The 108,089-nt window shown below is 71.3% G+C and carries 130 protein-coding genes and 1 pseudogene (1 of these 131 only partly in view); 85 read left to right on the top strand and 46 right to left on the bottom strand.

All coding sequences use genetic code 11. From position 1 onward, the window contains the following. Positions 1–226 precede the first annotated feature (226 nt). The 5 genes from rpsF to dnaB all read left to right on the top strand — a co-directional run bounded on the left by rpsF (position 227) and on the right by dnaB (position 3,863). A complete protein-coding gene (gene rpsF, locus ABCS02_RS26915) occupies positions 227–622 on the top strand; it encodes a 30S ribosomal protein S6 (protein ID WP_345838780.1) in 396 nt (131 codons plus the stop codon). Positions 623–626: 4 nt separating this feature from the next. Next, entirely contained in the window at positions 627–1,142 is a 516-nt protein-coding gene (locus ABCS02_RS26920; RefSeq protein ID WP_345838781.1) for a single-stranded DNA-binding protein, read from the top strand. Positions 1,143–1,207: 65 nt separating this feature from the next. Next, positions 1,208–1,471 (top strand): 30S ribosomal protein S18, encoded by a 264-nt coding sequence (gene rpsR, locus ABCS02_RS26925; RefSeq protein ID WP_018189012.1) that lies wholly within the window; start codon positions 1,208–1,210, stop codon positions 1,469–1,471. Between the two features lie 14 nt (positions 1,472–1,485). Continuing rightward, on the top strand, positions 1,486–1,938 hold the full coding sequence (gene rplI / locus ABCS02_RS26930) for a 50S ribosomal protein L9 (protein WP_345838782.1): 453 nt from the start codon (positions 1,486–1,488) through the stop codon (positions 1,936–1,938). A 551-nt stretch (positions 1,939–2,489) separates the two neighbouring features. Next, positions 2,490–3,863 carry a replicative DNA helicase gene (gene dnaB / locus ABCS02_RS26935; protein WP_185275660.1) on the top strand — a complete coding sequence of 458 codons (1,374 nt, stop codon included), beginning with the start codon at positions 2,490–2,492 and terminating at the stop codon, positions 3,861–3,863. Between the two features lie 27 nt (positions 3,864–3,890). Here dnaB and ABCS02_RS26940 read toward each other — a convergent pair whose 3' ends face one another. The 3 genes from ABCS02_RS26940 to ABCS02_RS26950 form a co-directional block, all read right to left on the bottom strand. Further along, entirely contained in the window at positions 3,891–4,178 is a 288-nt protein-coding gene (locus ABCS02_RS26940) for a hypothetical protein (protein ID WP_345838783.1), read from the bottom strand. A 115-nt stretch (positions 4,179–4,293) separates the two neighbouring features. Beyond that, positions 4,294–4,476 carry a hypothetical protein gene (locus tag ABCS02_RS26945; protein WP_345838784.1) on the bottom strand — a complete coding sequence of 61 codons (183 nt, stop codon included), beginning with the start codon at positions 4,474–4,476 and terminating at the stop codon, positions 4,294–4,296. A 26-nt stretch (positions 4,477–4,502) separates the two neighbouring features. Continuing rightward, positions 4,503–5,345, bottom strand: a complete 843-nt coding sequence (locus tag ABCS02_RS26950; RefSeq protein WP_345838785.1) for a CPBP family intramembrane glutamic endopeptidase — start codon at positions 5,343–5,345, stop codon at positions 4,503–4,505. 65 nt (positions 5,346–5,410) lie between these two features. Here ABCS02_RS26950 and ABCS02_RS26955 point away from each other — a divergent pair, with 65 nt between their 5' ends. Beyond that, positions 5,411–5,668 carry a DUF4287 domain-containing protein gene (locus tag ABCS02_RS26955; RefSeq protein ID WP_345838786.1) on the top strand — a complete coding sequence of 86 codons (258 nt, stop codon included), beginning with the start codon at positions 5,411–5,413 and terminating at the stop codon, positions 5,666–5,668. Positions 5,669–5,696: 28 nt separating this feature from the next. Here the strand turns inward: ABCS02_RS26955 and ABCS02_RS26960 are convergent, their stop codons facing one another. Both ABCS02_RS26960 and ABCS02_RS26965 read right to left on the bottom strand, forming a co-directional pair. Next, entirely contained in the window at positions 5,697–5,852 is a 156-nt protein-coding gene (locus ABCS02_RS26960) for a hypothetical protein (RefSeq protein ID WP_345838787.1), read from the bottom strand. A gap of 28 nt (positions 5,853–5,880) precedes the next feature. Continuing rightward, positions 5,881–6,903: an alpha/beta hydrolase gene (locus ABCS02_RS26965; protein ID WP_345838788.1), complete on the bottom strand. Its 1,023-nt coding sequence runs from the start codon at positions 6,901–6,903 to the stop codon at positions 5,881–5,883. Positions 6,904–7,009: 106 nt separating this feature from the next. On the opposite strand from ABCS02_RS26965, the gene ABCS02_RS26970 reads away from it, so the two are divergent. The 3 genes from ABCS02_RS26970 to ABCS02_RS26980 all read left to right on the top strand — a co-directional run bounded on the left by ABCS02_RS26970 (position 7,010) and on the right by ABCS02_RS26980 (position 8,598). Next, positions 7,010–7,516, top strand: a complete 507-nt coding sequence (locus ABCS02_RS26970) for a hypothetical protein (RefSeq protein ID WP_345838789.1) — start codon at positions 7,010–7,012, stop codon at positions 7,514–7,516. A gap of 126 nt (positions 7,517–7,642) precedes the next feature. After that, positions 7,643–8,242: a DUF308 domain-containing protein gene (locus tag ABCS02_RS26975; RefSeq protein ID WP_345838790.1), complete on the top strand. Its 600-nt coding sequence runs from the start codon at positions 7,643–7,645 to the stop codon at positions 8,240–8,242. Then, on the top strand, positions 8,239–8,598 hold the full coding sequence (locus ABCS02_RS26980) for a hypothetical protein (RefSeq protein WP_345838791.1): 360 nt from the start codon (positions 8,239–8,241) through the stop codon (positions 8,596–8,598). The genes ABCS02_RS26975 and ABCS02_RS26980 overlap by 4 nt, the downstream gene beginning before the upstream one ends. Before the next feature lie 27 nt (positions 8,599–8,625). Here ABCS02_RS26980 and purB read toward each other — a convergent pair whose 3' ends face one another. Both purB and ABCS02_RS26990 read right to left on the bottom strand, forming a co-directional pair. Beyond that, on the bottom strand, positions 8,626–10,005 hold the full coding sequence (purB, locus tag ABCS02_RS26985) for an adenylosuccinate lyase (protein ID WP_345838792.1): 1,380 nt from the start codon (positions 10,003–10,005) through the stop codon (positions 8,626–8,628). 61 nt (positions 10,006–10,066) lie between these two features. Then, positions 10,067–10,456, bottom strand: coding sequence for a phage holin family protein (locus ABCS02_RS26990; RefSeq protein WP_345838793.1), 390 nt, complete (start codon positions 10,454–10,456; stop codon positions 10,067–10,069). A 59-nt stretch (positions 10,457–10,515) separates the two neighbouring features. Between ABCS02_RS26990 and ABCS02_RS26995 the strand changes: the two genes are divergently transcribed. The 15 genes from ABCS02_RS26995 (at position 10,516) to ABCS02_RS27065 (ending at position 23,495) form a co-directional block, all read left to right on the top strand. Further along, positions 10,516–11,007 (top strand): hypothetical protein, encoded by a 492-nt coding sequence (locus ABCS02_RS26995; RefSeq protein WP_345838794.1) that lies wholly within the window; start codon positions 10,516–10,518, stop codon positions 11,005–11,007. Positions 11,008–11,052: 45 nt separating this feature from the next. After that, positions 11,053–12,162: a histidinol-phosphate transaminase gene (locus ABCS02_RS27000; protein WP_345838795.1), complete on the top strand. Its 1,110-nt coding sequence runs from the start codon at positions 11,053–11,055 to the stop codon at positions 12,160–12,162. A gap of 4 nt (positions 12,163–12,166) precedes the next feature. After that, a complete protein-coding gene (locus ABCS02_RS27005) occupies positions 12,167–13,306 on the top strand; it encodes a thiamine pyrophosphate-dependent dehydrogenase E1 component subunit alpha (protein WP_345838796.1) in 1,140 nt (379 codons plus the stop codon). A gap of 326 nt (positions 13,307–13,632) precedes the next feature. Beyond that, the gene (locus tag ABCS02_RS27010) at positions 13,633–14,598 is read left to right on the top strand and encodes a transketolase C-terminal domain-containing protein (protein WP_345839173.1); all 966 of its coding nucleotides are present in this window, start codon (positions 13,633–13,635) and stop codon (positions 14,596–14,598) included. Between the two features lie 26 nt (positions 14,599–14,624). Continuing rightward, the gene (locus ABCS02_RS27015; RefSeq protein ID WP_345838797.1) at positions 14,625–16,016 is read left to right on the top strand and encodes a dihydrolipoamide acetyltransferase family protein; all 1,392 of its coding nucleotides are present in this window, start codon (positions 14,625–14,627) and stop codon (positions 16,014–16,016) included. Between the two features lie 80 nt (positions 16,017–16,096). Then, positions 16,097–16,993, top strand: a complete 897-nt coding sequence (locus ABCS02_RS27020; RefSeq protein WP_345838798.1) for a zinc ABC transporter substrate-binding protein — start codon at positions 16,097–16,099, stop codon at positions 16,991–16,993. Continuing rightward, positions 16,990–17,850 (top strand): ATP-binding cassette domain-containing protein, encoded by an 861-nt coding sequence (locus ABCS02_RS27025; protein ID WP_345838799.1) that lies wholly within the window; start codon positions 16,990–16,992, stop codon positions 17,848–17,850. The genes ABCS02_RS27020 and ABCS02_RS27025 overlap by 4 nt, the downstream gene beginning before the upstream one ends. Beyond that, positions 17,847–18,704 carry a metal ABC transporter permease gene (locus ABCS02_RS27030; protein ID WP_345838800.1) on the top strand — a complete coding sequence of 286 codons (858 nt, stop codon included), beginning with the start codon at positions 17,847–17,849 and terminating at the stop codon, positions 18,702–18,704. Before ABCS02_RS27025 ends, ABCS02_RS27030 begins: the two co-directional genes overlap by 4 nt. 9 nt (positions 18,705–18,713) lie before the next feature. Then, positions 18,714–19,109, top strand: coding sequence for a transcriptional repressor (locus tag ABCS02_RS27035; RefSeq protein WP_345838801.1), 396 nt, complete (start codon positions 18,714–18,716; stop codon positions 19,107–19,109). 27 nt (positions 19,110–19,136) lie between these two features. Next, positions 19,137–19,877 (top strand): NYN domain-containing protein, encoded by a 741-nt coding sequence (locus tag ABCS02_RS27040; protein ID WP_345838802.1) that lies wholly within the window; start codon positions 19,137–19,139, stop codon positions 19,875–19,877. Between the two features lie 262 nt (positions 19,878–20,139). Next, positions 20,140–20,376: a 50S ribosomal protein L28 gene (gene rpmB / locus ABCS02_RS27045; RefSeq protein ID WP_018188988.1), complete on the top strand. Its 237-nt coding sequence runs from the start codon at positions 20,140–20,142 to the stop codon at positions 20,374–20,376. Continuing rightward, positions 20,376–20,543, top strand: coding sequence for a 50S ribosomal protein L33 (gene rpmG, locus ABCS02_RS27050; protein WP_055922173.1), 168 nt, complete (start codon positions 20,376–20,378; stop codon positions 20,541–20,543). The genes rpmB and rpmG overlap by 1 nt, the downstream gene beginning before the upstream one ends. 3 nt (positions 20,544–20,546) lie before the next feature. Then, positions 20,547–20,852 (top strand): 30S ribosomal protein S14, encoded by a 306-nt coding sequence (gene rpsN, locus ABCS02_RS27055; protein ID WP_345838803.1) that lies wholly within the window; start codon positions 20,547–20,549, stop codon positions 20,850–20,852. Between the two features lie 256 nt (positions 20,853–21,108). Beyond that, positions 21,109–21,393, top strand: coding sequence for an HU family DNA-binding protein (locus ABCS02_RS27060; RefSeq protein ID WP_308457987.1), 285 nt, complete (start codon positions 21,109–21,111; stop codon positions 21,391–21,393). 128 nt (positions 21,394–21,521) lie between these two features. After that, complete coding sequence (locus ABCS02_RS27065; protein ID WP_345838804.1) at positions 21,522–23,495, top strand: cytochrome c oxidase assembly protein; 1,974 nt, start codon at positions 21,522–21,524, stop codon at positions 23,493–23,495. Between the two features lie 3 nt (positions 23,496–23,498). On the opposite strand, the gene ABCS02_RS27070 is transcribed toward ABCS02_RS27065, so the two are convergent. Beyond that, positions 23,499–24,878, bottom strand: coding sequence for an amino acid permease (locus ABCS02_RS27070; protein ID WP_345839174.1), 1,380 nt, complete (start codon positions 24,876–24,878; stop codon positions 23,499–23,501). 84 nt (positions 24,879–24,962) lie between these two features. Next, positions 24,963–26,003 (bottom strand): hypothetical protein, encoded by a 1,041-nt coding sequence (locus ABCS02_RS27075; RefSeq protein ID WP_345838805.1) that lies wholly within the window; start codon positions 26,001–26,003, stop codon positions 24,963–24,965. A 92-nt stretch (positions 26,004–26,095) separates the two neighbouring features. On the opposite strand from ABCS02_RS27075, the gene ABCS02_RS27080 reads away from it, so the two are divergent. After that, the gene (locus tag ABCS02_RS27080) at positions 26,096–27,400 is read left to right on the top strand and encodes an AAA family ATPase (protein WP_345838806.1); all 1,305 of its coding nucleotides are present in this window, start codon (positions 26,096–26,098) and stop codon (positions 27,398–27,400) included. A gap of 94 nt (positions 27,401–27,494) precedes the next feature. Beyond that, positions 27,495–27,851 carry an FHA domain-containing protein gene (locus ABCS02_RS27085; protein ID WP_345838807.1) on the top strand — a complete coding sequence of 119 codons (357 nt, stop codon included), beginning with the start codon at positions 27,495–27,497 and terminating at the stop codon, positions 27,849–27,851. Between the two features lie 23 nt (positions 27,852–27,874). Here the strand turns inward: ABCS02_RS27085 and ABCS02_RS27090 are convergent, their stop codons facing one another. Both ABCS02_RS27090 and ABCS02_RS27095 read right to left on the bottom strand, forming a co-directional pair. Then, a complete protein-coding gene (locus ABCS02_RS27090; protein WP_345838808.1) occupies positions 27,875–28,384 on the bottom strand; it encodes a hypothetical protein in 510 nt (169 codons plus the stop codon). A gap of 32 nt (positions 28,385–28,416) precedes the next feature. Continuing rightward, entirely contained in the window at positions 28,417–28,830 is a 414-nt protein-coding gene (locus ABCS02_RS27095; RefSeq protein WP_345838809.1) for a DUF4383 domain-containing protein, read from the bottom strand. A 181-nt stretch (positions 28,831–29,011) separates the two neighbouring features. Between ABCS02_RS27095 and ABCS02_RS27100 the strand changes: the two genes are divergently transcribed. Next, the gene (locus ABCS02_RS27100) at positions 29,012–30,259 is read left to right on the top strand and encodes a serine hydrolase domain-containing protein (RefSeq protein WP_345838810.1); all 1,248 of its coding nucleotides are present in this window, start codon (positions 29,012–29,014) and stop codon (positions 30,257–30,259) included. A gap of 217 nt (positions 30,260–30,476) precedes the next feature. After that, positions 30,477–31,265 carry a sigma-70 family RNA polymerase sigma factor gene (locus tag ABCS02_RS27105; protein ID WP_345838811.1) on the top strand — a complete coding sequence of 263 codons (789 nt, stop codon included), beginning with the start codon at positions 30,477–30,479 and terminating at the stop codon, positions 31,263–31,265. A 7-nt stretch (positions 31,266–31,272) separates the two neighbouring features. On the opposite strand, the gene ABCS02_RS27110 is transcribed toward ABCS02_RS27105, so the two are convergent. From ABCS02_RS27110 to flgN, 5 genes are all read right to left on the bottom strand, one after another. Continuing rightward, positions 31,273–31,704, bottom strand: a complete 432-nt coding sequence (locus ABCS02_RS27110) for a flagellar protein FlgN (protein ID WP_345838812.1) — start codon at positions 31,702–31,704, stop codon at positions 31,273–31,275. Between the two features lie 98 nt (positions 31,705–31,802). Next, complete coding sequence (locus ABCS02_RS27115; RefSeq protein ID WP_345838813.1) at positions 31,803–32,159, bottom strand: flagellar assembly protein FliW; 357 nt, start codon at positions 32,157–32,159, stop codon at positions 31,803–31,805. Further along, positions 32,156–33,040, bottom strand: a complete 885-nt coding sequence (gene flgL / locus ABCS02_RS27120; protein WP_345838814.1) for a flagellar hook-associated protein FlgL — start codon at positions 33,038–33,040, stop codon at positions 32,156–32,158. The genes ABCS02_RS27115 and flgL overlap by 4 nt, the downstream gene beginning before the upstream one ends. 7 nt (positions 33,041–33,047) lie before the next feature. After that, on the bottom strand, positions 33,048–34,478 hold the full coding sequence (gene flgK, locus ABCS02_RS27125) for a flagellar hook-associated protein FlgK (RefSeq protein WP_345838815.1): 1,431 nt from the start codon (positions 34,476–34,478) through the stop codon (positions 33,048–33,050). Between the two features lie 9 nt (positions 34,479–34,487). Next, complete coding sequence (gene flgN / locus ABCS02_RS27130; RefSeq protein ID WP_345838816.1) at positions 34,488–34,991, bottom strand: flagellar export chaperone FlgN; 504 nt, start codon at positions 34,989–34,991, stop codon at positions 34,488–34,490. 200 nt (positions 34,992–35,191) lie between these two features. Here flgN and ABCS02_RS27135 point away from each other — a divergent pair, with 200 nt between their 5' ends. From ABCS02_RS27135 to ABCS02_RS27285, 31 genes are all read left to right on the top strand, one after another. Then, on the top strand, positions 35,192–36,028 hold the full coding sequence (locus ABCS02_RS27135) for a flagellin (protein ID WP_345838817.1): 837 nt from the start codon (positions 35,192–35,194) through the stop codon (positions 36,026–36,028). An 82-nt stretch (positions 36,029–36,110) separates the two neighbouring features. After that, complete coding sequence (gene fliD / locus ABCS02_RS27140; protein ID WP_345838818.1) at positions 36,111–37,556, top strand: flagellar filament capping protein FliD; 1,446 nt, start codon at positions 36,111–36,113, stop codon at positions 37,554–37,556. A gap of 22 nt (positions 37,557–37,578) precedes the next feature. Further along, positions 37,579–38,007: a flagellar export chaperone FliS gene (gene fliS / locus ABCS02_RS27145; RefSeq protein ID WP_345838819.1), complete on the top strand. Its 429-nt coding sequence runs from the start codon at positions 37,579–37,581 to the stop codon at positions 38,005–38,007. Further along, positions 38,000–38,305: a hypothetical protein gene (locus tag ABCS02_RS27150; RefSeq protein WP_345838820.1), complete on the top strand. Its 306-nt coding sequence runs from the start codon at positions 38,000–38,002 to the stop codon at positions 38,303–38,305. The genes fliS and ABCS02_RS27150 overlap by 8 nt, the downstream gene beginning before the upstream one ends. A gap of 138 nt (positions 38,306–38,443) precedes the next feature. Next, positions 38,444–38,767, top strand: a complete 324-nt coding sequence (gene flgB, locus ABCS02_RS27155) for a flagellar basal body rod protein FlgB (RefSeq protein WP_345838821.1) — start codon at positions 38,444–38,446, stop codon at positions 38,765–38,767. Positions 38,768–38,769: 2 nt separating this feature from the next. Then, a complete protein-coding gene (gene flgC / locus ABCS02_RS27160) occupies positions 38,770–39,162 on the top strand; it encodes a flagellar basal body rod protein FlgC (protein ID WP_345838822.1) in 393 nt (130 codons plus the stop codon). After that, positions 39,162–39,473, top strand: a complete 312-nt coding sequence (locus ABCS02_RS27165) for a flagellar hook-basal body complex protein FliE (RefSeq protein ID WP_345838823.1) — start codon at positions 39,162–39,164, stop codon at positions 39,471–39,473. The genes flgC and ABCS02_RS27165 overlap by 1 nt, the downstream gene beginning before the upstream one ends. Beyond that, on the top strand, positions 39,474–41,072 hold the full coding sequence (gene fliF / locus ABCS02_RS27170; RefSeq protein WP_345838824.1) for a flagellar basal-body MS-ring/collar protein FliF: 1,599 nt from the start codon (positions 39,474–39,476) through the stop codon (positions 41,070–41,072). It abuts the gene before it with no gap. Further along, on the top strand, positions 41,069–42,091 hold the full coding sequence (gene fliG / locus ABCS02_RS27175; protein ID WP_345838825.1) for a flagellar motor switch protein FliG: 1,023 nt from the start codon (positions 41,069–41,071) through the stop codon (positions 42,089–42,091). Before fliF ends, fliG begins: the two co-directional genes overlap by 4 nt. Beyond that, positions 42,081–42,698 carry a FliH/SctL family protein gene (locus tag ABCS02_RS27180; RefSeq protein WP_345838826.1) on the top strand — a complete coding sequence of 206 codons (618 nt, stop codon included), beginning with the start codon at positions 42,081–42,083 and terminating at the stop codon, positions 42,696–42,698. The genes fliG and ABCS02_RS27180 overlap by 11 nt, the downstream gene beginning before the upstream one ends. Further along, on the top strand, positions 42,695–44,023 hold the full coding sequence (locus tag ABCS02_RS27185; protein ID WP_345838827.1) for a FliI/YscN family ATPase: 1,329 nt from the start codon (positions 42,695–42,697) through the stop codon (positions 44,021–44,023). Before ABCS02_RS27180 ends, ABCS02_RS27185 begins: the two co-directional genes overlap by 4 nt. After that, positions 44,020–44,448: a flagellar export protein FliJ gene (locus tag ABCS02_RS27190; protein ID WP_345838828.1), complete on the top strand. Its 429-nt coding sequence runs from the start codon at positions 44,020–44,022 to the stop codon at positions 44,446–44,448. Before ABCS02_RS27185 ends, ABCS02_RS27190 begins: the two co-directional genes overlap by 4 nt. After that, a complete protein-coding gene (locus ABCS02_RS27195; RefSeq protein WP_345838829.1) occupies positions 44,445–45,269 on the top strand; it encodes a C40 family peptidase in 825 nt (274 codons plus the stop codon). Before ABCS02_RS27190 ends, ABCS02_RS27195 begins: the two co-directional genes overlap by 4 nt. Beyond that, positions 45,266–46,531, top strand: coding sequence for a flagellar hook-length control protein FliK (locus tag ABCS02_RS27200; protein ID WP_345838830.1), 1,266 nt, complete (start codon positions 45,266–45,268; stop codon positions 46,529–46,531). Before ABCS02_RS27195 ends, ABCS02_RS27200 begins: the two co-directional genes overlap by 4 nt. A gap of 17 nt (positions 46,532–46,548) precedes the next feature. Continuing rightward, a complete protein-coding gene (locus tag ABCS02_RS27205; protein WP_345838831.1) occupies positions 46,549–46,986 on the top strand; it encodes a flagellar hook capping FlgD N-terminal domain-containing protein in 438 nt (145 codons plus the stop codon). A gap of 26 nt (positions 46,987–47,012) precedes the next feature. After that, the gene (locus tag ABCS02_RS27210) at positions 47,013–48,188 is read left to right on the top strand and encodes a flagellar hook protein FlgE (protein ID WP_345838832.1); all 1,176 of its coding nucleotides are present in this window, start codon (positions 47,013–47,015) and stop codon (positions 48,186–48,188) included. 97 nt (positions 48,189–48,285) lie between these two features. Then, complete coding sequence (locus ABCS02_RS27215; protein WP_345838833.1) at positions 48,286–48,513, top strand: flagellar FlbD family protein; 228 nt, start codon at positions 48,286–48,288, stop codon at positions 48,511–48,513. A 2-nt stretch (positions 48,514–48,515) separates the two neighbouring features. Then, on the top strand, positions 48,516–49,337 hold the full coding sequence (locus ABCS02_RS27220) for a MotA/TolQ/ExbB proton channel family protein (RefSeq protein WP_345838834.1): 822 nt from the start codon (positions 48,516–48,518) through the stop codon (positions 49,335–49,337). Continuing rightward, positions 49,334–50,167, top strand: coding sequence for a flagellar motor protein MotB (locus tag ABCS02_RS27225; RefSeq protein WP_345838835.1), 834 nt, complete (start codon positions 49,334–49,336; stop codon positions 50,165–50,167). The genes ABCS02_RS27220 and ABCS02_RS27225 overlap by 4 nt, the downstream gene beginning before the upstream one ends. Beyond that, entirely contained in the window at positions 50,164–51,051 is an 888-nt protein-coding gene (locus ABCS02_RS27230) for a flagellar motor switch protein FliM (protein ID WP_345838836.1), read from the top strand. The genes ABCS02_RS27225 and ABCS02_RS27230 overlap by 4 nt, the downstream gene beginning before the upstream one ends. A 14-nt stretch (positions 51,052–51,065) precedes the next feature. Continuing rightward, a complete protein-coding gene (gene fliN, locus ABCS02_RS27235; RefSeq protein ID WP_345838837.1) occupies positions 51,066–51,755 on the top strand; it encodes a flagellar motor switch protein FliN in 690 nt (229 codons plus the stop codon). A gap of 3 nt (positions 51,756–51,758) precedes the next feature. Next, positions 51,759–52,181, top strand: a complete 423-nt coding sequence (gene fliO / locus ABCS02_RS27240; RefSeq protein ID WP_345838838.1) for a flagellar biosynthetic protein FliO — start codon at positions 51,759–51,761, stop codon at positions 52,179–52,181. Then, positions 52,178–53,023 carry a flagellar type III secretion system pore protein FliP gene (gene fliP, locus ABCS02_RS27245; RefSeq protein WP_345838839.1) on the top strand — a complete coding sequence of 282 codons (846 nt, stop codon included), beginning with the start codon at positions 52,178–52,180 and terminating at the stop codon, positions 53,021–53,023. Before fliO ends, fliP begins: the two co-directional genes overlap by 4 nt. 9 nt (positions 53,024–53,032) lie before the next feature. Next, positions 53,033–53,305: a flagellar biosynthetic protein FliQ gene (locus tag ABCS02_RS27250; protein ID WP_345838840.1), complete on the top strand. Its 273-nt coding sequence runs from the start codon at positions 53,033–53,035 to the stop codon at positions 53,303–53,305. A 2-nt stretch (positions 53,306–53,307) separates the two neighbouring features. Further along, positions 53,308–54,063: a flagellar biosynthetic protein FliR gene (locus tag ABCS02_RS27255; RefSeq protein WP_345838841.1), complete on the top strand. Its 756-nt coding sequence runs from the start codon at positions 53,308–53,310 to the stop codon at positions 54,061–54,063. Continuing rightward, entirely contained in the window at positions 54,063–55,184 is a 1,122-nt protein-coding gene (locus tag ABCS02_RS27260) for an EscU/YscU/HrcU family type III secretion system export apparatus switch protein (protein WP_345838842.1), read from the top strand. The genes ABCS02_RS27255 and ABCS02_RS27260 overlap by 1 nt, the downstream gene beginning before the upstream one ends. Further along, on the top strand, positions 55,181–57,226 hold the full coding sequence (locus ABCS02_RS27265) for a flagellar biosynthesis protein FlhA (protein WP_345838843.1): 2,046 nt from the start codon (positions 55,181–55,183) through the stop codon (positions 57,224–57,226). Before ABCS02_RS27260 ends, ABCS02_RS27265 begins: the two co-directional genes overlap by 4 nt. Beyond that, complete coding sequence (locus ABCS02_RS27270; RefSeq protein WP_345838844.1) at positions 57,201–57,977, top strand: hypothetical protein; 777 nt, start codon at positions 57,201–57,203, stop codon at positions 57,975–57,977. Before ABCS02_RS27265 ends, ABCS02_RS27270 begins: the two co-directional genes overlap by 26 nt. Before the next feature lie 242 nt (positions 57,978–58,219). Beyond that, positions 58,220–58,969, top strand: coding sequence for an ABC transporter permease (locus tag ABCS02_RS27275; RefSeq protein ID WP_345838845.1), 750 nt, complete (start codon positions 58,220–58,222; stop codon positions 58,967–58,969). A 64-nt stretch (positions 58,970–59,033) separates the two neighbouring features. Next, a complete protein-coding gene (gene csrA, locus ABCS02_RS27280; RefSeq protein WP_345838846.1) occupies positions 59,034–59,270 on the top strand; it encodes a carbon storage regulator CsrA in 237 nt (78 codons plus the stop codon). Positions 59,271–59,497: 227 nt separating this feature from the next. Then, the gene (locus ABCS02_RS27285) at positions 59,498–60,823 is read left to right on the top strand and encodes a glycosyltransferase (RefSeq protein WP_345838847.1); all 1,326 of its coding nucleotides are present in this window, start codon (positions 59,498–59,500) and stop codon (positions 60,821–60,823) included. Position 60,824: 1 nt separating this feature from the next. On the opposite strand, the gene ABCS02_RS27290 is transcribed toward ABCS02_RS27285, so the two are convergent. The 6 genes from ABCS02_RS27290 to ABCS02_RS27315 are packed head-to-tail and all read right to left on the bottom strand — an operon-like array spanning position 60,825 to position 68,530. Then, entirely contained in the window at positions 60,825–61,574 is a 750-nt protein-coding gene (locus ABCS02_RS27290; protein ID WP_345838848.1) for a formylglycine-generating enzyme family protein, read from the bottom strand. A gap of 30 nt (positions 61,575–61,604) precedes the next feature. Continuing rightward, positions 61,605–62,363 (bottom strand): SDR family oxidoreductase, encoded by a 759-nt coding sequence (locus ABCS02_RS27295; RefSeq protein ID WP_345838849.1) that lies wholly within the window; start codon positions 62,361–62,363, stop codon positions 61,605–61,607. Then, a complete protein-coding gene (locus tag ABCS02_RS27300; RefSeq protein WP_345838850.1) occupies positions 62,354–63,508 on the bottom strand; it encodes an NAD(+)/NADH kinase in 1,155 nt (384 codons plus the stop codon). The genes ABCS02_RS27295 and ABCS02_RS27300 overlap by 10 nt, the downstream gene beginning before the upstream one ends. Then, a complete protein-coding gene (gcvPB, locus tag ABCS02_RS27305) occupies positions 63,505–65,118 on the bottom strand; it encodes an aminomethyl-transferring glycine dehydrogenase subunit GcvPB (protein WP_345838851.1) in 1,614 nt (537 codons plus the stop codon). The genes ABCS02_RS27300 and gcvPB overlap by 4 nt, the downstream gene beginning before the upstream one ends. After that, on the bottom strand, positions 65,115–66,491 hold the full coding sequence (gcvPA, locus tag ABCS02_RS27310; RefSeq protein ID WP_345838852.1) for an aminomethyl-transferring glycine dehydrogenase subunit GcvPA: 1,377 nt from the start codon (positions 66,489–66,491) through the stop codon (positions 65,115–65,117). The genes gcvPB and gcvPA overlap by 4 nt, the downstream gene beginning before the upstream one ends. Next, positions 66,488–68,530, bottom strand: coding sequence for a beta-galactosidase (locus tag ABCS02_RS27315; RefSeq protein ID WP_345838853.1), 2,043 nt, complete (start codon positions 68,528–68,530; stop codon positions 66,488–66,490). Before ABCS02_RS27315 ends, gcvPA begins: the two co-directional genes overlap by 4 nt. Before the next feature lie 117 nt (positions 68,531–68,647). Between ABCS02_RS27315 and ABCS02_RS27320 the strand changes: the two genes are divergently transcribed. Both ABCS02_RS27320 and ABCS02_RS27325 read left to right on the top strand, forming a co-directional pair. Next, entirely contained in the window at positions 68,648–69,307 is a 660-nt protein-coding gene (locus tag ABCS02_RS27320; protein WP_345838854.1) for a GntR family transcriptional regulator, read from the top strand. Between the two features lie 23 nt (positions 69,308–69,330). After that, positions 69,331–70,557 (top strand): endo-1,4-beta-xylanase, encoded by a 1,227-nt coding sequence (locus tag ABCS02_RS27325; protein WP_345838855.1) that lies wholly within the window; start codon positions 69,331–69,333, stop codon positions 70,555–70,557. 22 nt (positions 70,558–70,579) lie between these two features. Here ABCS02_RS27325 and ABCS02_RS27330 read toward each other — a convergent pair whose 3' ends face one another. The 4 genes from ABCS02_RS27330 to ABCS02_RS27345 are packed head-to-tail and all read right to left on the bottom strand — an operon-like array spanning position 70,580 to position 75,405. Beyond that, positions 70,580–72,229, bottom strand: coding sequence for a hypothetical protein (locus tag ABCS02_RS27330; protein WP_345838856.1), 1,650 nt, complete (start codon positions 72,227–72,229; stop codon positions 70,580–70,582). Further along, on the bottom strand, positions 72,226–73,137 hold the full coding sequence (locus tag ABCS02_RS27335) for a carbohydrate ABC transporter permease (protein ID WP_345838857.1): 912 nt from the start codon (positions 73,135–73,137) through the stop codon (positions 72,226–72,228). The genes ABCS02_RS27330 and ABCS02_RS27335 overlap by 4 nt, the downstream gene beginning before the upstream one ends. Beyond that, entirely contained in the window at positions 73,134–74,099 is a 966-nt protein-coding gene (locus ABCS02_RS27340) for a sugar ABC transporter permease (RefSeq protein ID WP_345838858.1), read from the bottom strand. Before ABCS02_RS27340 ends, ABCS02_RS27335 begins: the two co-directional genes overlap by 4 nt. Before the next feature lie 10 nt (positions 74,100–74,109). Next, on the bottom strand, positions 74,110–75,405 hold the full coding sequence (locus tag ABCS02_RS27345) for a sugar ABC transporter substrate-binding protein (protein WP_345838859.1): 1,296 nt from the start codon (positions 75,403–75,405) through the stop codon (positions 74,110–74,112). Between the two features lie 169 nt (positions 75,406–75,574). Here ABCS02_RS27345 and ABCS02_RS27350 point away from each other — a divergent pair, with 169 nt between their 5' ends. Genes ABCS02_RS27350 through ABCS02_RS27360 form a run of 3 tightly spaced genes read left to right on the top strand, consistent with a single transcriptional unit; the run spans position 75,575 to position 77,635 of the window. Continuing rightward, positions 75,575–76,603, top strand: coding sequence for a serine hydrolase domain-containing protein (locus tag ABCS02_RS27350; protein WP_345838860.1), 1,029 nt, complete (start codon positions 75,575–75,577; stop codon positions 76,601–76,603). 38 nt (positions 76,604–76,641) lie between these two features. After that, positions 76,642–77,043, top strand: a complete 402-nt coding sequence (locus tag ABCS02_RS27355) for a DUF6855 family protein (protein WP_345838861.1) — start codon at positions 76,642–76,644, stop codon at positions 77,041–77,043. A 16-nt stretch (positions 77,044–77,059) separates the two neighbouring features. After that, positions 77,060–77,635 carry an isochorismatase family cysteine hydrolase gene (locus ABCS02_RS27360; protein ID WP_345838862.1) on the top strand — a complete coding sequence of 192 codons (576 nt, stop codon included), beginning with the start codon at positions 77,060–77,062 and terminating at the stop codon, positions 77,633–77,635. A 44-nt stretch (positions 77,636–77,679) separates the two neighbouring features. Here ABCS02_RS27360 and ABCS02_RS27365 read toward each other — a convergent pair. Beyond that, positions 77,680–78,222, bottom strand: a pseudogene (locus tag ABCS02_RS27365) (NUDIX domain-containing protein); the annotation flags it as partial. On the opposite strand from ABCS02_RS27365, the gene ABCS02_RS27370 reads away from it, so the two are divergent. Further along, complete coding sequence (locus tag ABCS02_RS27370; protein WP_345838863.1) at positions 78,155–78,790, top strand: TMEM175 family protein; 636 nt, start codon at positions 78,155–78,157, stop codon at positions 78,788–78,790. The pseudogene ABCS02_RS27365 and the gene ABCS02_RS27370 overlap by 68 nt on opposite strands. 41 nt (positions 78,791–78,831) lie before the next feature. Continuing rightward, positions 78,832–79,020: a hypothetical protein gene (locus ABCS02_RS27375; protein WP_345838864.1), complete on the top strand. Its 189-nt coding sequence runs from the start codon at positions 78,832–78,834 to the stop codon at positions 79,018–79,020. A gap of 14 nt (positions 79,021–79,034) precedes the next feature. Here the strand turns inward: ABCS02_RS27375 and ABCS02_RS27380 are convergent, their stop codons facing one another. After that, positions 79,035–79,262: a hypothetical protein gene (locus tag ABCS02_RS27380; protein WP_345838865.1), complete on the bottom strand. Its 228-nt coding sequence runs from the start codon at positions 79,260–79,262 to the stop codon at positions 79,035–79,037. A 99-nt stretch (positions 79,263–79,361) separates the two neighbouring features. Between ABCS02_RS27380 and ABCS02_RS27385 the strand changes: the two genes are divergently transcribed. The 4 genes from ABCS02_RS27385 to ABCS02_RS27400 all read left to right on the top strand — a co-directional run bounded on the left by ABCS02_RS27385 (position 79,362) and on the right by ABCS02_RS27400 (position 85,209). Next, positions 79,362–82,196 carry a hypothetical protein gene (locus ABCS02_RS27385; RefSeq protein WP_345838866.1) on the top strand — a complete coding sequence of 945 codons (2,835 nt, stop codon included), beginning with the start codon at positions 79,362–79,364 and terminating at the stop codon, positions 82,194–82,196. Positions 82,197–82,334: 138 nt separating this feature from the next. Then, positions 82,335–84,581: a glycoside hydrolase family 3 C-terminal domain-containing protein gene (locus ABCS02_RS27390; RefSeq protein ID WP_345838867.1), complete on the top strand. Its 2,247-nt coding sequence runs from the start codon at positions 82,335–82,337 to the stop codon at positions 84,579–84,581. Between the two features lie 68 nt (positions 84,582–84,649). Then, positions 84,650–84,862, top strand: a complete 213-nt coding sequence (locus tag ABCS02_RS27395) for a hypothetical protein (RefSeq protein WP_345838868.1) — start codon at positions 84,650–84,652, stop codon at positions 84,860–84,862. Beyond that, on the top strand, positions 84,859–85,209 hold the full coding sequence (locus tag ABCS02_RS27400; protein ID WP_345838869.1) for a hypothetical protein: 351 nt from the start codon (positions 84,859–84,861) through the stop codon (positions 85,207–85,209). Before ABCS02_RS27395 ends, ABCS02_RS27400 begins: the two co-directional genes overlap by 4 nt. A gap of 87 nt (positions 85,210–85,296) precedes the next feature. On the opposite strand, the gene ABCS02_RS27405 is transcribed toward ABCS02_RS27400, so the two are convergent. After that, positions 85,297–85,494: a hypothetical protein gene (locus tag ABCS02_RS27405; RefSeq protein WP_345838870.1), complete on the bottom strand. Its 198-nt coding sequence runs from the start codon at positions 85,492–85,494 to the stop codon at positions 85,297–85,299. Between the two features lie 93 nt (positions 85,495–85,587). Beyond that, positions 85,588–85,890 (bottom strand): hypothetical protein, encoded by a 303-nt coding sequence (locus ABCS02_RS27410; protein ID WP_345838871.1) that lies wholly within the window; start codon positions 85,888–85,890, stop codon positions 85,588–85,590. An 89-nt stretch (positions 85,891–85,979) separates the two neighbouring features. On the opposite strand from ABCS02_RS27410, the gene ABCS02_RS27415 reads away from it, so the two are divergent. Beyond that, positions 85,980–86,351 carry a cupin domain-containing protein gene (locus ABCS02_RS27415; protein WP_345838872.1) on the top strand — a complete coding sequence of 124 codons (372 nt, stop codon included), beginning with the start codon at positions 85,980–85,982 and terminating at the stop codon, positions 86,349–86,351. Between the two features lie 24 nt (positions 86,352–86,375). Here the strand turns inward: ABCS02_RS27415 and ABCS02_RS27420 are convergent, their stop codons facing one another. Beyond that, positions 86,376–87,026, bottom strand: a complete 651-nt coding sequence (locus ABCS02_RS27420) for an HAD family hydrolase (protein WP_345838873.1) — start codon at positions 87,024–87,026, stop codon at positions 86,376–86,378. A 77-nt stretch (positions 87,027–87,103) separates the two neighbouring features. Between ABCS02_RS27420 and ABCS02_RS27425 the strand changes: the two genes are divergently transcribed. Beyond that, positions 87,104–87,913, top strand: a complete 810-nt coding sequence (locus ABCS02_RS27425) for an SDR family oxidoreductase (protein WP_345838874.1) — start codon at positions 87,104–87,106, stop codon at positions 87,911–87,913. Positions 87,914–87,926: 13 nt separating this feature from the next. Here the strand turns inward: ABCS02_RS27425 and ABCS02_RS27430 are convergent, their stop codons facing one another. The 5 genes from ABCS02_RS27430 to ABCS02_RS27450 all read right to left on the bottom strand — a co-directional run bounded on the left by ABCS02_RS27430 (position 87,927) and on the right by ABCS02_RS27450 (position 91,744). Further along, positions 87,927–88,631, bottom strand: a complete 705-nt coding sequence (locus tag ABCS02_RS27430) for a hypothetical protein (RefSeq protein ID WP_345838875.1) — start codon at positions 88,629–88,631, stop codon at positions 87,927–87,929. 36 nt (positions 88,632–88,667) lie between these two features. Further along, positions 88,668–88,916, bottom strand: coding sequence for a hypothetical protein (locus ABCS02_RS27435; RefSeq protein ID WP_345838876.1), 249 nt, complete (start codon positions 88,914–88,916; stop codon positions 88,668–88,670). Between the two features lie 79 nt (positions 88,917–88,995). Continuing rightward, positions 88,996–89,517 carry a GNAT family N-acetyltransferase gene (locus tag ABCS02_RS27440; protein ID WP_345838877.1) on the bottom strand — a complete coding sequence of 174 codons (522 nt, stop codon included), beginning with the start codon at positions 89,515–89,517 and terminating at the stop codon, positions 88,996–88,998. Positions 89,518–89,610: 93 nt separating this feature from the next. Beyond that, the gene (locus ABCS02_RS27445; RefSeq protein ID WP_345838878.1) at positions 89,611–90,630 is read right to left on the bottom strand and encodes a Gfo/Idh/MocA family oxidoreductase; all 1,020 of its coding nucleotides are present in this window, start codon (positions 90,628–90,630) and stop codon (positions 89,611–89,613) included. 106 nt (positions 90,631–90,736) lie between these two features. After that, entirely contained in the window at positions 90,737–91,744 is a 1,008-nt protein-coding gene (locus tag ABCS02_RS27450) for a Gfo/Idh/MocA family oxidoreductase (protein ID WP_345838879.1), read from the bottom strand. A 141-nt stretch (positions 91,745–91,885) separates the two neighbouring features. Between ABCS02_RS27450 and ABCS02_RS27455 the strand changes: the two genes are divergently transcribed. From ABCS02_RS27455 to ABCS02_RS27465, 3 genes are all read left to right on the top strand, one after another. Continuing rightward, positions 91,886–92,653 carry an alpha/beta fold hydrolase gene (locus tag ABCS02_RS27455; protein WP_345838880.1) on the top strand — a complete coding sequence of 256 codons (768 nt, stop codon included), beginning with the start codon at positions 91,886–91,888 and terminating at the stop codon, positions 92,651–92,653. A 272-nt stretch (positions 92,654–92,925) separates the two neighbouring features. Next, on the top strand, positions 92,926–94,212 hold the full coding sequence (locus ABCS02_RS27460) for a sodium:proton exchanger (protein ID WP_345838881.1): 1,287 nt from the start codon (positions 92,926–92,928) through the stop codon (positions 94,210–94,212). Between the two features lie 74 nt (positions 94,213–94,286). Continuing rightward, positions 94,287–94,604 (top strand): hypothetical protein, encoded by a 318-nt coding sequence (locus ABCS02_RS27465; protein WP_345838882.1) that lies wholly within the window; start codon positions 94,287–94,289, stop codon positions 94,602–94,604. A gap of 9 nt (positions 94,605–94,613) precedes the next feature. Here the strand turns inward: ABCS02_RS27465 and ABCS02_RS27470 are convergent, their stop codons facing one another. From ABCS02_RS27470 to ABCS02_RS27490, 5 genes are all read right to left on the bottom strand, one after another. Next, positions 94,614–95,495 carry a hypothetical protein gene (locus ABCS02_RS27470; protein WP_345838883.1) on the bottom strand — a complete coding sequence of 294 codons (882 nt, stop codon included), beginning with the start codon at positions 95,493–95,495 and terminating at the stop codon, positions 94,614–94,616. A 26-nt stretch (positions 95,496–95,521) separates the two neighbouring features. Beyond that, the gene (locus tag ABCS02_RS27475; protein WP_345838884.1) at positions 95,522–95,785 is read right to left on the bottom strand and encodes an SAP domain-containing protein; all 264 of its coding nucleotides are present in this window, start codon (positions 95,783–95,785) and stop codon (positions 95,522–95,524) included. A 120-nt stretch (positions 95,786–95,905) separates the two neighbouring features. Further along, on the bottom strand, positions 95,906–96,688 hold the full coding sequence (locus ABCS02_RS27480) for a hypothetical protein (RefSeq protein ID WP_345838885.1): 783 nt from the start codon (positions 96,686–96,688) through the stop codon (positions 95,906–95,908). 101 nt (positions 96,689–96,789) lie between these two features. After that, entirely contained in the window at positions 96,790–97,062 is a 273-nt protein-coding gene (locus ABCS02_RS27485) for a hypothetical protein (protein WP_345838886.1), read from the bottom strand. A gap of 115 nt (positions 97,063–97,177) precedes the next feature. Continuing rightward, positions 97,178–97,516, bottom strand: a complete 339-nt coding sequence (locus ABCS02_RS27490; RefSeq protein ID WP_345838887.1) for a hypothetical protein — start codon at positions 97,514–97,516, stop codon at positions 97,178–97,180. 78 nt (positions 97,517–97,594) lie between these two features. On the opposite strand from ABCS02_RS27490, the gene ABCS02_RS27495 reads away from it, so the two are divergent. The 4 genes from ABCS02_RS27495 (at position 97,595) to ABCS02_RS27510 (ending at position 100,738) form a co-directional block, all read left to right on the top strand. After that, positions 97,595–98,377, top strand: coding sequence for a putative protein N(5)-glutamine methyltransferase (locus ABCS02_RS27495; protein ID WP_345838888.1), 783 nt, complete (start codon positions 97,595–97,597; stop codon positions 98,375–98,377). 57 nt (positions 98,378–98,434) lie between these two features. Beyond that, a complete protein-coding gene (locus ABCS02_RS27500; protein ID WP_345838889.1) occupies positions 98,435–99,268 on the top strand; it encodes a tryptophan-rich sensory protein in 834 nt (277 codons plus the stop codon). A gap of 63 nt (positions 99,269–99,331) precedes the next feature. Continuing rightward, a complete protein-coding gene (locus ABCS02_RS27505) occupies positions 99,332–99,778 on the top strand; it encodes a VanZ family protein (RefSeq protein ID WP_345838890.1) in 447 nt (148 codons plus the stop codon). A gap of 39 nt (positions 99,779–99,817) precedes the next feature. After that, positions 99,818–100,738, top strand: coding sequence for an AEC family transporter (locus ABCS02_RS27510; RefSeq protein ID WP_345838891.1), 921 nt, complete (start codon positions 99,818–99,820; stop codon positions 100,736–100,738). Here ABCS02_RS27510 and ABCS02_RS27515 read toward each other — a convergent pair. Together ABCS02_RS27515 and ABCS02_RS27520 are read right to left on the bottom strand one after the other, a co-directional pair. Further along, entirely contained in the window at positions 100,735–101,247 is a 513-nt protein-coding gene (locus tag ABCS02_RS27515; protein WP_345838892.1) for a tetratricopeptide repeat protein, read from the bottom strand. The genes ABCS02_RS27510 and ABCS02_RS27515 overlap by 4 nt on opposite strands. 10 nt (positions 101,248–101,257) lie before the next feature. Continuing rightward, on the bottom strand, positions 101,258–101,881 hold the full coding sequence (locus ABCS02_RS27520) for a TOPRIM nucleotidyl transferase/hydrolase domain-containing protein (protein WP_345838893.1): 624 nt from the start codon (positions 101,879–101,881) through the stop codon (positions 101,258–101,260). Positions 101,882–101,934: 53 nt separating this feature from the next. On the opposite strand from ABCS02_RS27520, the gene ABCS02_RS27525 reads away from it, so the two are divergent. After that, entirely contained in the window at positions 101,935–102,204 is a 270-nt protein-coding gene (locus ABCS02_RS27525; RefSeq protein WP_345838894.1) for a hypothetical protein, read from the top strand. Between the two features lie 32 nt (positions 102,205–102,236). Here the strand turns inward: ABCS02_RS27525 and ABCS02_RS27530 are convergent, their stop codons facing one another. Together ABCS02_RS27530 and ABCS02_RS27535 are read right to left on the bottom strand one after the other, a co-directional pair. Next, on the bottom strand, positions 102,237–102,779 hold the full coding sequence (locus ABCS02_RS27530) for a hypothetical protein (protein ID WP_345838895.1): 543 nt from the start codon (positions 102,777–102,779) through the stop codon (positions 102,237–102,239). After that, the gene (locus ABCS02_RS27535) at positions 102,772–103,107 is read right to left on the bottom strand and encodes a TetR family transcriptional regulator (protein ID WP_345838896.1); all 336 of its coding nucleotides are present in this window, start codon (positions 103,105–103,107) and stop codon (positions 102,772–102,774) included. Before ABCS02_RS27535 ends, ABCS02_RS27530 begins: the two co-directional genes overlap by 8 nt. Before the next feature lie 102 nt (positions 103,108–103,209). Here ABCS02_RS27535 and ABCS02_RS27540 point away from each other — a divergent pair, with 102 nt between their 5' ends. Continuing rightward, a complete protein-coding gene (locus tag ABCS02_RS27540) occupies positions 103,210–104,136 on the top strand; it encodes an aldo/keto reductase (protein WP_345838897.1) in 927 nt (308 codons plus the stop codon). 148 nt (positions 104,137–104,284) lie between these two features. After that, positions 104,285–105,490, top strand: a complete 1,206-nt coding sequence (locus tag ABCS02_RS27545) for a GDSL-type esterase/lipase family protein (protein WP_345838898.1) — start codon at positions 104,285–104,287, stop codon at positions 105,488–105,490. Between the two features lie 108 nt (positions 105,491–105,598). Here the strand turns inward: ABCS02_RS27545 and ABCS02_RS27550 are convergent, their stop codons facing one another. Beyond that, positions 105,599–106,519: a 5'-3' exonuclease gene (locus ABCS02_RS27550; protein WP_345839175.1), complete on the bottom strand. Its 921-nt coding sequence runs from the start codon at positions 106,517–106,519 to the stop codon at positions 105,599–105,601. A 48-nt stretch (positions 106,520–106,567) separates the two neighbouring features. On the opposite strand from ABCS02_RS27550, the gene ABCS02_RS27555 reads away from it, so the two are divergent. The 3 genes from ABCS02_RS27555 to ABCS02_RS27565 all read left to right on the top strand — a co-directional run. After that, a complete protein-coding gene (locus tag ABCS02_RS27555) occupies positions 106,568–107,014 on the top strand; it encodes an SRPBCC family protein (RefSeq protein WP_345838899.1) in 447 nt (148 codons plus the stop codon). Then, positions 107,011–107,415: an NUDIX domain-containing protein gene (locus tag ABCS02_RS27560; RefSeq protein WP_345838900.1), complete on the top strand. Its 405-nt coding sequence runs from the start codon at positions 107,011–107,013 to the stop codon at positions 107,413–107,415. The genes ABCS02_RS27555 and ABCS02_RS27560 overlap by 4 nt, the downstream gene beginning before the upstream one ends. Positions 107,416–107,544: 129 nt before the next feature. After that, positions 107,545–108,089: the 5' portion of a LacI family DNA-binding transcriptional regulator gene (locus ABCS02_RS27565; RefSeq protein ID WP_345838901.1), read on the top strand. It continues 454 nt past the right edge of the window; 545 of the gene's 999 nt are visible here — the first part of the coding sequence; its start codon is at positions 107,545–107,547; the stop codon falls past the right edge of the window.

The raw sequence follows: 108,089 nt of genomic DNA on the forward strand, positions 1-108,089 counted from the left end.
ATTTGCGGACGCCGCTCTGCGGGCCTCCGTTCATCGCGAGGCTGGACGCATGAGCATCGCAGAGACCGTCACTGACACCATCGCCCAGCGCCCCGGTTGGCGCGGGAGCAGCCCATCGGCTACCCTACATAAGTTGCCCGGGCGGAGTCCTGCCCACGCAACCGATGTCAAACCCTCCTGCTGCAGAACGTCTGCAGCCGCTGAGACCAGAGGAGGTGGGTTAGTCATGCATCAGTACGAGTTGATGGTCATCCTCGATCCCGAGATCGATGAGCGCACCGTAGCTCCCAGCCTCGACAAGTTCCTCAACGTCGTTCGCAACGACGGCGGATCCGTCGACAACATCGACATCTGGGGTCGTCGTCGCCTGGCGTACGAGATCAACAAGAAGTCCGAGGGCATCTACGCCGTCGTGCAGCTCACCGCGACCGGTGACACCACGAAGGAGCTCGACCGCCAGCTGAAGCTCAGCGAGGCCGTCATGCGCACCAAGGTCCTCCGTGCCGAAGAGGCCATCGCCCAGGTCGCGGCCGCTCAGAAGCGCGCCGACGAGAAGGCCGCCCGCAAGGCGTCCACCTCCGCCGACAAGGCCGCTGCCGCCCCCGAGAAGGCCGGCGCCTAGTCCCATGGCCGGCGAGACCGTCATCACCGTGGTGGGCAACCTCACGGCCGACCCCGAGCTGCGTTACACGCAGAACGGGCTGGCTGTCGCCAACTTCACCATCGCATCCACTCCCCGCACGTTCGACCGTCAGGCGAACGAGTGGAAGGACGGTGAGGCTCTCTTCCTGCGCGCGAGCGTTTGGCGCGAGTTCGCCGAGCACGTCGCAGGCTCGCTGACCAAGGGGTCCCGTGTCATCGCTCAGGGGCGTCTCAAGCAGCGCTCCTACGAGACGAAGGAGGGCGAGAAGCGCACCTCCATCGAGCTCGAGATCGATGAGATCGGGCCGTCGCTGCGGTACGCCACCGCTCAGGTGACCCGTGCGCAGTCGTCGGGCCGTGGCCCTGGTGGCGCCGGCGGTTTCGGTGGCGGCGCTCCCGCCGTCGAGGAGCCGTGGGCCGCTTCCGCGCCGGCGGACCCGTCCGCGGGCGCCGACGTCTGGAACACTCCGGGCTCCTACAACGACGAGACACCGTTCTAAAGGGTCCCTCCAACTGAGTTTGCCTGACAGGCCTCGGCCACGTCAGGCGGAAAGCAAAGGAAATCATGGCTGGAAAGTCGAGCGGCGACCGCCGCAAGCCGATCCGCAAGGGCAAGGACGGGAAGAACGCCGCACCGGCGAAGTCCGTCCGCGTGGGCGTCATTGACTACAAGGACGTCGCCACCCTGCGGAAGTTCATCTCCGAGCGTGGAAAGATCCGCGCCCGCCGCATCACCGGTGTCTCCGTGCAGGAGCAGCGCCTCATCGCCCGCGCAGTCAAGAACGCGCGCGAGATGGCACTCCTCCCCTACGCCGGCTCTGGCCGTTAAGGAGTAGGGACAGAATGTCGAAGGTTATTCTCACGCACGAGGTCACCGGCCTCGGCTCCGCCGGTGACGTCGTCGACGTCAAGAACGGCTACGCACGCAACTACCTCGTCCCCCAGGGCTTCGCCATCGTGTGGAGCCGTGGTGGCGAGAAGCAGGTCGAGCAGATCAAGGCGGCCCGTGCCGCTCGCGAGCTGCACACGATCGAGGCCGCTCAGGACCTCAAGGCCAAGCTCGAGGCGACCCGCGTCAAGCTGGTCGTCAAGGCCGGCCGCGAGGGCCGTCTGTTCGGTTCCGTGAAGACGGGCGACGTCGCCGACGCGGTCAAGGCCGCGGGCATCGGCGAGCTGGACAAGCGCAAGATCGAGCTCCCGAACCCGATCAAGGTCGTCGGTGACCACGAGGCCACCGTCCGCCTGCACGACGACCTGTCGGCCGTCATCGCGCTGCAGGTGGTCGCCGCCAAGTAGCGGACGGAAATCTCACAGTGTAGCGGCGGGCGAGTGCCCGCCGCTACACCGCGTTAACGGAGTTTTCCCCGGCTCCATCCACAGTGCACAGGCCCCGCCGGACGGCGTCGACCACAGGCTCCAGGGAACTTTTTACACACAGCCTGTGCAAACATAAATCCCTGATCAAACCAGCGTTTCGGTGTGAAGATTTTTGGTTTTCCACAGCGTATCCCACACCTTCTGCACAGCCGTGTCGGCGTTTCGCCCAGATTATCCCCAGAGTTATCCACAGGTGGAGTTGTGGGCGCGGCGAGGGGTTCGTAGGGTGGAGCGACGTCGACGGAAGACCGCCGAGGACCGGCTCGCAGCAGGCTGCGGGACGTTGTCGGTGGCCGTCCGTAGTCTGCGAGCGGACGCGCTTCGGCGCGGCCTCCCCGGCACGGTTCCGACACCGTGCGGAGGCGGCCGCACTCGGCGTGCCCGCGTGCCGTCCGGACGTGGGCGGCGCAGGCTTGAGGGGGAAGCACCGAACGGTGCGCGCCCGAAAACAGGAGAACTGAGGAGAGCACGTGTCGATCGCCCACATCGGTCTCGCCGACAGCCGCGAGCCGGGCGAGGCCCGCTCTCCCGAGCGCACCCCTCCTCACGACCTCCTCGCCGAGCAGAGCGCCCTCGGCGGCATGCTGCTCAGCAAGGACGCCGTCGCCGACGTCGTGGAGGTCGTGCGCGGCACGGACTTCTACATCCCCAAGCACGAGATCATCTACGACGCGATCCTCTCGCTGTACTCGCACGGCGAACCGACCGACGTCATCACCGTCACCGACGAGCTGACCAAGCTGGGCGAGCTGTCCCGCGCCGGCGGCGCCGAGTACCTCCACACGCTCACGAGCCTCGTCCCCACCGCCGCGAACGCCGGCTACTACGCCAACATCGTCACCGAGAAGGCGCTGCTCCGCCGCCTTGTGGAGGCCGGAACCCGCATCACGCAGATGGGCTACAAGGCGGAGGGCGAGGTCCTCGACCTCGTCAACAACGCGCAGGCGGAGATCTACTCCGTCACCGGGCACCAGGAGGTCGAGGACTACGTCCCGCTCACCGAGGCCGTGACGGTCGCCATCGACGAGATCGAGGCGGCCAAGCACAAGGACGGCTCGATGACCGGCGTGCCGACCGGGTTCGCCGAGCTGGACGAGCTGACCAACGGCCTCCACCCCGGTCAGATGGTCATCGTCGCCGCCCGGCCCGCCCTCGGAAAGTCCACGCTGGCGCTGGACTTCGCACGCGCCGCCGCCATCAAGCACGACATGCCGACCATCTTCTTCTCCCTGGAGATGGGGCGCAGCGAGATCGCGATGCGCCTGCTCTCCGCCGAGGCGACCGTCCCGCTGCAGCACATGCGCAAGGGAACGGTCGACAACCGCGACTGGACGACCATCGCCTCCACGCGCGGCCGGATCAACGACGCTCCGCTCTACATCGACGACAGCCCGAACATGACGCTGGTCGAGATCCGCGCCAAGTGCCGCCGCCTCAAGCAGCGCGTCGGCCTCAAGATGGTGATCATCGACTACCTCCAGCTCATGACGAGCGGCAAGCGCGTCGAGAGCCGCCAGCAGGAGGTCAGTGAGTTCTCCCGCGCCCTGAAGCTGCTCGCCAAGGAGCTACAGGTGCCCGTGATCGCCCTGTCCCAGCTCAACCGTGGCCCGGAGCAGCGCGCCGACAAGCTCCCCGCCCTGAGCGACCTCCGCGAGTCGGGCTCGATCGAGCAGGACGCGGACGTCGTCATCCTCCTCCACCGCGAGTCCGCCTACGAGAAGGACAACCCCCGCGCGGGCGAGGCCGACCTGATCGTCGCCAAGCACCGCAACGGTCCCACGAAGACCGTCACGGTGGCGTTCCAGGGCATGTACTCCCGGTTCGCAGACATGGCGCCGATCTAGTCGGCAGCGCCCGGCAAGCGCGCCGGACTACATCTCGATGACTTCGCCCACCTCGACGCTGCCCCCGTAGGAGAGGCCGGGGCATCCGTCGGCCAGGGCGGTCGCCGCAGTCAGGTCAGCCGCATCGACGAGCGCGTAGCCGGACAATGCGTTGACCCCGGCGGACGTTCCGAGCAGCTTGGTCGCCCCGACGCGGCTGCCCATGTCGGTCACCGCCGGGCCGAGCTTCTGGAACCAGGCGCCCCAGGCAGCGACCTCCTCCTCGGTGGCGTTCACGGTGGGGTCGTTGCGGAAAGCAAGAATGAAAGCAGACATGGTTGACTCCTTCTGATTCTGGTCGACGTCAGGTGTCGACTCAGCAGTACGACGTGCGATCGCAGACGAAATCGACACGTCGTCAGAGGAAACGGTTCTGCTGCAGGGTCAGCGCCTACGGGTTCCGGCCCGTCTGAGGGTTGAAGCTCGTCGGATCGACGCCGTCGCCGGGCATGCGCTGGATGACGCCGCCGCTCGGAAGACGCTGCGTCGGGTCCTCCCTGAGGCGGCCCGGCGGGGGTTGATAGGCGCGCTCGCGTTTGAACCAGCTGACGATCCGTTCCCGGAGGCTGCTCACAGCGGGCAGCCTACTCCCGCAGCTCCTCATCCCGCCTCTCCAGGCGTCGACAATCGCGCCGGCGGTTCGAGTCCTTCCGCCGTGCTCTGAGCGACCCTCCCGCGGATGAAGATGAGCAGGACCAGCCCCGCGACTATGACGGCGGGGTTCCCGAGCCCGGCGACGGCGGCCACCGGGCCCTGTGTCGGGTACAGGGTGGCGAGGAACGTGGACGGGTCGGTCGACGCGTGCAGGAGGATCGGCCAGATCAGGTTGCCGGTGACGCGCAGCGTCAGGTACATCAGGATGCCGAACGCGAAGGTGTAGACCAACTGGAACGCGGTCGCCAGCAGCGATTGGCCTGTCAGGAGGTTGCCCGCGTGGAGGGCGGCGAAGAGCGCGGCCGAGACGGACGCCACGACGATCTCCCGGTAGCCGTGCTTGCGCAGGATGTTCACGACGAAGCCGCGCGTCAGCGTCTCCTCGGCGAAACCGATGCACAGTCCGGCGACCAGCCAGGCGACGACCACACCCGCACCCGCCTTGGCGTAGTCCACGGTGGCGAATCGCAGGATGTTGAAGACCAGGACCACGGCGACCGCGATCCACATCCAGCCGCGACCACGGATCGGTTGGGGGCCGAACAGTTCGCGCAGCCAACCGAGCGACCACGCGAAGGCGACCAGCACGAGACCGCCGAACGCGATCGGGATGACCGTGAAGAACCAGACCAGCGCGGCCGGCCCAGGCGATGCCGGGAACAGCGGAGCGAACAGCAGCGGCACGCCCTCGTAGATGACGAAGTAGGCGACGACCACGAGCAGCGAGCGCCACCAGCCGCCCCTTTCCCAGAAGCGCCGCCAGGATGAGGACGTCTCGTGTTCCGACATACTCCGAACCTATTGCCCGGGAGGCGGCAGCGGGAGTCCGCGCTTCCGGCGCTAGACTCCCGGGCATGACCCAGCACCGCGTCGTCGCACCCGTCGTCGCACCCGGCGAGAAGGTCATGGGGCCGGCCTCGTACTTCCCGAGCATCGAGAAGAACTACGGGCGGCCGGTGCAGGAGTGGCTGGACCTCGTGGTCGAGCGGCTGGACACCGGGGCCACCCACATGGAGGTCGTCGGCTGGCTGAAGTCCGAGTACGGGATGGGGCACGGGCACGCCAACGCCCTCGTCGGCTACGCGAAGGGCGCGCTGGCCGAGCAGGCGTGAGCGCTTCGCGAGGACGCGCGGCTCCGCCCTAGAAGAAGTCCACCGGGATGTCGAGGTCCTCGTCCCGGTCCTTGCCGCACTTGGTGCAGCGCATGTACCGGCCGCCGTCCGGAGTGCTCTCCAGGTGCCAGTGGTGGTGGAGGTTGAGTCGGCACAGCAACGGCTTGCGTCGTCCGGCAGCCATCAGCTCTCTCCCTTCTCGTTCAGGGCTCTCATCGCATCGCCTGGTTGAAGAAGTCGACGAGGACATCGGGGCCGAGGGTGATCGGAGCGGGCGCCGCCGCGGCGCCGCCGCTGGTGGCGGTCGAGGTCGCGCCGAGGGTCGTCGCGCCGCTGTAGAGGAAGTCCTCGGGTGGCCCGTGCTCGCCGTGCGGAAGCAGGATGAGCTGAGCCCGGGCGCCGGCTGCCCGTGCGGCGTCGAACACCCGCTGACTCTGCTGCCATCCGACCGTGTCGTCCTGCTGGCCGTGCAGCAGGAGGATCGGCGGGTCCTGCCGGTCGATGAATGTGACCGGAGAGGCGGCGCGGACCAGTGCGGCCGCACAGCTCGGCAGCGGACAGCCGAGGAGCCGTGAGACCGCAGATGTGGCGTCGGCCTGGCAGGCGCTGATGTCCGTCTTGGGCGGGCCGACGCAGTTGGCGGGGAGGTCGCTGTCCATGGTCGCGAAATCGGTCGGCGGGTAGAACGCGGCCGCGGCACTGACCGGGTTCTCGCGCGGGCTGGCAGCGTCGCCGCCCTCCGGTTCGGTGAGCGCCGCCATGAGCGCAGCCCAACCGCCGGAGGAGTCACCGGCGACCCCGAACCGGTCCGGATCCAGGGCGTACGTGCCCGCGTTGACGCGGAGGTAGCGGATGGCGGCCTGGATGTCCGTCAGCTGCGCGGGGAAGGTCGCCTGCGCGCTGCTGCGCAGGTTCACCCCGGCGACGGCGTAACCCGCGGGCCCGAAGAGCTGCGCGGCGTACCGGCCTGCTTCTCCTCCGTCGTCCCGGAGCCAGCCGTTGCCGCCCGTCCACACGATCAGCGGCAGCCGTTCGCCCGCCCTCCGGGAAGGCAGGTACAGGTGCAGGAGGTGACCCTCGCCCGTGCTCGGGTCGCTGGGCGCGTACTCGAGGAGAGCGGTCGACGCGTCGACGGCGGTGGTCGTGGCCGTGGGGGGCTTGCTGTCCGGGAAGCACCCGGTCAGGAGGATCACCGCTGCCGTCAGCACGGCAGCACACGCGGCAGTGCGGAACACGATCGGCCTTTCGGCCGCAGGCTACCGCGGGGCGGGTGACGCGCGGTAGACCCGGATCATCCTCAGGGAGGACGCGCGCGGGCGCCGGGACACGTCAAATGGAGGAGTGAACACCATCCTCATCCCGTTACTGCAGGGTGCCGGTCCCGTCGCGCTCGCTGTGGTGTCGTTCGCGCTCGCCTTCACGTGGCCCTCCCTCATCGAGCCGGTCGAGCGGCTGGGGTCCGAGCGCGGGAGGCTGGCCGGCTTCTCCGCGGTCGGCGCTCTGCTGCTGGTCGCGGCGGCCATCGTCTACGTGGTGCCCGGGACCCTGTTGAAGGACGACTTCGGCGCGTTCGTGGCGGCGCCGCTCGCCGTCACGTGGGCCATCGTGGCCGTCGCGCTGGCGTTCCGGTCGCTCTTCCAGACCGGGATCGCCCGGGTGGTGTCGGCGGCCTTCTCGATCGTGACGCTGTTCGGCGCCGCGGCCGGCATCCTCGTCGCGGTGAGCTGGCACCACCCCATCGGCGGCACCGTCCTGCCCACGGGCGCCTTCGTCCTGATCGTGGGGGCCATCGCGTGGATCGTCGCGTGGGCGCGACCGGACTCCGACGACCTCCCCGCCGTGGCCTGACGGCGGAGGCCCACGACCGCGCCGAATCTGAGGATCCGCAGCGGCGGCGGGGGGCCGCCGCGCGGCAAACGCGCAGGTAGCCCGCGACTAGACTGGGACGGCATCCTGACTGAGAGAGGTCGCCGAGTGGCACCCGCCGTTCCCCAGAATCAGGGCGATCCGAACTCGAGCCGATATTGGGTCGTCCCCGCCGTGCGCGCGATCGTCGCGCTCGCCGCGGCCGCCGTCGTCACCTTCACCCGCGACGCGCACACCCCCCAGTTCGGCCTCATCGTCTTCGGCGTCTTCGCGGTGGCCGACGGGCTCGCGACCAGCGTCCTCAGCCTCCTGTTCGCGCCGAAGGGCCTCAGCCGCACCCTCTTCGCCGTCCAGGGCTGCATCGGCATCCTCGCCGGAGCGTTCGCCATCGCCCTCAACACCAGCGGGCTGGGCCTCTACCTCTACGTCGTGACCGTGTGGGCGGCGCTCACCGGCATCCTCGAGCTCTACAGCGGCGTGCGCGAGCGGCGGAACGACGCGGCAGCGCGTGACTGGCTCATCACCGGGGCGCTCACCGCGATCCTGGCCCTGGTGCTCGTATTCGTGCCGGCCGACGCCGTGCTCGCCATCGGCCTGTTCGGGGCCTGGGCCGTGATCGTCGGCGTCTTCCAGGGCATCGGCGCGGCCTCCCTGCGATCGGCGGCCCGCTCCGCCGCGGCTGCCCGCCGGACGGAGAGCGGATCGTGACCAAGCGCGACAAGAAAGACCCCAGCGTGACCAACAGCCTCCAGCCGACCCGCCGCGACCGCTTCCTGCCCGCCGAGCTGCTCGGCATCTCCGCAGGCCTCGGCGTCTTCGTCGGCCTCATCGTCCTGATCGCGACGCGCGAGTTCATCCTCGCCGGCGTCGCCCTCGGGATCGCGTTCATCCTGTCGCTCGTGCTGATGGCGCTGTTCGCCCTCGCATTCAAGCCGAACGCGGCCGAGGTGGAGGACATCCACGAGCAGGACGTCGAAGCCCAGGAGAAGGCGGCGGGTCACGGCGACGTCGCCAAGCCGGGCGCGCCGACCGACGGCGACGACCGGGAGCCGCGGGGACACTAAGCCCCCGGGCGCCCGCCGCCTGCGAGCTCAGAGCCGGTCGACCAGCTCCGACGCCAGCCCCACGTACCCGGCGGGGGTGAGCGCGAGCAGGCGGTTCTTCGCCGCCTGACCGATCTCCAGGCCGTCCACGAACGCCGTGAGCGCCTCGTGGTCGACACGCTTGCCGCGGGTCAGCTCCTTGAGAAGCGCGTACGGGTCGGAGATCGTGGAGCGGCCGGCGGTCACCTCCGCGCGGATCACGGTCTGGATGGCCTCCGCCAGCACCTCCCAGTTGAGGTCGAGGTCGCTGGCGAGCGCGGCGCGGTCGAGCGAGATCTGCGCCAGGCCGCGCTGGATGTTGTCGAGCGCCAGGAGCGAGTGGCCGAGGCCCACGCCGATGTTGCGCTGCGTGGTCGAGTCGGTGAGGTCGCGCTGCAGGCGGCTGGTCACGAGGGTGGCGGCGAGCGAGTCGAGGACCGCGCTGGAGAGCTCGAGGTTGGCCTCCGCGTTCTCGAAGCGGATCGGGTTGACCTTGTGCGGCATGGTCGACGAGCCGGTCGCGCCGGGCTCCGGGGTCTGCCGGAAGTACCCGAGCGAGATGTACGTCCAGATGTCCGTGCACAGGTTGTGGAGGACGCGGTTGGCGTGCGAGATGCGGGAGTACAGCTCCGCCTGCCAGTCGTGCGACTCGATCTGGGTGGTGAGCGGGTTCCAGTCGAGGCCGAGGCTCTCCACGAACTCCTGCGAGATGCGGGGCCAGTCGGCGTCGGGGTCCGCGACGAGGTGCGCGGCGAAGGTGCCGGTCGCGCCGCTGAACTTGCCCAGGTACTCGGTGGCCTCCACCTGCGTCCGGATGCGGTCGAGGCGGTGCACGAAGACGGCGAGCTCCTTGCCCATCGTCGTGGGCGTCGCGGGCTGGCCGTGCGTGCGGGCGAGCATGGCGTCGTCGCGGTACTGGACCGCCTGCGCGCGCAGCTCGCCGATGACGGCCCGGAACGCGGGGAGCCACACCTGGGCGACGGCGGCGCTGACGGTGAGCGCGTAGGACAGGTTGTTGATGTCCTCGCTGGTCGCGGCGAAGTGGGTGAGCTCGGCGATGTGGTCGAGACCGAGGGCGTGCAGGCGCTCGCGGACCAGATACTCGACGGCCTTCACGTCGTGCTTGGTGGTGGCCTCCAGCTCGGCGAGCCGGTCGATCTCGGGCTGGCCGAACTCGTCGGCGAGGGCGCGGAGCTGGCCGACCTGCTCGTCGGTGAGCGGGGACGAGCCGAACATCCGGTGGCCCGTCAGGTAGATGAGCCACTCCACCTCGACCTGGACGCGCGCCCGGTTGAGGCCCGCCTCCGACAGGTGGTCGCCGAGGCCGAGCACCGCGGACCGGTAGCGGCCGTCCAGGGGGCTGAGCGGCTGGGGAGGCAGGGCGGTCATGAGGCTCCTCGCGGAATCGGCGTGGTGGGATCGCCTCTATTCTCCCGCACTCGCGAGGAGGTCAGCGCTCGCGCGTGAACGGGCGGAAGATCAGGCCGATCAGCCAGGCGATGATCCCGAGCACCAGAGCGCCGAGGACGCCCCACCAGAAGCCGGCGACGTGGAGGCCGAAACCCATCAGGCCGCTGATCCACGACACCAGGAGCAGCAGCAGGCCGTTCACGATGAACGAGATGAGCCCCAGCGTGAGGATGTAGATCGGGAAGGCGACGATGCGGATCGCGGTGCCGACGATCGCGTTGACCACGCCGAAGATGAGCGCGACGAGCAGGTAGGTCAGGACGGTCGCCGTGGTGCCCGCGGCGTAGGGGACGACGGTGACGCCGCTGACGATGAGGGTCGTCAGCCAGAGGGCCAGCGCGTTGATGATCACCTTGAGCAGGAATCTCATGGGCACATCCTCCCAAACGGGAGGCGCGGAGGGCAGGGGCTCGCCGCTAGAGTCGCGGGGTGCCCAACAGAGACGGCCTCGTGGAGCCGGAGTCCTTCCCGGCTCAACGCGAAAAGAAGGTGTACCCGCCGCTGCAGTGGTGGCCGCTGCGGGTGATGAATCCGTGGCACAAGTTCGGTTTCCTCGTGGTGCTCGAGGTGGCGGTGAGGGCGGCCGCCCAACTCACTCTTCTCGGGATCCCGCAGACGGCGATCACTGTGGTCAGCGACATACTCTGGCCGGTCGCGGTCATCGCGCTCGCTCGCTCGTTCCGTGGTGAGGGCGAGCCCGTGCAGCCGCCGCGACCGTGGTGGCGTTTGACCGCCCGGCCGATGATCGGGTGGTTCATCGGCGGGTTCTATGCCCTCGGGGAGCTCTTGGCGTTCGTCCTCCCGGTGCGCGTCGATCACTACCTCGTGACGGCAGTCAGTGTCGTCTGCGGGCTGTTCCTCGGCGTCGCGTTCCTCAACTCCTCCATCCGCCTCACGATCCTGCGTCGCCGCCCCCAATAGAGAGGAATGCTCCCGCGGGTATGCGGCCGCGACTAAGTTGGGTCTGTGACTGACGAAGACGCGCTTGGCGTGCGGCTGCGGCCCGAGATCGTGGCGGTCCCCGCCTACAAGCAGGGGCGGCCCGCGCCGGCGGACGGTTTCAAGCTGTCCAGCAACGAGAACCCCTATCCCCCGCTCCCCTCCGTCGTGGAGGCCGTGGCCGGCACCCTCGCCGAGCTCAACCGGTACCCGAACGCGGGCGGCGCCGACCTGCGGGAGCGCCTCGCCGAGCGGCACGGCGTGGAGGTCGACCAGGTCCACCTCGGCAGCGGGTCGGTCGCGCTGCTCGCGCAGCTCATCTCCGCCGCCGCGGGCACCGGCGACGAGGTCGTCTACTCGTGGCGGTCGTTCGAGGCCTACCCGGGCCTGGTCACCGTCGCGGGCGCGACCAGCGTCCAGGTGCCGAACCGGCCGGACGGGGGGCACGACCTCCCGGCGATGGCCGCGGCGATCACCGACCGCGCGCGCGTCGTCATCGTCTGCACGCCCAACAACCCGACGGGTCCTGTCGTCACGGCCGCCGAGTTCGAGGCGTTCATGGCCGCAGTGCCGCGCGACCTGCTGGTGCTGCTCGACGAGGCCTACTACGAGTTCGTCACCGACGACGCCTCGGTGGACGGCATCCCGCTGCTCTCGCGCTACCCGAACCTCGTGGTGCTGCGCACGTTCTCGAAGGCCTACGGGCTCGCCGCGCTCCGGATCGGCTACGCCGTCGGTCCCGCGGCGGTGCTGAACGCCGCGCGGTCGGCGGCCATCCCGTTGTCGGTGACCGACGCCTCCCGGGTCGCGGCGCTCGCGTCGATCGACGCCGAGGACGAGCTGATGGAGCGGGTGGCCCGCATCGCGATGCGCCGCGACAAGCTGCGGAACGCGCTGATCGAACAGGGCTGGGACGTCCCGGAGGCCAACGGCAACTTCGTCTGGCTCAACACCGGCGAGGAGACGGCCGCCGCCAACGACGCGTTCTTCGACGCGGGGCTCACGGTGCGGGCGTTCCCGCCGGAGGGCATCCGGATCAGCGTCGGGGAGCAGGAATCTGTGGAGAAACTCCTGGAGGTCACCGCCGATCTTGTGCGGAACCTACCAAATGGGCACCCCGGCAAGCGGTTAGGTTAGAACGGTGGTTGCGACGAACGATACCCCGCGCCCGGCGAACACCGTCCAGCTGCTGACCGCAGACGGCCGGTTCCAGCCGAGCGACCCGGCCGGAGAGTACCTGCCCTACCTCGAGCGACTCGGGGAGGAGGACTACCGCACCTTCTACCGCGACATGGTCCGCGTGCGGGCGGTCGACAACGAGGGGGCCAACCTCCAGCGCCAGGGCCAGCTCGGCCTCTGGGTGCCGAGCCGCGGCCAGGAGGGCGCCCAGGTCGGCTCCGCGCGCGCGGCCAAGCCGCAGGACAACCTCTTCCCGTCGTACCGGGAGCACGTGGTCGGCATGATCCGCGGCATCGACCCGGTCGGCATCATGGGCCTGCTGCGCGGCACCACGCACGGCGGCTGGGACCCGACCGACCCGGCGATCAAGGGCTTCCACCTCTACACGCTCGTCATCGGCTCGCACACGCTGCACGCCACCGGCTACGCGATGGGCGTCAAGCTCGACGGCAAGGTCGGCACCGGGGACCCGGACGTGGACGAGGCGGTGATCGCCTACTTCGGCGACGGCGCGACCAGCCAGGGCGACGTCAGCGAGGCGTTCGTCTTCGCGGCCAGCTACCAGACCCCGCAGGTGTTCTTCCTGCAGAACAACCACTGGGCCATCTCGGTCCCGGTGAAGACGCAGTCGCGCACGCCGCTGTACCTGCGGTCGAGCGGGTTCGGCATCCCGGGCGTGCAGCTCGACGGCAACGACGTGCTCGCCGCCTACGCGGTGACCGCGAAGCACCTGGACGACGCGCGCAACGGCGAGGGCCCGAGCATGATCGAGGCGCTCACCTACCGGATGGGCGCGCACACGTCGAGCGACGACCCGACCAAGTACCGCACCGACGACGAGGTGGCGTATTGGGCGGAGCGCGACCCGATCCTGCGGTTCCGGGCGTTCCTGGAGAACCAGGGCGTCGGCCAGGCGTTCTTCGACGCGGCGGAGGAGGAGGCGGCCGACCTGGCCGCCGACGTCCGCCGGCGTACGCTCGCCCTCGACGTCCCGCCGATCGAGAGCATGTTCGACAACGTCTACAGTGAACCGCATCCCGTGATGGACGAGCAGCGACGCTGGCTGCAGGAGTACGAAGCGTCGTTCGGAGGTGACGCATGAGCGACCTGAGAGGCGAGACCGGATACGTGGAGGCCGAGCTGGTGGAGGACGAGACGCCGGACGGTGACAGCGCCGTGCACGACGAGCCGTTCGACGACACGCAGGCCATCGACGTGGTGGAGATCGTGGAGAGCGAGCCCGGCTCACTCGTGCTCGAGGAGCACGTGGCCGAGCAGGAGTGGACGCGCGAGTTCGTGGTCGAGGACGAGACGGTTCCGGAGCAGGCTGCCGCGATCGACACGGAGTCGGAGGTCGGGGAGCCGCAGGAGACCGCTGGGGCCGAGGCGGAGACCTCCGCCGAGCCGGCCGGCCCGCGCATCCAGTCGATGCCGATGGTGAAGGCGCTCAACGCCGGCCTCCGGCGCGCGCTCGCCGCGGACCCGAAGGTCCTGCTCATGGGCGAGGACATCGGCCCGCTCGGCGGCGTGTTCCGTGTCACCGAGGGCCTGCAGGCCGAGTTCGGCGCGAAGCGCGTGCTCGACACGCCCCTCGCGGAGTCGGGCATCATCGGGTCGGCCATCGGCCTGGCGATGCGCGGCTACCGTCCGGTGGTGGAGATCCAGTTCAACGGCTTCGTCTTCCCCGGCTTCGACCAGATCACGACGCAGCTCGCCAAGCTGACCAACCGCCACAGCGGCGCCGTGTCCATGCCCGTCGTCATCCGCATCCCGCACGGCGGCCACATCGGCGCCGTCGAGCACCACCAGGAGGCGCCGGAGGCGTACTTCGCGCACACCGCCGGCCTCCGGATCGTCGCGCCGTCGACGCCGAACGACGCCTACTGGATGATCCAGGAGGCCATCGCCTCCGACGACCCGGTGATCTTCTTCGAGCCGATGAGCCGCTACTGGCCGAAGGGCGACGTGGACACCGAGGAGAACCCGGTGCCGCTGCACTCCAGCCGGGTTGTCCGCACCGGCACGGACGCGACGATCGTGGCGTGGGCGGGCATGGTCCCGGTCGCGCTGCGCGCCGCCGAGGTCGCCGCCGAGGAGGGCCGCAGCCTGGAGGTCGTCGACCTCCGTTCGCTCGCGCCCATCGACTACGCGCCCGTGCTGCAGTCCGTGCAGAAGACCGGCCGCCTCATCGTGGCGCAGGAGGCTCCCGGCACCGTGTCCGTCGCCTCCGAGGTCGCCGCGGTGGTCGCCGAGAAGGCCTTCTACTCGCTGGAGTCGCCCGTGCTCCGCGTCGCCGGCTTCGACACCCCCTTCCCGCCGGCCAAGCTGGAGGGCGTCTACCTCCCCGACGCCGACCGCATCCTCGAAGCCGTCGACCGCGCGCTCGCGTACTGAGCCCCGCCGAACGAAAGAAGCCGCACATGAGCGAGTCCCAGTTCCTGCTGCCCGACGTCGGCGAGGGTCTGACCGAGGCCGAGATCGTCTCGTGGAAGGTCGCGCCGGGTGAGCCGGTCGCGGTCAACCAGGTGATCGTGGAGATCGAGACGGCCAAGTCGCTCGTGGAGCTGCCGTCGCCGTTCGAGGGGACCGTCGGGGAGCTGCTCGTGTCCGAGGGCCAGACCGTGGAGGTCGGCACGCCGATCATCACGGTCACCGCCGGCGGTTCCGCGCCCGCCGCTCCGGCCGAGCCGGTCAGCGAGGTGGCCGAGGCCGAGGCGGACGCCGCGCAGAGCGTGTCGCACGAGGTGGACGAGCCGAAGGCGGGCGCCGTGCTCGTCGGGTACGGCGCGGCCGGTCACGGGTCCAGCCGGCGCCGGCGGGTGACCCACCCGGGCACGGCCTCCATCCCGGTGACGTTCACGCCGGCTCCTGCTGCGGCTGCCGCACCGGCGAGTGCGCAGGCGGCTGCTCCCGCTCCTTCCGCCCCGGCCGGCGCCTCCCCCGTCGGCAGCGCCCCTGTGATCGCCAAGCCGCCGATCCGCAAGCTGGCGAAGGACCTCGGCGTCGACCTCACGTCGGTCACGCCGACCGGGCCGATCGGCGACATCACGCGGGAGGACGTGCTGCGGGAGGCCACCCAGGCGAGCGTGTTCCGCAACATCCAGACGCCCGCGTGGCCGGACGACCGTGAGGACCGCATCCCGGTCAAGGGCGTGCGCAAGGCGATCGCCAACGCGATGACCTCCAGCGCCTTCAGCGCCCCGCACGTCAGCCTGTTCGTCGACGTGGACGCCACCCGCACGATGGAGTTCGTCAAGCGCCTCAAGACGTCGCCGGACTTCGTCGGCGTCAAGGTGTCGCCGCTGCTCATCGTGGCGAAGGCGATCATCTGGGCCGTGCGCCGCAACCCGACCGTGAACTCCACGTGGACGGACGAGGAGATCATCGTCCGGCACTACGTGAACCTCGGGATCGCCGCCGCGACCCCGCGGGGCCTCATCGTCCCGAACGTCAAGGAGGCGCAGGGGATGACGCTGCTCGAGCTCGCCAAGGCGCTCGAAGAGCTGACCCTGATCGCGCGCGAGGGCAAGACTCCCCCGGCCGACATGGCGGGCGGCACGATCACCATCACGAACATCGGTGTGTTCGGGATGGACACCGGGACGCCCATCCTGAACCCGGGCGAGGTCGGCATCGTCGCGCTCGGCACGATCAAGCAGAAGCCGTGGGTCGTGGACGGCGAGGTGCGCCCGCGCTACGTCACCACGGTGGGCGCGTCGTTCGACCACCGCGTGGTGGACGGGGATGTCGCGTCGCGGTTCCTGGCGGATGTGGCCTCCATCATCGAGGAGCCCGCGCTGCTGCTGGACTGAGTGCGCGTTAGTGATTTTGACAATCGTTCTCAATTAGGGATACATTCGTGGGACACCCACGAATGAGACAGGTCCCCACGTTGAAGCGTTCCGTCTTCACTCTCGCCCTCGCCGCGGCGACCGTCGCCGCGCTCACCGGCTGCTCGGCCGGCTCCGCCGCCGACGACGGCAAGGTCCGCGTCGTCGCCAGCACCAACGTCTACGGCGACATCGCCTCCACCATCGCCGGGAACGCCGTCGAGGTCACCGCCCTGATGTCCGATCCCGCCCAGGACCCGCACTCGTTCGAGGCGAGCGCCCAGAGCCAGCTCGCGGTCTCGAAGGCCGACATCCTCATCGAGAACGGCGGCGGCTACGACGACTTCATGGACACCCTCCGCACCGGGTCGAAGAACACGAAGGCCACCGTGCTCAACGTGGTCGACCTCTCGGGCAAGAAGGCCGCCGGCGGGGAGCTCAACGAGCACGTCTGGTACGACGTCCCGACCATCCAGAAATTCACGACCGCGCTGACCGACGCGCTGTCGAAGGCCGACCCGGCGCAGAAGGCGACCTTCGCCGCGAACGCCAAGGCCTTCTCGACCAAGCTCGCCGCACTCCAGCAGCGGGAGGCCGAGCTGAAGGCGAAGTACGCCGGAGAAGGTGTCGCGATCACGGAGCCCGTCCCGCTCTACCAGCTGGAGGCCAGCGGGCTCGTGAACAAGACGCCCGAGAAGTTCAGCGCCGCCATCGAGGCGGGCACCGACGTGTCCCCGCTCGTGTTGCAGCAGACCCTCGCGCTGTTCAGCGGACACAGGGTGAGGCTGCTCGCCTACAACGAGCAGACCAGCGGGCCGGAGACCGACCGCGTGAGAGCCGCGGCCACGGCGGCGGGCATCCCCGTCGTCCCCGTCACCGAGACGCTGCCGAAGGGCAAGGACTACGTGAGCTGGATGAACGCCAACCTGGACGCCGTGGGAGCGGCGCTGGCCAAGTGAGCGAGCCGATCGAGCGCGTGGCCGCGCCCGCGGAGCGCGACGTCGTGCTCAGCTTGCGCGACGCGGCGCTGGGGTTCGGCGACCGCACGCTGTGGAGCGGGCTCGACCTCGACGTCCACGTCGGCGAGTTCGTCGCCGTGCTCGGGCCGAACGGTTCGGGCAAGACCAGCCTGCTCAAGACGATCCTCGGCCAGCAGCCGCTGGACTCCGGGAGCATCGTGCTCGACGGCCACGCCGTGCGGCGCGGAGACCGGCGCATCGGGTACATCCCGCAACAGAAGCTCATCCCGGCCGGCACCCCGATGCGCGCCCGCGACCTCGTCGCACTCGGCGTCAACGGGCACCGCTGGGGCCTCCCGATCCCGAACCGCGCCGACCGCGCGCAGGTGGACCGACTCATCGACTCGGTCGGTGCGCGGCGGTACGCGGACACCCCGGTCGGGTCGCTGTCCGGCGGAGAGCAGCAGCGGCTGCGTGTCGCGCAGGCGCTCGCCGGGAACCCCACCCTGCTGCTCTGCGACGAGCCGCTGCTGTCGCTCGACCTCCAGCACCAACGCGGGGTCAGCGAGCTCATCGACCGGCGCCGGCGTGATCACGGCAGCGCCGTCGTCTTCGTCACGCACGACGTGAACCCGGTGCTCGGGATGGTGGACCGCGTGCTGTACCTGGCCGGCGGCCGGTTCCGCACCGGAACCCCGGACGAGGTGCTGCGCAGCGAGGTGCTCACCGATCTGTACGGCACGCCGGTGGACGTCATCCGGAGCCGCGGGCGCATCGTCGTCGTCGGCATCCCGGACGCGGAGACGCACTCGCATCACGACCACACCCGCACCTCGCACCCGGAGCCGGCCGCATGAACGATCTCTGGTCGCAGCTCTTCAACTTCACCGACTACGGCGAGCTGCTCGCGCTGGTGCGCAACTCGATCTTCGCGGGTGCCGTGCTCGGCGTCGTCGGCGGCCTGATCGGCGTCTTCGTGATGCAGCGGGACATGGCGTTCGCCGTCCACGGGATCAGCGAGCTCTCGTTCGCGGGAGCGGCCGTCGCGCTGCTGTTCGGCGTGAACGTCGTCGCCGGGTCGCTCGTCGGATCGCTGATCGCCGCTGTCCTGATCGGGCTGCTCGGCGCGAAGGCGAGGGACCGCAACTCGATCATCGCGGTGCTGATGCCGTTCGGGCTGGGACTCGGGATCCTCGCGCTGGCGCTCTATCCGGGCCGCAGCGCCAACAAGTTCGGCCTGCTGACCGGCCAGATCGTGTCGGTCGACGACCCGCAGCTCGGATCGCTGCTCGTCATCGGGGCGGTGGTGCTGATCGCCCTCCTGCTGATGTGGCGCCCGCTCATGTTCGACAGCCTGGACGCCGACGTCGCCGCCTCCCGCGGTGTCCCGACCCGCTTCGTCGCGCTCGCCTTCATGGTGCTGCTCGGCCTCGCGGTCGCGGTGTCGGTGCAGATCGTCGGCGCGCTGCTGGTGCTGTCGCTGCTCGTGACGCCCGCGGCCGCGGCGATGCGCATCTCGTCGTCGCCGCTGCTGGTGCCGCTGCTGAGCGTGGGCTTCGCCCTCCTCTCGATCGTCGGCGGCATCCTGCTGGCGCTCGGCAGCTCCCTGCCGATCAGCCCGTACGTGACGACGATCTCGTTCCTGATCTACGTGGTCTGCCGGCTGGTGGGCGCCCGGGGTTCCCGGCGACTCGTGAGCCAGAGAGGCTAGCCTGGAACAGTGAAGCGCAACACCTGGCAGCGGGAGGCCGTCCGCGAGGCCCTGTCCTCGACGGAGGGCTTCATCAGCGCGCAAGGGCTCCACTTGACGCTGCACGAGACGGGCTCCCCGATCGGCCTGGCGACCGTGTACCGCGCGCTCGCCGACCTGGCGGCGGAAGGCGACGCGGACTCGCTGCAGTCGCCGGACGGCGAGAGCCTGTACCGGGCGTGCACGACGGGGCACCACCACCACCTGATCTGCCGCAAGTGCGGTCTGACGGTGGAGATCGAGGCCGACGAGGTCGAGCAGTGGGCGCGCGCGGCGGCGGCGTCGCACGGGTTCACGCAGGCGCAGCATGTGGTGGATGTGTTCGGGTTGTGCGCGGGGTGCACGGCGAAGGCTAACGCTGAATAGCTGAAATGTAACCACTAGGATCGGCGTATGCGCGTCGGTGTCTATGTGGACGGATTCAACCTCTATTACGGTGCGCGGAAGCACTGCGGCCGTGGCACGCCGGGCTGGCGATGGCTCGACCTCCGGAAGCTGGCCGAACCGCTCGCCAAGTGGGGCGAGTCGGAGGTCACCCGGATCGTGTACTGCACCGCACGGGTCGATGCCGCGGACAATGCGACCGGGAGCGTCGACCAAGCGATCTATCTGGAGGCGCTGAGCGCTGCGGGGAGCGTGGATGTCATCGCCGAGGGCCGTTATGTCTCGTGGGCGAAACGAGAGCCGCTGGTGAACGAGGCGGTGGGAGCCTTTCGCCCGACGATCTACGAGCACTCGGACGAGACGTGGGACGCGCGACTCCCGCTGCGAAGCACGCCGATGCCATCGGAACTGCGATCGAGCGCCGTGATGGCCACCGTTCGGAAACGCGAGGAGAAGGGATCCGACGTCAATGTCGCCTCCCACCTGCTCTTCGACGTGCTGGTCGGCGTGGTCGACGCTGTGATCGTCGTCAGCAACGACTCCGACCTCGAACTGCCGCTGCGCATGGCGCGGAGCCACGTGCCGGTCGGCACGGTGAATCCGTCGACCAATCCGACGGCCGGCGCTCTGAAAGGCCGACCCGACGATGGAGTGGGGCGGCACTGGTGGCGGCGATTGACCGCTGAAGACTACCGGGCTGCGCAGCTTCCGGATGCGATCGGGCAGTTGAGGAAGCCGAGTGGGTGGTGACCCCGACAAAGAAAAGACCCGCCCTCACGTGGAGGAGCGGGTTGGCATCTAAAGTATATACATGGGGAGCTGGTGAGGACAACCGAATCCGCGATTTGGCGGCGCCCTGCCCGATGCCGTAGCATGGATGTTTGGCTGAGTGGGCTCCTCCCACTCCGTTAGCCGTGTACGAACCCCCACAACGAAAACGCGTGGGAAGTCGTGCGCCGACAAGTGACCTTGGGTGGTGCCGGAAGGCATCACGGTATTGGAGAAGAAAGCAATGGCAGCAGTGTGCCAGGTGACTGGAGCCGTTCCCGGCTTCGGGCACAACATCTCGCACTCGCACCGTCGCACGAAGCGCCGGTTCGACCCGAACATCCAGAAGAAGACGTACTACGTCCCGTCTCTTCGTCGTAACGTCACCCTGACGCTGAGCGCCAAGGGCATCAAGGTCATCGACGCCCGTGGCATCGAGTCCGTGGTCAAGGACCTCCTGGCCCGTGGGGAGAAGATCTAATGGCGAAGCAGCAGGACATCCGTCCGATCATCAAGCTCCGTTCGACGGCGGGCACCGGTTACACCTACGTGACCAAGAAGAACCGCCGCAACGACCCCGACCGCCTCGTGCTCAAGAAGTACGACCCCATCGTGCGCAAGCACGTCGACTTCCGAGAGGAGCGCTAAACCATGGCCAAGACGTCCAAGATCGCCAAGAACGAGCAGCGTAAGGTCATCGTCGAGCGCTACGCCGCGAAGCGTGCCGAGCTGAAGAAGCAGCTCGTCGACCCGAACGGCACCGACGAGTCCCGCGAGGCCGCGCGCCTCGGGCTCCAGAAGCTTCCCCGCGACGCCTCCCCCATCCGCGTGCGCAACCGCGACGCGGTGGACGGCCGTCCCCGTGGAAACCTCAGCAAGTTCGGCATCTCGCGTGTCCGCTTCCGCGACATGGCGCACCGAGGCGAGCTGCCCGGCATCACCAAGTCGAGCTGGTAACACCCAGCGTCGGCTGCTGAGAAGCAGCGAGCGACACCCTTTGGAGGGGCGTCCGGCATCCGCCGGGCGCCCCTTCGTCGTCCCCGGGGCTGGACACGCCCTGTCAACAGGCGAAAAATCCGCGAGAATCCGCGTAATTCCGCGGGATTCTGATACATTCGAGGCGGTCAACCGACCAAACGTTACGGCCCCCTGTGGCCTCAACCGTTCCACAAGACAGCTGAACTACCAGCACAAGGTCCGAGGAGGACACTCAATGGCTGACAACCTGAACAAGACCGAGCTCGTTGCTGCCGTCGCCGCGGCGTCGGGTCAGAGCCAGGCCACCGTCTCGAGCGTCGTCGACGCGTTCTTCGCCACGATCAGCGAGACCGTCAAGGGTGGCGGCAAGGTCACCATCCCGGGTTGGCTCGCCGCCGAGCGCACCGAGACCGCCGCTCGCACCGGCCGCAACCCGCAGACCGGCGCCGAGATCTCGATCCCGGCCGGCCACCGCGTCAAGCTGACCGCGGGCTCCAAGCTCAAGGCTGCCGTCAAGTAACAGCCTGAACCAGGCTCCACGGGGGCGGCGTCGCGACTGCGGCGCCGCCCCCGTTCCGTTGTGCCGACAGGGATCGGCGCCGCTGTGCTGTGGGCGGGCGTACAGCAGCGGAGACGTAGGCTTGACGGGTGCCCAGACTTCTCCGCGTGATCGGTCCCGCCGTGCTGCTGGCGGCCGCTCTCGTGTCCGTCGTCGCGGCGCTGTCCTTCGGCGGAGGGGCCGCCGCACCCCTGCTGCTCGATCCCGGCGCGCTGGTGCGCTGGGGCCTCCCGATCTCGACGCTCGTCGTCAACCTCAGCCTCTCCGGGACCGTCGGCGCCCTGGTCCTGGCCTGCTTCGCGTTCAACACCGGCAGGGACGAGTACGGCACGGCGCTCGACTTCGCCGCCGCCTGCGCCGCGATCATGACGGTGGCCTCCGCCGTGACCGGACTGTTCACGTTCGTGAGCGTCGCCAACGTGCCGTGGTCGTTCGACCAGACCTTCACCAACGGGCTGAGCTCGTTCATCACCAGCGTGTCGCTCGGTCAGGCCTGGCTCGGCATCACGCTGATCGCCGCCGCCGTCACGGTGCTCTGCTTCGCGGTGCGCAACCAGACGGCGATCGTCTTCGTCACGCTGCTGGCGATGGCCGCGGTCGTGCCGATGGCGCAGCAGGGGCACAGCTCGGAGGCCGCGGGCCACGACGCCGCGGTGACCTCCTTCGGGCTGCACGTTCTGTTCGCCGCGATCTGGCTGGGCGGCCTCCTGACCCTCATCGTCATCAAGCGCGCGCTGGGCGACGGCCGGCTGGTGACGGTGCTGGAGCGGTACTCCAGCATCGCGCTGATCTGCTTCATCGTCGTGGCCACGTCGGGCTACGTGAACGCCGAGCTGCGTGTCGGGACGCTGGCCGAGCTGGCGACGCCGTACGGCATCCTGGTGCTCGTCAAAGTCGCCGCGCTTGTCGTCCTCGGGCTGTTCGGGCTCATGCAGCGCCGCGTCCTCATCGACCGGCTGAAGCGGCTGGGCGAGGGCAGGACGTTCTGGTGGATCGTCACCGCCGAGCTGGCCTTCATGGGCATCGCGTCGGGCGTGGCCGCGGCGCTCGCCCGCACCGTGACGCCGGTGCCGCAGACCCGGGCCGCGACGCCGACGCCCGCGGAGATCCTCACTGGCGATAAGCTCCCGCCGGAGCTCACCTGGGGCCGGCTCTTCACGACGTGGAACTTCGACCTGCTCTGGGTGCTCGGCTGCGGCTTCGCGCTGTTCTTCTACCTGGCCGGCGTGTGGAGGCTGCACAAGCGCGGCGACAAGTGGCCGATCTACCGCACGGTGCTGTGGACGCTCGGCATCGCCCTGCTCTTCTACATCACCAACGGCGGTGTGAACGTCTACGAGAAGTACCTGTTCTCGGCGCACATGTCGGCGCACATGGTCCTGACGATGGCGGTCCCGCTGCTGCTGGTGCCGGGTGCGCCGGTGACGCTCGCGGTCCGGGCGATCCGCAAACGTCAGGACGGCACGCGCGGCGGCCGCGAGTGGATCCTGCTCGCGGTGCACTCGCGGTTCGCGGGGATCATCTCGCATCCGCTCGTCGCGGCGGGGCTGTTCGCCGGGTCGCTGTGGGCGTTCTACTACACGCCGCTCATCCGCTGGGCGACGACCGACCACATCGGGCACGAGTGGATGGTCGTGCACTTCCTGATCACCGGCTACCTGTTCGTGCAATCGCTGATCGGCATCGACCCGGTCAAGTACCGGCTGCCGTACCCGTTCCGGCTGCTGCTGCTGCTCGGCACGATGGCGTTCCACGCGTTCTTCGGGCTGTCCATCATGCAGATGCACGGCCTGCTGCTGGCGGACTGGTTCGGCACGATGGGCCGGACCTGGGGCGCGACGCCGCTGGTCGACCAGCAGACGGGCGGCGGGATCGCGTGGAGCGTCGGCGAGATCCCGACGGTGATCCTGGCGATCGTGGTGGCCATCCAGTGGAGCCGCAGCGACGAGCGCGAGACCAAGCGGCAGGACCGGAACGCCGACCGCACCAACGACGCGGAGCTGAAGGCGTACAACGAGCAGCTCGCGCGGCTCGCGGCGCGGGACGGCACGGCGCAGCGGTAGGCGCTACTCCGTGTGCCCCGTGGAGGGACTCGGCGTCAGAGTCGGCGACGCAGCCTTTGGCTGATCGTCCACGCCGGGAAGGGGCGCACGGGCTCCGCGATAGCGCCACACCCCGATCGCGACCAGCGCGACCGCGAGCGAGCCGGAGAGCAGGAGCTGGCTGCGCGCCTCCTCCAGGAACAGCATCCCGACCAGGAGCGCGACGATCCCGAGGATGGTGAGCCAGGTGAGCGCGGGGAACAGCCACATCTTCAGCGTGAGCGCGACCCCGGCGCCTTCGAGGCGGCGGCGCATCCGGAGCTGGGAGACGGCGATGGCGAGCCACACGAACAGCGCGATCGCGCCGGACGAGTTGACCAGGAACAGGAACACCGTGTCCGGCCAGAGGTAGTTGAGCCCGACCGTCACGAATCCGACGACGGTGGCGGCCAGCACGGCGACCCTGGGCGTTCCCGACGCGCTGGTGCGGCAGAAGGATGCGGGGGCGTCGCCGCGGCCGGCGAGCGAGAACAGCATCCGGCTGGCCGTGTAGAGCCCCGAGTTGAGGCAGGACAGGACGCTGGTCAGCACGACCACATCCATCACGGTCGCGGCGGCGGGCAGGTGCAGCTCCTCCATCACGGCAACGAACGGGCTGGTCGCGACACTCGCGCTGTTCCACGGCAGCAGCGTGACCACGACCAGCATCGAGCCGACGTAGAACACCAGGATGCGCCAGGTCACCGACCGGACGGCGGAGCGCACCGCGCGCGCAGGGTCGGAGGTCTCGGCCGCGGCGATCGTCGCGATCTCGGCCCCGACGAACGAGAACACCACCACCAGGATCGCGGTGGTCAAGGCGGCGGGACCGTTCGGGAACAGACCTCCGTGACCGAGCAGGTTGTCCATCCCGGGAGCGGCGACGCCCGGCAGCAGCCCGGCGATCGCGAGCACGCCCAGCACCAGGAAGGCGACGATGGCGACCACCTTGATGCCGGCGAACCAGAACTCGAACTCGCCGAAGAACTTCACCGAGATCACGTTCGTGAGCGTCAGGACGATCATCAGCGCCAGCGCCCACAGCCATTGCGGGATGCCGGGAACCCAGCGGCCCAAGATGAGCGCGCCGGCTGTCGCCTCGATGCCGAGGACGATGATCCAGAACCACGCGTAGAGCCACCCGATCGAGAAGCCGGCCCAGCGGCCGATCGCCCGGTCGGCGTAGGTGGAGAACGAGCCGGTGTCGGGGTTCATCGCCGCCATCTCGCCCAGCATGCGCATGACGAGGATGACCACGAGTCCGGCGCAGGCGTAGGCGAGCACCGCGGCCGGCCCGGCCTGCTCGATGACGGCGCCGGATCCGACGAAGAGGCCGGCGCCGATGACGCCCGCGATGGCGATCATCGACAGGTGGCGCCGCTTGAGGTTGCTTTGAAGACCGGGGGAAACGTCAGTGTTCACATCCGGAATTTTACATGGAACGCGAGCCTACTGTCCCACGACGATGTCGAGGGAGCCGTCCGGCCGGATGACCACGCTGGTCAGCGACACGGCGAACTTCTCGTCGGACTCCCGGTGCTCGATGCTGCCGTCGAAGATGGACTGCACGGTGACGGAGAGATGGGCGATCCCGACCGCCTGCGACATCGTCCAGGAGGTGTCGCCCGGCACGAGGTGGACCTCGGGGTACTGCGTGATCTTCCAGGTGGGCGCACCCTGCACGCGGTCGTCGATCACCACGCCGAACGGGCATCCCGCGGGCTGGAGGACCTGCTGCTTCGCGCACTCGTCGAGGAAGCCGTTCAGCTCTTTCTGGACGGCCGCGGTGAAAGCGTCGTTGGGCTGTGCGTCGACCGTCGCCGCCACTGTGGCGCCCGGCGCGGTCGCCACGTCCACCGTCGCGGCGTGCGTGTACCGGTCGGAGTGGCCCAGCGCGTAGAGGGACGGCGCGGGGACCAGGTAGCCGGCGCTCACGCTGAAGGCGCTCGCCGGCTGCGACGGGGCGGCGGCGCGCGGGCTCAGGGTCCGGCCGCCGACGGTGAAGGTCTGCGCGTGAGCGACGGTGATGTGCGCGACACCGACCGGCGTGCGTGCGAACTCCCAGGTCGGCAGGAGGCCGAGGACGGCGCCGGTCTGGCGGAGCTCGAACGCGGCAGTGACCGGGTGGCCGTCCGCGACGACGTGCACGGTGACCGTGCGGCGGCCGCCCGGGCCGGCGGTGTCGGAGACGACGCGGGTGCCGGTGTAGTCCGGGAGCAGGTCGGAGCGCAGCAGTTCGGCGGAGGCGTCCCCCGGCAGCCCGGCAGCGGCCAGCGCCTCCTTCGTGGGAGCGGCGCCCGGCATGGCGAGCGCGCTGGTCAGGTCGTGCGAGGCGAGTGCGCCGACGTAGGCGGAGACGAAGCCCTCCGGGCTGTAGAAGGTCCGCTGGACGGCGCCGAGCGCCGCGAGGAATGCGGCGACGAGGAGGACGCCGACGCCCGCCCAGAGCAGCACAGGTCGGAGTCCGCCGACCCTGCCGTCCCCACCCATGACTGCCATCCTATGGGCGTGTGGATAAGCCGCCCTGGCGCTGCACGCGGGGTTAGAGTAGTTCGGCAGGTCGCGCGAGGGAAGGGATCCGGATGGGCGGACTCTCGCTCTCGCCCGAGCAGCGGGCGGTGTTCGAGCTGATCGAGCACACGCGCGACCACGTGTTCGTGACGGGCAGGGCCGGAACCGGCAAGTCCACGCTGCTCAACCACCTCTCGTGGAACACCGAGAAGTCGATCGTCATCGCCGCGCCGACCGGCGTCGCCGCGCTGAACGTCGGCGGCCAGACCATCCACTCGCTCTTCAAGCTGCCGATCGGGGTGATCGCCGACCACGACATCGACCAGACCAGCGAGCTGCGCAAGCTGCTGAACAGCGTCGACACGCTCGTGATCGACGAGGTCTCGATGGTGAACGCCGACCTGATGGACGCGGTCGACCGCAGCCTCCGTCAGGCCCGGCAGCGGCCGAGGGAGGTGTTCGGCGGCGTCCAGATCGTGCTGTTCGGCGACCCGTATCAGCTCGCCCCGGTGCCCGGCGACCACGAGGAGCGCGCCTACTTCGCCGACACCTACCGCTCGATGTGGTTCTTCGACGCGAAGGTGTGGCGGGAGGCCGACCTCCAGATCGTCGAGCTGCTGCAGGTCCACCGGCAGCACGAGTCGGACTTCCGCTACATGCTCAACGCCGTCCGGCACGGGCAGGTCACGAAGGAGATCGCCGACCGGCTCAACGAGGTCGGCGCGCGTCCGGCGCCGCGGGACGGCACGATCACGCTCGCGACCCGCAACGACACGGTGAACCGCATCAACGCGCAGGCGCTGGAGCACCTGCCCGGCCGCCCGCTGACCGCCAAGGCCGAGGTGAGCGGCGACTTCGGCGGCCGCAACTACCCGGCCGACGAGGTGCTGGAGCTGAAGGTCGGCGCGCAGGTGATGTTCCTGCGCAACGACGTCGGCCAGGGCGACGGGCCGCGCTGGGTCAACGGCACCATCGGCACCGTCACCCGCATCGACTCGAACGTGTACGTGGACGTCGACGGCGAGGTGCACGAGGTCGAGCCGGCGATCTGGGAGAAGTACAAGTACAGCTACTCCCCCGAGACCAAGAAACTCACCAAGGACGTGGTCGCGGAGTTCACGCAGTTCCCGCTGCGGCTCGCGTGGGCGGTCACCATCCACAAGTCGCAGGGCAAGACGTACGACGCCGCCATCGTGGACCTCGGCACGCGCGCGTTCACCTCGGGCCAGACCTACGTCGCGCTGAGCCGGATCACCAGCCTGGAGGGCCTCTACCTGACCCGCCCGCTGCGGCCGAGCGACATCACGGTCGACCCGGACGTGGAGCGCTTCATGCGCGACGCCCGGTCGATGCGGGTGCCGATCGCGGCGGAGTGACCGGGCGGGCTCCGGCCCGATCCTAGGGAGCGCGGCCTCCGTCATGGCATGCTGGGCGGGGCGCTTTCGGGTGCGCCGACGAGAGGAGACGCCGATGGCGGTCATGTTCGCACTGGATCTGAGCGACGGGCAGCACGTCGAGACGTCGGGCAACGGCGTGATCGGGCGCAATCCGGCATCCCACACGCCGGGCACCGAGTTCGACGACCCCGCACACGTCGAGCTGGTGACGGTGGCGGACGACGCCAAGTCGGTCTCCCGCGCGCACCTCGCGTTCGGGCAGTACGACGGGGTCTTCTGGGTGATGGACCTCGGCTCCGCCAACGGGACGACGATCACCTACCCGGGCGAGGGCACCTTCGCGTGCGATCCGAACACGCGGCACGAGGTCGATCCCGGGTCGATCGTGAGGTTCGGGAACGCGTCGTTCGCGCTGAGCCGCCGGAACTGAGCCGCCGGAGCTGAGCTCAGCTCTCAGTGGTGGTGGTGCACCGTCACCGCCGCGACCCCCGCGTCGGTGGCCCCGAGCGCGGGAATGGTCACCGCGCAGACCGCGCACGCGCTGACCAGCAGCGCCGAGACGAACCGCAGCGCGCTGCCCGCGTGCCGCGCGGGGCGGCCGCGCCGCAGGACGACCGCGGCGATCGCCGCGACGACGACGTCGAGCAGCGATGCCACGCCCATCGGCAGGAGGGGGAGCGTGAGCACCGTGCCCGACGTCGCCGTGGCGCCGGCCGTGGCGAGCGCGGCCCAGATCCCGAGCGGCGCGAGCGCCAGTGCCGGGATCAGGCCGAACAGGGGAGGTCGCTCGCGCGAGAGTGTGAGCACCGTCCAGGTCAGCTCCGCGGCGGCGACGGCCACCAGGAGCGCGAGCAGCGGGAGAGGTGCGCTGGGGGCCAGGGCCGCGTGAAGCAGCCCCGCCCCCAGCGCGGCCACGGCGAGGAAGGCCCGGGTCGCCGGAGCGACCGGGGCTGACCCCTTCATCCTGCTCATGGGAAGCGCCGTGGCCCGGTCGGTCAGGCGGCGACCGAAGAGGAGCGCACAGTCCGCTCGGCGCCGAGACCGACACCGAGGAGCACGATGGCGCTCACCAAGTGGAGGAAGTGGTCGGGGGTGTTCAGGGCGAGGATGTTCGCACCGGTCCCGACCAGGAAGAAGCCGACGATGCCGAGGAGCAGGTAGACCGCTCCCACGGTCGTGTTGACGGCCTTCGCCGCCGCTGCCCTGGTGAGGCCGGCGATGAGCAGCGCCGCGCCGATCAGCAGGTGGGCGACGTTGTGCAGCGGGTTGACCTCGAAGATGCCGAGGATCAGGCCACCCTTCGTCGCGACGAAGCCGACGCCGCCGGTGAAGGCGAAGCCGAGCAGGCCGACGAGCAGGTAGACGGCGCCGAAGATGGTGGCGACGAGGCGGTTCGGTGATGTGCGCATGTGTCGTTCCTCCTTGGAAGACGGCGCGCGGCGTGCGCGCCTCATCCAGGGATTCGGGGCGGGCGGCCGATCGGATTGGACACGGTTCGCGGGGACTCCGCGCGGACGTCGCCGCACGCTACAATCGCTGCCACAGGAGCGTCGGGGGGATGCGATGGGACGAGGGAGCAGTCTCCGCCGAGTGGTTCTCGCGGCCTCCGCCGCCGTCCTCGCCCTCACCCTCGCCGCGTGCGGCAACACCGGCGCGAACCCCGACTTCCCGCCGCAGCGGCAGGGCGCCCTCCCGTCGGCCACGGTGACGCGGCTCACGGCGGCGGTGACGGACGCGATCGCGCTCTCCGGAGGGTCGGCGGCCCTCGTCGGCGTGTGGGCCCCGTGGGCCGGGACCTGGACGACCGCGATCGGGACCACGACCCGCGGCGGGTCCGTGCCCGTGACTCCCGGCATGACGTTCCGCGCGGGCCAGGTCACCACCGCGATGACGTGCACCGTGCTCCTCGAACTGGTCGACGAAGGCACCGTGGAGCTCGACGACCCGGTCGCGCAGTGGATTCCGGGGCTCGTGGGCGTCGGCGGGGTGACGCTGCGCGAGCTGTGCCAGAACACCTCCGGCTTCGGCGACTACGCGTCGGCCCTGCGCCGGGAGTTCCTGGCCAACCCGGAGCGCTACTGGCCGCCGCTGGAGCTCGTGAGCGACGGCGTCGCGATGGCACGGACCGGCAACCCGGGCGAGAAGTTCTCCCCCTCGCAGACGAACGCGCTGCTGCTCGGGATGGCGCTGCAGAACGCGGCAGGCCGCAACTGGGAGCAGCTCTACCAGAGCTACGTGTTCGGCCGGCTCGGGATGGCGGCGAGCGTCCTCCCCGACGACAGCGTCCACACGGTGCCCGGCCCCCATCCCGCGGGTTATGTCGCCCCGCTCGACGCCACCGGCGCTCCTGTGTGCGACAAACCGCAGGACATCACCTTGCTGTCGCCGTCGCTGGGCTGGACGGCGGCCGGGGTGGTGTCGAACGTCTCAGACCTCAAGGTGTTCGCGCAGGCGCTCGCCGGCGGCTCGCTGCTGAGCAGCAGCTCGGCGGACGCGCAGGTGAGGACGGTCTCCGCCGGCGCGTCCTGGCTGGGCTACGGGCTCGGGATTCAGGTCGTCGGGCCGCTGCGCGGCGCATCGGGGGCCGTCCCCGGCTACCTGTCGGCGGCGTACGCCGACCCGTCGTCCGGCCTGACCGTCGTCGTGGCGCTCAACGACTCGACGCCGGGCGCGGGGTTCGCGCAGGCGCTGGCCGAGCGGCTGGCGTCGATCGCGTCGAAGGTTCCCGCGGTGCAGAAGGGCGCGAAGGTGGTGGCGTCGCTGCCCTGGTCGGAGGACCAGGCCACGGCCGCGATGAAGGCCGCGGCGCCCTGCCCGGCGAAGGCCGCCGCGGGCTGACGGCCGGAGCATAGCGGATGCCTCCGCGAATGCAATGCATTCATTTGTCACCCGACTTGGGTCGTTACAGGATGCTGGTCAGCCCGCTAATTTCAAGAGTGCCGAAGCGTCTACCCCCTAACCGGGCGCTGAGGTGAAGTGCGCACCCGAGCGTGATTTACACCCACCGAAACCCGCCGTGGTCCATGCCCTAGGACCGCGAACGACAGAGGAACACGTGAACACACACTCGCGCGATCAGCTCGTCATCGAGCACCTGCCGCTCGTCGGCTACATCGTCTCCGACCTGTGCAACCGCGGCACCCATCTCGACAGGGATGAGCTGGCCTCCGCCGGCCAGTTCGCCCTGTTCCAGGCGTCCCGCTCCTTCGACCCCGACCGCGGCGTGCCGTTCGGCGCGTACGCCCGCACCCGCATCTCCGGCGCGCTGGCGGACGAGCTGCGCTCGCAGGACTGGGTCTCCCGCGGCACCCGCAAGACGATCAAGGAGACGCTGGCGATCCGGGACGGGCTCTACCAGACGCTCGGCCGGACGCCCACCATCGACGAGATGGCCGTCTCCCTCGGCGTCGACCGCGCGACGGTCGTCGCCACGCTCCGCGAGTCCGCGACCGGGCCGGTCGCGATCGAGGAGCGGTCGGAGGAGCTGGTCTCGGCGATCCTCGGTCCGGAGGAGTCCGCCGAGACGTCGGAGCGCGAGACGTTCCTGCGTGCGGCCGTTGAGGCGCTGCCCGAGCGGTTGCACCTGATCGTCACCCGGCTCTTCTTCGAGGACCGGCAGGTCAAGGACGTGGCCGCCGAGCTCGGCGTCACGCACGCGGCCGTGTCGCTGGCGCGGAGCGAGGCGATGAAGCTGCTGCACGAAGGCTGGCTCCTGCACTTCGACCGGGACTCCGGCGTGCTCCCGCTGCCCGACCGGAACCCCCGCACGAAGCGGTCGGCCTACCTCGCGAAGCTCGCGGAGTTCACCGCGCACCCGTCCGCGGTCACCCGCGTCACCGCCTGACCGCTCGTCAGAGGACGGTGTCGATCAGCCGGGCGCTCTGCTCGGTGTGGTCGATGTCGCCGTTCGCGCGGTAGGTCGCGGTCGTCTGCGCCCGCACCTCGCGGATCTCGGTGATGACCTCGACCAGGGCGCGCAGGTGGTCGGTGAAGATCTCGGCCCACATCGGGCTCGGCGCGCCCTCGGCCAGGTCGCGCAGGAGGGCGCCGGGAGGCAGTCCCCAGGACTCGCCGAGGCTGGAGATGGCGACGGCGGTCGAGAGGCTGGACTTCCCGAGGCGTCCGGTGACGACGTCGATCTCGCGGGAGGCGTGGGCGAGCCAGCGGGTCATGCCGGCGGTGCGCAGCAGCCGCTCCTCCTCGTACTTGAAGAGCAGCATCTCCAGGAGCTCCCGCTGACGCCAGAGCTGCGCCGTCAGCTCGTTCGCCTCGTTCGTCGTCATCGCTGGTTCCATTCGTGAAGCGCACCCGGGTGTGCGGACCGCAGCCCGCGTTGCGTACACACTACTTGCCGTCCCGGCGCGAACCGAGGGCGGGTTTCTCAGGCCGTCCGGCGCAGCGGCACCTGCACCCGGTCGAGGTCGTCCGTGGCGATCACCTGCGCGCCGGTGCGCGTGACCGGGTCGATGAGGATGGGCGCGAGGAGGTTCACCGTCACCTCGTCGGCGTGCGGCGTCACGACGAGGAAGACGCCGGACTCCGGGTCGGCGGGGCGGTCGAGCTCCCCCACGTAGTCCGGCAGATAGGCCGCCGCGTCGACCAGGAACAGCCGGATCGCCGGCTGCGCGCTCGCCCGGAGGGTGTAGGTGTCGCGCGCGCCGTCGAGCGGGGCGAAGTCGTACTCGGTGAACGACCCGAGGCCGGCGAGCGGTTCCTGGAAGCTGATCTGCACTGTCATCTGAGGTAGTCCATCAAGGTCGGCTGGATGCTTTTGGCTGTGACGGCCAGGGCGGTCTGGTAGGCGACCTGCTGCGTCTGCATCTCCAGGATGGCATGCGCGGCGTCCACGTTCTGGATTCCGTTCTGGGTGGTCTGCAGCGTCGTGGCCTGCGTGGTGAGCGCCGAGGTTGCTCCGGTGAGCTGGTTCTGCGCGCTGCCGACGGTCGCCTCGGCGCCGCGGATGTTCGAGGCCACGGCGTCGATCGCGATGAGCTGCCCGCTCACGTCCCCTCCGCTGCTCACGGTGCTCGCGATCGTGTCGATCAGCGCGAAGACCGAGGACGGCCCCGCGCCGAGCACCGACGAGCCGTCGACGTCGACCCGGACGGTCGTGTCCGTGCCGACGCGCCGGTTCACCGACGACCCGGCCGTGCCGTTGAAGGAGTAGTCGGGGTTGAACGCTGTGCCCGTGTCGGAGGTGCCCGCGAAGACGTTGCGGCCTTGGTACTGCGTGTTCGCCAGTGTCAGCAGCGTCTGCTTCAGCGACTGGAGCTGGGTGGCGATGGCCGTGCGCGAGCTCGGGGTCTGCGTGGCCGTGTTGGCGGCCTGCACCGTCAGGTCGCGGACCTGGTTGAGCGTGTCGTTCATCGACGAGAGCGCCGTGCCCGCGGTCGCGAGCCAGGCCGTCCCGTCGCCGGCGTTCCGCTGGTACTGCGTGTTCTGCGCGAGCTGCCGCTGCAGGTCGAGCAGGGTCGCGGCGCCCGCGGGGTCGTCGGAGGTCTTGCTGATCGCGAGCCCGCTGGCGACCTGCTCGTTGAGCTGGTTGAGCCTCTGCGCGCTGAGCTGGAGGTTGCGCTGGGCCGACACGAGCTGCGTCGACTCTGTGACACGGAATGACATGTTCGGCCTATCCCAATCCGACGAGTCCGGTGTGGTTGATGAGCTGATCGAGGATGGAGTCGAGTGCGGTCATCACGCGCGCCGAGCCCTGGTAGGCGTGCTGGTACGCGATCAGGTTCATGTTCTCCTCGTCCAGGCTGACCGACTCCTGCGAGGACTGCGCGCCCGTCGCGGCGGCCTGGGCGCTCTGATCGAGCGTGGACTGCTGCGTCGCGTTGCTCGTCGCGGTGCCGAGCGCGATGACGCCCGTCGACCAGGCGACGTCGGGCGAGCCCGCGCCGGTGCCGAGCTGCCCGATCGCGTCGGCGATCGAGCCGTCGGCCGCGCCGGCGCCCACGGCCGCGACCGCGACACCCGACGGGTCGGTCGCGAGAACGCTCAGGCCGAGCGCCGCGGGGCCGCTCGCCGACATCCCGAAGAACGCGACGTTGGTGGCGCCGGTGGAGGTCGTCCCGGTGACGCTGACGGCGTTCACCTGCTGGGCGAGGGAGGTCGCGAGGGTGTTGAGCTTGGCCGCGGTCTCCGCGATGGCTCCGCCGTTGCCGGACGCGGTGGCGGGCGCCAGGAGCGCGAGGTCGCCCGCGAGCTTCCCGGAGCTGAGCGAGACCGGGCCGACGCCGTCGGACCACTGCACTCCGGCCGGGGACCCTGCGGCGCCCTCCAACGTGGTCGATCCGGTGACCGACAGGGACCGGGCGATGGTGCCCTGCACCAGGTTCGCGCCGCCGATGCTCACGGTCACGGTCTGGTCCGCGTTGTTCACGACGGACGCGCCGGAGAGCGAGGCGAGCTCGGTCAGGAGGGTGCCGCGCTGGGTGATGAGCGCGTTGACGTCGCCGCCGGATGCGGCCACCGAGCGGATCTGACCGTTGAGCTGGGCGACCTTGGAGGCGTCGGCGTTCACCTGCGCGGACGTGGTCGCCAGGTCCTGCTGGGTCTGCGACCACTGCGACTGCACCGAGCGGTAGGCGGTCGCGATCTGCCCGACCAGGGAGCCCGCCTTGCCGAGCAGGGCGGCGACCGGGGCGGGCGCGCCCGGCTGGTTGGACACGTCCTGCCAGCCCGACCAGAACTTCGAGAGCGAGCCGGAGATGGCGTCGCCGCTCGGCTCGCCGAGGGTGGACTCCAGCGCGCTCAGCCCCGAGGCCGTGACGCTGCTGTAGCCGGCGGCGGCGCCGGCGGAGCGGGCCTGGGCGTCGAGCAGGGACGAGCCGAGCTGGACGATGCCGGCCACGCGCACGCCCTGGCCTGCGGCGACCGACTGCGCGAAGGGGCCGACCTGGGCGGGGCCGCCGACGGCCTCCAGGTCGACCTGCTGGCGGACGTAGCCGGGGGTGGTCGCGTTGGCGATGTTGTCGCCGGTGATCTCGATGCCGGCCTGAGCGGCGGCGAGGCCGGAGAAGGCGGTGTTGAGGGAGCCGAGAAGGTTGCCGGACACGGTCGTCTCCTACAGGGTCGCGTCGACGAGGCGGGCGCGTGCGGAGGGCAGGTCCGTCGTCCCGTCGGAGGTGTAGACCGACGCGCCGTCCGAGACGGCGTCGAAGGTGTCCTGCGCGGCGCGGAGGGCGTTCCGCAGCAGGCGGTCGTTGCCGGCGCGGACGGTGCGGATCTCGCGGGTCAGTGTGACGAGGGCCTCCAGGTGGGCGGCGAAGATGCCCTGCCAGGCTCCCTCGGGAGCGCCCGCCGCGAGCTCGCGCAGCCGGGTGTCGGCGGGGAGGCTCCACTCGATCGCCAGGGCGGACGCGGCGACGCTCATCGAGAGCGTGGCGGTCCGGAGCCGCTCGATCACGACCTCCGCCTCGCGGGTCGCGTGCGGCACCCAGCGGGCCTTGCCGGAGGCGAGGAGCAACTGCTCGACCTCGAATTTGTAGAGCAGCAGCTCCAGGAGCTCTCTCTGACGCCAGAGCTCGTTCGACAGTTCGTTGGCGCCCACCGCGCTCCACGCTCCCATCAGCCATCCATAGCAAAGGGCACACACGTTGTCTGCCGTACCTTCCGCTATCGGCAGGAACGGGTCCCTTGTAAGCATTTCGGGGGACACGGAACGCATTTCGATCGGGTGCTTACATCCGTGGCCGAGCTGCCGATAGGTCCATTCGTCGGCCCACGGATGGACCGGCTCTGCACACTCTCACGGAGGAATCGAACATCATGGCTATGACCATCAACACCAACCTGAGCGCCCTCTCGGTCACGAACTCGCTCAACGCCAACCAGGCCGCTCTGCAGAGCAGCATGAACAAGCTGTCCTCGGGCTCGCAGCTCAACGCGGCTGCCGACAACCCGGCCGGCCTCGCGATCTCGCAGGGCCTGCAGGCGCAGATCGGCGGCCTCAACCAGGCCGGCCAGAACACCGCCAGCGGCATCAACCTGATCCAGACCGCCTCCGGCGCGCTGTCCCAGGTGTCCAACATCCTGCAGACGATCAACAGCCTCGCCGTCCAGGCCGCGAACGACACGAACAACGTCGCGTCGCGCACGGACATCCAGACGCAGGTCACCGCGCTGGCCGCCCAGCTCAGCTCGATCGGCTCGTCGACGAACTTCAACGGCGTCAAGCTGCTCGACGGCTCGGCCACCGGCGCCGCTGCGCTGAACTTCCAGACCGGCGCCAACGCTGCGGACAAGGTCACCCTCGACCTCGGCACCGCCAACGTGAGCACCATCGGCACGGCCGTCGCGGCCCTGAAGTTCGACAACGCGACCGACGCGCAGGCCTCGATCACCGCGATCCAGACCCAGATCCAGACCGTCTCGACCGCTCAGGCCACCCTCGGCGCGACCCAGAACGTGCTGACCGCGACCGCGCAGAGCATCGCCGTCAACTCGCAGAACCTGACCGCCGCCAACTCGCAGATCGCGGACACCGACATGGCGTCCGAGATGGCGAAGTACAGCAAGGAGAACGTGCTCATGCAGGCCGGCACCGCGATGCTCTCGCAGGCCAACCAGCAGAGCCAGCTCATCCTCAAGCTGCTCCAGGGCTGACCCCCTCTGGCGGGCGGCGACTGATTCGGGTTCAGTCGCCGCCCGCACCCCTTCAACCTGATCGCGGATCGGAGGAACTCGGATGAGCTCAGTCGGAACCATCTCCCTGCCCTCCCTCACCGTGGGCGGCAACGGCCAGGTCACGGTCTCCAACCTGGTCAACAACCTCGACCCGACGGCCATCGTGAACGCCCTGATGACCGCGGAGTCCATCCCGCAGACCCAGCTTCAGGCCAAGGTCAAGACGGAGCAGTCCGCCCTCTCGGCCTTCCAGAACCTGAACGTGACGCTGCAGGCGCTGCAGACGAGCGCGGCGGGAGCCTCGGCCACGAACGGCCTCAACCTCCTCACCGTCGCGAGCACGGACCCGTCCGTCACGGCCACCGCGACCACCTCGGCGTCGCCGACCTCCTTCTCGCTGCAGGTCAACCAGGTGGCGCAGGCGCAGGTGTCCGTCACCGGTGTCATGACGACCTGGCCGGACAGCGGCGGCGCGATCACCATCGTCGACTCGACGGGCGCCGCGCACCAGATCACGGCCGCGTCCACGAGCATCTCGGATGTGGTCACCGCCATCAACGCCGCAGGCGCCGGCGTCACCGCCGCGCAGGTCGCCTCGGGCACCGACGCCTCGGGCAACCCGCAGTACCGGCTCCAGCTCACCTCGACGCAGACCGGCGCGGCCGCGGCCTTCCAGGTCTACGCCGGCACCAGCGCCGCGTACTCGGCCGGCACCGCCACGAACCTCCTCACCCAGACCGGCGCCGCCACCGTCACCGCCGCGCAGGACGCGACGGTCACCCTCTGGCCGGGCACCGCGGCGGCGCAGACGGTCTCCTCGTCCACCGACACCTTCGCGAACCTGGTCCAGGGCGTGACCGTCACGGTCGCGAAGCCCACCGCCGCGCCGGTGACGCTCACCTCCACGATGGACAGCGGCAGCATCACCTCGACCGCGTCCTCGCTGGTCTCCGGCGTGAACACGCTGCTCTCGTACATCACGCAGCAGTCGGCCGTCACGACGACCCAGAACGCGGACGGGTCCAGCACGACGACGGCCGGGACGTTCACGGGCAGCCTCCTCATCCAGGAGGTCTATCGCAACCTGCAGTCGGCGGTGTCCGCTCCCGTGGGTCCCGGCGGTACGGTCTCCCCCGCCACCTACGGCATCGCGATCCAGTCGGACGGGTCGATCAAGTTCGACAGCGCGAAGTTCCAGGCCGCCCTCGCGAGCGATCCCACCGGGACCATCGCCGCCGTGCAGACGATCGCCTCGCGCGTGCAGGCCGTCAGCGCGACGGCCTCCGACCCGGTGACCGGCACCGTGACCGCCTCCATCTCGTCGCAGCAGACCCAGATCTCCAACGACCAGTCGGGCGTGAGCAACTGGACGACGATGCTCGCGGCGAAGCGCAAGCTGCTGACCGCGCAGTACACGGCCCTGGTTACGACGCTCGGCCAGCTCCAGAACGAGCAGAACTACCTGACCCAGCAGATCAACGCGATGAACCCGTCGTCGTCGAACTGACAGAGAGAACACAAGGATCGCCATGCCATCAGCGGCACAGACCTACCGCGACAACGCCATCCTCTCCGCGTCGCCGTCGCGGCTGCTCACCATGCTGTACGACCGGCTGCTGCTCGACCTGACCTGCGCGAAGGACGCCCTGGACGCCGACGACCTGGCGGTCGCGGACTACCGGCTCACGCACGCGGTCGACATCCTCACCGCGCTGGCGGGCTCGCTGCGCCTGGACGTCTGGAACGCGGCCGAGAGCCTCCTCGGCCTCTACATCTACGTCTCGAACGCCCTCATCCACTGCCGCGTGACCCGGGACGTCGCCCTGGTCATCGAGGCGATCGCGCTGCTGGAGCCACTCCGCCAGGCCTGGCACCAGGCGGCGGACTCGCTGTCGTCCGGGACCTCGTGGGAGGTCGACGGGGCGGACGACAACAGCGAGGTCGTGGCGATTGCCTGAGCCGGCCGACAGCGCAGCGGCCGACGACGCGTGGGCCTCGGCCCTCGACGAGCTGGAGGCGCGCGCCCGGGCCGCCGACCCGGCGGGACTCGAGCCGTGGCATCCCGCCGCGCCGCTCCCCGCGCTGCCGGCGGCGCTCGCCGAGCGCGCCCGCGCCGTGCAGGCCGCGCAGCAGCACGCGATCGACGGCCTGCGCGACCTGCAGCAGCGGGTCCGTGCCGAACTGGAGTCGCTCGGCAGCGTGCAGACGCCGCGGCCCGACGCAGAACCTCCGGTCTACCTCGATCTGATCGGGTAGGACGCTAACGCGCACCGCGATCCTGCCGATAGGCCACTAGGAGCACGGATCGCTCGCCGCGGCCACGGATCGGCCTCCTCCCCTGGAATTCCACCATTCATGAGGTGAGCCTTGCTCGATTCCGTGACGATGAACGCGATGTCCTCCGCCCTCGACGGCTACGCCGCGGCGCAGACCGCGATCTCCAACAACATCGCGAACATCAATACGCCCGGCTACCACGCCCAGGTCGTGGACTTCGCGTCGGCCCTGGAGAAGTCGGTCGCGGCGCACAGCGGTCAGCTGCCGGCCTCCGCCATCGCGCCGACGACGAGCATGGACCCGACCCGGCTGAACGGCAACAACGTCTCGCTGGAGCAGGAGACGCTCGCCGAGGTCAGCAACGGGCTGAAGTTCCAGGCGGCCTCGCAGGCGATGTCCCAGCAGTTCAGTGAGCTCCGAGCCGCTGCGACGGTGAACTGACCATGAGCTACGACGCCATCGGCATCTCCGGCACGGGCATGACGCTCAACCAGACCTGGCTGGACTCCATCAGCGACAACCTCGCGAACATCAACGACACCACCTCCCCGAACAACCCCGCCTTCCAGGAGCGTTTCGTGCAGGCGCAGGCCAACCCGGGCATGAACGGGGTCTCGATCGGCGGGATCGTCTACGGCTCGGCCGCGGGTCAGCTCGTCTACTCCCCCGGCGACCCGAACGCGGACGCGCAGGGCTACGTGAAGCAGACGACCATCGACATGGCGAGCCAGATGACCGACCTCATCGAGGCGCAGCGCGCGTACCAGGCGAACTCGAACGCGGTGAACGCCGCGAAGGACATGTACCAGTCGGCACTGCAGATCGGAGCCAAGTGATGAGCATCCCGGCCATCGGAGCGATCTCGCTCGGGAACGTCCAGCAGGCGACCCCGGCCGTCGGCGCCACGTCCTCCGGCTCGGGCGCGGGAGGCGGTTTCGGCGCGGCCCTCACGGGAGCGGTGAACAACCTCCAGCAGCTGCAGAGCACGTCCGACGCGGCCAACGTGAAGGCGGTCACCGGCAACCTGAACGACATCCAGGACGCGACGATCGCCGCGGCCCGCGTGCAGACGACCGTGCAGCTGATGGCGACACTGCGCAACCAGGCCGTGGACGCGTTCAACACCATCATGCGGATGGGGGGCTAGGTGCCGGCCCGGCTCCAGGCGGTCCTCAAGCGCATCGGCGCGACGATCGCCGGCTTCAGCTTCGCGCAGAAGACCGTCTCGGTCCTCGCGCTGCTCGTGCTCGCCCTCGGCGTGACCGGCCTGTCGGTCTGGCTGAGCCAGCCGCAGTACGTGCCGCTGTTCAGCGGGATCTCCGCCTCCGACGCCTCGGCGATCACTACGCAGCTGCACACCGACAACGTGCCGTACCAGCTCACGGACGGCGGCGGGACCATCCTCGTGCCGCAGGCGCAGGTCTACCAGGAGCGGCTGAAGGCGGCCGCGGCCAACCTCCCGTCGAGCAGCAACCAGGGCTACTCCCTGCTCGACAACATGGGGGTCACGACCTCCGAGTTCCAGCAGGACGTCACCTACAAGCGCGCGATGGAGGGCGAGCTCGCCAGCACCATCGACGCGATGCAGGGGGTCAAGACCGCCTCGGTCAAGCTGGCCATCCCGCAGCCGACGGTGTTCACCGACCAGGCGCAGGACCCGACGGCGAGCGTCTTCGTGGACGAGAGCGCCGGCACCACGCTGACGGCGGCGCAGGTGCAGGCCATCGTCCACCTCGTCTCGTCCTCGACCGTGGGGATGAAGCCGACCGACGTCTCCGTCATCGACGCCGCGGGCAACGTGCTCTCGACCACCGGCGGAACTGCCGCGGGCTCGACCGGCGACCAGGCGAAGGCCTATGACAGCGCCGTGCAGTCCAGCGTGCAATCGATGCTCGACAAGGTGCTCGGCTCGGGCAACTCCACAGTGGTCGTGAGCGCGCTGATGGACAACTCGACCTCCACGAAGACGACCGACAGCTACAGCATCCCGACCGGGGCGCCGCAGACCAGCTCGTCGTCGCAGAAGGAGACCTACACCGGGACCGGCGCGGCCGCGCAGTCGGGTGTGCTCGGCACCAGCTCCACGACGAACGGCGTCGCCAACACCGCCGCGAACAGCGGAGGCAACGGCAGTTACAGCTCCGACAGCACGACGAGCGACAACGCGCTGAACAAGACCAGCGTGACCCAGCAGATCCCGGCGGGCGGCGTCCAGCGGCAGACCGTCTCGGTCGCGGTCGACAGCGCGGCGGCGACCAAGGCCGGCGTGAGCACGAGCCAGCTCCAGACGATGGTGGCCAACGCGTCCGGTATCGACACGACCCGCGGCGACGCGGTCGGCGTACAGCTGGTCAACTTCTCGCAGGCGAACGCGCAGGCCGCGAAGCAGGCGCTGGCGCAGGCCGCGGCGCAGACCCAGCAGGCGCAGCTCGACTCCCTGATCCGCACCGGCCTGATCGCCGCGGGCATCGTGGTCGCGATGATCGTCGCGCTCCTCGTCTTCCGCCGCCGTCGCCGCAACGCGGAGGTCGACGGCGGCGACCGGTACGAGGAGCTCGCCGCCCCGACGCTCGCCTTCCATCAGGTGACGCCTCCGACCGTGCCGCTGACGACGCCTCCGCCGACCCCGGTCTCGATCGAGTCGGAGCAGCGCAGGGCCGAGATCGAGCAGCTCGCCGTGGACGACCCGCGCCGCGCCGCGGACTTCCTGCTCAGCCTCATGGGTGAGAAGGAGACGACGCCGTGACCGAGGCGAAGGTCGCGCCCCTGACCGGTGCGCAGAAGGCCGCCCTGATCCTGATGAACCTGGATCAGGCTGCCGCTGCGCGCGTCATGCAGCAGTTCAGCGAGTCGGAGTCCGAGGAGATCGCGGCCGAGATCGTCGCGCTCAAGCGCGTCGACCGGCAGCAGGCCGAGGCGGCGCTCGTGGAGTTCCACGAGCTCGCCCTCCAGCCCGCGGCGCGCGTCAGCGGCGGCCGGAGCGCGGCCATCGGGCTGCTGGAGGCGTCGTTCGGCTCCGAGCGCGCCGCCGGCGTGATGTCCCGCGTGGCCTCCTCGCTCGCCGGGCGCGCCTTCGAGTTCCTGGACACCGCCGACCCCACGCAGGTCGCCCTCCTGCTCGACGGCGAGCTGTCGCAGACGATGGCCACCGTGCTGGCCCACCTGCGGGCCGACCAGGCCTCGCGGGTCCTCGCAGCCCTCAAGCCCGAGATCCGCACCGACGTCGCGCACTGCATCGCGACGATGGGCAGCGTGAGCCCCGAGGTGGCACGCACCGTCGCCGACACGCTGCGCAGCCGTGCCGGATCGGTCGTCAAGACCAAGGACCAGCAGGACGCCGTCGGCGGAGTGCAGCCCCTGGTGGACATCATCAACCGCTCCAGCGTCGCCAACGAGCGCGCGCTGCTGGACGAGCTGGACCAGCGCGATCCCGAGCTCGCCGCCGAGGTGCGCTCGCGGATGCTGACCTTCGCCGACATCGTGAAGCTGGAGCCGCGCGACGTCCAGCAGGTGCTGCGCGGGATCGACGTCTCGATGCTCGCGATCGCGATGAAGGGCTCCCCGGAGGCGACCAGGGACGTCATCCGCGCCAACCTCTCCGAGCGCAACCTCGAAGTGCTGGACGAGGAGTCGTCGGTGCTCGGCTCGATCCGGCTCTCCCGCGTGGAGGAGGCCAGGGCGGAGATCGTCCGCGCGATCCGCGACCTCGAAGCGGAGGGCACGATCACGGTGCACCGCTCGGACGAGGACGAGTATGTCGAGTAGCGCGTTCGCACCTGTGCGCTACCCCGAGGTCGGGTCGTCCGGCACGGCGGTCGCGGTCGATGCCGCCGGCGGCGTGTCGAGCGCGCGGGCCCGCGGGTTCGCGGCCGGGTACAGCGAAGGCCTGCGCCGCGCGGAGGCCGAGTTCGCAGCGGCCGAGAGCGCCCGGCTCCAGCACTGGCAGGCGGCCGAGGCGGAGTCCGCCGCGGCGACCCGGCGCGCGCTGGCGGCGCTCGCCGCAGCCGCGGAGGGGGTCCGCGCGCTGGCCGTCCCGGTCGTCGCCGCCGCCGACGACGCCCTGGTGGAGGCGGCGCTCGCGCTCGCCGAGGCCGTGCTCCAGCGCGAGGTGGCCGACGGACACGTCGACGCGGCCGACACGCTGCGCCGCGTCATCGCGGCCACGCCGGCCGGCGAGCTCGTCTCGGTGCGGATGCACCCCGACGACGCCCGTGCGGTCGCGCAGGAGGCCGGCGCCTTCCCGGAGATCGTGCCCGACCCGTCCATCGCTCCGAGCGACGCCGTCGCGGTCCTGCGCGAGGGCTGGCTGGACGCCCGGATCGACGCGGGGCTCGCGCGGGCGCGCACCGCCCTGACGGGAGACCGCGCATGACCGGGTACGCGCCGGGAGGCGCCCGGCTGCTGACCGCCGTTCGCGCGGCCGCGCCGGAGCGGATCGGCCGCGTGGCCTCCGTCGTCGGCCTGGGCATCGAGGTGGCCGGGCTGGAGGGCGCGGTCGGCGACCTCGTCGCGATCGGCGAACCCGGAGCGCAGACGGCGGCCCAGGTCGTCGCCGTGCGGCCGGGGCTGCTCACCTGCATGGTGCTCTCAGGCACGGCGGCGCACCCCATCGGAACGCCCGTCCGCTCCGCCCCCGAAGCACCGGCCGTCCCCGTGGGCGACGCGCTGCTCGGCCGGGTCATCGACGGCCTCGGCCGTCCCATCGACGGCAAGGGGCCGCTCCCGCCGACCCAGCATGTCGGCCTGGCCAAGACCGCGCCCGGCCCGCTGGAGCGCGCCCGGATCACGTCGCCCCTCCAGCTCGGGGTGCGCGCCCTCGACACCCTGGTGTCGACCGGACGCGGCCAGCGCCTGGGCCTCTTCGCAGGCTCCGGCGTTGGCAAGTCGTCGCTGCTGTCGATGATCGCCCGCGGGACGGACGCCGAGGTGTCCGTGATCGCGCTGATCGGCGAGCGCGGCCGCGAGGTGCGGGAGTTCATCGAGGACGACCTCGGCGCCGAGGGGCTGGCCCGCTCGATCGTCGTCGTCTCCACCTCCGACGAGCCCGCGCTGATGCGGCTTCGGGCCTCCCTCGTCGCGACCCGGATCGCGGAGTGGCATCGCGACCGCGGCCAGCACGTCGTCCTGATGATGGACTCCCTGACCCGCGTGGCGATGGCGCAGCGTGAGATCGGGCTCTCGGCGGGCGAGCCGCCGGCGACGCGCGGCTACCCGCCGTCGACCTTCTCCACGCTGGCGTCGCTCCTGGAGCGCGCCGGCGCGGCGGCCACGGGCTCGATCACCGGGCTCTACACCGTCCTGGTCGACGGCGACGACCACAACGAGCCGATCGCGGACGCGGCGCGGTCGATCCTGGACGGGCACGTCGTCCTCGACCGCGCGCTCGCGATCACGGGCCACTTCCCCTCGATCGACGTGCTGGGGTCCATCTCCCGGCTCGCCTCCAAGATCACCCCTCCGGACCGGCTGGCCGACGCGACGGCCCTCCGTGCCGTGCTCTCCGCGCGCCGGAGCGCCCAGGACCTACTCGACGTCGGCGCGTACAAGCCGGGGGCGAACGCCCGGGTGGACGCCGCGGTGCGGTTCGAGGAGGCCATCGACGGCTTCCTGCGGCAGGGTATGGATCAGCGGTCAACCGCGGACGGGGCGTGGGATTCGCTCCGCGAGCTGACCCGGGCGTTCGGAGCAGCCGCATGAAGCGCTTCGGATTGGCCGGCCTCCTGCGTGTGCGGGACCTGGAGGAGCAGCGCGCGGCCGCGGAGCTCGCCGACGCGAACCGGGCTGTGGACGCGGTCCGCGCCCGCGGAGCCCGGACGCGCGCGTCGCTGGCCGGAGTCCGATCGGACGCCGTCGACGCGGCCACGCTCTCGTCCGTGATCGCCGCGCGGACGTCGGCGCAGGTGCTGCTCGGCGAGTTGACAGCGCTGCACGAGCTCGCGGCCCGGGAGGCCGGGGAGGCCCGGTCGGCGCACGGCGCCGCGCGCGCGTCCGCCGTCTCGCTGGAGAAGCTCCGCCGCCGGCACACCGAGGCGGAGGTCGCCCGCGAGCTGCGCGAGGAGCAGTCCGCGCTCGACGAGGTGGCCATCCAGGGCTGGCGTGAGAGCAGGAGGGACGCGGTATGAGCATCACGGAGGCCGTCGGCCGCATCCAGCAGATCGAGTCGCAGATGGTGCAGCTCGCCGGCGGGCAGCCGACGCAGGCGCAGACGACGCCCACGACCAGCGCGTCCGCGTTCGCGACGAGCCTGGCCGCGGCGACCGGCACGACCGGCGCGCAGGTCACACCGGCGGCCGGCCAGCAGGCGAACAACGGGACCACCGGCGCGGACATCGTGGCGGACGCCCGCAAGTACCTCGGCGTCCCGTACGTCTTCGGCGGCACGACCAGCGCCGGACTCGACTGCTCGGGCCTCGTGCAGCGCGTCTACGGCGACATGGGCATCTCGCTGCCGCGGCTGGTCTCGGGCCAGTCCACGATCGGCCAGAGCGTGCCGTCGCTGGCAGACGCGCAGCCGGGCGACCTCATCGTCTGCAACGGCGGCGAGCACATCGTCATCTACGCCGGCAACGGCAAGATCATCCAGGCGCCCAAGCCGGGCGGCCAGGTCGAAGAGATGGACAACTGGATCTCGCCCTCGAACGTGGTGACCATCCGGCGGATCGTGCCGACCGCGACGGCCGCCACGTCGTCGTCGTCGTCGGCCTCCGCGCTGGCGGCGCTGCTCGGGTCGAGCGGCGGGTCCTCGCCGGCCGGGATGCTCGGCGCGGGAGGCGCGTCGTCGTCCTCGTCCGCGCTGGCGGCATTGCTCGGGTCGAACGGAGGATCGTCGCTGCTCGGACTGCTCGGGTCGAGCGGCGGGTCGTCGCTCTCCGGCCTCCTCGGGTCCGGGGGCGGCAGCGCACTGTCGGCGCTGCTCGGTCAGAGCTCGGGGATGAACTCGTGAGCGCGGTCGTCTCGGGGTTCGGCGCAGGCGCCGCGGCCCTGCTCGCGCCCGCCTCGCCGTCGGATCCGTCGTCGTCCGCCGACGGCGGTGCGGCGTTCGGCACCGCCCTGCTCTCGGCGCTGGCCGGCGGAACCGAAGTGCCGATGGCTCCCCTCGCTCCTGCCGAGCCGGCGCCGTCCGCCGACGCCGGCGCTGCAGCGACGTCCACGCCGCCGCAGACCGCGCCGCCCGCGCCTGCTCCTGCCGTGTTCCTCGTGGCGAACCCTGCCCCCGCGCCGCTCGCGGACGCCGCGACGACAACCTCCCCGTCGGCTCCGGAGGAGGGACCTCACGGCAAGAGCGCGCCCACGCGGACGACCGGCGCGGATCAGCACCACGACGCCCCCTCCCCTGCGCTCGCCGACGTGCTCGCAGCCGGTCAGCTCGCGGTGCAGCAGGCGCTCGTCGCCGTGCCGCTCCCGCCCGCGACGCCGACGTCAACGGCTCCGGTGCAGACGTCCGCGTCGTCTGCTCCCGTCGAAGCGCCGACCGCGCCCACGGCTCCCGCTCCGGTCCCGGCCGCGGAGGCGAGCGCCCAGCCGATCGCGGCGGTCGCTCCGGCCACCGCTCCGCAGCCGTCCGCGCCCGCTCCGGCCGCCGCGCCTTCCCGGCCGGCCGCCAAGACGCCGGCCGAACCGTCGACGCCGAGCGCGGGCGCAGCGCTGCCGAACATCCCTGCAGTGTCGGCTCCCGCCCCGGAACCGGCGCCGACCTTCACGACCGCTGTCGCCTCGGCAGCCCCCGCCGCCTCCCCCACCCCCGCGCCGCCGCTGCAGCAGCAGCTCGCCCAGCCCGTGATGACCCTCGCGCGGCAGCCCGACGGCGACCACGTCGTGGTCGTGCGGGTCGCCCCCGACGACCTCGGTCCCGTCACGGTGCACGCGCGGGTCAGCGACTCCGGCGTCCGCATCGAGCTGTTCGCGCCCAGCGACGCCGGGCGGGACGCCATCCGGCAGATCCTCACGGACCTGCGCCGCGACCTCAATGCGACGACCGCGAACGCCTCGGTCTCCGTGTCCGACCAGAACGCGCCGGGCGCCGAGAGCGGCGGAGGCGGCCGGTCCGCGTGGACGTCCCCGGACCAGGGCGGGGCCACCGGGCGCGGGTCGACCGCTCCCGCTGACGCTCCCGACGAACCGGCCCCCGTCCGCAGCGCCGCACCGGCCGACCCGGCACCGCCCGTCGCCCTCCCCGGCGCCCGAACCCTCGACATCGTCGTCTGACCACGAAGGAGAGACCCATGGTCACCCCCATCTCGACCGATCCCACCGCGACCGCCTCGACGACCTCGCTCTGGTCGACGCAGCCCACCCGCGCGCCGCACCAGTCGCTGACCGCCGACGACTTCATGAACCTGCTCGTCACGCAGCTCAAGAACCAGGACCCCAGCTCCCCGATGGACTCGGCCGCGATGGTCCAGCAGACGACCCAGCTCGGGATGATGCAGCAGATGACCGCACTCGGCTCCAGCAGCAACACCGCGCTCAACCTGCAGATGCAGACCGCGGCCGCCGACCTCATCGGCAAGACCGTGAGCTACAACGACCTCGCGGGCAAGCCTCAGACGGGCGTCGTGACCGGCGTCTCGTTCTCGGGGGCGACCCCGACCGTGTCCGTCAACGGCGGCACCTTCCCCCTCTCCGGCATCCTCGGCGTCCAGCAGACTCCGGCCTCCTAGTCCCCACCACCGAAAGGCACACTCCCATGCTCCGTTCTCTCGACTCCGGCGTCTCGGGCCTCCAGGCGCAGCAGACCATGCTCGACGTGGTCGGCAACAACATCGCCAACGTGAACACCACCGGCTACAAGTCCTCCTCCGTGGAGTTCGAGGACACCCTCTCCCAGATGATCGGGACGGCGTCCGCGCCGACGGGCAACCAGGGCGGCACCTCGCCGGCCCAGGTCGGCCTCGGCGTGCGGGTCGCGGCGACCGCGACCAACTTCACCGAGGGCGCCGCGCAGACCACCGGCGTCGGCACCAACCTGATGATCAACGGCGACGGCTTCTTCATCGTCAACAACGGCGGCCAGACCCAGTACACCCGCTCCGGCGCGTTTACCACGGACGCCTCCGGCAACCTGGTCAGCCCGGACGGCGCGATCGTGCAGGGCTGGCCGGCGGTCAACGGCACCGTCAACTCGTCCGCCCCGGTGTCCAACCTCACGCTGTCGACGAGCGGGCTGTCCGCGGCGCGCGCGACCTCCAACGCCACGATGTCCGGCAACCTGGCCGACGACGCGGCAGCTGGCTCCACGGTCAACAGCCAGGTGACCGTCTACGACGCGACCGGGGCGCAGCGCAACCTGAGCACGACCTTCACCCGCACCGCCGCCGGCTGGGACGTCACCGCGACGGACGCCGCGGGCAACACCGCCACCGGCTCGCTCACGTTCACGAACGGCGCCATCACCAGCGGGCAGACCCTCACGGTCGGCGGCGTCACCATCGACATGTCGAAGCTCACCGGCTTCGCGGGCTCCGGCGGGGTCAACTTCGCCTCGCAGAACGGGACGGCGGCCGGCTCGCTGCAGTCGTTCTCGCTCGAGAACGACGGGACGATCATGGGGTCGTTCTCCAACGGTCAGAAGCAGGCCATCGGCCGCGTCGCCCTGGCGAACTTCACCAACCCGGGCGGCCTCCAGAAGGCCGGCAACTCCAACTTCATCGCCACCCCGAACTCCGGGCTCCCCCAGGTGGGCGTGGCGGGGAGCGGCAGCCTCGGGACGCTGACGAGCGGCGCGATCGAGGGCTCCAACGTCGACCTGGCGCGGGAGTTCACCAACCTCATCGTGGCGCAGCGCGCGTTCCAGGCCTCCGCGCGGGTGATCACGACCTCCGACGACGTGCTGCAGGAGCTCCTCCAGCTGAAGACGCAGTGACCCTGAACTAACGGAACCGCCAGACCTGCCGATAGGGGAAGGCGAGCACCTCCGACACGGAGGCGATCCGATCCCTTCCCCTCTCTGCGGAGTCCACATGATCACGGTGACCAGGCTGAACCACGTGCCGTTCGCCGTGAACCCGGACCTCATCGAGCGCATCAACGCCGACCCCGACACCACCCTGACGATGGTCGACGGCGTGCGCTACGTGGTGACCGAGACGATGGCGGAGGTCATCGACCGGATCGCCGCATGGCGCGCCGACGTGCTCGACCGCGCATACCGGCTGGGACGGCCGACCGACTCGGGCGAAGGGAGCTGACCATGGATCTGGCATTGATCATCGGGATCATCGCGGCCTTCGGCTCGCTGGCGGCGATGGTGACGATCGAGGGGGCGAGCTTCGCGTCGCTCCTGCTCGTGGGCCCCGTCGTCTTCGTGCTCGGCGCCACGATCTCGGTCGGCATCGCGGGCGCGACCCTGAAGGACGCGCTCGACTCCTTCAAGGCGATCCCCGGGGCGTTCACGGGCAAGAAGCCGGACTTCGCCGGCACGGTCGCCACCCTGCTCGATCTCGCCGACGTCGCTCGCCAGCGCGGACTGCTCTCGCTGGAGTCGTCGGCCGAGGAGGTCAAGGACCCGTTCCTCGCCAGCGCCCTGCAGGGCGTCGCCGACGGCGCCGACTCCGAGGACCTGCGCATCCTGCTGGAGGACCAGATCGCGACCTGGTCGAAGGCCACCCGCGTCTCCTCCTCGTTCTTCGCCGCGCTCGGCGGCTATGCGCCCACGATCGGCATCGTCGGCACGGTCGTCTCGCTCACCCACGTGCTCGGCAACCTCTCCACCCCCGACAAGCTCGGGCCGATGATCGCGAGCGCCTTCGTCGCCACACTCTGGGGCCTGCTCTCCGCCAACTTCATCTGGCTCCCGCTCGGCACGCGCCTGCGCCGGCTCGCGGAGCTGGAGGCGGAGCGGCGGCAGATCGTCGTGGAGGGCGTGCTCGCCATCCAGTCCGGCACCTCCTCGCGCGCGCTCTCCGAGCGCCTCACCGCGATGGTCCCCTACAGCCCCAAGCCGAAGCGCAGCAAGAGCAAGAACGACGCGTCCGCCCCGGTCTCCGAGGCAGCGTCCGCGGTCGGGCCGTGAGCCGCGGGCGTCGCAGGCCGGCCGCCGACGGCCATGGCGAGGGCCACGCCAACGACGAGCGCTGGATGGCCTCCTACATGGACATGGTCACCGTGCTGATGTGTACGTTCATCGTCCTGTTCTCGATGTCCTCGATCGACGCCCACAAGTTCAACGAGCTGAAGAACTCGCTCCAGACCGGCTTCGGCGAGAAGGTGAGCCAGAAGGTCGACACGGCCAAGGGCGTGATCGTCGCGGCGAAGGACGCCGAGCCGACTCCGGCGCCGTCGTCGGCCTCCACCGCTCCCCCGATGTCGCCCCTGGAGGCGGCCAAGCTGGAGGTCGCCGACCTGCGCGCGATCCAGGCGGCGATCAACGCCCGGCTGACGGCGCAGGGCCTGCAGGGGGCGGTCTCGTACACGATCGACGCCCGCGGGCTCACGATCGGCCTGATCGGCGGGAACGCCTTCTTCGACTCCAACCTCGCGACGCTCACGCCGCTGGCGGTGCAGATCATCGACAACGTCGGGCCGGTCCTGTACCCGACGTCGTACACGATCTCGGTCGAGGGCCACGCCGACACCCGGCCGGCCGGTCCGCCCTACGCCGACAACTGGGACCTCGCCGCCGCGCGCGCCATCTCGGTGCTCCGCCGGCTCACCGACGTGTCGGGCATCCAGGCGACGCGGATCTACGCGGTCAGCGACGGCTCGGCGACGGCGACGGCCACCGGGGATGCGGCCCAGCTCGCCCAGGACCGCCGGGTCGACATCGTCGTCCGGTCGGCGCAGCCGCAGGAGGTGCGCGACCTCATCCCGGGGATCGTCGCGGCGAAGGGAGCAGGCGGATGAGCCAGACCATGACCCAGCCGGCCGAGCGCGAGGTGCGGGCGTACGACTTCCGCCGCCCGACCACCCTGGCCCGCGAGCACTCGCGCGTGCTGGAGCTCGCCTTCGCGACCTTCGCGCGCCAGTGGGGCACGCAGCTCACCGCGAAGGTGCGCGTGCTGTCCCAGGTGACGTGCGAGCAGGTCACCATGCACACCTACGACGAGTACGCGGCGGCGCTGCCGTCGAGCACCGCGATGGTGCTGTGCTCGATCAGCGACGTGGACCCCCGCGGCGTCATCCAGCTCCCCACCGGAGCGGCGCTGCGCTGGGTGAACGCGATGCTCGGCGGCAACCGTCCGCTCCCCCTCCTCGACCGCACCTTCACCCCGATCGAGCACGCGCTGGTCGTCGGCCTGATGAACGACGCGCTCGAAGACCTGCAGTACTCGCTCGGCCCGCTGTTCACGAACTCGGTGCGCATCGACGCCATCCAGTACAACTCGCAGTTCGCCCAGGCGGCGCCCACGAGCGAGCTGATGATCGTTGCCCGGTTCGCCGCCCGCGTCGGCGAGGACGTCGCGGAGGCGACGATCGCCCTCCCGGCCCGGGTGCTGCTGGAGCGGCTGGGCGAGACCAACCCGACCGTGCAGGTCGACAACGCCAAGCAGCTCCTGCACGCCCAGCTCGCGCAGGTCCCGGTCGAGGTGAGCGCCCGGCTCACCTCCGCGACCGTCACCCCGGCCTCCGTGCTCGGGCTGGCGGTGGGCGACGTGATCCGCCTCCCCCACCCGGTCAGCCGGCCGATCCAGGTCGCGGCGGGCGGCGAGCCGGTCGGCACCGCCGCCATCGGCGCCGCGGGGTCGCGCCTCGCCGTCGTCGTCACCACCGCGGAGGACAACAACTGATGGAGAACGCATTGATGCCCCAGAACGCATATGCCGCTGCCGCGCAGACGCTGACGCATGCCCCGCTGGGCATCGGCGAGCTCACCGTGTCGGCCGCCACCGAGGCCGGCGTACCGGAGACCGCCGCCAACGCGGTCGTCGCGACCTTCATCGGCTCGCCGTCCGCTGAGCTCGCGCTCGCGGTCCGCGACCAGGACGTGGTGCTCGCCGAGACGGGCGGCCAGCTCGGTGTCGGCCTCGCCGACGTCCTCCAGCCGACCCTGGCTGCTGCGGCCGAGCACCTCGGCTCCGGCGTGCTCGGCGACTCCCGGATCGAGGACGCTGCGCACCTCTTCGGCGACTCCGCCGCGCACCGCTTCACCGTGACCGACCGGTCCGGCCAGGAGGTCGCCTGGTTCGCGATCCGCGGCGACGCGGTGCGCACCCCCTCCTCCGCGGGCGCGTCGGACGTGGCCGGACGGCTCGGTCGCATCTCGAACGTCGAGATGGCGCTCACCGTCGAGATCGGCCGCACCCGGATGTCGGTGCGCGACGTGCTCGCCGTCGAGCCGGGCACCGTAATCGAGCTCGATCGCTCCGCGGGGTCGCCCGCTGACATCCTGCTCAACGGCCGTCTGATCGCCCACGGCGAGATCGTCGTCGTCGACCAGGACTACGCCGTGCGCGTCACCCAGATTCTCGACACCGCCGACGCCCTGGTCTGACCCGTGGACACCCTCTTCACCGCGCTCCGCGTCGCCGTCTCCCTCGCGCTGATCATCGGACTCATCTGGTTCGTGCAGCGCAGGAGCGCGAAGTGGAGCAGGAAGAGGACCAAGCGCCCGATCACCGTCATCGGCCGCCAGTCGCTGGGCGGCAAGTCCCGCGTGGTGATCGTGGAGGCCGACGGCACCCACTTCGTGCTCGGCGTGACGGACAGCTCCGTCGTGGTGCTCAAGTCGCGCGAGCTGGAGACGTTCGCGGACGCGCTCGCGGCGGAGGACGCGATCGAGGTCCCGGACGACCTGGGCGAGCTGGACGACGCGCCGGCGCTCCCAGCAGCCCCGGTCCCCACGCCGAGCTTCACGCAGGCGATCACCTCCCCCGACACCTGGCGGAGGGCTGCCCAGTCCCTCCGAACACCGCGGTGAGCGCCGCCGCGCTCACGGGGCCGCGCCGCAACTACGCGCGACCCATCATCCTCGCGCTGCTCGTGCTGGCGGCGGTGGCCGGGATCGTGCTGCTTACCGCGGGCAGCGCGCACGCCGTGCCGACGCCGTCCCCGTCGCCCACCCCTCCGCTCGGACCATCCGGACCCGCGGGCGGCTCCGGCGGCCCCACCATCTCGATCAACGGCATCAACGGCACGCCCGCCGACACCATCGTCACCCTGCTCGGCGTCACGCTGATCTCGGTCGCGCCCGGCCTGCTCGTCATGGTCTCGTCGTTCACGAAGGTGTTCGTGGTGCTCTCGATGGCCCGCAACGCGCTCGGCCTCCAGTCGGTGCCGCCGAACCAGGTGCTGGCCGGGCTCGCGCTGTTCCTGAGCCTGTTCATCATGTCGCCGACCCTCACCGACATCAACGTGCACGCCGTGCAGCCCTACCTGGCCGGGCACCTCGACTTCGGCGGCGCGCTCCAGGCCGCGGAGGCGCCGCTCAAGGCCTTCCTCGGCGCGCACACCCGGCAAGAGGACATCGCGCTGATGACCAGGGCCGCGGGCCGCGCCAACCCGGCGAACCTCCACGCCGTCCCGCTGACCACCCTCGTCCCGGCGTTCGTCATCTCGGAGCTGCGGGCCGCCTTCATCATCGGCTTCGTCATCTACGTCCCGTTCCTGGTGATCGACCTCGTCGTCTCCGCGGGCCTGATGTCGCTCGGCATGATGATGCTCCCGCCGGTCATGGTGTCGCTGCCGTTCAAGATCCTGCTCTTCGTCCTCGTGGACGGCTGGGGCCTGATCATCCAGTCCCTCGTCGCGAGCTACAAGTAGGGGGCGACCGTGAACTCCGCCGCCATCCTCAAGATCGCCACGCAGGCCCTCCTGTTGATGGCGCAGCTCGCCGCGCCGATGGTGCTGACCGCGCTCGCCATCGGCTTCGCAGTCTCGCTCATCCAGTCGATCACCCAGATCCAGGAGGTCACCCTCTCGTTCGTGCCGAAGGCGATCGGCGTCTCCATCGCGCTGATCGTGTGCGGCAACTGGATGATCGAGCAGCTCGTGACGTTCACCCAGTACCTGTTCCAGCAGATCCCGACCCTGCTGGGAGGCTGACGATGAACTTCGCCGTCGACCTGAGCGCGATCGAGGCCACCGCGCTGGTCTCCGTGCGCATCCTGCTGTTCGTGCTGATCGCGCCGCCGTTCTCGTACCAGGCGTTCCCGCTGCAGATCAAAGGCATGCTCGCCGTCCTGCTCGGGATCGTCGTCGCGCCGCAGGCCGCCCAGCACTACTCCCCCGGCTCGACCGGCCAGTTCCTGATCGACTTCGTCGGCGAGGCCGCGACCGGGGCCGTCCTCGGCTTCCTCGTCTACCTGGTGTTCGCAGCGATCGAGTCCGCCGGGTCGCTGCTGGACTTCTCCGGCGGCCTCCAGGCGGCGCAGCAGTACGACCCGGCCGCCGACATCAACGCCGCCCAGTTCTCCCGGCTGTTCCAGATGACCGCGCTGGCGCTCCTGTTCGTCAGCGACGGCTACCAGCTCGTGCTCGGCGGCCTGGTCCGCTCGTTCACGGCGGTGCCGCTGACGATGTCGGTCGATTGGAGGTCGATCATGCAGACCCTGTCCGGGTCGGTCACCCAGATGCTGCTCGCCGCGCTGCAGATCGCCGGTCCGATCATGGCCGTGCTCTTCGTGGCGAACGCCGCGCTCGGCCTGCTCTCCCGGGTGGCCCCGGCGCTCAACGTGTACTCGCTCGGGCCGCCCGCGCTCGTCCTGCTCGCCGTCGTGCTGTGCGCGCTCGGGATCATCGCGCTCCCGATGATCGTGCAGGCGCTTGCCGGGCAGGCCGTCCACGCGATCGGGGGTCCCTGATGTCCGCACAGGAACGCACCGAGCAGGCCACCGAGAAGCACCTCAAGTCGGTGCGCTCGAAGGGACGGCTGCAGAAGGCCCGCGACCTGCCCGCGTGGCTCTCGGTCGGCGTCGCCACGGCGCTGATCCCGATGGTCATCGCCAGCGCGCAGCAGGCCGCCGAGTCGCAGATCTTCGCGTTCCGCGACATCATCCGCGACCCGACGCCCGCGAGCGCGCTCGCCGCGCTCGGCACGGGTCTCCTGTCGGTGCTCGGGACGGTGTGGCCGCTGCTCGTCGTGGTGGCGCTGACGATCATCGCCGCGACGGCCGCGCAGGGCGGCATCCATCTCAAGAAGCTCACGCCGCACTTCGAGCAGTTCGACCTGCTCAAGGGCATCCGCAACATGTTCGGCGCGCGCAGCGCGTGGGAGCTCGGCAAGACGCTCGGCAAGGCCGCCCTCGTCGGGATCGGGCTGTACGTGGTCATCCAGGGACTGATCCCGCTCGTGCTCCAGACCGGAGGGCTCTCCGTCCCCGCGCTCGTCGCCACCGCGCAGGGCTCGATGGGCTCGCTGCTCCAGCTCGCCATCGGCGGCGGCCTGCTGTTCGCGGCCATCGACCTCGTCGTGGTGCTGCGCCGCAACCGCACAGCGAGCCGGATGACCAAGCGCGAGGTCAAGGACGAGCACAAGAGCGCTGAGGGCGACCCGATGATCCGCGCGCAGCGCCGCAGCCGGCAGCTCGCCATGAGCCGCAACCGCATGATCGCCGCCGTCGCCGACGCGAGTGTGGTGCTGGTCAACCCGACGCACGTCGCCGTCGCCCTGAAGTACGAGCCGGGAGCGTCCGCGCCCAAGGTCGTCGCGAAGGGCGCGGACCTGATCGCGGCCCGCATCCGCGAGGAGGCCCTGGCGAAGGGCGTCCCGATGGTCTCCGACGTCCCCCTCGCCCGCGCGCTGCACGCCGCCTGCGACCTCGGTCAGGAGATCCCGGCCGAGTTCTTCACCCCGGTCGCCCACGTGCTCGCGTTCGTCATGGCGCTGAAGCGCCGCGGCGGCTCGCTCACCGACATCCATACCCTCCCCGCGGCCCAGCGGGCGCGCACTCAGATCGACAGCAGGAGGCTGGTCCACTCGTGAAGAACAAGAACCTGTCGCTCCTGGCCGTGCCGATCGGCGTCGTCGGCATCGTCCTCCTGCTCGTCGTCTCGATCCCGGCCTGGCTGCTGGACACGCTCATCGTGGTCAACATCGCCTTCGCGCTCGTCGTGCTGCTGACCACGATGTTCGCGCGCAAGCCGCTCGACTTCTCGGTCTTCCCGTCGCTGCTGCTCATCGCCACCCTCTTCCGGCTGGGGCTCAACGTCGCCTCCACCCGGCTCGTCCTCGGCCAGGGCTACGCCGGCCAGGTGATCGAGACGTTCGGCAACGTCGCGGTCGGCGGCAACATCATCATCGGCGCGGTCGTGTTCCTCATCCTGGTGGTCATCCAGTTCGTGGTCATCACGAAGGGCGCCGAGCGCGTCGCGGAGGTCGGCGCCCGGTTCACGCTCGACGCGATGCCCGGCAAGCAGATGGCGATCGACGCCGACCTCAACGCCGGGCTGATCACCAACGCCCAGGCCAGGGAGCGCCGGGCGGAGGTCGCGGCCGAGTCGGACTTCTACGGCGCGATGGACGGCGCCTCCAAGTTCGTCAAGGGCGACGCGATCGCCGGCATCCTCATCATCGTCATCAACGTGATCGGCGGCATCGGCATCGGGATGCTGCAGAACGGCATGCAGATCACCGACGCGCTGAACAAGTACACGCTGCTCACCATCGGCGACGGCCTCACCGCGCAGATCCCCGCGCTGCTCATGGCGGTGTCCACCGGCATGATCGTCACGCGCTCCGGAGCGGACTCCGACATGGGCTCGCAGGCCGGCGCGCAGCTCACGCAGTCCCGGGTCGCGCTGGCCATCTCGGCCTCCGCGGCCATCGCGCTCTCACTGATCCCGGGCATGCCGATGATCCCGTTCCTCGCGGTCGGCGGCATCCTGATCTGGGCCTCGCAGCGCATCAAGGCCCGCGCGACCAAGGCCGCGGCCGAGGCGCGCGCGAAGGCCGTGGCCGAGAAGACGACAGGGGCGAGCGACACCACCGACGACCTCCTGGAGCACATGCGGGTGCACCCGCTGGAGATCCAGCTCGCCACCGACCTGATCGACATCGTCTCCGGAGGCTCCGACGACCTGCTCGGCCGGGTGCGCGCGCTCCGGCGCAAGCTGGCGATCGAGCTCGGCATCGTCGTCCCGCCGGTGCGGACCCGCGACAACGGCGAGCTCCCGTCGGCAACGTATTGCATCACGGTGGCCGGCGTGGAGGTCGGGCGTGGCCAGGCGCCGCGCGGCAAGGTGCTCGCCCTCGGCGACGACCTCACCGCGCTCGCCGGAGTCGACACGATCGAGCCGGTGTTCGGGCTCCCCGCCAAGTGGATCGCCGCCGAGCTGCGCTACACCGCCGAGCTGTCCGGCGCCACGGTCATCGACCGCGTCTCCGTCGTCGTCACGCACCTCTCGTCGGCGGTCACCGCCAACGCCGCGCGACTGCTGTCCCGCGAGGACGTGCGCGTGCTCACCGAGGGCGTGAAGCGGGTGAACCCCTCCGCCGTCGACGAGCTCGTGCCCGCGCTGCTCAGCCTCGCGGAGGTGCAGCGCGTCCTGCAGGGGCTGCTCTCCGAGCGCGTGCCGATCAACGACCTCGCCCGCATCTACGAGGCGCTCACCCTCCGCGCGAAGGTCTCGCTCGAACCGGAGGGCCTGGTCGAGGCGGCCCGGCTCGCGCTCGGCGCCGCGCTCTCCAACCCCTACGTGGACGACGGCACCCTCCGCGTCATCACCCTCGAGCCGATGCTGGAGCAGGCGATGCTGGAGGGCCAGCGCCAGACCGAGTACGGCTCGCAGCTCGTGCTCGATCCCCCGGTGCTGGAGCAGGTCCTCACCGAGGTCCGCTCCGCCGCCACCGAGCACGAGGGCGCGGTGCTCGTCTGCGCGCCGCAGTTGCGCCCCGCCGTCCGCCGGCTGATCGCCGCGCAGGCTCCCGCCCTCCCCGTCCTGTCCTACAACGAGGCCACCACCTCCCCGGCGCCCATCGAAACGATCGGAGTAATTCGAATTGTCACCCCGACTCTGGCCTCATAACGCCTGGCGTCCGAAGAAGGACCTCCACGAGCTCGCACCGTCCGACGTCATCGCCGGCCTGCTCGCCGACGCCGACGAGCAGGAGGTCCGCTTCCAGCACGCGAGCACCTCCTCGCAGTTCGAGGAGGTCATGGAGGAGATCATCGCCGAGACCGAACCCGAGGCGCTCGCTCCCGACCGGTACCTTCCCGTGCCGGTGGAGCCGACGACCATCGTGCTCGATCCCGCGCCGGTGCCCTCCCCCACCCGCCGACCGGAGCGCTTCGAGGAGCCGGCCCGCCCGGCACCCCGGCTGGCCACGAACCCGGGCGACCTCGTCTTCGTCTTCGGCCTCCGGGAGGACGCCCTGACCGTCGCGCACGCGATGGCGCTGGCCACCCCCGCGATCGAGGTGGCCGTCGCCGGAACGGTCGGACGCACCGGCTCCCGTCACGTCGGCGGCCGCCGCGAGGCCCTGCAGGCACGGGCCGACGGCGTCCGGCGTAACGGCTCGACCATCGTCGCGATCGGCGTCGGCGAAGCCCCGGCCGACGCCGCCCGGTATGCCGGCATCCTCCACGACGTGGTCCCCGACCAGGTCTGGATCGCGGTCGACGTCACGCGCAAGCCGGAGGACACCCGGGTCTGGGCGAACCTGGTCGCGGAGGCCGGCGCCGGTGTCGACGCCATCGCCGCGATCGGCGTCGCGTACACGACGACGCCGGACTCGACCTCCTTTTTGGGGGTACCGGTCGGGTGGAGTGACCGCTGAGTTTCTCCACCTGTGGATAACTCTGTTGAAAACGGGTGGAACAACTGCCTCCAGATGTGGAGGACACGCCCGAGATTGGAGGGCTCTCAGATTGCCGTTCAGGATGATCCAGGCTCTGATCTGCATTTTCTCTGAAGCCCTCGGGAATTCGAAGAGACCTTCGAAATTACATCCTCGTAATTCACACAGTGTGAAACCCTGTGGATGATCATGTGTGAAACACCCCCGGCTTAGGGTGGTACGTGCCCATTTTCGCCCAGCTCGCGCCGACCCTCCTAGGGGTCGCCGTGCTCGCGCTGCTGGCGACCGCGGTCCTGGCGGCGTACCGTGTCCCGCACCGCTGGGCCCCGGCCCTCGCGATCCTCCGCGGGGCGGCCCAGCTCGCGATCATCAGCGTGGTCCTCGCCGGCGTCATCACCGATCCGGTCTGGGTCGCGCTGGCCCTCCTGATCATGTTCGGCGTCGCGGCGGCGACCGCTACGCGCCGCATCGGCTGGTCGGGGGAGCACGCACTGATGATGGGGACCGCGATGCTCACCGGCGTGGTCGTCTCCTTCTCGGTGGTCTTCCTCACCGGCGCGATCGAGTTCTCCTCCCGGTACGCGCTCGCCATCGGCGGCATCGTCATCGGCAACTCGATGAGCATCGCGACGCTCTCTGGCCGTCGGTTCACGGAGGCGGTCGACGATCACTGGGACGAGGTGGAGGGCTGGCTCGCGTTGGGCGCGACGCCGCGGCAGTCGACCCTGGAGCAAGCGAGGGGAGCGGTGTACTCGGCGCTGATCCCGTCCGTCGACCAGACGAAGACGACGGGGCTTGTCACGCTGCCCGGCGCGTTCGTCGGCGCGATCTTCGGCGGGGTCTCACCGCTGGAGGCTGGCCGGTTCCAGGTGGTCGTGCTCGCGGCGATCATGGCGGCCGGGTCGATCACCGCGGTGATGGTCGCGGCCTGGCTCGCGCCGGTGCGGGTCCGCCCGGCGCGGCTGCGCTGACCGCGAGATCCGGCGGCCGGATGGGGGAGTGGGAGACGGGTCGCGTGCCCGATAGGCTGGATCAATGCTGGTATTGACCCGGAAGGTCGGCGAGCGCGTGCTCATCGGGGACGACATCGTCGTCACGATCCTCGACGTCCGCGGCGACGGCGTGCGGGTCGGCATCGAGGCTCCGCGCGGCATCCGCATCCAGCGCGACGAAGTGGTCAAGGCCGTCACGGAGGCGAACAGGGAGGCGACCGCCCCGGCCGTCGGCCCGGACGACGCCGAGACGCTCATCAAGCGGTCGCTCGGGCTCTGACGGCCCTCACGATGACCCGCGGGTAGCGTCCACTCAGCGCGTCCGCCACCGGGTGCGGTTTCACCCTTTCGCTCGCGTCCGCGGCCCTCCGGGCGCCCTCCCCTGCGTGCGCGTTCACCCGTTCGAGCCCGCTCGCTCTCTCGTGGGCGTTCTCCGCGTTCGATCGTCGCGCGCTCCTATCCTGCAGTGTGAGATTGAAATACTCCGGGATTCAGGGTTCCACCACCATGAAGGTGGTCGCCGCGACGATCTTCCTGGCGGTGAGCACGGGACTCGCCTGGCTCTGGTGGTACGCGGGAGGACCCGGCTGGTACGGGATCGCCGTCACCGTGCTGCTCGGGACGAAGCTGCTGCTGTCGTGGCTCCACCGCCCGGGGACCGTGCGCACTGCGGGGGAGCGGAGTGTCCTCGACGGCCTCCGGGTCGGGGTCGCGATCCCGATGTACAACGAGGACCCGCAGATGCTGCGGGCGAGCCTGGCGTCGCTGCTGGCGCAGACGCGACCCGTGCAGAGCATCGTCGTGGTCGATGACGGCTCGCAGGACGGGGCGGCCCTGCACGAGGCCCGGAGCTGGATCCCGTCGTTCGCCGAGCGCGGCATCGACCTCCGGGTGGTCGAATTCGCCGTGAACCGGGGCAAGCGCGAGGGCCTGGTCGCGTGCCTCGACCTCCAGCCGGACGCCGACCTCCTGCTCTGCGTGGACTCCGACACCGTGCTGGACGAGCGCGCGGTCGAGAACGCGATCATCCCGTTCGTGAACGAGCGGGTGAAGGTGGTGACGGGACTCGTGCTGGCGCTCAACTACCGCACCAACCTCCTGACCCGGCTGACCGACCTGCGCTATGCGAACGCGTTCCTGTACGAGCGCGGCGCGTACTCGACGCTGCGCTCGGTGTTGTGCGCCTGCGGCTCGCTGGCCGTCTACCGCACCGAGGTGATGCGCGCCTACCGGGAGGACTTCCTCACGCAGACCTTCCTCGGCGCTCCCGCGGTCTTCGGCGACGACCGCCGGCTCACCAACTACGGCCTGCTGGAGGGCGACGCGCTCCTGCAGCCCTCCGCCGTGGCCTACACGGCGGTCCCGGAGCGGCTCGGCCACTACGCCCGGCAGCAGATCCGCTGGAACAAGTCGTTCTTCCGCGAGTCCCTCTGGGTGCTGCGGTCGATGTCGCCGCGGAAGACGGCCTTCTGGCTCACGGCTGTCGAGCTCGTCACCTGGGTGGTGTTCTCGATCGCGATCATGCACGCGCTGGTGGTGGCGCCGATCCTGCACGGCAGCGCGCCCTTCCTCACCTACCTGCTGCTCGTCGCGCTGCTCGCCTACGCGCGCTCGATCCGCTACCTCGACATGGCGGGGACGGCGCGCAGCCTCCCGGTGCGGATCGGCGGCTTCGCGATGGCGCCGCTGTACGGGCTGCTGCACGTGTTCCTGCTGGTCTGGCTGCGGACGTACGCGTTGCTGACGCTGCGCCACGGCCGCTGGGGCACTCGTCGCGGAGTGGAGGTGACCCTCCCCGAGGAGCACCGGGTGGACGGCGCCGCCGGTCGCTGAGTCAGCGCCGCGGAGTCCAGCCCGGCGGGAGCGGGGACTCCAGCGCCGCGCGCTCGCGGTCGGCCTCCGCGGACCAGCCCTGCGCCGCGCCCTCGGCGTCGAAGCCGCCGCGCGCGACCCGGAAGCCGAGGTCCTCGTGCCGGGTCCGCGGCGACCCGCCGCGCCGCACCGACGCCCGCACGCTCCAGGCGTCGTCGGCGAAGCCTCCGCCGCGGAAGACCCGGTAGTCGTCGTAGCGCGCAGGGTCGAGGTAGTCCCAGCACCACTCCCACACGTTTCCGAGCGTGTCGAACAGGCCGTTGAGGTTGGGCAGCCTCCCGCCCACGTCATGCGGCGCGCTGAGCCCGTCGGCGCTGGTCCAGGCCACCTCGGCCAGCGGCCCGTAGTGCGGTCCGGTCGAGCCCGCCCGGCAGGCGTGCTCCCACTCGGCCTCAGTGGGGAGGCGGTAGCCGTCGGAGTCGACGTGCCAGGTGACGTCCTCGCCGTCGACGGAGTAGGCCGGGTCGAGGCCCTCCCACTCGGACGCCGCGTTACAGAACCGGATCGCGCGCAGCCAGCTCACCCCGGTCGCCGGCCGGCGGGGATGCGCCGCGGGCTCACCGATCAGCTCGGCGACCTGCTCCTCCGTCACCGGGAACACCCCGATCTCGAACGACTCCAGCTCCACCGTCCACCGCCGCTTGAGCCGGGCGTCGTGGAGCTGCACCGCGCCGGGCGGGATGTACGCCAGGTCGATGTCCGCGCCTTCCACGGGTCCCACCCTGGCACAAAGCGGCAGGGGTTACGCGATCCCGCCGCCGTCCGCGACGAGGGCGGTGCCGGTGACGTACGACGACTCGTCGCTGGCCAGCCACACGACCGCGGCCGCGATCTCGGACGGCTCGCCCATCCGGCGCAGCGGGCGGTCGGCGGCCTCCGCGAGGAAGGAGCCGGCCTCCTGGCCGAGCTGGCGGGCCTCGTCGCGCAGCATCCCGGTGTTGACGTCGCCCGGGTTGATGGAGTTGACGCGGATGCCCTGCGGGCCGTGGTCGATCGCCAGCGCGCGGGTCATGTTCACGACCGCGCCCTTGGAGGCGCAGTAGGAGATGGCCTGGCCGCCGCCCTTCAGGCCCCAGCCGCTGCCGGTGTTGATGATGGAGCCCTTCCCGGCCGCCGCCATGACCGGCACGACGTGCTTGCACATCAGGAAGACGCCGCGCACGTTGACGCCGAAGACGCGGTCCCATTCCTCGACGGTGGTCTCCACGGCCGTCGTGCGGCGGATGATGCCCGCGTTGTTGAACGAGACGTCGACACCGCCGAACGCCTCCACCACGGTGGCGACCACACGCTCCACGTCGGTCTCGGCGGACACGTCGGCGCCGAGCGCGATCGCCTCGCCGCCGGCCGCCCGGATCTCGGCGGCGACGGCCTCGGCGGCCTCCAGCTGCAGATCGACGACGGCGACGCGCGCGCCCTCCGCCGCGAAGGCGAGGGAGGTGGCGCGGCCGATGCCGCCTGCCCCTCCGGTGACGATGGCGGACTTGCCGGCTAGACGCATTCGGGTTCTCCTTCGATGGGGGCCGCCGAGGCGGCACTGACAGGGTAGAGGCTCGCGGTGGCGGGCCCGGTGGTCACGCGGACGTGACCGGCCAGCCGCAGGTCGAGAGCCGGGTCGCCGGTGTCGACCAGGAGCGGCCGGCCGGCGAGGTCGAAGAGTTTCTGCTCGGTGGCGACCACGAGTAGGGGAGCGGCGCCCAGCGCGGCGATCACGCGCGCGGAGAGCTGCTGGTTGCCGCGGCCGAGCAGGAAGCCCTGGCCGCCGATGACGGTCACGACCGCCTGGGCCTCGTGGCCGGTGACGGCGTCGTGCGCCTGCTGTTCCGTGATGTCCCGGGCGAGCAGCCGGCCGTCCTCGACGAGGTCGACGCCGAGGGGGGAGGTGTCCAGTCCGAGCAGGCGACCGAGCTCGGCGGTGGTGCCGCCAGGGCCGAGGAGATAGCGGACGCCGGGGCGCATCATGCCGGCGGCGCCCGAGACGGCGCGGCGGACGGCCTCCCTGGCGCTCGCCGGGGTGGACGCCTTGCGCGCCTGGGTGCGCCCGGCGGCGACGGGGACCGGGACCAGCGCGAACAGGCGCGGATCGGGACGGCCGGCGCGCAGCAGCGCCTCGTCGAGGTCGAGCACCTCTGCCTCCGCGGTGGGAAGGGGGGAGCGGGTCCAGTCGGCGGCGAGGGCACCGGCCGCGGCGGGGGAGACGGCGAAACAGCCGGAGTACATCTTGACCCCCGCCGGGATGCCGAGGACGGGCGAGCCGGCCGGGAGGCCGCGAGCGACATCCCTGGCCGTGCCGTCGCCACCGGCGAACAGGATCAGGGACGCGCCCGCGGCCCGCAGCGCCGCCGCCGCCCGAGCCGTGTCATCCTCGTCCGTGGCCGTCGCGGGGTGGCGCGGCGTGTATGCCACACGGGGAATGAGTCCGACGGCGCGCACGGCGTCCTCCCCGAGCGCGCCGGACGCGGTGAGCACCTCGGCGCCGGGATGCGCGGACGCCAACACGAGCAGCGCCTCCACGGTCCGCTCGCCGGCGCGGGGCCGGCCGCCGCGGCGCAGCGCCTCCCGCTGCACCGCGACGCCGTCGCTGCCGGCGAGCCCGGCCGGGCCGCCGACCCCCGCGACGGGGTTCACGATGAGACCGATCGTCACACGACCGCTTCTTCCAGCACGGGCGCGACAGCGGCGACACCCGAGCCGTCGCCGAAGTGCTTGCGCCGGTAGGCGCGCCAGGTCACCGCCCAGCGTTCCGGGTCGTCCAGGTCGTCGTGGTGGGTGTGGTGCACGGTCTGGTTGTGCGGCGCGGAGCGGACGACCTCCGGGGTCTCCCGCGCCTCGCGGGCCACCTCTGCGAGCACCCGCGCGTACTCCTCCAGCTCCGCCTTCGAGTACGACTCGGTCGGCTCCAGCGTGAACGGCTGCGGCACCACGTACGGGTGGTGGCTCGTCCAGTAGTGCATCCCGAAGTCGGCCGCGCGGATGCCGATCTCCTCCGAGCTGATGCCGGTCTCCTCGAAGAGCTCCTGCCAGGAGTAGCGCACCTGCTCGATGCGGCGACGGCCCTCCGCATAGGGAGCGCTGGCGCCCGGGATGTCGAGCACGAGCTTCATCAGGTAGTTGTTGTTGAGCACGGCGGTCTCCGCGACCGCGCGCAGGCCCGGCGCCCCGAGCGCGCGGAGCCAGGCGTACGTGCGCACGATGTTCGGGATGACGCCGTAGAAGGGCGCGACCGAGCCGATCGACTGCGGCCGGTCCGCGTCGAGCACGTAGCGGTCGCCCACCTTCTCGACCACCGGCCCCGGCAGGAACGGCGCGAGCGCCTCCGACACCGCGTTGGCGCCGGAGCCGGGGCCGCCGCAGCCGTGCGGCGTGCCGAAAGTCTTATGCAGGTTGAAGTGGCAGACGTCGAACCCGGCGTCGCGGGCGCGGGTGATGCCCAGGATGCCGTTGGCGTTCGCCTGGTCGTAGGACGCCAGTGCGCCCACCGAGTGCGCCAGCTCGACCCACTCGCGGATGCGCGGGTTGTAGATGCCGGTGTCCTCGGGGTTGGTGACCATGATCGCGGCCGTGCGCTCGGAGAGGGCAGCACGCAGTGCCTTCACGTCGGGGTAGCCGTCGGCGTCGGGGAAGATCGTGATGACTTTGTAGCCGGCCATCTTGGCGGCGGCGGCGTTGGACGGGTGCGAGAAGATCGTCGTGATCACCTCGTCGCGCTGCTCCGCCTCGCCGCGGGACGCGTGGTACGCGCGGATCATCGAGATGTTCGCCCAGATCGCCTCCGAGCCGCCGCTGGTCTGCAGCGAGACGCGGCTCATTCCTGAGATCTCCGCGAGCATCCGCTCGGTGCGCCAGACGATCTCCAGCACGCCCTGCGCCGTCTCCGGGTCCTGCAGCGGGTGCAGCTCGGTGAGGTCGGGTGTGCGGATGATCGCCTCGTTCACCTTCGGCGCGTACTTCATCGTGCAGGTGCCCTGGCCCACGTCGACGTTGAGGTCGGCGCCGAGGTTCTCCTGGCTGAGCCGGAGGTAGTGCTTGAGCACGCGCATCTGGCCGAGCTCCGGAAGAGCGGGGGCGGAGGCGCGGCGCAGGGAGGCCGGAAGCTCGGCCACCACATCGCCGACGGCGGCGCGGACGACGTCCTCGGTGCGCGACGGGATCACGCCGCGCTCACCCGGCGTGTGCAGCTCGAAGACGATCGGCTCGTCCCAGCGGGCCTGGTGGAAGCGCCGCAGTGCGGGCTTGGGGGCGACGGGGAGCGTCATCGTGCGTTCTCCTTCAGGGCGGCGCCGAACGCGGCGGCGAGGTCGTCGATGTCGGTCTGGGTGTTCTGCTCGGTGACGCATACCAGGAGGCGCATGTCATCCAATGCGAGGCCCGGCTCGAAGCCGCGGGCACGCAGGGCGGTGACGATCTCGGGGGCGGTAAGGGAGGCCGCGGACACGTCGAGGACGAACTCGCGGAAGTGCACGGCGCGGTCGGCGGCGGTCACTCCCGGCACCGCGGTGAGCACGTGGCGCGCATATGCCGTTCGGGACATGAGTGTGTCGCCGAGCTCGGTCATCCCCTGCGGGCCCATCAGCGCGAGGTACACGCCGGCGGCGATCCCCCACAGCGCGGCGGCCGTGCCGACCCACTCCTTGCCCTCCTCGCGCAGCGCGAACGAGGTCCGGTCGTAGGCGACGTCGCCGAAGCCGTACTCGCCGGGGACGTCGGTGGACTCCAGCCCGAACAGCCGCGACGGCATCTCCATCACGAAGCGGGTGTCGTCCCGGACGGCGATGAAGCCGGCGTGCGCGCCGCCGAACCACGGATGGAGGCCGAGCGACTGGATGTCGCCGTGCACGATGTCCGCGCCGAGGTCGGCGGGGGAGGCGAGCACGCCGAGCCCGATCGGGTCCGTGCCGGCGACCAGCACCGCGCCCGAGGCGTGTGCGGCGTCCGCCAGTTCGGCGACCGCGGTCTCCAGGGCGCCGTGGAAGCTGGGCGTCTCGATCCAGACCGCCGCGGTGTCCGGCCCGATGAGGGCGGAGGCCGCCGCGACGTCGGCCACGCCGTCCACGGTCGGGACGATGGTGAGGTCCGCAACGGGCAGCAGGTAGTCGCGCACCTTCGACAGCTTGTCCGGGTGGGCATCGCTGACGAGCAGGATGCCGCGACGGCCGGTGATGCGGGTCGCCATTGCGAGCGCAGTCGCCGCCGCCTGGTAACCGTCATAGGTGGGTACATTCACGACGTCGAGGTTCAGCAGCTCGCCCATCAGCGACTGGTACTGGAACAGCGCCTGGAACCGGCCGTGGTCCTCGTACGGCTCGCCCGCGTACGCGGTGAGGAACTCGCTGCGGTTGATCACCTCGTCCACGACGGCGGGCACCGCGTGGTTGTAGGTGCCCGCGCCGAGGAAGAGACGGCCGGGCTCCACCGCGCGGTTGCGCCGCAGCAGCCCGCCGACGTGGCGGACCAGATCCTGCTCCGCGATCAGCGGCTCCGGGAGGTCGAGGTCGCGGCCGAGCCGCAGGTCCGCCGGGACGTCGGCGTAGAACTCCTCGACGGAGGCCGCGCCGACCGCGTCGAGCATCGCCTGCCGCGACTCGGGCGCCGTGTTCGGCACATACGGATGGACGAAGGGGTGGGTCATGCTTGCCTCTCGCTGTCGGTGCGGTTCGGGTGCTGGATCACGGCGACGCCGAACGGGTCGAGCGGCAGCCCGTCGCCGGAGGCTGCGCCGGTGAGCAGGTCGGTGCCGCCCGGGATGGGCGGAGCCGTCCGCGTCTCCCGGCCGTGGTTGAGCACGAAGGTGAAGTCGGTGGCGCCGTCGGTGCGGGTGACGACCTCCAGTGCGGTGTCCGGCTCGCGGGTGGCCACGCCGGCGGCGGCGAAGACCGCGGAGAGCACGGCGCGCATCCCCGCGTCGTCCAGTCCGGTGGCCAGGTACCAGGCGGCGCCGGCGCCGTACGCGCGGCGGGTGAGTGCGGGGAGGCCGGCGAGGTCGCCGTCCGCGAACCGCGCGAGGACCTCGGTGCCGGGGGCGGTCTCGATCCACTCGCCCCACACGCGGGAGGAGTGGACGGCTCCGCCCAGCTCGACCGTGCGCTGCGCGCCGTCGGCGAGCGGCCACCACTCGTCCACCTCCACGCCCAGGAGGTCGCGCAGCGGTCCGGGGGCGCCGCCCTCGTGCACCTGCTCGCGGTGGTCCACCACGCCGGAGAACGGCCCGACGACCACGTGGCCGCCGGCGGCGACGAACGCGCTCAGCGCCTCGGCCTGCTCGGCGGTCGCCGCGTAGAGGTTGGGGACGAGCACCACGCGGTGCGACCCGAACGGGCCGGCCGCCCGGGCGACATCCACCGGCTGGCCGAGCGCGAACGCCGCGGCGTGCCAGGCGCGCGCCTCGGTCAGCCAGTCGAGGCGCTGCGACGGCATCGACTCGGTCTGCGACACTCCCCACCAGGCGTCCCAGTCGGCCACCAGGGCGACGGAGGAGCGGACACGGGTGCCGCGAACGGCCTCCAGCTTCTTCAGCTCCGCGCCGAGTGCCTTCGACTCGCGGTAGCTGCGGCTGCGCTCGCCGGTGTGGCCGAGCATCGCCGAATGGAACTTCTCGGGCCCGAACTTCGCCTGCCGCCACTGGAAGAACATCACGCCGTCCGAGCCGTGCGCCACCGCCTGGAGGCTGCCGAGCCGCAGCTGCCCCGGCGCCTTCGGGACGTTGACGTCGCGCCAGCTCACCGCGCTCGGCGCCTGCTCCAGCAGCAGCCAGGGCCGGCCGTCCTTCAGGCTGCGCATCAGCCCGTAGTTGAGCGCGGCGCCGACATGCGCGTGCGGGTCGGCGGGGTCGGGGTACGCGTCGTCGGTGACCAGGTCCTCCGCGTCGGCGAAGTCCCAGTAGTCGAGCTCGCGGAACAGGCTCATGAAGTTGGTGGTCACCGCGATCTCGGGCGTGACCTCCCGCAGCACGTCGACCTCGGACTGGAACAGCTCCAGGAGGGCGTCGGAGGAGAACCGCTCGAAGTCCACCACCTGCGCGGGGTTGATCGGCCCGGTCGCCGTGCGCGGCGGCTCGATCTGGTCGAAGCTCAGGTAGTGCTGGCCCCAGCAGCTTGTGCCCCAGGCCTCGTTGAGGCCGGCGATGTCCCCGTAACGGGCCTCCAGCCAGCGGCGGAAGTGCCGTGCGGACTCCGGGCACCAGCAGCGCGCGACGTGGTCGCCGTACTCGTTGGAGACGTGCCAGAGCGCGAGCGCGGGATGGTCGCCGTAGCGCTCGGCGAGGGCGCGCGTGAGCCGGAGGGCGGCCTCCCGGAACACCGGAGAGCTCGGGCAGTACGACTGGCGCGACCCGAACTCGAGCCGCACGCCGTCGGCGTTCCAGGGCAGGACCTCGGGGTGTTCGCGCACGAGCCACGCGGGCGGGGTCGCGGTCGCGGTGGCCAGGTCGACCGTGATGCCGGCTGCCCAGAGGAGGTCGATGATCCGGTCGAGCCCGGCGAAGTCCCAGCGTCCGGGCTCCGGCTCCAGCAGCGGCCAGGAGAACACCGGCAGCGTGACGATGTTGACGCCGGCCTCCACCATGAGGCGCACGTCCTCCGCCCAGACCTCTTCGGGCCACTGGTCGGGGTTGTAGTCGCCGCCGTAGGCGAGCGCGTCGAGCCGGATGCTCCGGGGCTCGGGGATCGTCATCGGTCTCCTTGTGTTCTCTGCCGTGTCGACTGTATTCTGTATACAGTAACGCTAAAGGGATCGAAGCGATGGGTCAACCCCTAAGCTGGCGACCACGAGTCCGGCCGGGAGGGTCACATGGCGATCGAACGCAAGAACCTGCGTTCACAGGTGCGCGAGGAGCTGATCGCGCGAATGCGCGCCGGCGAAGTCCGCCCGGGGGAGAGCATCAACGAGGTCCAGCTCGCCGCCGAGCTCGGCGTCTCCCGCACCCCGCTGCGCGAAGCCCTGATCGCCCTGGAGTCGGAGGGCCAGATCGAGAGCGAGAACGGCAAGGGCTTCCGCTTCGTCCCGCTCAGCGCCCAGGAGTTCGAGGACCTCTGCCCGATCATCGTCACCCTGGAGGGCCTGGCGCTCGACCTGTCCCCGGTGGACGAGCTCGCCGCCCTCGGCCAGCGCCTCGCCGCCCTGGCCGCCGCCTTCTCGGACGACGTCGCCCAGCACGCCGTCGTCAACCGCAAGGACGACGAGTGGCACAACCTCATGCTGAGCGCCTGCCCCAACCGCAAGCTCCTGGAGCAGATCGCCCAGGTCCGCAGCGCCATCCACCGTTACGAGAGCCTCCTCGTCGGCGACGACGTGCTCGTGGAGCGCTCGGCCGAGGAGCACGCGCAGATCGCCCGGCACCTGGTCGAGCGCGACGTCCCGGCTGCGAAGGCAGCGCTCGCGGAGAACTGGACGAACGGGATGCGCCGGCTGCTCGCGGACGCCGGGATCAAGTGGGAGCGGCTGAGCTGACCCGCGCCGGATAGCGTGGGGGCATGGAGGTCGTCACCAGCCCAGCGTCCGCACCCGCCCACCGCACCGGAAGCACGGTCCTCACCCTCCTCGGCCCCGACGGCTCGCCGCTCGCCGACCGCGAGGTGACCGTCGAGCAGCGCTCGCACGCGTTCGGCTTCGGCAACATCGGCTTCGACTTCGTCGAGCACGGCACCGCGGACGCCGAGCCGTGGCTGCGGCTGTTCAACCAGGCGACGCTGCCCTTCTACTGGGGCACCTACGAGCCCGAGCGCGGCCGCACGCGTGCGGCCCGCCTCCACGAGACCGCCGCCTGGCTGGTCGGGCAGGGCGTGCGGGTGAAGGGTCACCCTCTGGTCTGGCACACCGTCCAGCCCGACTGGCTGATGGAGGCCGGCGGCGACGACGAGGTGGAGCGGCTGCTGCGCGCGCACGTGCGCGAGGTCGTCGCGGATTTCGCCGACGTCATCCAGCTCTGGGACGCGATCAACGAGACCGTCATCATGCCGGTCTTCGCCAACGGCGCCAACGCGATCACCCCGCTCGCCGCGGCCCGCGGCCGGCAGCACCTGATCCGGCTGGCCTTCGAGGAGGCGCGCGCCGCGAACCCGGACGCGACGCTCGTCATCAACGACTTCGACCTCTCGCCGGACTACGAGCGGGTGATCGAGGAGGCGGTCGCCGGCGGTGTGCGCATCGACGCGATCGGCCTCCAGACCCACATGCACCAGGGCTACCGCGGCGAGGAAGAGATCCTGGCGATCGTGGACCGCTTCGCCCGGTTCGGCCTCCCGCTGCAGCTCACCGAGACGACGTTCGTCTCCGGCCACCTCATGCCGCCCGAGATCGAGGACCTCAACGACTACCGGATCGACTCCTGGCCGACCACGCCCGAGGGGGAGGCCAGGCAGGCCGACGACATCGAGCGCCACTACCGCTCGCTGTTCGGCCACCCCGCGGTCGAGTCGGTCACCTACTGGGGCTTCTCGGATGCCGGCGCGTGGCTGGGCGCGCCGTCGGGGCTCGTGCGTGCCGACGGGTCGCCGAAGCCGGCGTATGAGGTGCTGGACCGGCTGGTCCGCGACGAGTGGTGGACGGCTCCGACCCGCGTCCGCACCGACGACGCCGGCCGCCTCCGCGTGGAGGGCGTCGCCGGCGCCTACCGCGCCACCGCCACCGGCACCACCACCGCCTCCTTCGAAATCGCGCGCGGCGAGGATTCGGCACAAATGGTCACTCTCGACGCGTGATAACCGCCATTCAGCACAAATCTCAGCCGCTGACCTGCACCGCCAGGTCCACGAACAGCGCCGCGGACCACCCGAAGGCGGTCGTCGCGCGCGGCGGCTTCGCCCCCGTCGACGGGTTGTAGTACTCGTGGGGCCCGCCGCCGTGCATGACCAGGCGCAGCGTCTCCTCCACGAGCGCCCGCGACCGCTCCTGGTGGCCGGAGACCGCGAGGCCCTCCGCGAGGAGCGCGTTGACGTTGACCCAGACCGGGCCGCGCCACATCCGCTCGTCCGAGAATGACGGCTCCCGCCGCGCCACGGTCGGCACGCTCCAGGTGGTCGCGAAGCGCGTCGGGTCGTCCAGGGCGGCGAGGATGCCGGCCACGTACCGGCCGGGCAGGCGCCCGGTGAGCAGCGGCAGCAGCGACACGGCAGTCTCGGCGTTGACCGGCGCCCCGGCCCCGTACGAGCGGAAGTAGCCCGCCGACTCGTCCCACATCGCCTCCAGCAGCGCGAGGGTGCGCGACGCCCGCGAGGCGTGCCGCGCAGCGCCGTCCGCATCCCCGACCGCCCGTGCGCGCCCGGCCAGCAGGTCGTCCTGCAGGATCAGGTAGGCGGCGAGGTCGGGGGAGGCCACCGGCAGCTCGGCGTCGAACACCGGGCTGTCATCGAGGCCCGAGGAATACGGGTGGCCGTACTCCGGCATTCCGTCGCCGTCGAGGTCGGAGTGCGCGAACCACCAGTCCTGGCTGCGGGCCACCGCCTCCCAGGCGCTGTCGAAGAACGCCGGGTCGTCCACGTAGCCCTCCAGTCGGCGCAGCGCCCACGCGGCGAGCGGCGGCTTGGTCAGCGGGATGGGCGCGGTCGGGTCGGCGATCGCCGAGCCCGCGCGGCGCAGGTTCTCGCGGTCGCCCGGCGGGAGGTCGTCGCTCGACGCGAGGATGCCCTCGTCGTGCACGACGTCCGGGAGCTGCCCGTCCGCCCCCGGGAACCCGAACGCCAGCTCGAGCTGCTCGCGCGCCAGGTCGGGGTCGCCGTGCCGCAGGCCGGAGGCGATGAAGTAGGCGTCCCACTGCCAGAGGCCGACGTAGCCGATCTTCGACGGCACGACGGCGCGGGCGCCGCGGCCCGGGAGCGACACGATGTTGGCCCCGAGAACCCACCAGCAGAACGCGGTCATGTCGGCGAGGTCCGCCCGGACGGCGGGCGTGCGGGCGAGCCAGTCGTCCCAGACCGCCGCGGTCGCCGCGAGGGCGCCGTCCTGCGCGGACCCGCGCGCGACTCCGTCGGAGGTGATCCGCACGGTGCCGTCCGCCGAGGAGAGCACGGCGGGCGCGTCGCCCGACGGGAGGTCGAGCTCCACCGCCCAGTCCCCGTCGCCGCCGATGCTCAGCGCTGTCGGCCCGTCGAAGGTCAGCGTCACGTCGCCGAACGAGATGCGGTCGGGATGCACCGCGGAGACCGGCACCGCCCGCCCGGCGCCGTCGAGCACCCGCAGCGTGCGCACAAGCACGCAGTCGTCCAGGTCGCGCTCGTACTCCGCGAGCCGCACCGTCAGAGCGTCCGGCAGCCCTGCGTCCCGGAACACCAGGATGCGCGACCCCGGCAGTGTGAACGGCGCCGACACCAGATCGAGGAACGGCGAGACCCGCTCGGCGGCCTCGCGCGCGGTCCCGGCAGCGACCTCGCTCACCGGCCGCCCAGTCCCGACGCCGCCATGCTGTTCAGGATGCGCCGCTGGCCGATCACGAACGCGATCAGCATCGGGATGGTGGCGATGGCCGACGCCGCCATGATCAGCCCGTAGTTCACCGATCCGAACTGTCCGCGGAAGCTCTGCAGCAGCAGCGGCACCGTGAACAGGTCCTGCGTGTTGAGGATGACCAGCGGCAGCAGGAAGTTGTTCCAGGTGCTGAGCGCCACGATGATCGCCAGCGCGCCGAGCCCCGGCTTCAGGTTGGGAAGGATGATGCTCCAGAAGATCCGCCACCGCCCGGCGCCGTCGACGATCGCGGCCTCCTCCAGCTCCTTCGGCAGCGACAGCACGAACTGGCGCATCAGGAACACCGCGAACGGGTTCGCGAGCGCCGCCGGCACGATCAGCGCGAGGTGGGAGTCCACCCAGCCGAGCTTCGCCATCAGGAAGTAGAAGGGGATCAGCGTGACCTGCATCGGGATCATCTGCGTCGCCAGGAAGACGACGAACAGCACCCGGCTGCCGCGGAACGGGATGCGTGCGAACGCGTACCCGGCCATTGCGGCGGTGATCAGGGTGCCCGCGACGACGAGCACCGCGATGTAGATGGTGTTCCAGTAGGCGGTGCCGAACGGCACGTCGTTCCAGGCGTCCACGTAGTTCTGCAGCGTGAACGGCTGCGGCCAGAAGCTCAGCGGGTCGTTGAGCAGCTGCGGGAGCGACTTGAACGAGGTGACCAGCATCCAGAGGAACGGGAACACCATCGCGATGCCGCCGGCGAGCAGCACGACGTGGAGGACGGTCGTGCGGGCGCGCGCGGCACCGCGGCCGGTGCGGGGCGCCCGAGGAGCGGAGGCCGGCGGGGCCGTGGCCGGGGTGGGCGTCCGGAGCTCTGCGGTGGTCATGCTGCACCATCCTCGTAGTGGACGAACTTCTTCTGCGCGGTGAACTGGATGCCCGTGATGATCAGCGTGATGACCAGCAGGATGATGGAGGCCGCGCTCGCGGGACCGAACTGGAACTTCCCGAAGCCCAGGTCGTAGATGTGGTAGACGATCGTCCGGGTCGCGTTGTCCGGTCCGGCGTTCGCCGTGAGGATGAACACGGTGTCGAAGGTCTGCAGCGAGCTGATGAACGCGATGACCGTCGAGAAGAAGATGATCGGCGAGAGCAGCGGTAGCCGCACCCGGAAGAAGAGGGTGAGCGCGCCGGCGCCGTCGAGCCGGGCGGCCTCGATGACCGCCGGCGAGATGTTCTGGAGGCCGGCCAGGAAGATGATCACGTTGAGGCCGACCGACGACCAGATGGTCACGATGCACACCGCGAGCAGGGCCAGGTGCGGGTCGCCCAGCCAGTCCGGCGGCGCGATGTGGAAGACGGAGGCGATGAAGCCGCTGATCACGCCGTCCTTGCGGAAGAGCTGCTGCCAGATCATGGCGACCGCGACCGACGAGGTGACGACCGGCGCGAAGAACAGGATGAGGTAGAGCGTGCGCGTCTTCAGCCGTTCGAGCGCGACGGCGAGCACGACCGCGAGCCCGAGACCGATCGGCACCGTGATGAGGGCGATCAGGAGCGTGTTGAGGATGGCCCTCCCGAACAGCGGGTCGGTCAGCTCGGTCCTGAAGTTGTCGAAGCCGACCCAACTCAGGTCGTTGAGGCCGTCCCAGTGCGCGAAGGCGAGCACCATGCTCGCCACGAATGGCACGACGACGAAGAGCGCCATCCCGAGCAGCTGCGGGCCGACGAAGACGTAGCCCCAGCGCCGGTCGCGACGCCGCCAGGCGGACTCCGTACGGAGCCCGCCCGGCGAGACGGGGGTGACCTCGGCCTCGGTGACCACGGCCGCTTCTCCCAGTGCGCTCACGTCCGTCGCCTCACTTGCCGCCGGTCTTGTCGGCGATCATCTTCGCGACGTCGTCGAGGGTGGCCTGCGTGGACTCCTTGCCCTGGTACAGCGCCAGCATCTTGTCGCTGATGTCGCTGGAGAGCCCGGGCACGGAGGCCTCGGTGGTCGGGTCCTCGAAGCCGATGTCGCGCATGTCGAGCAGCGTCTGCGCGTGGGCCGGGTAGCCGTCCAGGACGACGGAGTCGGCGCCCTTGATGGACGGGACCGCGTTGCCGCCGCCCTTCAGGCGGAAGGTCTGCCCTTCGGCGGAGAGGAAGTTCGTCCAGAACGTGAACGCGGCGTCCTGGTTCTTCGTCTTGGCGTTGATCGCGAGGTAGCTGACCGCGACGCCGGTCGGGGCGGCCTTGCCGGTGGGCGTCGGCCACGGCGCGACGTCGTAGTTCTCCGGGTCGCCTGCGGCCTTCACGGTGCCGATCGTGTAGCGGCCCTGGACGAAGAAGCCCGCCTTGTGGGTGACGAACACGCTGTCGGCGCCGGCGCCCTCCGGGAGGGTGTCCGCGACGACGAAGGTGCCGTTCTGGAAGTTCTTGGCCAGCACGTCCATCGCCTTGACGCTGGTCGGGTCGGTGTTGGCGACGAACTTCCCGCTGGAGTCGAAAGCCTTCCCGCCCTGCGAGGAGATCCAGCCGTAGTGGGTGGACCAGTAGTTCCAGAACATCGACCCGGTCAGCCCGGCCTTGTGGAGCTTCTCGTTCATGTCGAGGAAGGCCGCGGTCGTCCACTTGCCCTCGGCGGCGAGCTTCGCCGGGTCCTCGGTGACGCCGGCCTTCTTCAGCGCGGCCTTGTCGTACCAGAGGGCGTCCGGGTTGGAGTCGTTGGGCGCCGCGTAGAGCTCGTCGCCCTTCTTGGTGGCGCCGAACAGGCCCTGCGCGAAGTCGGCCGGCTTGGTCTTGCTGGCCGAGGAGTTCATCAGCGCGTTCAGCGGCAGCAGCGCCTTGGAGTTGACGAACTGCCCGATCTTGTCGTCGCCGATGTAGAAGACGTCGGGGGCGGTGCCGGAGGCGAGCTGGGCGAGCAGCTTGGTGTGGTAGTCGCCGTAGTCGGCGACCGGCTGCAGCACGACCTTGATGTCGGGGTGCTGCTTCATGAACTGGGTGTCGAATTCCTTGTACCGGGTGAGTTCCTCGGGGGTTCCCCAGGTGGACCAGACGACGGTCTTGGTGCCGGATCCGCCGTTGCCGGAGCAGGCGGCGAGTCCGAGAGCCAACGCGGCGGCCGCCGTGATGGCCAGCGCCCTTCTCACCTTTGAGTCGACGCGAGACATGAGTACCTCGTTCCTTGAGAGTCTCTGCTGTGGGGTGGTGCTGTGGGATCGGGTGGAGCTTCGAGTGATCTGTATTCTGTATACAGTAGGCAGATGACGAATGCAAGTGTTCGGCGCGCGGCCTGATCCACTCCTTGCACGCTCCCGGGAGGCACGCGATGATGCGGTCATGCCCGACTTCCGCCGCGTCCTCGACCTCGTGGACGCCCGCGGCGGTGCGTCGTGGCTCACCGTCGTCCACGGCGGGGAGGTCGTCCTCGACCGCCGCGCCGGGTGCGGACCCGACGCTCTGTTCTACACGTTCTCGGTGAGCAAACCCTTCGTGGCGCTGGCCGTGCACCTGCTCGCCGAGCGCGGGATGCTGCGGCTGGACGACCCCGTCGCCGCGCACTGGCCCGCGTACGCGCGCGGCGGGAAGTCGGACATCACCATCCGGCACGTCCTCACGCACCGCGCCGGCGTGCCGTACTCGACCGGCACGCTGCTCGGCGACACCGTGCGCATGACCGACCCGGGGCGGTCGGTCGCGGCGGCGGAGGACGCACGTCCGCGCTGGGCCGCGGGTGAAGTCGTGGGCTACCACGTGCTGAGCTTCGGCTTCATCCTCGGCGAGCTGGTGCGCCGCGTGAGCGGGATGCCGGCCGAGCGCTTCATCGCCGAGAACCTGCTGCGCCCGGCTGGGCTGACCGAGACGACCCTCGGCCTCCCGGAGGCGGCAGCCGGCCGGGCCGTGCCACTGCGGGCGTTGAGCGCTCCCGAGCGCGCGAGGACCCTCCTCTTCAACCGGCCGCGCACCCGCGCGGTGCCGGCGCCGGCCGCGGCGGTGAGCACCAACGGCCGCGAACTGGCCGAGTTCTACCGGATGCTGCTGGCGGGAGGCGAGGGCGTCCTCCGGCCGGAGACCATCGCCGCGGCACGGGCCGTCTCCAGCGACGGCGAGCCCGACCGGATCATGGGCCACCCGGTGCGCTGGGCGCACGGCTTCCAGCTCGGCGGCCCGATCGGCCTGGCCCGGCCGACCGGCTCCCGGGCCGACGCACGGACCTTCGGCCACAACGGCAGCAGCATCTGCAACGTCTGGGCCGACCCGGTGCGCGACGTCGTGCTCGCCTACCTCACCAACACCGCGGACGAGCGCCGCCGCGCCCTCCGTCACCTCAGCGACGTGAGCGACGCGGTACTGGTGGCCTGCGACTGAGCGGGTCCAGACTTCTCGCAGAGACACAAGGAGGAACCATGGGCGCAGGCACGAAGGACGATCCGTGGCGGCTGACCACGGCGCCGGGCACCTCGGAGTACACGATGTACCGCGACGACGAGGCCGACCCGCCTGCACTGGTCTGCCAGGTCGGCTCGACCCGGCTGAGCTACCACGCGAGCGCGATCGACGACCTCGCCGCCTGGCTGCGCGAGCAGGGCGACTGGGTGCCGCTGGGCGCCGCCGACGAGAACAAGCCGGTGGTCGCCGGCACGATCGAGGCCTGGGGCCGCGACCCTGTCAACCCGGTCGGCGGCTGGTACGGCCTCCGCAAGGGCTACCGCGGCCGCTTCGGGATGTACCTCCCGCCGCTCCTGGAGCAGCTCGGGCTGATCGAGCTGACGCACGACGCACGGAACAACCGGGCACGGGCGAAGTAGCAGGTAGTTTATACATGTGAACGATCTCGCCCTGAACCCCGCCACGACCGCGCTCCTGCTCATGGACCTCCAGCCGGGCATCCTCTCCCGCATGCCCGACTCCGACGCCTTCCTGGCGGGTCTCGTCCGGGCCAGGGAGGCCGCCCGCGCCGCCGGCGTCACCGTCGGCTACGTGCGCGTCGCCCTCACCGCGGAGGAGGCCGCCGCGGTCCCGGCGCGCTCGCGGTTCGCCGGTGCGGCCGAGCGCCTCGACGCGAGCCGCCCGGAGACGCAGATCGACCCGCGCATCGCCCCCGCCGCGGGCGAGATCGTCGTCCGCAAGCAGCGCGTCGGCGCGTTCAGCACCACCGACCTGGCGGAGCAGCTCGACGCGCGCGGCATCGACACCCTCGTGCTTGCGGGCGTCGCGACGAGCGGCGTCGTGCTCTCGACCGTGCGCGACGCCTCCGACCGCGACTACCGGCTCGTGGTGCTGGAGGACGGCTGCTGGGACTCCGACCCGGAGGTCCACCAGGTGCTCACCGCGAAGGTGTTCGCCCGCGGAGGCGTCACCGTCACCAGCATCGACGACTTCATCGCGTCGATCGCGTAGAGCGCGACCTCCGCCAGTCCCGGGGCGAGGTCGGCCGGTGCCTCCGGCCCGGCCAACCCGTCCACCGGCAGCCAGTGCAGCTCCTGCGACTCGTCCTCGCCCGGCGCTCCGGCCGGGTCGGTCGTCGCGACGAACGCGTACACGATGTCGGTGTGCGCGTGGTCGTCGGTGATCGGGTGCACGTCCACGACCAGCGGGGTCGGCAGCACGGCGACGCCCTCGGCGCGCTCGATCCTGTGCGCGGGCTGGAGGAGCTGGAGCTGCTCCAGGTCGTAGCCGGACTCCTCGCGCAGCTCGTGCGCGACCGCGGCCCACGGGTCCTCCGCGCGCTCCACGTGCCCGCCCGGCTGCATCAGGATGCCGCGCTTGCGGTGGCGGTGCACGAGCAGGCAGGTGCGGCCGTCGAGCTCGCGGAAGATCAGCGCGCTCGCCGTGAGGTCGTACTCGCCCGGTCCGGTGTTGAGGTGCGGCATCCCCGCAGTCTCGCATGAACGGGCGACGGTCAGGCAGTATGTGCGTATGGCGGTGGTGCGGACGCAGCGGGGATTCGACCGGTTGGTCAACTTCTCCGATGCCGTCGTGGCCATCGCGATCACCCTGCTGATCCTCCCGCTCGTCGACGCGGGCCCGGAGGTCGCCAAGGAGGGCATCGGCCCCTACTTCGACCACAACTTCTGGCAGTTCCTCGCCTTCGCCATCTCCTTCGTCGTCATCGCACGACTCTGGATGGTGCACCACCAGGTCTTCGGCTGGATCGACAGCTACACCCCCGGTCTGCTCTGGCTCAACATGCTGTGGCTGGCGTGCATCGTCTTCATGCCGTTCACCGCGAACGTGCTCTCCGACAGCCCGAACGAGAAGCCGGACGTCTACGCGCTCTACATCGGCAACCTGCTGCTGACGACGCTCGCGATGCAGTTCATGGAGCTCCTGATCCTGCGCACGCCGGGGATGCTCTCGGAGGAGGGCGCTGCGCAGGCCGACCCGCTCCGCGGCTGGACGTTCATCGTCCTGCTGGTCATCGCCGGGGTGCTGGCCGTGCTGTTCCCGAACATCGGGATGCTGTGGCTGTTCCTGCTGTTCCTCTCCCGACCGCTGCACCTCGTCCTGGGCAGGATGACGCGCTCGCGCGATCACGCGGGCGCCCGGCCCTGACGACCCTTCCCACCGGGCCGGACCGGGGCTATCGTCGCGGCATGCGACCCAAGACCTTTTTCGTGCTCCTCGCCATCGCCGCGGCCTACGTCCTGGGCTCACGGGCGGGCCGGGAGCGCTACGACCAGATCGTCGAGTCGGTGACCGCGTTCTGGAACAACCCGGACGTCAAGAAGGCGCGCAAGCAGGCCAAGAAGCAGGCCGAGAAGGCGCGCAAGCGCTACGCCTGAGCGGCGCCGCGAGCTCAGGGCTCGCGGTAGTCGCCCTCGGTGTACTCGCCCTCCGGCGCGTCCGCGGGCTCCTCGACGTCGGTGTAGGTGCCCTCGACATCGGGCTCCGGGCCGGGGTTCTCCTCGGACTCGGTGTACTGACCGTGGACCGTGCGCTCGTGCGGTCCTTCGTCGTCGGACTCGGTGTAGCTGCCCTCGAGGTTCTCGCGAGCGTCGCCGGTGGGCTCTTCAGGGTTGCTCATAGCGAGGAGGGTACGCTGTCGCGGCCCGCGGGGCCAGAGTCCTGCACAGGCGTGCACCGCCTGTAGACGCCCCGGTCCGCCCCCCGGTACCCTGCGGGCATGGCGCGGTCGCCGTCGGTCTTCGCCTCGCGCGGGCCGACCGTCCTGGAGCTGAGGATCCACGGGATCAAGAACACGCCGCCGGCGGAGATGCTCGGCGTCGCGCCCGGCGACGTGCGCCCGGACCAGGCCGACGAGAACGGCGGCTTCTACGTCCCGACCGTCGACCCGGCCGACCCGTCCGACCCGGCGACGCCTCCGACCGTGATCCGCCGCGAGGGCTACTCGTGGGGGATGCTGGCCCGCTACGGCGGCGGCGCGCTCGTGGCGATCGGCCAGTTCTTCGTGCAGCTCGCCTGGCTGCTCATCCTGCCGTTCGGGCTGTGCAACACCGCGTACTGGACGCGCCGCATCCCCGACCAGCCGCGCACCGGGGAGTGGCAGGCCGGCCGCGGGGCCGCGTCGCTGCGGGTGTTCGCGCTCGGCCTCACCCTCCTGTACGTGTGCGCGCTGGCATCCGTGAGCCTGGACCTGATCGGGACGCAGTGCCTGACCCATCCGTCGCTGTGCCCGGCGCTGCCCGGCTGGGTGACCGCGTTCTTCACCTCGCCGGGGCTCGACCACCGCGGCATCCGGGTCGCGCTCCTCTCCCTCGTCCCGATCGCGGGCGTGCTGCTGCTGTTCTTCGTCTCGCACCAGGCGCGCACCCGGTACGAGGCCGGGATCTTCGGCACGGCCGCGAAGATCCGTGCCGCCAGCGACCTCAGCGGGGTGACGGAGGGCCAGGCCGCCGCCCCGCGCCGCCCGCTCGCGACCGACGGGTTCTGGGGGATCACGCGCGTGAAGGCCCCGAGCGAGCTGCTGCACACGGCGGCCGCGTTCTTCCTGATGGCGCTGCTGGTCGGCTGGGACGGCGTGTTCTGGACGTGCGCGCCCGCGGGCGTCGACCTCCCGCCGGAGTGCCTCGACCCGGCGAGCACCCCGCTGCTGTCGCGCTGGTGGCTGACCCTCGGCGCCGTTCTCGGCGCGGCCGGACTGGTCGTGGTCGTCGCGCTCGTCGTGCGCAATGTGGACACCACGGTGCGCGGCCGCGCCGAGCGGACGATGGCGGGCGTCGAGCCGGGCATCCGCGTCGCCCGGCGGCACACGCTCATCCGGCTGAAGCTGCGGCGGAGGGAGGCCGTGGCCGGCTGGATGCTGCTGGCCGCGATCGCGGTGTACGTCGCCGTCGCGGTGGCCGTGGCGCTGCCCGCCGGGCCGACCGTGGAGCACGCGCCCTCGTTCCTGGGCCTCGTGATCGCGCCCTCCATCATCCTCGGCGTGCTGCTCGCCATCGCCCTCTCGGCGCTCGGCTGGCGCCGCGGGGTGCCGCGCTGGCTGTCGGTGCTCGTGGTGGCGGTCGGCGGCGTCTCCCTGCTGGTAGCGGTCGTGTCCACCCCGAAGTCCCTGCGGCTCGCGCCCCTCACCACAGCCGCGTACCTGCTCGCCGCCCTGGCCGCTGTGCTGCTCGCCGCGTTGGTGATCTTCTGGCCGATGGGGCGCCGCCGCAGCTTCGCCTACCAGGGCTGGCGCGGCACCGGCCCCGGCGTCATCATGCTGCTCTCCCTCGGCGCGGCCATGCTGCTGTCGACCCTCCTCGTGCTCGGGACGCAGTGCGCGCTCGCCTCGACCGGCGGCCCCACCCCGATCTGCCCGCTCACCCCCGGCGGCCTGTCGACGCCGGTCGCGTACCGGAACTTCGGCGGGACGGTGCCGGTGCTCGCCGTCGTGCTCCTGGTCTTCGTGCTCGTCGTCGCGCTGCTGCGGATGCGCACGACGCCGCGGCTGACGACGCCGGAGACGGTCGGCGGCCGGGCGATCCGCGAGCCGCTGCGCAGCTACCGCGACGGACGGGTGCCGCAGGTGAAGTCGGCGGGGAAGCTGGACTTCCGGATGCTCAACGCCCGCCGCTCGGCCGCCCTGTTCCACCGCGGGGAGCCGGTGCTCGGCCTCCTCGCCGCACTGCTCGCGCTCGGCGTCATCGTCGCGATCGCCCTCCCGCAACCCCTGCGTCCCGCGCTGCTGGACCTCGCCCTCCCCGCGCTCGGCGTGATCTCGGTCGCCGCCGTCGTGACGATCGCGGAGAACGCGCTCACGACGAAGGAGCGCCCGATCGGCGTGATGTGGGACCTGATGTGCTTCCTCCCGCGCGCCGGCCACCCGTTCGGGCCGCCCTGCTACGCCGAGCGCGTCATCCCGGAGCTACGCGACCGCATCGTCGCGTGGCTGGAGGCGGACATCGCCGCGGGCGCGGGGACGGTGGGGGACCGCCGCACCGCCGAGGAGCGCGCGCGGGACGAGCTGCGGGCGCTGACCACTCGTCAGCGCCGCAAGGTCGTGGTCAGCGCGCACAGCCTCGGCGCGGTCCTCGCCGTCTCCACGATTTTCACCCTCGGCGCCGACACCACGGACGGCCTCAAGAACGTCGGCCTGCTCACCTACGGAACGCAGCTACGCGCCTACTTCGGCCGCTTCTTCCCCGAGCTGTTCGGCCCTGGCGCGCTCGGCACCCTCCCGAGCCGGGCGCCGTCGCTGTGGAAGGCCGACCCCTGGCTGAGGCAGGTCGTGGAGGACCACAACGCCGAGGGCTCGGGAGGTCGCGACCCCGCCGAGCGCGACAAGCCGACGCTGCGCGAACTGCTGACCCAGCCGGACGGCGCGGTGGCGTGGGTGAACCTGTGGCGCCGCACCGACTACCTCGGCTTCCCCGACGCGTCCTTCAAGGACAACGAGATCGACCGCGGAGCGGACGAGTTCGGGCCGCCGCTGTACCTGGTGAAGGTGGCGACGCACCCCAACTACCAGGCCTCCACGCAGTACATGACCGCCCTCCGCGACCTCATGCGGCGACTCTGACCCGGCGTACATTCGTGCCGAATGGCGGCTTACAGACGCCGGTAACGACCATTCGGCACAAATCCAGGAGAGGCCCACCGTCTTAAAACCGAGTGGTGTAAGGTATTGCCCACCCACGACCGCATCCGAAGGAGAATCATGGTCGACAGCCTCGCTCGCGCAGCCGAGCTCACCGTCGAGGAGAAGGCCTCGCTCACCAGCGGCCGCAGCTTCTGGGAGACCGAGGGCGTCGACCGCGCCGGCATCCCGTCCATCTACCTGACCGACGGGCCGCACGGCGTGCGCAAGCAGGCGCAGGGCGGCGACCACCTCGGCATCGGGGACAGCGTTCCCGCTACCTGCTTCCCGCCCGCGGTCGCGCTCGGCTCCTCCTGGGACGCCGAGCTGCTGGAGCGGGTCGGCGCGGCGCTCGGCGAGGAGGCCAAGGCCGAAGGGGTCGGCGTGCTGCTCGGGCCGGGCATCAACATCAAGCGCTCGCCGCTGTGCGGACGCAACTTCGAGTACCTCTCCGAGGACCCGATCGTCTCCGGCCGACTCGGCGCCGCCCTGGTCCGCGGCCTCCAGTCGCGGGGCGTCGGCGCCTCGCTCAAGCACTTCGCCGCCAACAACCAGGAGACCGACCGCCTGCGCGTGAGCGCCGACGTGGACGAGCGCCCGCTGCGCGAGATCTACCTGCGCGGCTTCCAGCACGTCGTGACGCACGCCCAGCCGTGGACGGTCATGTGCTCGTACAACCGGATCAACGGCGTCTACGCGAGCGAGGACCCCTGGCTGCTCACCTCCGTCCTCCGCGACGAGTGGGGCTTCGAGGGGCTCGTCGTCTCCGACTGGGGCGCGGTCAACGACCGGGTGAGCGCGCTCGTCGCCGGGCTCGACCTGGAGATGCCGTCCAGCGGGGGCGTCACCGACGCGCAGCTCGTGACCGCCGTGCGCGACGGCTCGCTGGCGGAGTCCGTGCTCGACACCGCCGCGGACCGCGTGATCGACCTGGTCGGCAAGGCGCTCGCCGGGGCCGACGCGGGCGCGACCTACGACGCGGAGGCGCACCACGCCCTGGCAAGGGAGGTCGCCGGCCGCAGCATCGTGCTGCTCAAGAACGAGGGCGTCCTCCCGCTGGCGACCGACGCGGGACGGACGATCGCGGTCGTCGGCGAGTTCGCCCGCACCCCGCGCTACCAGGGCGCCGGCTCCTCCCAGATCGTCCCGACCCGCCTGGACAACGCGCTGGACGAGCTGCACGCGCTCGCCGGCGACGCGACCGTCGTCTTCGCGCCGGGCTACGCGCTCGGCGCGGACGCCGACGACGTGGCGTTGACGGCGGAGGCCGTCGCGGTCGCCTCGGCCGCCGACGACGTCGTGGTCTTCCTCGGCCTCCCGGGCGAGGACGAGTCGGAGGGCTTCGACCGCGAGCACCTGGAGCTGCCCGCTGCGCAGACCGCCCTGCTGGAGGCCGTCATCGCCGCCAACCCGCGCGTCACGGTCGTCCTCTCCAACGGCGGCGTCGTGCGCGTCTCCGGCTGGGCCGACCGCGTGCCCGCGATCGTCGAGGGCTGGCTGCTCGGCCAGGCCGGCGGCGGCGCGGTCGCGGACGTGCTGTTCGGCGTCGTCAACCCGTCCGGCCGGCTGGCGGAGACCATCCCGGTGCGCCTGGAGGACACCGCCTCGTACCTGAACTTCCCCGGCGAGAAGGGCCACGTGCGCTACGGCGAGGGACTCTTCGTCGGCTACCGCGACTTCGACGCGCGCGACGCGGCGGTCTCCTTCCCGTTCGGCCACGGCCTCTCCTACACGACGTTCGCGTTCGGGGCGCCCACCGCGTCCGCGACGGCGGAGGGCATCCGCGTCTCGGTGGACGTCACCAACACCGGCGACCGCGACGGCCGGGAGGTCGTCCAGGTCTACGTGTCCGTCCCGGCCTCCCGCGTGCAGCGCCCGGTGCGCGAGCTGAAGGGCTTCGCCGCCGTGGCCGTGGCCGCGGGCGCCACCTCGACGGCCGTGATCGACCTCGCCGCCGAGGACCTCGCCTACTTCGACACCGAGCTCGGCGGCTGGAGCGTGGAGGGCGGCGACTACGTCGTGGAGGTCGGGGCGTCGTCCCGCGATCTGCGCGGGTCGGCCGTGGTGACGCTCGCGGGCGACGTCCGCGCGGCGCCGCTCACCGTCGACTCGACGCTCGGCGAGTGGCTCGGCCACCCGGTCGGCGGCCCCATCCTGATGGCGGCGCTCGCCCAGCGCCCGGAGGCCCAGGGCATGGGCGCCATGCTCAACGACCCGAGCCTGCGGCGGATGGCGGAGTCGATCCCGCTCGTGCGTGCGGCCTCGTTCCCGGGCAGCCCGGTCACCGCCGGCCAGCTGGACCAACTGGTCGCCGCGGCGAACGGGTAGCGTACGCCCCTTTCGGCGACGCTGAACCCCCTTGCGGACGCAGGGGGGTTCGGCGTTTCGTGGGCCGCATGAGCGACCAGCGAGATGACACGGATGCCGTCACCGGCCACGACCCGACCAACGGGCTCGCCGGCGACCTCGAGGGCGACGACGGCGGCGCCGTCACGCCCACAGCCGACCACAACGTGATCAGGGACGTCATCGACGACCTCGACCCGGACCGTCCGGCCGACGAGGACGACGACTCGGCGACGTCGTACAGCGAGGAGGGCAGACCATGAGCGACACGAGCGGACTCCCGAACACGGACGACCTCGGCGTCCCGGCCGAGGACGAGCCGGAGCGTTTCGAGGGCGGCGGCCAGGGAGGCCAGGACCAGCGAGGCCGGCACGCCGCCCGCGACGCGCAGGCAGCAGAGCCCGACGAGGACGAGCCGGGGCAGGGCGACGTCTCCGCCCCGCACGAGACGGGCGTCGCACCGGAGGGCGCCGAGGACGTGACCACCCGGGACACCCAGGGGCCGGCGTCGGAGGGCGCCGACGGAGCCGAGCCGCCGCCCGCGGACTTCGATCCGACCGAGCAGCCGTCCAACCCGGACCTCGTGAAGAACACCGAGCCGCCGGACTGACCGCGCCGCAGAGATCGCCGCAGAGACCGCGGCCCCGCCCACCGTCATCCCGGGCGGGGCCGCCCTGCGTCTCAGCGTCTCAGCCCCTCAGCGCCCCGCCCGCCGGCTCGCGTACAGCCACACCGCGCCGACGATCACGCCGGCCACGAGCATCCCGATCCCGACCTCCAGGATCGACACGTCGCCGGAGCGGGGCACGATCAGCCCCACCACGAACAGCACAGCGCCGAGGTTGAGCAGCACCGCGGCCACCCAGCCGAGCGTCGTGCGCAGCGCTGCGTTCATTGCGGGTATCGTAGCCGCCGCCTCTCCGCGAACGCCCCCAACCGGAAAATCATCGGGGCATCCGCGCGCCCCGACCGGTGTCCGGCCCGAGCGTCAGGCCGGGCCCGGGTGGACGACCGACGGTGTGGGCGGCTCGTCCAGCGCCTCGTTGATCAGCGCGGCCACCAGGAACTTCCAGTCCGACCCCTCGTGCAGCGTCTCCAGATACCCGACGGGGATCGCGCCGAAGACCGGCTCGTGCTCCTCGCCCTCCGCGGACACCCGGATCAGCCGCCCCAGCTCCGCGTGCGACTCGTCCAGCACCACCCACTCGCCCGGCGCCTTCTTCTCCACGTGGAAGATGCGCTCCCGATACGGGTAGCGCACGCTCGACATCTCCAGTTCGCTGGCGGACATGGCCATCCTTCCGTCGGTGGACGCTCCTTGTGAGCATCCAACGCCCGAGGGGCTGTCCTTGGCAAGATGCGCTGCCTACGCTGGGCCGCATGAGCACCCCTGACGTCCACAACATCGACGCGGCGTTCGCGCTCGTCCCCGAGCCCTGGCAGCCGCACCGGCTGACCAGCGTGAACGACTACGACGTGAAGGTCGCCCGGCTCCAGGGCTCGTTCATCTGGCATTCGCACCCGGACACCGACGAGCTGTTCCTCGTGATCGCCGGGCGGCTCGTCATCCAGCTCCGCGACCGCGAGGTGGAGCTGGGGCCGCACGACGTGTTCGTGGTCCCGAAGGGCGCCGAGCACTGCCCGTTCGCGGAGGAGGAGGCGCTGGTGGTGATGTTCGAGCCGAAGGGCACGGTGAACACCGGCGACCAGCCGGGGGAACGCACGAGCGCGCTGCGGGAGCTGCCGGACTGAGCCGCGCTCGCCGCAGCCGTCGGGTCACAGCAGCCGGTCGAGCGCCTCCAGCAGCGCGGTGGGCCCCTCGAAGACCTCCCGCGCCCCCGCGTCCGTGAGCTCGGCCGCCCCGACTCCGCCGCAGAGCACGCCCACCGAGCGGATGCGCGCACGTCCCGCGGCGGTCATGTCCCACACCGAGTCGCCGACGACCAGCGCCTCGGCGGCCGGAGCGTCCGCGCGGCGCAGGGCGACCTCCAGGATGTCCGGGTCCGGCTTGGCCTCGTCCACATCGTCGGCGGAGGTGGACGCGTGGACGGCGTCGTCGGCGCCGATCGCGCGCCGCAGCATCGTCAGCTCGTCCTCGGCGGCGGAGGTGGCGAGCACCACCCGGACGCCGCGGCCGGCGACGGCGCGCAGCAGGTCAGCGGCTCCGTCGAATGCCCGCAGGCGCGGCGCGAGCTCGCGGAGGTGCTTCGCGTGCAGCGCCCACGCCCTGTCGTCCCACTCCTCGTCGCGCTCGCCGGCGACCGCGCGCAGGAGCTGCCCGGAGTCCCGCCCGAGAGCGCGGTGGATGCGCCACGACTCGACGGGCACGCCCAGCTCGGCGAACGCGCGCTGCCACGCGTCGATGTGGAGGTAGTTCGAGTCGACGAGGGTGCCGTCGACGTCGAAGAGCACGGTACGGATGGTCATGCCTCCACGTCGTACACCCCTCGGCGCGCGAGCTCACCCCCCTTGCCGAGCGCGCGAGCCGGGGGCAGGGTGCGGGGATGACCCCTCCCGAACTGACCGACCCGCGCACCGCCATCGTCACCGGCTTCGACTCCGGCATCGGGAGGGCGACCGCCGTCGCGCTCGCCCGCGCCGGGATGGCCGTCGGCGTGACCTGGCACTCCGACGAGGAGGGCGCCGCCGAGACGGCGCGCCTGGTCCGCGCCGAGGGCAGCAGGGCCGAGGTGACGCGGCTCGACACCACCGACGCGCCCGCCTGCGCCGACGTCGTGGACGCGCTCGCCGACCGGCTCGGCGGCTGCGACGTGTTCGTGAACAACGCCGGCGTGAACGGCGGGCCGCCCTTCTTCGACACCGACTGGGACACCTGGCGGATGACGCTGCTGGCAGACCTCGACGGCCCGTTCGCCTGCATCCAGCGGATCGCCGGCCGCATGGTCGACGCCGGCCGCGGCGGCCGGATCATCGGCGTCACCAGCGTGCACGAGCACCAGCCGCGGGTCGGCTCCGCCGCCTACGACGCCGCCAAGCACGGCCTGGGCGGCCTCCTCAAAACGCTCGCGCTCGAACTCGGCGAGTACGGCATCACCTGCAACGCCGTCGCGCCCGGCGAGATCGCCACCCCGATGAACGACGCGGAGGACGTCGACCCGCGCCAGGTGCACCGCCCGGGTGTCCCGCTCGGTCGGCCCGGCGCACCGGAGGAGGTCGCCGCGGTGATCGCCTTCCTGGCCTCGCCCGCCGCGTCCTACGTGACAGGCGCGTCGTGGACCGTCGACGGCGGGATGCTGCAGATGGGCCCGCAGGCCGGCTCGCACCTGCGCTCCGACGACTGGCGGCGCAACTGAGGCGACGCCTGCCTCACCCGATCAGCGACACCGCCCGCGCGATCACCAGCGCCAGCAGCACGAACCCCGCGAACGACTCCAGCGCCATCAGCAGCTTGGCCCGGTGCGTCAGCGGCATCGTGTCGGTCGGGCTGAACGCCATCGAGTTGGACAGCGAGAAGTAGAAGTAGTCGATGTAGTTCGGCACCCAGTCCATCACCTGGCTCGCACCGCGCGCGACCTCCACGACGTCGTCCTTGTCCTCGTCCTGCGGGAACCGGAAGTCGGCCAGCGGCAGCTTCTCGCGCGGCAGCGAGACCCGGGCGACCGGGCCGCCGCGGTCCATCGTCCAGTAGACGAGTGCGAACGCGATCACGTTGGTGAGCCAGACCTGCAGGGAGGCGAGCAGGATCTCCTGCCCGTTGCCGTGCTTGTTGAGCAGGCGCACGACCGTCTCCGCGAACGCGATCTGGTTGGCCGCGAGGATGAGCACCGCCAGAGCGATCTCCGCGCGCCGGGACCACTTCGACTCGCGGGCCAGCCGGTGCGGGTTGTAGATGATGAGCGCGATCAGCATCAGCACGCAGACGCCGACCACGGACCAGCGCGCGATCGGCGGCACGACGCTCGGCAGGAGGGCGTAGGCCACAAGCGCGACCAGCGTGCCGATCACCGCGGGCCAGCGGTGCTCGGGGGCGACCGCGCGGGCGCGGCTGTCGTCGTCGTCGTGGTCGTTCACCCGACGGACAGTACGCCGCGGCGCCGGGCGGCGGAATCAGTTGAAGATGGCCCACTCCGAGCGGCTGATCTTGGCGCGCTGGCCGTTGATCACGAGGTACCAGCTCTCCTCGTCGCGATGGAGGTACTGGGCGAGCATGGTGGTGTACCGCCACTCGCCGTTGACCTGGCTCCAGCGGATCAGGGAGATGAGCTGCCCTTGACGCAGGTAGGGCACCGCGACGAAGTCATCGTGTCGCGGATGTTCGGGACCACCAGTAGTGCGCCCCATCCTCGGAGTGCTCATGCGTCACTTTAACCCCAACCGACGCGATTTGGGAACAGTTTCGAAGATGTTGAAATGAAATAGATTGAGTGTCAATTGTCTATGGATTCGCTGGGAGACGGCGGCTCCAGACCGTGAGGGGGCGGCCGTCGACGTGCGTCCCCGAGCGGAACCGCGTGAAGCCGCAGCGCAGCGCGACCGCCTCGCTGGCGGCGTTCCCGTCCAGCGTGCTGAGCCACACGACGCGCTCGCCCTGAGCAGCGAGCCACGCGGAGAGCGCGGCGACCGCGCTGGTGACGAGCCCGCGCCCGCGCGCGTCCGGGCGGAGCGCGTAGAAGACCTCGAAGCCGTCCTCCGACCTCCCGAAGCCGACCGTCCCGAGCGCGTCGCCGCCCTCGTCGATGACGTAGCGGATGCCGTGCGCCGCGTCGGCCGCGCGCACGTTGCGCGCGGCGCGGAGGCGGGCGCCGTCCTCGTCCAGGTCGGCCGGGTACATGGTCCAGGTCGGGATGTCCTCGACCCGCGCGAGCATCAGCTCGACGCCCCAGTCGTCCTCCTCCAGCCGCCGCAGCACGACCCCGTCATGCCCCGCCAGCTCCATCCGCCCCGGAAACGCCTCCACACCCCGACCCTACCCACGCCGCAAACAGCCGAGTACGCGAATAGTCTGCGTACTCGGCTGTTTCCGGCTGATTTATCGCGTACTCGGCGGTGTTCAGCGGGTGGGGGAGAGGGCGGCGATGGCGGCGACGGCGCGGGTGCGGACGGACTCGTAGGCGCCGAGGATGATGCCGAGCACCTCGATGCCCTCCTTCTGCGTGTGCAGCGGCCGGGTGCCGTCGAGGATGCTGCGGGCGAAGTGGTTCAGCTCCTCGCCGAACTGGTGCACCGGCTCCAGTTCGATCACGGTCGGCTCGGCCTCCCCGCGCTTCTTGAGCGTGAGCGTCGTGCCGTCGGAGATCAGGCTGCCCAGCTCGCCGACCGCCGAGAACTTCTCGGTGCCCGGCGCCGCCTCGTACGCCCAGCTCGTGACGACGGTGCCGATCACGCCGTTGTCGAAGCGGACCAGCACGGTCGCGGAGTCCTCGCCCTCCATGAACGACAGGCGGTGCGTGGCCAGCATCGCCGTGACCTCCACCGGGGCGCCGCCGGCCAGGTGCAGCAGCAGGTAGGTGGGGTGGTAGCCGGTGTCGATCAGCTCGCCGCCGCCCGAGGTCGACGCGTGCGCGCGCCAGCCCATGTTCGCCGGGTCGAAGTCGTTGAAGAAGGAGTCGGTGGTCCGCACCTCGTAGACGCGCCCGATCGCTCCGGACTCGATCAGCTCCTTGGCGCGGGCCACGGCCGGCAGGAAGAGCTGGTTGTGCGCGCACATCAGGGTGACGCCGGCCTCCTCGACCGCGGCGGAGACCTCGGCGGCCTCCTCCGGGGTCAGGCAGAGCGGCTTCTCGCACAGGATGTGCTTGCCCGCGCGGGCCGCGGCGACGATCGCGTCCTTGTGCAGGTGGTGCGGGAGGCAGATGTCGACGGCGTCGATGTCCGCCTCGGCGAGCATGACGCGGTAGTCCGCGTAGATCGCCGCGCCGGACGCCGCCGCGCGCTTCTCCGCGCTCTCGCGCACCGGGTCGGCCACGGCTGCGAAGGTGATGACGTCGGGGTTGCGGAGGTAGCCCTCCACGTGCGCGCCGGCGATGCCGCCCGCCCCGATGAGTCCGATCCGAACGGTGTTGCTGGACATAGAAGAAACTCCAAGTTGGTCGAGGGGCACGTAAACGCCCCTAAAAGTGCCGTTTAGGGGCGTTTACGTGCCCCTCGGCGGATGAATGGTGTGGCGCGGGGGTGGGTTAGCGCGTGGGCGTCGCGGCGGCGGGCACCGCGGGCGCGACGGGGCGGCCCTCGGCGGCGGAGGCGTTCGCGGCGACCACGACGCGGGTGAGCGCGAGTGCGTGGTCGAGGTTCGCGTCGGCCCTAGTGCCGTCGTGGATGCGCCGCACCCACTCGTCGAACGCGCCTGCGCCGTGGTCGGGCACCGGCAGCTCCTGCCAGCCGTCGCCCGTGTCCACGAAGAGCCCGGCAGCGGCCCCGCCGTACGAGAGTGCGCCACGGGTGCCGCGCAGCTCGATGGTGAAGTCGCCGGGGGTCTGCACGAGGCTCGCCTCGATGACACCGATGCGGCCGCCGTCGAACTCGGCCGTGACCACGGCGTTGTCGTCGACCTCCCGGCCGGTGAGGCTCGCGTAGGTCGCGGTGATCCGATGCGGCTCGCTCCGGTGGAACAGGCGCGTCAGGTACACCGGATGGCAGCCGAGGTCGGTGAGCGCGCCGCCGTAGGCCTCGGCCGGGTTCCCGAACCGGTCGGGGAGCCAGCCGGCGATCCAGCCGTCGTGCGCGAGGCGCACCCGGCTGTAGGCCAGCTCACCGAGCGTGCCCGCGTCGAGGACCTCCTCGATCGCGGCGGTGTAGCCGTGGTAGAGCCGGGGGAGCGAGACGACGAGCGAGACGCCCGCGGCGTCAGCGGCGGCGACCAGCGCGTCGGCCTCCGCGACGGTCGGGGCCAGCACCTTCTCGGTGAAGACGTGCTTGCCCGCGGCGATGGCGCGGGAGATCACGTCGACGTGCTGGTCGGTGGAGGTGGTGACCGTGACGCCGTCGAGGGTGTCACGGGCGAGCAGCTCGTCCAGGTCGGCGACGAACTCGACGCCGAACCTCTCGGCGGCCTCCCGGCCGCGTTCGGGGTCGTCGTCCCAGATGGCGACGAGTGTGGTGCCGGGATGCTCCTGGGCGTCGCGGGCGTAATCCTTGCCGTGGACGTGCCAGAAGCCGAGCGCAGCGACAGCGAGTGGATGGGACATGCCTGTGAAGGCCTCCTTGCCTGGTATTCGATGCGCGCGAACCCGACCAGCCTAACCACTTCTCCTCGTCCGCCGCACGTCTTTTGCCGGATTGACAGCAGAAGTAGTGCGCGCGGCGCGCGGGCGGTAGCGTCGGGCACTGTGACGCGCATCCCTCTGCATCGCGAATGGCACGGCGACGAGGACTCGCCGCACCCGCCGCTGCTGCTCCTGCACGGCGGCGGCTCCACGATCGAGTCGAACTGGGGGATGCTGCTCCCGCTGCTGGAGCGCAGCCGCTCCGTGCTCGCGGTCGAGCTGCAAGGGCACGGCCGGACAGCGGCCGGCGACCGCGAACCGTCGTTCGAGGAGTCGGCGGACGATGTCGCCGCCGTGCTCGCGGAGCTGGGCGTCGGCCCGGTCGACGTGCTCGGCTTCAGCAACGGCGGTCAGGTCGCGTTCCAACTCGCTGCGCGGCATCCCGCACTGGTCCGGAAGCTGGTCCTGGCGTCCGCCCCGCTGCGGCGCGACGCGATGGTGGACGGCTTCTGGGCGGGGCTGGAGGCGGGCCGCTTCGAGGACCTCCCCGCCGTCTACGCGGAGGCCGACCTGGCGGTGAGTCGCGACCCGGAGCACGCCAGGCGGATGTTCGAGCTCGACCGCGCGCTCATGCTCGGTTTCACGGACTTCCCGGACGCGCTGGTGGCCTCGGTCGCCGCGCCGACCCTGGTCGTGGGCGCCGACCGCGATGTGGTCCGTGCCGGCCACCTCGTGGCGGTCGCCGCGCTGCTGCCCGACGCCCGGCTGCTGATCGTGCCCGGCACGCACGGCGACTACCTGGGGGAGGTGCTGGCGGCGGCGGGCGACGACCGCGCGTTGCGCGCCTTCCTGCCGCACCTGCTGGCGTTCCTCGACGCACCGCTGACATAGCCTCCAGGCCGCACGAGCCGCCGAGTTAGGGCGCGCGAAACGCTGGCAATCCGCCCGTCGGGGCCACGCACGGCTGCGCGCGCTGACAGGCTGGACGGGTCGAAGGGGAGTAGCTCCCCGCGGCACGTCGACACACTGGCCGGCCACGAAGCCCGGCCCGGCGTGCCACCCTGCGGGCCATGTCTGCGGGGCGAGCGAGACCTTCGGCCACCCGTCAGCGGTGGCCGGTCTCCTCGCGCGCCCGGTCGCCGCGCGAGCGAGAGGACCGTCCGATGCCCGGACCCGCCCCCACCGTCAGACCCGCCGCCCCCGCTGCCGCTCCGCCCCAGCGCCCCGCCGTGCGGCTCCTCCTCCCGCTCGGCGTCGTCGTCGCCGTCGCGGCCCAGGGCGTCGCGCTGCGCCTGACCGGCGTCGACCTCCCGCCGCTCGTCGGGATGCTGTCCTTCGGTCTCGCCATCGTCGCCGCCGCGTTCGCGCTCGCCTGGGCCGGGGAGGCCGCCGAACTCGACATCTCCGGCGGCCTCGCGGTCGGCCTCCTCGCGGTCGTCGCGATTCTGCCCGAGTACGCGATCGACCTCTACTTCGCGTTCTCCGCCGGGTCCGATCCGTCGCTGGCCCCGTATGCGGCGGCCAACATGACGGGGTCGAACCGGCTCCTGCTCGGCTTCGGCTGGCCGTTCCTCCTGCTCGTCGCGTTCCTCGCGCTCCGCACGCTGCGCGCCCGTCGCTCGCCCGACCCGGACATCCGGCGACGGCCGTTCGCCATCGCGCTGCCGCGGGAGAACCGCACCGAGCTGGGCCTGCTCCTGATCGCGTCCGCGCTGACGCTGGTCATCCCGCTGACCGGCCGGATCGACGTCGCGCTCGGCGTCGTCCTCCTGGCGCTGTTCGTCTACTACCTGGTCCGTGTGGCGCACACCGAGACCGAGGAGCCCGAGCTGGTGGGCGTCGCGCGTGACCTGGGCGCGCTGCCGACGCGCGGGCGGCGTGCGACCGTCGTCGCGATCTTCGTGCTCGCGGCCCTCGTCATCCTGGCGCTCGCCGAGCCGTTCGCGCACAGCCTGGTCTCGGGAGGCCGCGCCCTCGGGATCGACGACTTCCTGCTCGTGCAGTGGCTCGCCCCGCTCGCCTCCGAGGCGCCGGAGTTCGTGATCGCCGTGCTCTTCGTCGTGCGCGGCCGGGCGGCGGCCGGCCTCGGCATCCTGCTCGCCAGCAAGGTCAACCAGTGGACGGCGCTGGTCGGCACCCTCCCGCTGGCGCACGCGCTCGGCGGCGGAGGCTGGGCGCTGCCGCTCGACGGCCGGCAGACCGAGGAGTTCGTGCTCACGGCGACGCAGACCCTCCTCGGCGTCGCCATGCTGTTGTCGCTGCGGTTCGACGGGCGGTGGGCGGTCGCCCTGTTCGCGCTGTTCGCCGCCACCTTCGTGTTCCCGTCGACGGAGGCGCGCTGGATCGTCTCGGCCGGCTACGCGCTGCTGGCCGTCCTGCTGTTCGCCGTCCGGGGTCGCGGCTTCGCAAGAGCTCTTGCTGCACCGTTCCGGTCGGAGCCTCGGTCTTAACGGGATATCGGGGGCGTGTCAATCCCCTTTATTCGCGCAGCCGCTCGGGGTCGTTCTGGGGCACTATGGCAACTATGGGAAAACTGCTCTACGGCGCGGGTCAGGAATATGACCTCGACGACCGCGTGCTGAGTCACGTCAAGCTCGCGATCGTCGCCAAACTGCGCCGCCACGAGAGCTTCCTCCTCAACTGGGACGTCCCCGTCGACCAGGGTTCGGGGCGGGTGTCCATCTGGATCAGCCGCGAGATCCCGCTCGCGTTCCAGTTCGCCGGCAGCCGGCCCCCGGCGATCAACCCGCACTGGCTGGAGGCGCTGATGCACAGCTCGCAGCGCACCGGCGGCATGGTCGTGATGGCCGAGGACGACGTCGACCAGCACCTCCCGGCCTGACCCCACCGCTCACTCGCCGCGGGCGTCGTCCAGGGCGCGTTCGGCGTCCCGCACGGCGCGCTGCAGCTCCGGGATGCGCCGCCTGAGCGCGCGCTCGGCGGCCTTCGACTCGGCGAGCTCGGCCTCGGTGCGCTGGAGGCGGCGTTCGAGCGCGTCCCGCTCGGCCTGCAGGTCGGAGCGGCGGTCCACCTCCGCGTCCAGTTCGTCGTCGAGGGACTCGGCGTCGGCCCGCGCGCGTTCGAGGGCGCGTTCGGCCGCGCGGATCGTGCGCTCGCGCTCGCGGCGCTCGCTGGCGGACTCGGTCCCGGTGTCGGGTGCGCGCTCGCGGTCCTCCTGCGGCGCGGCCGCCTTCCGTGTCTTCGTGGGCTCCGGGGCCACCAGCGGCTCGGCGCTCCGCTCCGCGGCGGCGGCCAGCGCCTCCTCGTCCAGGGGAAGCGCGACCGCGTCGGCCACGTCCACCGACTCCACCCCGGTCGACTCGAGCGCGCGCACCAGCATCCCGCTGCGCACCGCGGCGGCGGCGACCGGGTCCACGACGGCGGCCTGGAGGGTCTCCTCGACTTCGCGGCCGACCGCCGGGCTCGTCCCCAGGTCGCGGAGGGCGCGCTGCAGCAGCCGCTGCCGCTCCCGGGTCAGATCGCGGATGGCGTCCCGGTCGCGCGCGGCGAACGCGTCCCGCATCCGGTCGCCGAGCTGGAGGATGCGGTCGACCAGTTCGGGGTCGCGGCGGGTCAGCGCGTTGACGGCCGCGGCGGACGCCGTCGGCTTCCGCAGCGCCTTGATGGTCTTCGCGAGCTCGCGGTCGGCTCCCGCGGCGGCCGATGCCCGCGCGGCGACGAACTCCGCGGGCTCGACCCCGTACAGGTCCGCGGCCACGTCGCGCAGGTTCATGGCGCGAGTGTACGCGTGAGGCGGGGTCAGTGGTCGCGCAGTTCCTTCACGAGCTCGGCCTTCGTCTTCTTCGAGTAGCCGCTGAGGCCGAGCTCCTTGGCGCGCTTCTTCAGCTCCGGCACCGTCCAGTCGTCGTACGAGCCGGACTCGCCGCCCTTACGGCCGACGGACTTCCGGCCGCGCGCGGCGGCGGCGTTGGAGATGCGCGCGGACTTCTCCTTCGAGTTGCCCTCGTCGCGCAGCTTCTCGTAGAGCTCCTGGTCCTTCAGCGAGTTCTCTCGTCCCGGCATGATGCGCTCCTCTCCTCGTTCGGCGCGCACAGTACGCCGCCGGGAGACCCGCGCCAGGGGGTTGAGGAACGGCGAAGGGGTCCGCGACCGGACGGCCGCGGACCCCTTCAGCGATGGGGACTACGCGCGCGGCGCCTTCGACGCCTTGACCGCGGCGAACCACGCGGAGGACGGCCGCAGCCAGATCAGGATGACGGCGACGATGGAGGCGATCACCTGGATGAGGCCGAACGGGAAGCCCGGGATGATGTTCAGCAGCGACACCACGGTCAGCACCGTGAGAACGACCCGTGCCCAGTTGGCGCCGCGCCGCATGAAGAAGGCGAACAGCACGAACACGATGGCCCAGAAGATCAGCGTGACGATCGACGAGCCGATCGCGACCGCGACCGCCGCGGAGGCCAGCGTGTCGATGTTCTGGCCGTGCAGGTTCGTGCCGGAGTCCTGAATCTGGCGGATGATCTGCGCCCGGTCGCCGCTCGCCGTCGCGATGGTGACGATGCCGCCGATCACGCTGAGCACAGCGCTCGCGATGTACAGCCAGAACGCCGTGTTGACGGTGGTCGGGATGCCGGTCGGCGCGGCGACGGGCGCCGGGGGAGCGGCCGCGTACGACGGGAAGGCGCCGGGCGGCGGCGGGACGGCCCCGGCCTGCGGCGCGGGCGGCGCAGGCGGGTAACCGCCGGCAGGAGCGGCCGGCGCGGCGGGCGGCGCCACCGGCGGAGCGGGAGGCACGTCCGACGCGGGGGCCGCGGGAGCGGCGGGCTCGGCCGGCGCGGTGGGCTCGGACGGCGTGAGCTCGGGCCCGGCGGCCGGCTCGGTGGGCTCGGGGACCGGCGGGACGGCGCCGGCGTTGCCGCTCTCGGGAGGCTGCGGCTTGTTCTCGTCCTCAGGAATGGTCATGCTCGCGACGATACTGGATGACGCGAACGCGGGCTATAGTCCACGCGCGTGCCGCGCTTACCGCCCGTTCGGCGGTGGCGTCGTGCGTGGCCCAGCGGCCGTCAGCTCAGCGAGTCGAAGTCGAACCAGAACGAGTCGTCCTCCTCGTGGTCGCTGGCCGTGGCCGGCTCTCGGGGGATGCTGGCCGTCTCGATGCGCACGCGGGTCTGGCTGGTCACGAAGATCTCGCTCGGGGGGCGGCTCGACTGTGTGATGGCCACGAAGTCGCCGTCGCTGCGGCTCGCCTGAATCACCCGCCGCTTCAACTCTTCGACAGGCTCGCGATCGACGAACGTGAACCTCAGCTCGTCGATGTAGACGTGGAACACCTGCATGTCCTACTCCCCGAAGTTGCTCTTCCCGCCAGATAGTACGCGCCGATCCCCTTTCTACCAGTGCAGAACTGTGTCGAGAGCCGCTCGCCCCCGGTCGTTTCGTCGGATGCCGTGCTCACAGCATGTCGACGTCGATGTCGTCCACGCCCTCGGTGCCGAGCTTGACGAAGGTCGCTCGGCGCGGCCCGAGGGCGGCGACCCGGTCTTGGAGCCCCTTGACGAAGTCGTCGTCGCGCAGCTCGGGTCCGTCGAACCGCTCGGTCTCCGCGAGGATCTGGCTGGCCGGTCCGAGCAGCATCATGATCTCGCCCACCTCGCCGTTCTCGAGGACCGCCGGCGCGCGCACTTCGGCGGCAGCCGTGTTGACCGCGAGCGCCGCCGCGTACTTGACCAGCACGTCCGCGATCGCGTCGCCGGTGAGCAGGGAGCCGCTCGCGTAGTGGATCCGCTTCATGACCCATCCATACGTGCGGAAGGGCAAGCGGTCAAGGCTCCGGAGAGGGGGTTGACCTCGCCCCGCTAGCATGGCCCGGTGAGCGCGCGCGAGGAGGAGGACATCGTCCGCCGGCTGCGCGCCGCGGGCTGCGTCTTCGCCGAGGAGGAGGCCGCGCTGCTGGTCGAGGCGGCCGCGTCGCCGGACGAATTGGAGACCCTGGTCGCCCGCCGCGTGGCCGGCGAGCCGCTGGAGCCCCTGCTGGGCTTCGCCGAGTTCGGGGGCCTGCGCATCAACGTGGACGCGGGCGTCTTCGTCCCGCGCCGGCGCACCGAGCTGCTCGCGCGCGAGGCGGCGGCGCTGACCCGGCCGGGCGACGCGGTGCTCGACCTGTGCTGCGGAGCGGGCGCGATCGGCGCCGTCATCGCGGCGCGCGTGCCCGGCGCCGAGGTGTTCGCGGCCGACGTCGAGCCGGCCGCCGTACGTGCGGCCCGGGCGAACCTCGACCCGGCCCGCGTGTTCGAGGGCGACCTGTTCGCCCCGCTGCCGCCCGGCCTCCGCGGGGCGCTCGCCGTGATCGCGGTGAACGCGCCGTACGTCCCGACGGAGGCCATCGCGCTGATGCCGCCGGAGGCGCGCCTCTACGAGCCGGCGGTGGCGCTGGACGGCGGCGCGGACGGCCTCGACCTCCACCGCCGGATCGCCTCGGAAGGCCCCGAGTGGCTGGCGCCCGGAGGCTCGATCGTCATCGAGACCAGCGACGAACAGGCGGCGCGCACCGTGGGGCTGTTCGAGGCGCAGGGGCTCGCAGCGCGCGTGGTGACCGACGACGACCTCGACGGGACGGTCGTGATCGCGTCCACGCCGCCCCGGAGGCCCTGAAACCCGCGGCGGCGCAGGGGATACCCTTTTTCCTGTTTTCGGTCTAAGTTCCACCCCATGACCAGCCTGACCCGAAGGCTGCCGCTCGGTGTGTCCCACCCGACCGCCTCCGACCGCATCCGGCAGAGCGGAGTGATCGCCGCGACCGTCGTCGCGCTCTGCGGCGCGGTGTATGGCTCCGGACTCATGGGAGGCCGCCCCATCCCCCGCGTCGCAGGCGGCGCGCTCGGGCCCGACGCCACCCTCCTTGCACCTGCCGGCCCGGCGTTCGCCATCTGGTCCGTGATCCACCTGGGACTGGCCGGGTACGCGATCTGGCAGGTGCTGCCGTCGCAGGCCGCGCGCCACCGGCAGCGCGCGGTGGGCTACTGGCTCATCGCCTCCCTTCTCCTCAACGCCGCCTGGATCCTCGCGGTGCAGGCCGGGCTGCTCGCGCTGAGCGTGCCGATCATCGTCCTCCTGCTCGTGGTGCTCGTCGTCGCGTTCGCGCGGCTGCGCCACGAGCCGGGAGGGACGACCGCCGACGCCGTCCTCCTCGACGGGACGGTCGGCCTCTACCTGGGCTGGGTGATGGTCGCGACGGCCGCCGACGTGGCGGCGTGGCTGCATGCGGCCGGCTTCACCGGGTTCGGGATCGAGCCGGAGGTCTGGGCGATGGCGGTCCTCGCGGCGCTCGCCGTGGTGGCCTGCGCGCTCGCGGTGTGGGACCGCGGCCGGCTGGCGCCCGCGCTCGCGTCGGCGTGGGGGCTCGTGTGGATAGCGGTCTCGCGTGTGGTGGGAGGCCTCCCGAGCGCCGTGGTCGCGGTCACCGCGCTCGCCGCGGGGATCCTCGTGATCATGGTGGCCGTGGCGGTGCGCGTGGCACGCGGCGGCCGGGTGCGGCGCAGCTGACCGCCGTGGAACCTGAGGTCTGACACACAGGATTCCCAGAAGCCCGGCGCCTACGCTGAGTGGATGCCCGCCCGCCCGACCCGCCGCCGCGCGACCGCCGCGCTCCTGGCCTACACCGCGATCGTCGCCGCGGTCGGATTGTGGCCGACGCCCGTCGACCGGCCGTTCGATCCGCTGCTGTTCCGGATCCTCCGGGCCGTGGCGGTCGTGGGGATCCAGCCGGCCGACGCCTACGACCTGGTCGAGTTCACGGCCAACGTGGCGTTCTTCGTGCCGCCCGCCCTGCTCATCGTGCTGATCGCCGGCCCCCGCCGCTGGTGGATCGCCCCGCTCGCCGGCCTGCTCTGCAGCGTCGCGATCGAGCTCACCCAGCATTTCGTGCTGCCCTCCCGCTTCGGCGCCGTGAACGACGTGATCGCGAACACCCTCGGCGCGCTGATCGGCACGGGGATCGGAGTGCTGGTGGTGGCGCGGCGGCGCGCGGATGCACGCGATCCGCGAACTTCCTGACACGATCGTCCAGGGGAGACGAGAGGAGACGCCGACGCGATGGCTGGAGTGCTGACCGGATTCGGGATCATCGCGTTCGTCATCCTGGTCGGCTACGTCGCCGGACGGTTCCGCGTGGGCGGCCCCACCGCACCGTATGTGCTCAACCGGATCGCGTTCTTCGTCACCAACCCGGCGCTCCTGTTCGTGACGCTCGCGCACGCCGACCTGAAGGTCGTGTTCTCGACCCAGCTCGTCGTCGCGGCCATCGCCGCGCTCGCCGCAGCCGGCCTCTTCCTGCTGCTGTCGCGGCTGTTCTTCCGGCGGCCGGCGGCGGAGACGACGATCGGGACGCTCGGCTCCGGCTACGTCAACGCCAACAACATCGGCCTCCCGGTCGCGGTCTACGTGCTCGGCAGCGCGTCGTACGTGGCGCCGGTGCTGCTGCTCCAGCTCATCGTGTTCGCGCCGATCGCGCTCACGGTGCTCGACATCACCAGCCGCGGGACGGTGTCGCTGCGGTCGATCCTGACGCAGCCGGTGCGCAACCCGATGATCATCGCCTCCCTGCTCGGCATCCTCGTGGACGTGCTCCACATCCCGATCCCGGCCGCGGTCTACCAGCCGTTCGAACTGCTCGGCGGCGCCGCGGTGCCGCTCGTCCTGATGGCGTTCGGGATGTCGCTGCACGGGTCGCGGCCGCTGCAGGCGGGGCACGGGCGGGCGGAGATCGCGACCGCGGTGCTCCTGAAGTCGGTCGGGATGCCGCTGGTCGCGTTCGCCGTGGCGCGGTTCGCGTTCGGCCTCGAGGGTCACGCGCTGTTCGCGGCGGTCGCGCTCGCCGCCCTCCCGACCGCGCAGAACGTCTACAACTTCGCCGCCCGCTACGAGCGCGGGATGCCGGTGGCACGCGACATCGTGCTGCTGACCACGCTCTTCGCGGTTCCGGTGCTGCTGGTCGTCGCGGCGCTGCTGGCCTAGCGCGCCGCGTCGAGCTCGCGGAGGTACTCGGCGTTGCCGCGCACGGCGGCCTCGTAGCGCAGCAGGTCGGGGGTGCGGATGCGGTCGGCCGCGAGCTCCATCAGCTCCGCGACCGCGGCGTCGCTGCGCCCGGCGGCGTGCAGCGAGAGCGCGTGCCAGACCCGCACCGACTCGGACTCCGGGAACGCCTCCCGCGCGCGGCCGAGCACGGCGAGCGACTCGTCGAAGCGCTCCAGGTTGCGCAGGGTGCTGCCGTACTGGAGGAGGCACTTGCGGCGGGTGTCGCCCTCCAGTCCCGCTTCGAGCGCGCGCTCGTAGTAGAAGGCCGCGGTCTGCTCCTCGCCGGCGGTGTCGTAGGAGCCGCCCACCTCGTACAGGACGTGCGCGTCGTCGGGATGCTCGGCGAGCACGGCCAGGAACGCCTCGATGGTCGGCGCCATGTTCTCGCGGTCGCGCGCGGCGAACAGCCGGGCGAGGCGGTCGAGCAGTTCGGGGGAGGTGGCGGGCATGCGCACCAGCCTAGGCGCGCAGCACGCTCTCGACGGCCTCCCGCAGCGGCGCGGGCAGCTCCGACGGCCCCAGCTCCTCGGTGAGGACGCGCCCGTACTGCTCCTTGCGGCCGGAGGTCGTGCCGAGGAACCGGTGCAGCTGGGCGAGCACCGGCCGCTCGCGCTGCGCGGGCTGCCGCTGGAAGGTGCGGAACAGGCCCAGGTCGCCCTCACGGGCGAGCGCGGCCTCCGCCCGCTCGGCGCCGAGCGCCCGCAGCAGTTCGCCCTCCAGATCCGGCCGGCACACCGACACGGACGCCTCGTCCAGGCCCGCCCGCTCGAAGAAGCCCGCCTCGCCGACGTCGCACAGGCCGTGCAGCCGGACGTGCGCCGGGCGCAGCATCCGGACGAACCGGCGCACGCTCATCGCGCCGCCCATCGGCAGGATGGCCACCCCCGCGGCCGGCGGGTCCACGCCGAGCAGCCGGGAGGCCTCCCGGCAGGCCGCGCGGTCGCTCGCGCCCTCCACGAGCAGCGCACCGGCGAGCTCCGGCGGCACGGGGACGGGAACGGCGCCGGCCCGCTCGGACCACGCCGCCGCGGCGCGCTCGAACCGCGCCACCGCCGCGGCTCCGTCGAGCATGGGTCCCGTCACCCGGCCCATTCTGCTCCTGGTGCCGTCGCCGCGGCGCGCGTACGGTGCAGCCCATGAAGGTCATCATCTTTATCGCAGGCGTCGCAGTCGGCTTCGTGATCGGCACCCGCGCGGGCCGTGGAGCGTACGAGAACATGCGGAACAAATGGCAGGGCTTCTCGGGCTCGGACCAGGTGCAGCAGGTGAAGGACGGCGTCCGCGACTTCGCGGGCCACGCCGCCTCCGACCTCAGCGACAAGGTCACCGAAGCCGTCGGCAAGGCGTCGGACAAGCTCGACGAGGTCACCGGCAAGAAGGCGGACAGCACCCCGACCGAGGCGTGAGCGCGGACCCGCCTCAGGCGTCCTGACCCGTCTCAGGCTCCCTGAGGCGGGTGCGCCAGCAGGTCGACGCGCTCCGCCAGGTAGGCGGGGAAGCCGACGGTCTGCTCCGACGAGGCGCTCCACCGCACGAGCGCCTCGCCGTCCCGCAGCAGCAGCGGGCCGGTGGAGGCTCGCAGCGCCTCCACCGTCAGCTCGATCTCCGGCGCGTCGAAGTCCACGGTCTCGCCGTCGCGGAAGTGCCCCCGCTCGGCGGCCGCGCGGTACGCGCGCCGGGTCTCCGCCGACACCGACACGTACTGGGTCCGCCCGGGCGGGGTCGCCCGCACGAGCTGCCCGGTCGCGAACAGCGTGCCGTCGCGGCCGAGCAGCAGCACGCCCAGCCGCCAGACCCGCCCCTCCGGTCGCAGCACCGGCTCGCGCGGGATGCCGAACGTGCGGCGCCGCGGCACCAGGACCGCGAGCGCTTCGTCCCGGGCGCCCACCTCGGTCAGCCGCCGGACGGCCTCCGCGAGCGCGTCGCGGATGCGGGCGACGGCCTCCCGGTCGCGGGAGTCCTGGTCGCTCAGCTCATCCACGCATCCGAGGATAGGCCGCGCGGGCGGTGGTCCGGTCGGCCGGCGTCATCGGGCGGATCGAGAACGAGGTCGCGTCCGTGACCATCAGCAGCTCGACGCCCTGCGCATGGCGCAGGATCACGAGGGCGGAGGCGTCGGACTCCGCGACCCGCTCCACCTGGTTGAGGAAGATGCGCGCCATCTCGTCGCTGACGTGGAAGTCGCGTCCGAGCGCGTGCACGATGTACCCGGGACCGTGGTAGCCGGGACCGTGGGACTGGGGGGACTCGAGCCGCGTCTCCTGCCGGAACCCCTCCACCGCCGTCCTCGCCGCTGGCGTCATCGTCATCGGTCCCCTCCTCCGCTCGGCGGAGCCCCGACCCCCGCACTGTAGACCGTAAGACTGTCGCGCGAATGTGGCCAGGGGGTTGACGGGGGGTTAGATGGAGGCATGAAAACCCTGAGCCTCCCGAACATCGCCGTGCCCGCCTCCAACGTCATCCTCGGCCTCATGCGGATCAGCGAGCTCTCGGACGAGCAGATCCGCACTCTGGTCGGCACCGCGCGGGACGCGGGCGTCACCGTGTTCGACCACGCCGACATCTATGGCGGCGACCACGGCTGCGAGCGACGGTTCGGCGAGGCGGGCGCCATCCCCGCCGCCGAGCGCGACCAGGTCGTCATCCAGTCCAAGGTCGGCATCCGGAAGGGCTACTTCGACTTCTCGCGCGAGCACATCCTCACCACCGTGGACGAGTCGCTCGCCGCGCTGCGCACGGACTACCTCGACCTGCTGCTGCTCCACCGCCCCGACACCCTGGTCGAGCCGGAGGAGGTCGCGGCGGCGTTCGACGAGCTGGAGGCCTCCGGCAAGGTGCGCGCGTTCGGCGTGTCCAACCACACGCCCGGCCAGATCGAGCTGCTGCGCCGCTGGGTGAAGCAGCCGCTGAAGGTGAACCAGCTGCAGCTCAGCATCACCCACTCGCCGATCATCGCGCAGGGGGTCGCGGCCAACATGGCGGCGCTGGACCAGTCCATCGTCCGCGACCTCGGCATCCTCGACTACGCCCGGCTGAACGACATCACGCTGCAGGCGTGGTCGCCGTTCCAGAAGGGATTCTTCGACGGGGTCTTCCTCGGCGACCGCGAGGAGTACGCGGAGCTGAACGACGCGCTCGACGAGCTCGCCGCGAAGTACAGCGTCACGCCGACCGGCATTGCGACCGCGTGGATCACCCGGCACCCCGCGAACATGCAGGTCGTCCTCGGCACCACCAACCCGGGCCGGGTGCAGGAGGCCGCCGCGGGCTCCGACCTGCCGCTGACCCGCGAGGAGTGGTACCGCCTCTTCCGGCTGGCCGGCCACATCCTCCCGTAGCCCGCCGAGTGGGCGCAAAGTCCGCCCGAAACCGCCGAGTGGGCGGATAATCAGCCGTCTCGCGGGGAGGCGTGCGCATCCGTGGGCTCGCGGGCGCTCGGCGAGCCGTGGGTGCCGCGGAGCGCGCGGGCGGGATACCGTCGTCCGAGTGGAAGATGTCCGGCTCGGCGCCTCGCGGCGGCTCGCCGCGAGACTGAGGCTCCTGCGCGTCGGCGGGGTCCGGCAGAGACTGGTGCGCCCGACGGACTCCCCGCAGGCGTTCGTCGCCGGCCGGCAGAGCCTCCGGGTGCTGCTGGCGGGCTCCGGCCCGGTCTCCGGCTGGGGCGTCGGCAGCCACGACCTCGCGCTGCCCGGCGCGCTCGCGCGGGCGATCGCGGCGACCACGGGGCGCGGCGTCGTCGTGGATGTCGTGACGCACGAGACCGCGGGCGTGCGCAGGGTGGCCGGGATGGTCCGCGACGCGGGCGCCGGCCGGTACGACCTCGTCATCCTGAGCGCCACCGTCGCGGACACGGTCCGCATGGCCGAGCCCCGGCGGTGGGGCGCGCACGTCGCGGAGCTGCTGCGGGAGGTCCGCGGCAGCGGTGCGGGGCTGGTCGCCTGGCTCGGCGCGCAGCCGATCCGGTCGCTGCCGCCGTTCGACGACGACTTCCGCGACTTCGTCCGGCAGCACGCCGTGCGGCTGAACCGCGTGGCCGAGCAGGCGTGCGCCGACACGGGCGTGATCTTCCTCCCGCTGCCCGAGTCGCCGAAGCCCGAGGGCGGCCGACACCGGAGCCCGGCCGACTACCTGTTCTGGGCGCGCTGGATCACCGACGAGCTCGCCCCGGCCCTCATCGGCCATCCCGTCGAGGCCGCGCATCACACCTCCACCGCGGAGGACCGGGTGGCCGCGATCGACAGGCTGCGGCTCGGCGAGCACACGCAGGACGCCCGGCTGGAGGGGCTGGTCGGCACCGCGCAGCGCACGCTCGGCGCCGAGATCGCGATGTTCACCGTGCTCGACGACCGCGCGGAGTGGCCGCTCGCGATGGTCGGGGCCTCGCCGCGCGAGATCCCCATCGAGCAGTCGGCGTGCCTGCACACCCTCCAGTCGCCGGACGGGATGGTCGTGCCCGACGCCGAGCACGACGCGCGCTTCGCCGCGAGCGAGCTCGTCACCGGCCCCGCCCACCTGCGCTTCTACGCCGGGTACCCGGTGGAGGCGCCGGACGGCACCCGCATCGGCGCGATGTGCGTCTTCGGCCGCACGGCACGCCAGCCGGCCGAGTCGGACAGCGACCTCGACGTCCTCCGCGAGCTGGCCCTCCTAGCCCAACGCGAGCTCTACCGCTTCGACCCCACCACCCCCTGACCCCACCCCCTCCTCTCTCCTCTCCTCCCGCCGAAGGGCACGTTGTTGTCACTTTTGGGCGCGAAAAGTGACAACAACGTGCCCCTCGGCGCTGCTGGAGGGGTGGGGTTACGCGGAGGCGGCGGCGGTCAGCGCGGTGAGGCAGCGGTCGAGCGAGCCGCCGAGCGCCCAGCGCTCGCCGAGGGCCTCCAGGGCCGCGCGCTGCTCCTCGCCCGGCGCGCGCAGGCGGGCGTCGAGGTCGCCGAGCGGGAGGTCGCGGACGACCTCCACGACGGTGGGTGCGACGGAGAGGTACTCGACGGCGGCTGCGAACCTGGCTCGCAGCGCAGGCTTCATCGCGCTGGCCGGGTCGGCCGCGGCCGCCTCGATCCCGGGCAGGTCGCCGTACTCGGCGAGCAGCGCGCCCGCCGTCTTCTCGCCCACGCCGGCGACGCCGGGCAATCCGTCGGAGGAGTCGCCGCGCATGACCGCGAAGTCGGCGTACTGGCGCGCGTGGATGCCGTACTTGGCCACGACCGTCGCGTCCGTCAGCACCTCCAGGTTGCTCATCCCGCGCGCCGTGTAGACCACCCGCACGTCCCGGTCGTCGTCGACCAGCTGGAACAGGTCTCGGTCGCCTGTCACGACATCCACCGGCCCCGGCGTGACCGTGGCGAGCGTCCCGATCACGTCGTCCGCCTCGTGCTGCGCCGCGCCGACGATCACGATGCCGAGGGCGTCCAGCACCTCCCGGATCACCGGCACCTGCACCACGAGCTCGGCCGGCACCTCCTCCACATCCACGCCACCTGGGACCTCCTCGGCCACCCGGTGCGCCTTGTAGCTCGGGATGAGGTCCACGCGCCAACGCGGCCGCCAGTCGTCGTCCCAGCAGGCCACCAGCGACTCCGGCCCGTAGTCGGTCACGAGCTTCGCGATGATGTCGAGGAAGCCGCGGATCGCGTTCACCGGGGTCCCGTCCGGCGCGCGCACCGTGTCGGGGACGCCGTAGAAGCCGCGGAAGTAGAGGGATGCGCTGTCGAGGAGCATCGTTCGCCCGGTCACAGCCCGATCATGCCATGCCGCTAAGGTGTGCGCATGGCCGGAACCATCGTCGTGGAACGCACCGACACCATCCAGACCACGCCCGAGGCGCTGCTGCCCTACATCGCGGAGCTGCCGCGCTGGGTGGACTGGTCGCCGTGGGAGGGCATGGACCCCGCCCTGAAGCGCGAGTACACCGGCGAGCCCGGCGCGGTCGGCTCGACGTACGAGTGGAGCGGCAACCGCAAGGCCGGCGCCGGGAAGATGCGGATCGAGTCCGTCCAGCCCGACGGTGTGGGCGTGGCGCTCGACTTCACGCGGCCGTTCAAGTCGAGCAGTCACGTGCGCTTCCTGCTGACGCGGGAGGGCGACCGCACGCGTGTGATCTGGCGGATGGAGAGCGCGCGGACGTTCTTCAGCCGCTTCTTCAACCTGGACAAGCTGATCGGCCCCGATTTCGAGAAGGGACTCCGCCAGCTCAAGATGCTGGTCGAGTCATGACGCTGGCCCCGCTGCTGGTGTCGGCCGTCGCGGTGGTCCGCGACCGGCGCGTGCTGATGGTGACCTCCCGCGGCCGCGACGTCTACTACATGCCGGGCGGCAAGGTGGACCCGGGCGAGACCGCAGCCGAGGCGGCGGCGCGGGAGGCCGAGGAGGAGGTCGCGCTCACGCTCGACGCCGCCGCGCTGGCCGAGCTGTTCGAGGTGCGGACGCAGGCCCACGGGGAGCCGGACGGGCGGCAGGTGCACATGCGCGTCTTCCGGGCCGAGACGGATGCCGAGCCCTCGCCGTCCGGTGAGGTGGATGCGGTGCACTGGGTGACGACGGCGGATGCGGACCGCTGCCCGCCGGCCGGGCACCTGGTGCTGGAGCGGCTCGCCGCGCTCGGCCTCATCGACTGAGCGGCTGTCACCACCTCCAACCTCCGCCGAAGGGCACTTAAACGCCCCTAAAGCGCCGTTATAAGGGCCACAACGTGCCCTTCGGCGGGCTGGACGCGGGCGCGCGAGGGCGACCAGTAGGGTGTGGATGTGAGTGAGAGCGGGCGCGCGCCGGGCGTGCGGGAGGTCGCGGCCGCAGCGGGAGTCTCGCGGCAGACCGTCTCCCGCGTCCTCAACGACCACCCGAGCATCCGGCCGGAGACGCGCGAGCGGGTCCTGGCGGCGATGGCCGACCTCAACTTCCGTCCGAACCGGGCCGCGCGCATGCTCACCACCGCGCGCTCGCGCACCATCGGCGTGCTGGCGTCGTCGGCGTCCTCGCTGTTCGGGCCGGCCTCCAGCATCGACGCCGTCGAGCAGGCGGCGCGCGACGCGGGGTACTTCGTGACCGTCGCGCACGCGGCCTCTCTCGACCCGGCTGACCTCGGCGCGGCCGTCGACCATCTCGGGGCGCAGTCGGTGGAGGGCGTCATCGTCATCGCCCCGCAGCGCGCCGTGCAGGAGGCCATGACCGCGCTCTCGCTGGCGGTCCCGTCCGTCGCCCTGCACGGGGCCGGGGTCGCGGGCGACGAGGGCGTCTTCGTGGACCAGGTGGAGGGCGCCCGGCTGGCCACCCGCCACCTGCTCGCGCGCGG

Source organism: Microbacterium sp. X-17 (assembly GCF_039615055.1).

Bases quoted from the DNA above. Each gene is read 5' to 3' on its own strand.
- rpsF (WP_345838780.1), top strand. From the start codon at position 227: ATGCATCAGTACGAGTTGATGGTCATCCTCGATCCCGAGATCGATGAG.
- ABCS02_RS26920 (WP_345838781.1), top strand. From the start codon at position 627: ATGGCCGGCGAGACCGTCATCACCGTGGTGGGCAACCTCACGGCCGAC.
- rpsR (WP_018189012.1), top strand. From the start codon at position 1,208: ATGGCTGGAAAGTCGAGCGGCGACCGCCGCAAGCCGATCCGCAAGGGC.
- rplI (WP_345838782.1), top strand. From the start codon at position 1,486: ATGTCGAAGGTTATTCTCACGCACGAGGTCACCGGCCTCGGCTCCGCC.
- ABCS02_RS26940 (WP_345838783.1), bottom strand. From the start codon at position 4,178: ATGTCTGCTTTCATTCTTGCTTTCCGCAACGACCCCACCGTGAACGCC.
- ABCS02_RS26950 (WP_345838785.1), bottom strand. From the start codon at position 5,345: ATGTCGGAACACGAGACGTCCTCATCCTGGCGGCGCTTCTGGGAAAGG.
- ABCS02_RS26955 (WP_345838786.1), top strand. From the start codon at position 5,411: ATGACCCAGCACCGCGTCGTCGCACCCGTCGTCGCACCCGGCGAGAAG.
- ABCS02_RS26960 (WP_345838787.1), bottom strand. From the start codon at position 5,852: ATGGCTGCCGGACGACGCAAGCCGTTGCTGTGCCGACTCAACCTCCAC.
- purB (WP_345838792.1), bottom strand. From the start codon at position 10,005: ATGACCGCCCTGCCTCCCCAGCCGCTCAGCCCCCTGGACGGCCGCTAC.
- ABCS02_RS26990 (WP_345838793.1), bottom strand. From the start codon at position 10,456: ATGAGATTCCTGCTCAAGGTGATCATCAACGCGCTGGCCCTCTGGCTG.
- ABCS02_RS27010 (WP_345839173.1), top strand. From the start codon at position 13,633: ATGCCGATGGTGAAGGCGCTCAACGCCGGCCTCCGGCGCGCGCTCGCC.
- ABCS02_RS27015 (WP_345838797.1), top strand. From the start codon at position 14,625: ATGAGCGAGTCCCAGTTCCTGCTGCCCGACGTCGGCGAGGGTCTGACC.
- ABCS02_RS27030 (WP_345838800.1), top strand. From the start codon at position 17,847: ATGAACGATCTCTGGTCGCAGCTCTTCAACTTCACCGACTACGGCGAG.
- ABCS02_RS27040 (WP_345838802.1), top strand. From the start codon at position 19,137: ATGCGCGTCGGTGTCTATGTGGACGGATTCAACCTCTATTACGGTGCG.
- rpmB (WP_018188988.1), top strand. From the start codon at position 20,140: ATGGCAGCAGTGTGCCAGGTGACTGGAGCCGTTCCCGGCTTCGGGCAC.
- rpmG (WP_055922173.1), top strand. From the start codon at position 20,376: ATGGCGAAGCAGCAGGACATCCGTCCGATCATCAAGCTCCGTTCGACG.
- rpsN (WP_345838803.1), top strand. From the start codon at position 20,547: ATGGCCAAGACGTCCAAGATCGCCAAGAACGAGCAGCGTAAGGTCATC.
- ABCS02_RS27060 (WP_308457987.1), top strand. From the start codon at position 21,109: ATGGCTGACAACCTGAACAAGACCGAGCTCGTTGCTGCCGTCGCCGCG.
- ABCS02_RS27070 (WP_345839174.1), bottom strand. From the start codon at position 24,878: ATGATCGCCATCGCGGGCGTCATCGGCGCCGGCCTCTTCGTCGGATCC.
- ABCS02_RS27075 (WP_345838805.1), bottom strand. From the start codon at position 26,003: ATGGGTGGGGACGGCAGGGTCGGCGGACTCCGACCTGTGCTGCTCTGG.
- ABCS02_RS27080 (WP_345838806.1), top strand. From the start codon at position 26,096: ATGGGCGGACTCTCGCTCTCGCCCGAGCAGCGGGCGGTGTTCGAGCTG.
- ABCS02_RS27085 (WP_345838807.1), top strand. From the start codon at position 27,495: ATGGCGGTCATGTTCGCACTGGATCTGAGCGACGGGCAGCACGTCGAG.
- ABCS02_RS27090 (WP_345838808.1), bottom strand. From the start codon at position 28,384: ATGAAGGGGTCAGCCCCGGTCGCTCCGGCGACCCGGGCCTTCCTCGCC.
- ABCS02_RS27095 (WP_345838809.1), bottom strand. From the start codon at position 28,830: ATGCGCACATCACCGAACCGCCTCGTCGCCACCATCTTCGGCGCCGTC.
- ABCS02_RS27110 (WP_345838812.1), bottom strand. From the start codon at position 31,704: ATGACGACGAACGAGGCGAACGAGCTGACGGCGCAGCTCTGGCGTCAG.
- ABCS02_RS27115 (WP_345838813.1), bottom strand. From the start codon at position 32,159: ATGACAGTGCAGATCAGCTTCCAGGAACCGCTCGCCGGCCTCGGGTCG.
- flgL (WP_345838814.1), bottom strand. From the start codon at position 33,040: ATGTCATTCCGTGTCACAGAGTCGACGCAGCTCGTGTCGGCCCAGCGC.
- flgN (WP_345838816.1), bottom strand. From the start codon at position 34,991: ATGGGAGCGTGGAGCGCGGTGGGCGCCAACGAACTGTCGAACGAGCTC.
- ABCS02_RS27135 (WP_345838817.1), top strand. From the start codon at position 35,192: ATGGCTATGACCATCAACACCAACCTGAGCGCCCTCTCGGTCACGAAC.
- fliD (WP_345838818.1), top strand. From the start codon at position 36,111: ATGAGCTCAGTCGGAACCATCTCCCTGCCCTCCCTCACCGTGGGCGGC.
- fliS (WP_345838819.1), top strand. From the start codon at position 37,579: ATGCCATCAGCGGCACAGACCTACCGCGACAACGCCATCCTCTCCGCG.
- flgB (WP_345838821.1), top strand. From the start codon at position 38,444: ATGTCCTCCGCCCTCGACGGCTACGCCGCGGCGCAGACCGCGATCTCC.
- flgC (WP_345838822.1), top strand. From the start codon at position 38,770: ATGAGCTACGACGCCATCGGCATCTCCGGCACGGGCATGACGCTCAAC.
- ABCS02_RS27165 (WP_345838823.1), top strand. From the start codon at position 39,162: ATGAGCATCCCGGCCATCGGAGCGATCTCGCTCGGGAACGTCCAGCAG.
- ABCS02_RS27180 (WP_345838826.1), top strand. From the start codon at position 42,081: ATGTCGAGTAGCGCGTTCGCACCTGTGCGCTACCCCGAGGTCGGGTCG.
- ABCS02_RS27185 (WP_345838827.1), top strand. From the start codon at position 42,695: ATGACCGGGTACGCGCCGGGAGGCGCCCGGCTGCTGACCGCCGTTCGC.
- ABCS02_RS27190 (WP_345838828.1), top strand. From the start codon at position 44,020: ATGAAGCGCTTCGGATTGGCCGGCCTCCTGCGTGTGCGGGACCTGGAG.
- ABCS02_RS27195 (WP_345838829.1), top strand. From the start codon at position 44,445: ATGAGCATCACGGAGGCCGTCGGCCGCATCCAGCAGATCGAGTCGCAG.
- ABCS02_RS27205 (WP_345838831.1), top strand. From the start codon at position 46,549: ATGGTCACCCCCATCTCGACCGATCCCACCGCGACCGCCTCGACGACC.
- ABCS02_RS27210 (WP_345838832.1), top strand. From the start codon at position 47,013: ATGCTCCGTTCTCTCGACTCCGGCGTCTCGGGCCTCCAGGCGCAGCAG.
- ABCS02_RS27215 (WP_345838833.1), top strand. From the start codon at position 48,286: ATGATCACGGTGACCAGGCTGAACCACGTGCCGTTCGCCGTGAACCCG.
- ABCS02_RS27220 (WP_345838834.1), top strand. From the start codon at position 48,516: ATGGATCTGGCATTGATCATCGGGATCATCGCGGCCTTCGGCTCGCTG.
- ABCS02_RS27230 (WP_345838836.1), top strand. From the start codon at position 50,164: ATGAGCCAGACCATGACCCAGCCGGCCGAGCGCGAGGTGCGGGCGTAC.
- fliN (WP_345838837.1), top strand. From the start codon at position 51,066: ATGCCCCAGAACGCATATGCCGCTGCCGCGCAGACGCTGACGCATGCC.
- ABCS02_RS27255 (WP_345838841.1), top strand. From the start codon at position 53,308: ATGAACTTCGCCGTCGACCTGAGCGCGATCGAGGCCACCGCGCTGGTC.
- ABCS02_RS27260 (WP_345838842.1), top strand. From the start codon at position 54,063: ATGTCCGCACAGGAACGCACCGAGCAGGCCACCGAGAAGCACCTCAAG.
- csrA (WP_345838846.1), top strand. From the start codon at position 59,034: ATGCTGGTATTGACCCGGAAGGTCGGCGAGCGCGTGCTCATCGGGGAC.
- ABCS02_RS27285 (WP_345838847.1), top strand. From the start codon at position 59,498: ATGAAGGTGGTCGCCGCGACGATCTTCCTGGCGGTGAGCACGGGACTC.
- ABCS02_RS27295 (WP_345838849.1), bottom strand. From the start codon at position 62,363: ATGCGTCTAGCCGGCAAGTCCGCCATCGTCACCGGAGGGGCAGGCGGC.
- gcvPB (WP_345838851.1), bottom strand. From the start codon at position 65,118: ATGACGCTCCCCGTCGCCCCCAAGCCCGCACTGCGGCGCTTCCACCAG.
- gcvPA (WP_345838852.1), bottom strand. From the start codon at position 66,491: ATGACCCACCCCTTCGTCCATCCGTATGTGCCGAACACGGCGCCCGAG.
- ABCS02_RS27315 (WP_345838853.1), bottom strand. From the start codon at position 68,530: ATGACGATCCCCGAGCCCCGGAGCATCCGGCTCGACGCGCTCGCCTAC.
- ABCS02_RS27320 (WP_345838854.1), top strand. From the start codon at position 68,648: ATGGCGATCGAACGCAAGAACCTGCGTTCACAGGTGCGCGAGGAGCTG.
- ABCS02_RS27325 (WP_345838855.1), top strand. From the start codon at position 69,331: ATGGAGGTCGTCACCAGCCCAGCGTCCGCACCCGCCCACCGCACCGGA.
- ABCS02_RS27335 (WP_345838857.1), bottom strand. From the start codon at position 73,137: ATGACCACCGCAGAGCTCCGGACGCCCACCCCGGCCACGGCCCCGCCG.
- ABCS02_RS27345 (WP_345838859.1), bottom strand. From the start codon at position 75,405: ATGTCTCGCGTCGACTCAAAGGTGAGAAGGGCGCTGGCCATCACGGCG.
- ABCS02_RS27350 (WP_345838860.1), top strand. From the start codon at position 75,575: ATGCCCGACTTCCGCCGCGTCCTCGACCTCGTGGACGCCCGCGGCGGT.
- ABCS02_RS27355 (WP_345838861.1), top strand. From the start codon at position 76,642: ATGGGCGCAGGCACGAAGGACGATCCGTGGCGGCTGACCACGGCGCCG.
- ABCS02_RS27370 (WP_345838863.1), top strand. From the start codon at position 78,155: ATGGCGGTGGTGCGGACGCAGCGGGGATTCGACCGGTTGGTCAACTTC.
- ABCS02_RS27375 (WP_345838864.1), top strand. From the start codon at position 78,832: ATGCGACCCAAGACCTTTTTCGTGCTCCTCGCCATCGCCGCGGCCTAC.
- ABCS02_RS27380 (WP_345838865.1), bottom strand. From the start codon at position 79,262: ATGAGCAACCCTGAAGAGCCCACCGGCGACGCTCGCGAGAACCTCGAG.
- ABCS02_RS27385 (WP_345838866.1), top strand. From the start codon at position 79,362: ATGGCGCGGTCGCCGTCGGTCTTCGCCTCGCGCGGGCCGACCGTCCTG.
- ABCS02_RS27390 (WP_345838867.1), top strand. From the start codon at position 82,335: ATGGTCGACAGCCTCGCTCGCGCAGCCGAGCTCACCGTCGAGGAGAAG.
- ABCS02_RS27395 (WP_345838868.1), top strand. From the start codon at position 84,650: ATGAGCGACCAGCGAGATGACACGGATGCCGTCACCGGCCACGACCCG.
- ABCS02_RS27400 (WP_345838869.1), top strand. From the start codon at position 84,859: ATGAGCGACACGAGCGGACTCCCGAACACGGACGACCTCGGCGTCCCG.
- ABCS02_RS27405 (WP_345838870.1), bottom strand. From the start codon at position 85,494: ATGAACGCAGCGCTGCGCACGACGCTCGGCTGGGTGGCCGCGGTGCTG.
- ABCS02_RS27410 (WP_345838871.1), bottom strand. From the start codon at position 85,890: ATGTCCGCCAGCGAACTGGAGATGTCGAGCGTGCGCTACCCGTATCGG.
- ABCS02_RS27415 (WP_345838872.1), top strand. From the start codon at position 85,980: ATGAGCACCCCTGACGTCCACAACATCGACGCGGCGTTCGCGCTCGTC.
- ABCS02_RS27420 (WP_345838873.1), bottom strand. From the start codon at position 87,026: ATGACCATCCGTACCGTGCTCTTCGACGTCGACGGCACCCTCGTCGAC.
- ABCS02_RS27425 (WP_345838874.1), top strand. From the start codon at position 87,104: ATGACCCCTCCCGAACTGACCGACCCGCGCACCGCCATCGTCACCGGC.
- ABCS02_RS27435 (WP_345838876.1), bottom strand. From the start codon at position 88,916: ATGAGCACTCCGAGGATGGGGCGCACTACTGGTGGTCCCGAACATCCG.
- ABCS02_RS27445 (WP_345838878.1), bottom strand. From the start codon at position 90,630: ATGTCCAGCAACACCGTTCGGATCGGACTCATCGGGGCGGGCGGCATC.
- ABCS02_RS27450 (WP_345838879.1), bottom strand. From the start codon at position 91,744: ATGTCCCATCCACTCGCTGTCGCTGCGCTCGGCTTCTGGCACGTCCAC.
- ABCS02_RS27460 (WP_345838881.1), top strand. From the start codon at position 92,926: ATGCCCGGACCCGCCCCCACCGTCAGACCCGCCGCCCCCGCTGCCGCT.
- ABCS02_RS27465 (WP_345838882.1), top strand. From the start codon at position 94,287: ATGGGAAAACTGCTCTACGGCGCGGGTCAGGAATATGACCTCGACGAC.
- ABCS02_RS27470 (WP_345838883.1), bottom strand. From the start codon at position 95,495: ATGAACCTGCGCGACGTGGCCGCGGACCTGTACGGGGTCGAGCCCGCG.
- ABCS02_RS27475 (WP_345838884.1), bottom strand. From the start codon at position 95,785: ATGCCGGGACGAGAGAACTCGCTGAAGGACCAGGAGCTCTACGAGAAG.
- ABCS02_RS27480 (WP_345838885.1), bottom strand. From the start codon at position 96,688: ATGACCATTCCTGAGGACGAGAACAAGCCGCAGCCTCCCGAGAGCGGC.
- ABCS02_RS27485 (WP_345838886.1), bottom strand. From the start codon at position 97,062: ATGCAGGTGTTCCACGTCTACATCGACGAGCTGAGGTTCACGTTCGTC.
- ABCS02_RS27490 (WP_345838887.1), bottom strand. From the start codon at position 97,516: ATGAAGCGGATCCACTACGCGAGCGGCTCCCTGCTCACCGGCGACGCG.
- ABCS02_RS27500 (WP_345838889.1), top strand. From the start codon at position 98,435: ATGACCAGCCTGACCCGAAGGCTGCCGCTCGGTGTGTCCCACCCGACC.
- ABCS02_RS27505 (WP_345838890.1), top strand. From the start codon at position 99,332: ATGCCCGCCCGCCCGACCCGCCGCCGCGCGACCGCCGCGCTCCTGGCC.
- ABCS02_RS27510 (WP_345838891.1), top strand. From the start codon at position 99,818: ATGGCTGGAGTGCTGACCGGATTCGGGATCATCGCGTTCGTCATCCTG.
- ABCS02_RS27515 (WP_345838892.1), bottom strand. From the start codon at position 101,247: ATGCCCGCCACCTCCCCCGAACTGCTCGACCGCCTCGCCCGGCTGTTC.
- ABCS02_RS27525 (WP_345838894.1), top strand. From the start codon at position 101,935: ATGAAGGTCATCATCTTTATCGCAGGCGTCGCAGTCGGCTTCGTGATC.
- ABCS02_RS27535 (WP_345838896.1), bottom strand. From the start codon at position 103,107: ATGACGATGACGCCAGCGGCGAGGACGGCGGTGGAGGGGTTCCGGCAG.
- ABCS02_RS27540 (WP_345838897.1), top strand. From the start codon at position 103,210: ATGAAAACCCTGAGCCTCCCGAACATCGCCGTGCCCGCCTCCAACGTC.
- ABCS02_RS27550 (WP_345839175.1), bottom strand. From the start codon at position 106,519: ATGCTCCTCGACAGCGCATCCCTCTACTTCCGCGGCTTCTACGGCGTC.
- ABCS02_RS27555 (WP_345838899.1), top strand. From the start codon at position 106,568: ATGGCCGGAACCATCGTCGTGGAACGCACCGACACCATCCAGACCACG.
- ABCS02_RS27560 (WP_345838900.1), top strand. From the start codon at position 107,011: ATGACGCTGGCCCCGCTGCTGGTGTCGGCCGTCGCGGTGGTCCGCGAC.